Origin of the sequence: Pseudoalteromonas sp. OF7H-1, from assembly GCF_022347825.1 — a bacterium.
GTDB lineage: Bacteria > Pseudomonadota > Gammaproteobacteria > Enterobacterales > Alteromonadaceae > Pseudoalteromonas > Pseudoalteromonas maricaloris.
The window spans coordinates 173,014-268,135 of sequence record NZ_JAKRFX010000006.1 but is presented as its reverse complement, the minus strand read 5'-3'; the positions used below and the strand labels follow the sequence as shown (position 1 = coordinate 268,135).

Annotated in this window: 78 protein-coding genes and 1 pseudogene (1 of these 79 cut by a window edge); 42 read left to right on the top strand and 37 right to left on the bottom strand. The window is 42.9% G+C overall.

What is annotated here, in order from left to right; all coding sequences use genetic code 11:
* Positions 1-634: 634 nt before the first annotated feature.
* From infA to trxB, 4 genes are all read right to left on the bottom strand, one after another.
* Positions 635-853, bottom strand: coding sequence for a translation initiation factor IF-1 (gene infA, locus MHN30_RS10145; protein WP_002962494.1), 219 nt, complete (start codon positions 851-853; stop codon positions 635-637).
* Between the two features lie 304 nt (positions 854-1,157).
* On the bottom strand, positions 1,158-1,889 hold the full coding sequence (locus tag MHN30_RS10140) for an arginyltransferase (RefSeq protein ID WP_130126462.1): 732 nt from the start codon (positions 1,887-1,889) through the stop codon (positions 1,158-1,160).
* Positions 1,882-2,598, bottom strand: a complete 717-nt coding sequence (gene aat, locus MHN30_RS10135) for a leucyl/phenylalanyl-tRNA--protein transferase (RefSeq protein WP_130164205.1) — start codon at positions 2,596-2,598, stop codon at positions 1,882-1,884. The genes MHN30_RS10140 and aat overlap by 8 nt, the downstream gene beginning before the upstream one ends.
* Positions 2,599-2,687: 89 nt before the next feature.
* Positions 2,688-3,641 (bottom strand): thioredoxin-disulfide reductase, encoded by a 954-nt coding sequence (gene trxB, locus MHN30_RS10130; protein ID WP_017217521.1) that lies wholly within the window; start codon positions 3,639-3,641, stop codon positions 2,688-2,690.
* 286 nt (positions 3,642-3,927) lie between these two features.
* Between trxB and pssA the strand changes: the two genes are divergently transcribed.
* A complete protein-coding gene (pssA, locus tag MHN30_RS10125; RefSeq protein WP_045988084.1) occupies positions 3,928-5,253 on the top strand; it encodes a CDP-diacylglycerol--serine O-phosphatidyltransferase in 1,326 nt (441 codons plus the stop codon).
* Between the two features lie 52 nt (positions 5,254-5,305).
* Here pssA and asnB read toward each other — a convergent pair whose 3' ends face one another.
* From asnB to MHN30_RS10085, 8 genes are all read right to left on the bottom strand, one after another.
* Complete coding sequence (gene asnB, locus MHN30_RS10120) at positions 5,306-6,976, bottom strand: asparagine synthase B (protein ID WP_130164204.1); 1,671 nt, start codon at positions 6,974-6,976, stop codon at positions 5,306-5,308.
* A 188-nt stretch (positions 6,977-7,164) separates the two neighbouring features.
* Entirely contained in the window at positions 7,165-7,827 is a 663-nt protein-coding gene (gene pcp, locus MHN30_RS10115; protein WP_130164203.1) for a pyroglutamyl-peptidase I, read from the bottom strand.
* Positions 7,827-8,837, bottom strand: coding sequence for a DUF979 domain-containing protein (locus tag MHN30_RS10110; protein WP_045988082.1), 1,011 nt, complete (start codon positions 8,835-8,837; stop codon positions 7,827-7,829). Before MHN30_RS10110 ends, pcp begins: the two co-directional genes overlap by 1 nt.
* Entirely contained in the window at positions 8,834-9,592 is a 759-nt protein-coding gene (locus MHN30_RS10105; protein ID WP_010372454.1) for a DUF969 domain-containing protein, read from the bottom strand. Before MHN30_RS10105 ends, MHN30_RS10110 begins: the two co-directional genes overlap by 4 nt.
* Positions 9,585-10,523 (bottom strand): biotin-dependent carboxyltransferase family protein, encoded by a 939-nt coding sequence (locus MHN30_RS10100; protein WP_239359455.1) that lies wholly within the window; start codon positions 10,521-10,523, stop codon positions 9,585-9,587. The genes MHN30_RS10105 and MHN30_RS10100 overlap by 8 nt, the downstream gene beginning before the upstream one ends.
* Complete coding sequence (pxpB, locus tag MHN30_RS10095) at positions 10,517-11,167, bottom strand: 5-oxoprolinase subunit PxpB (RefSeq protein ID WP_130164201.1); 651 nt, start codon at positions 11,165-11,167, stop codon at positions 10,517-10,519. The genes MHN30_RS10100 and pxpB overlap by 7 nt, the downstream gene beginning before the upstream one ends.
* Before the next feature lie 142 nt (positions 11,168-11,309).
* Complete coding sequence (locus tag MHN30_RS10090; protein ID WP_239359453.1) at positions 11,310-12,824, bottom strand: leucyl aminopeptidase; 1,515 nt, start codon at positions 12,822-12,824, stop codon at positions 11,310-11,312.
* A gap of 86 nt (positions 12,825-12,910) precedes the next feature.
* Positions 12,911-14,221 (bottom strand): MFS transporter, encoded by a 1,311-nt coding sequence (locus MHN30_RS10085; protein ID WP_130164199.1) that lies wholly within the window; start codon positions 14,219-14,221, stop codon positions 12,911-12,913.
* A gap of 219 nt (positions 14,222-14,440) precedes the next feature.
* On the opposite strand from MHN30_RS10085, the gene msrA reads away from it, so the two are divergent.
* Complete coding sequence (gene msrA, locus MHN30_RS10080; RefSeq protein ID WP_039497723.1) at positions 14,441-15,694, top strand: peptide-methionine (S)-S-oxide reductase MsrA; 1,254 nt, start codon at positions 14,441-14,443, stop codon at positions 15,692-15,694.
* A 261-nt stretch (positions 15,695-15,955) separates the two neighbouring features.
* On the top strand, positions 15,956-16,912 hold the full coding sequence (locus MHN30_RS10075) for an MBL fold metallo-hydrolase (RefSeq protein ID WP_239359451.1): 957 nt from the start codon (positions 15,956-15,958) through the stop codon (positions 16,910-16,912).
* A 322-nt stretch (positions 16,913-17,234) separates the two neighbouring features.
* Here the strand turns inward: MHN30_RS10075 and MHN30_RS10070 are convergent, their stop codons facing one another.
* Positions 17,235-17,843 (bottom strand): hypothetical protein, encoded by a 609-nt coding sequence (locus MHN30_RS10070; protein WP_130164196.1) that lies wholly within the window; start codon positions 17,841-17,843, stop codon positions 17,235-17,237.
* A gap of 161 nt (positions 17,844-18,004) precedes the next feature.
* Here MHN30_RS10070 and MHN30_RS10065 point away from each other — a divergent pair, with 161 nt between their 5' ends.
* The gene (locus MHN30_RS10065; protein WP_010372478.1) at positions 18,005-19,309 is read left to right on the top strand and encodes a hemolysin family protein; all 1,305 of its coding nucleotides are present in this window, start codon (positions 18,005-18,007) and stop codon (positions 19,307-19,309) included.
* On the opposite strand, the gene MHN30_RS10060 is transcribed toward MHN30_RS10065, so the two are convergent.
* The 8 genes from MHN30_RS10060 to dapE form a co-directional block, all read right to left on the bottom strand.
* On the bottom strand, positions 19,304-20,095 hold the full coding sequence (locus MHN30_RS10060) for a thioesterase domain-containing protein (protein WP_239359449.1): 792 nt from the start codon (positions 20,093-20,095) through the stop codon (positions 19,304-19,306). The genes MHN30_RS10065 and MHN30_RS10060 overlap by 6 nt on opposite strands.
* Positions 20,092-21,465, bottom strand: a complete 1,374-nt coding sequence (locus tag MHN30_RS10055; protein ID WP_239359447.1) for an MATE family efflux transporter — start codon at positions 21,463-21,465, stop codon at positions 20,092-20,094. The genes MHN30_RS10060 and MHN30_RS10055 overlap by 4 nt, the downstream gene beginning before the upstream one ends.
* 4 nt (positions 21,466-21,469) lie before the next feature.
* Complete coding sequence (locus MHN30_RS10050) at positions 21,470-22,387, bottom strand: sterol desaturase family protein (RefSeq protein ID WP_239359445.1); 918 nt, start codon at positions 22,385-22,387, stop codon at positions 21,470-21,472.
* A gap of 31 nt (positions 22,388-22,418) precedes the next feature.
* Positions 22,419-24,083 carry an NAD(P)/FAD-dependent oxidoreductase gene (locus MHN30_RS10045; RefSeq protein WP_130164192.1) on the bottom strand — a complete coding sequence of 555 codons (1,665 nt, stop codon included), beginning with the start codon at positions 24,081-24,083 and terminating at the stop codon, positions 22,419-22,421.
* A 70-nt stretch (positions 24,084-24,153) separates the two neighbouring features.
* Positions 24,154-24,690 (bottom strand): flavodoxin FldB, encoded by a 537-nt coding sequence (gene fldB / locus MHN30_RS10040; protein WP_130164191.1) that lies wholly within the window; start codon positions 24,688-24,690, stop codon positions 24,154-24,156.
* Between the two features lie 24 nt (positions 24,691-24,714).
* A complete protein-coding gene (locus MHN30_RS10035; protein ID WP_239359443.1) occupies positions 24,715-26,370 on the bottom strand; it encodes an NAD(P)/FAD-dependent oxidoreductase in 1,656 nt (551 codons plus the stop codon).
* Positions 26,371-26,426: 56 nt separating this feature from the next.
* Positions 26,427-35,768 carry a hybrid non-ribosomal peptide synthetase/type I polyketide synthase gene (locus MHN30_RS10030; RefSeq protein WP_239359441.1) on the bottom strand — a complete coding sequence of 3,114 codons (9,342 nt, stop codon included), beginning with the start codon at positions 35,766-35,768 and terminating at the stop codon, positions 26,427-26,429.
* Positions 35,769-35,802: 34 nt separating this feature from the next.
* Entirely contained in the window at positions 35,803-37,107 is a 1,305-nt protein-coding gene (gene dapE, locus MHN30_RS10025; protein ID WP_130164188.1) for a succinyl-diaminopimelate desuccinylase, read from the bottom strand.
* A 727-nt stretch (positions 37,108-37,834) separates the two neighbouring features.
* On the opposite strand from dapE, the gene MHN30_RS10020 reads away from it, so the two are divergent.
* Entirely contained in the window at positions 37,835-38,149 is a 315-nt protein-coding gene (locus MHN30_RS10020; RefSeq protein WP_010604891.1) for a hypothetical protein, read from the top strand.
* Positions 38,150-38,232: 83 nt separating this feature from the next.
* On the opposite strand, the gene MHN30_RS10015 is transcribed toward MHN30_RS10020, so the two are convergent.
* A complete protein-coding gene (locus MHN30_RS10015; protein WP_239359439.1) occupies positions 38,233-39,159 on the bottom strand; it encodes a DMT family transporter in 927 nt (308 codons plus the stop codon).
* 114 nt (positions 39,160-39,273) lie between these two features.
* On the opposite strand from MHN30_RS10015, the gene MHN30_RS10010 reads away from it, so the two are divergent.
* The 4 genes from MHN30_RS10010 to MHN30_RS09995 all read left to right on the top strand — a co-directional run bounded on the left by MHN30_RS10010 (position 39,274) and on the right by MHN30_RS09995 (position 43,015).
* A complete protein-coding gene (locus tag MHN30_RS10010) occupies positions 39,274-39,753 on the top strand; it encodes an Lrp/AsnC family transcriptional regulator (RefSeq protein ID WP_069022524.1) in 480 nt (159 codons plus the stop codon).
* Positions 39,754-39,911: 158 nt separating this feature from the next.
* Positions 39,912-41,111, top strand: a complete 1,200-nt coding sequence (locus MHN30_RS10005) for a lipoprotein-releasing ABC transporter permease subunit (RefSeq protein ID WP_099029202.1) — start codon at positions 39,912-39,914, stop codon at positions 41,109-41,111.
* Complete coding sequence (gene lolD / locus MHN30_RS10000) at positions 41,104-41,793, top strand: lipoprotein-releasing ABC transporter ATP-binding protein LolD (RefSeq protein ID WP_095728963.1); 690 nt, start codon at positions 41,104-41,106, stop codon at positions 41,791-41,793. Before MHN30_RS10005 ends, lolD begins: the two co-directional genes overlap by 8 nt.
* Complete coding sequence (locus MHN30_RS09995) at positions 41,786-43,015, top strand: lipoprotein-releasing ABC transporter permease subunit (RefSeq protein WP_239359437.1); 1,230 nt, start codon at positions 41,786-41,788, stop codon at positions 43,013-43,015. The genes lolD and MHN30_RS09995 overlap by 8 nt, the downstream gene beginning before the upstream one ends.
* A gap of 85 nt (positions 43,016-43,100) precedes the next feature.
* On the opposite strand, the gene sbcB is transcribed toward MHN30_RS09995, so the two are convergent.
* The gene (gene sbcB / locus MHN30_RS09990; protein WP_239359435.1) at positions 43,101-44,570 is read right to left on the bottom strand and encodes an exodeoxyribonuclease I; all 1,470 of its coding nucleotides are present in this window, start codon (positions 44,568-44,570) and stop codon (positions 43,101-43,103) included.
* A gap of 317 nt (positions 44,571-44,887) precedes the next feature.
* The gene (locus MHN30_RS09985; RefSeq protein WP_130164139.1) at positions 44,888-46,090 is read right to left on the bottom strand and encodes an MFS transporter; all 1,203 of its coding nucleotides are present in this window, start codon (positions 46,088-46,090) and stop codon (positions 44,888-44,890) included.
* Positions 46,091-46,197: 107 nt separating this feature from the next.
* Between MHN30_RS09985 and MHN30_RS09980 the strand changes: the two genes are divergently transcribed.
* Positions 46,198-47,088 (top strand): LysR family transcriptional regulator, encoded by an 891-nt coding sequence (locus MHN30_RS09980; RefSeq protein ID WP_130164138.1) that lies wholly within the window; start codon positions 46,198-46,200, stop codon positions 47,086-47,088.
* 19 nt (positions 47,089-47,107) lie between these two features.
* Here MHN30_RS09980 and MHN30_RS09975 read toward each other — a convergent pair whose 3' ends face one another.
* Positions 47,108-47,539, bottom strand: coding sequence for a MarR family transcriptional regulator (locus tag MHN30_RS09975; RefSeq protein WP_130164137.1), 432 nt, complete (start codon positions 47,537-47,539; stop codon positions 47,108-47,110).
* A 188-nt stretch (positions 47,540-47,727) separates the two neighbouring features.
* Here MHN30_RS09975 and MHN30_RS09970 point away from each other — a divergent pair, with 188 nt between their 5' ends.
* Positions 47,728-48,156 carry an organic hydroperoxide resistance protein gene (locus MHN30_RS09970; RefSeq protein ID WP_010604667.1) on the top strand — a complete coding sequence of 143 codons (429 nt, stop codon included), beginning with the start codon at positions 47,728-47,730 and terminating at the stop codon, positions 48,154-48,156.
* A gap of 287 nt (positions 48,157-48,443) precedes the next feature.
* On the opposite strand, the gene MHN30_RS09965 is transcribed toward MHN30_RS09970, so the two are convergent.
* From MHN30_RS09965 to MHN30_RS09955, 3 genes are all read right to left on the bottom strand, one after another.
* Entirely contained in the window at positions 48,444-48,887 is a 444-nt protein-coding gene (locus MHN30_RS09965; protein ID WP_045990087.1) for a hypothetical protein, read from the bottom strand.
* Positions 48,888-49,140: 253 nt separating this feature from the next.
* Positions 49,141-51,291 carry an ATP-binding protein gene (locus tag MHN30_RS09960; protein ID WP_239359433.1) on the bottom strand — a complete coding sequence of 717 codons (2,151 nt, stop codon included), beginning with the start codon at positions 51,289-51,291 and terminating at the stop codon, positions 49,141-49,143.
* On the bottom strand, positions 51,266-52,453 hold the full coding sequence (locus tag MHN30_RS09955; RefSeq protein ID WP_239359428.1) for an extracellular solute-binding protein: 1,188 nt from the start codon (positions 52,451-52,453) through the stop codon (positions 51,266-51,268). Before MHN30_RS09955 ends, MHN30_RS09960 begins: the two co-directional genes overlap by 26 nt.
* Positions 52,454-52,690: 237 nt before the next feature.
* Between MHN30_RS09955 and tmk the strand changes: the two genes are divergently transcribed.
* The 12 genes from tmk (at position 52,691) to MHN30_RS09895 (ending at position 68,303) form a co-directional block, all read left to right on the top strand.
* Positions 52,691-53,344, top strand: coding sequence for a dTMP kinase (tmk, locus tag MHN30_RS09950; protein WP_130164134.1), 654 nt, complete (start codon positions 52,691-52,693; stop codon positions 53,342-53,344).
* On the top strand, positions 53,337-54,245 hold the full coding sequence (holB, locus tag MHN30_RS09945) for a DNA polymerase III subunit delta' (protein WP_239359420.1): 909 nt from the start codon (positions 53,337-53,339) through the stop codon (positions 54,243-54,245). Before tmk ends, holB begins: the two co-directional genes overlap by 8 nt.
* 11 nt (positions 54,246-54,256) lie before the next feature.
* Positions 54,257-54,580: a PilZ domain-containing protein gene (locus MHN30_RS09940; protein WP_039497871.1), complete on the top strand. Its 324-nt coding sequence runs from the start codon at positions 54,257-54,259 to the stop codon at positions 54,578-54,580.
* 7 nt (positions 54,581-54,587) lie between these two features.
* Complete coding sequence (locus tag MHN30_RS09935) at positions 54,588-55,382, top strand: YchF/TatD family DNA exonuclease (protein ID WP_239359418.1); 795 nt, start codon at positions 54,588-54,590, stop codon at positions 55,380-55,382.
* Positions 55,366-57,204: an alkaline phosphatase D family protein gene (locus MHN30_RS09930; RefSeq protein ID WP_239359416.1), complete on the top strand. Its 1,839-nt coding sequence runs from the start codon at positions 55,366-55,368 to the stop codon at positions 57,202-57,204. Before MHN30_RS09935 ends, MHN30_RS09930 begins: the two co-directional genes overlap by 17 nt.
* A gap of 181 nt (positions 57,205-57,385) precedes the next feature.
* The gene (locus MHN30_RS09925; RefSeq protein ID WP_239359414.1) at positions 57,386-61,060 is read left to right on the top strand and encodes an ATP-binding protein; all 3,675 of its coding nucleotides are present in this window, start codon (positions 57,386-57,388) and stop codon (positions 61,058-61,060) included.
* A 58-nt stretch (positions 61,061-61,118) separates the two neighbouring features.
* Complete coding sequence (locus MHN30_RS09920) at positions 61,119-61,628, top strand: YgjV family protein (protein WP_239359412.1); 510 nt, start codon at positions 61,119-61,121, stop codon at positions 61,626-61,628.
* 319 nt (positions 61,629-61,947) lie between these two features.
* Entirely contained in the window at positions 61,948-64,932 is a 2,985-nt protein-coding gene (locus MHN30_RS09915; RefSeq protein ID WP_239359410.1) for a TonB-dependent receptor, read from the top strand.
* Between the two features lie 95 nt (positions 64,933-65,027).
* Positions 65,028-66,026, top strand: a complete 999-nt coding sequence (locus MHN30_RS09910; protein WP_239359458.1) for a proline racemase family protein — start codon at positions 65,028-65,030, stop codon at positions 66,024-66,026.
* Positions 66,023-67,111 carry a Xaa-Pro peptidase family protein gene (locus tag MHN30_RS09905; RefSeq protein WP_239359408.1) on the top strand — a complete coding sequence of 363 codons (1,089 nt, stop codon included), beginning with the start codon at positions 66,023-66,025 and terminating at the stop codon, positions 67,109-67,111. The genes MHN30_RS09910 and MHN30_RS09905 overlap by 4 nt, the downstream gene beginning before the upstream one ends.
* Positions 67,112-67,120: 9 nt before the next feature.
* On the top strand, positions 67,121-68,065 hold the full coding sequence (locus MHN30_RS09900) for an ornithine cyclodeaminase family protein (RefSeq protein WP_239359406.1): 945 nt from the start codon (positions 67,121-67,123) through the stop codon (positions 68,063-68,065).
* Entirely contained in the window at positions 68,046-68,303 is a 258-nt protein-coding gene (locus MHN30_RS09895) for a hypothetical protein (protein WP_017217477.1), read from the top strand. Before MHN30_RS09900 ends, MHN30_RS09895 begins: the two co-directional genes overlap by 20 nt.
* A 130-nt stretch (positions 68,304-68,433) precedes the next feature.
* On the opposite strand, the pseudogene MHN30_RS23890 reads toward MHN30_RS09895, so the two are convergent.
* Positions 68,434-68,626: pseudogene (locus MHN30_RS23890) on the bottom strand (site-specific integrase); the annotation flags it as partial.
* A gap of 325 nt (positions 68,627-68,951) precedes the next feature.
* Here MHN30_RS23890 and MHN30_RS09885 point away from each other — a divergent pair.
* The 6 genes from MHN30_RS09885 (at position 68,952) to MHN30_RS09860 (ending at position 74,773) form a co-directional block, all read left to right on the top strand.
* Positions 68,952-69,818 carry a toll/interleukin-1 receptor domain-containing protein gene (locus MHN30_RS09885; protein WP_239359404.1) on the top strand — a complete coding sequence of 289 codons (867 nt, stop codon included), beginning with the start codon at positions 68,952-68,954 and terminating at the stop codon, positions 69,816-69,818.
* Between the two features lie 111 nt (positions 69,819-69,929).
* Positions 69,930-70,337, top strand: coding sequence for a DUF6559 family protein (locus MHN30_RS09880; protein WP_239359402.1), 408 nt, complete (start codon positions 69,930-69,932; stop codon positions 70,335-70,337).
* 226 nt (positions 70,338-70,563) lie between these two features.
* Positions 70,564-72,102 (top strand): transposase, encoded by a 1,539-nt coding sequence (locus tag MHN30_RS09875; RefSeq protein WP_239359400.1) that lies wholly within the window; start codon positions 70,564-70,566, stop codon positions 72,100-72,102.
* Between the two features lie 425 nt (positions 72,103-72,527).
* Positions 72,528-73,556, top strand: a complete 1,029-nt coding sequence (locus tag MHN30_RS09870; RefSeq protein WP_239359399.1) for a hypothetical protein — start codon at positions 72,528-72,530, stop codon at positions 73,554-73,556.
* A gap of 81 nt (positions 73,557-73,637) precedes the next feature.
* Positions 73,638-74,096 carry a hypothetical protein gene (locus MHN30_RS09865; protein WP_130164126.1) on the top strand — a complete coding sequence of 153 codons (459 nt, stop codon included), beginning with the start codon at positions 73,638-73,640 and terminating at the stop codon, positions 74,094-74,096.
* A gap of 125 nt (positions 74,097-74,221) precedes the next feature.
* A complete protein-coding gene (locus MHN30_RS09860) occupies positions 74,222-74,773 on the top strand; it encodes a hypothetical protein (RefSeq protein WP_239359398.1) in 552 nt (183 codons plus the stop codon).
* A gap of 293 nt (positions 74,774-75,066) precedes the next feature.
* Here the strand turns inward: MHN30_RS09860 and MHN30_RS09855 are convergent, their stop codons facing one another.
* Positions 75,067-76,233: a putative manganese transporter gene (locus MHN30_RS09855; RefSeq protein ID WP_069020691.1), complete on the bottom strand. Its 1,167-nt coding sequence runs from the start codon at positions 76,231-76,233 to the stop codon at positions 75,067-75,069.
* 70 nt (positions 76,234-76,303) lie between these two features.
* Positions 76,304-77,929: a M28 family metallopeptidase gene (locus MHN30_RS09850; protein WP_130164123.1), complete on the bottom strand. Its 1,626-nt coding sequence runs from the start codon at positions 77,927-77,929 to the stop codon at positions 76,304-76,306.
* Between the two features lie 258 nt (positions 77,930-78,187).
* Between MHN30_RS09850 and MHN30_RS09845 the strand changes: the two genes are divergently transcribed.
* The 5 genes from MHN30_RS09845 (at position 78,188) to MHN30_RS09825 (ending at position 82,724) form a co-directional block, all read left to right on the top strand.
* A complete protein-coding gene (locus tag MHN30_RS09845; protein ID WP_239359397.1) occupies positions 78,188-78,988 on the top strand; it encodes a DUF3025 domain-containing protein in 801 nt (266 codons plus the stop codon).
* A gap of 1 nt (position 78,989) precedes the next feature.
* On the top strand, positions 78,990-79,775 hold the full coding sequence (locus MHN30_RS09840; RefSeq protein WP_239359396.1) for an ATP-binding cassette domain-containing protein: 786 nt from the start codon (positions 78,990-78,992) through the stop codon (positions 79,773-79,775).
* Complete coding sequence (locus tag MHN30_RS09835; protein ID WP_239359395.1) at positions 79,768-80,976, top strand: ABC transporter permease; 1,209 nt, start codon at positions 79,768-79,770, stop codon at positions 80,974-80,976. The genes MHN30_RS09840 and MHN30_RS09835 overlap by 8 nt, the downstream gene beginning before the upstream one ends.
* A 155-nt stretch (positions 80,977-81,131) precedes the next feature.
* On the top strand, positions 81,132-82,280 hold the full coding sequence (locus MHN30_RS09830; protein ID WP_239359394.1) for a hypothetical protein: 1,149 nt from the start codon (positions 81,132-81,134) through the stop codon (positions 82,278-82,280).
* Positions 82,281-82,430: 150 nt separating this feature from the next.
* On the top strand, positions 82,431-82,724 hold the full coding sequence (locus MHN30_RS09825; RefSeq protein WP_010604697.1) for a hypothetical protein: 294 nt from the start codon (positions 82,431-82,433) through the stop codon (positions 82,722-82,724).
* Positions 82,725-82,746: 22 nt separating this feature from the next.
* On the opposite strand, the gene MHN30_RS09820 is transcribed toward MHN30_RS09825, so the two are convergent.
* The 3 genes from MHN30_RS09820 to tsaA all read right to left on the bottom strand — a co-directional run bounded on the left by MHN30_RS09820 (position 82,747) and on the right by tsaA (position 86,244).
* A complete protein-coding gene (locus MHN30_RS09820) occupies positions 82,747-83,547 on the bottom strand; it encodes a UDP-2,3-diacylglucosamine diphosphatase (protein WP_010604698.1) in 801 nt (266 codons plus the stop codon).
* A gap of 130 nt (positions 83,548-83,677) precedes the next feature.
* Positions 83,678-85,405, bottom strand: a complete 1,728-nt coding sequence (locus MHN30_RS09815) for a proline--tRNA ligase (protein ID WP_239359393.1) — start codon at positions 85,403-85,405, stop codon at positions 83,678-83,680.
* 131 nt (positions 85,406-85,536) lie between these two features.
* A complete protein-coding gene (gene tsaA, locus MHN30_RS09810; RefSeq protein ID WP_069020685.1) occupies positions 85,537-86,244 on the bottom strand; it encodes a tRNA (N6-threonylcarbamoyladenosine(37)-N6)-methyltransferase TrmO in 708 nt (235 codons plus the stop codon).
* A gap of 156 nt (positions 86,245-86,400) precedes the next feature.
* Between tsaA and MHN30_RS09805 the strand changes: the two genes are divergently transcribed.
* The 3 genes from MHN30_RS09805 to MHN30_RS09795 all read left to right on the top strand — a co-directional run bounded on the left by MHN30_RS09805 (position 86,401) and on the right by MHN30_RS09795 (position 88,171).
* Complete coding sequence (locus MHN30_RS09805; protein ID WP_045990062.1) at positions 86,401-86,583, top strand: hypothetical protein; 183 nt, start codon at positions 86,401-86,403, stop codon at positions 86,581-86,583.
* Positions 86,583-86,870 (top strand): hypothetical protein, encoded by a 288-nt coding sequence (locus MHN30_RS09800; RefSeq protein WP_239359392.1) that lies wholly within the window; start codon positions 86,583-86,585, stop codon positions 86,868-86,870. Before MHN30_RS09805 ends, MHN30_RS09800 begins: the two co-directional genes overlap by 1 nt.
* A 251-nt stretch (positions 86,871-87,121) precedes the next feature.
* Positions 87,122-88,171, top strand: coding sequence for an energy transducer TonB (locus MHN30_RS09795; RefSeq protein WP_239359391.1), 1,050 nt, complete (start codon positions 87,122-87,124; stop codon positions 88,169-88,171).
* 41 nt (positions 88,172-88,212) lie between these two features.
* Here MHN30_RS09795 and MHN30_RS09790 read toward each other — a convergent pair whose 3' ends face one another.
* Both MHN30_RS09790 and MHN30_RS09785 read right to left on the bottom strand, forming a co-directional pair.
* Positions 88,213-88,692 carry an acyl-CoA thioesterase gene (locus tag MHN30_RS09790; RefSeq protein ID WP_010372647.1) on the bottom strand — a complete coding sequence of 160 codons (480 nt, stop codon included), beginning with the start codon at positions 88,690-88,692 and terminating at the stop codon, positions 88,213-88,215.
* Between the two features lie 83 nt (positions 88,693-88,775).
* Positions 88,776-90,425: an electron transfer flavoprotein-ubiquinone oxidoreductase gene (locus tag MHN30_RS09785; protein ID WP_239359389.1), complete on the bottom strand. Its 1,650-nt coding sequence runs from the start codon at positions 90,423-90,425 to the stop codon at positions 88,776-88,778.
* Positions 90,426-90,601: 176 nt separating this feature from the next.
* Here MHN30_RS09785 and MHN30_RS09780 point away from each other — a divergent pair, with 176 nt between their 5' ends.
* The 4 genes from MHN30_RS09780 (at position 90,602) to MHN30_RS09765 (ending at position 93,733) form a co-directional block, all read left to right on the top strand.
* Positions 90,602-91,354, top strand: coding sequence for an electron transfer flavoprotein subunit beta/FixA family protein (locus MHN30_RS09780; protein ID WP_017217459.1), 753 nt, complete (start codon positions 90,602-90,604; stop codon positions 91,352-91,354).
* The gene (locus MHN30_RS09775; protein WP_045990058.1) at positions 91,351-92,277 is read left to right on the top strand and encodes an FAD-binding protein; all 927 of its coding nucleotides are present in this window, start codon (positions 91,351-91,353) and stop codon (positions 92,275-92,277) included. Before MHN30_RS09780 ends, MHN30_RS09775 begins: the two co-directional genes overlap by 4 nt.
* A 101-nt stretch (positions 92,278-92,378) precedes the next feature.
* Positions 92,379-92,786 carry a fosfomycin resistance glutathione transferase gene (gene fos / locus MHN30_RS09770; RefSeq protein ID WP_130164116.1) on the top strand — a complete coding sequence of 136 codons (408 nt, stop codon included), beginning with the start codon at positions 92,379-92,381 and terminating at the stop codon, positions 92,784-92,786.
* Positions 92,787-92,878: 92 nt separating this feature from the next.
* Complete coding sequence (locus MHN30_RS09765) at positions 92,879-93,733, top strand: pirin family protein (protein ID WP_069020682.1); 855 nt, start codon at positions 92,879-92,881, stop codon at positions 93,731-93,733.
* A 44-nt stretch (positions 93,734-93,777) separates the two neighbouring features.
* On the opposite strand, the gene MHN30_RS09760 is transcribed toward MHN30_RS09765, so the two are convergent.
* A complete protein-coding gene (locus MHN30_RS09760) occupies positions 93,778-94,848 on the bottom strand; it encodes a DUF3083 family protein (RefSeq protein WP_045990056.1) in 1,071 nt (356 codons plus the stop codon).
* A 248-nt stretch (positions 94,849-95,096) separates the two neighbouring features.
* Here MHN30_RS09760 and glnS point away from each other — a divergent pair, with 248 nt between their 5' ends.
* On the top strand, positions 95,097-95,122 hold the beginning of the coding sequence (gene glnS, locus MHN30_RS09755; RefSeq protein WP_130164115.1) for a glutamine--tRNA ligase. 1,639 nt of this gene lie beyond the right edge of the window; 26 of the gene's 1,665 nt are visible here — the first part of the coding sequence; its start codon is at positions 95,097-95,099; the stop codon falls past the right edge of the window.

Genomic DNA, 95,122 nt, shown 5'->3' with positions numbered 1-95,122 from the left:
GCTTGAATGAACTTGGTATACCTAAGTAACATCTATATGTTGAAGTCGCTTGGGTATCAACGAGTTTACGGCATCAACTTAGTATAAATCTACACACGCAGATTAACGAGCACGGAAGACGATGATGCTCCCTTTGAACGTTGGGGTTAGAATAAAAAGTTTCACACGACAAAAAGCCCAGAATAGCTGGGCTTTTTGTTATCACTCAGTTTGATGCGGCATTATCGTCTCTCAAACTCAGTGCTAGTCGTTCGTGTATACTAATTGCTTGAATGAACTTGGTATACCTAAGTAACATCTATATGTTGAAGTCGCTTGGGTATCAACGAGTTTACGGCATCAACTTAGTATAAATCTACACACGCAGATTAACGAGCACGGAAGACGATGATGATCCCTTTGAACGTTGGGGTTAGAATAAAAAGTTTCACACGACAAAAAGCCCAGAATAGCTGGGCTTTTTGTTATCACTCAGTTTGATGCGGCATTACCGTCTTTTAAACTCAGTGTTAGTCGTTCGTGTATACTAATTGCTTGAATGAACTTGGTATACCTAAGTAACATCAGTATGTTGAAGTCGCTTGGGTATCAACGAGTTTACGGCATCAACTTAGTATAAATCTACACACGCAGATTAACGAGCACGGAAGACAATACGTCCCTTTGATAGGTCGTAAGGCGTCATTTCAACAGTAACTTTGTCACCAGTCAAAATACGGATGTAGTTTTTGCGCATTTTTCCAGAAATATGTGCAACAACCACGTGACCATTTTCTAGTTCAACACGGAACATTGTGTTTGGTAGCGTGTCAAGGACCGTGCCTTGCATTTCAATTACGTCTTCTTTCGCCATGTGTAGCGTATCACCTCTTGGTTAAATTAAACGATGCAGATTTTGCCCAAAAGCGGGGAATAAGTAAAGTTACAAGCTGATTTTTTGTTAATTTGGTCGTTTATTCAGCCAGTTTTACCAAAGTTTTTTGCTTCTATTCCTAACGCATCTCAAAATCTGGAGCCTTGTTGATAGGCAAGGGCGCTATTCTAGCATAGGAAAGTCTGCTAGTAACGCATGTTTTTTGTCCATGCTATAGGATAGTTGTGGTGTAAAAGGAGGTGTATTCCTGCATTTGAGCAAACGTATGCAGGAAAGCTAGGTATTAAGCACAAGGTTGTGAGACATCCGGATCAATATCTTGCCAAATATCTTTAACTAGCTTTTGTGCTGGAACAAATTGGGTTTTGTAACGCATTTTCTTGCAGTCGTCGATTTGATAACCCAAGTACAAATACGGTTTATTCTGTTTCGCTGCCTGTTCGAGCTGAGCCATGATCATGATAGTGCCGATACTTAGTGATTCATACTCAGGATCGAAAAAGGTATAAATAGCAGACAATGAATAAGGCATTGAATCAGTGACGGCTACTGCAATTAACTTATCTTTGTGCCATAGCTCGATAAAGACGATGTTCATCCAACGACAAAATAAGAAGCTTTCGTACTGGAGACGGTTAGGTGGGTACATAGAGCCATCGCTGTGACGTAGGCTGATATATTTTTCGTATAGCGGATAGTATTCAGGACGCTCCTGGTGGCTAATAATTAGCTGATAATCTTGCTTTAATTTATTGCGTTTGCGTTTTTGAGATTTACTCGGTTTAAATTCTTGAGTTAATACTCTTACTGATTGACAAGCTGAGCATGCGGGACAGTGTGGACGATAAATCTGGTCTCCACTGCGGCGAAACCCTAATGCTAACAATTGTTCAAATCTATCTGGGCTGTAACAATTTGGGTCTAGAATAACCAGTAACTGTTCCTTCTGCTCAGGTAAATAACTACAACTAAATTGTTGGCTCAGTCCGATTTTAGAAGGAAAGTGTTCATTCATAGATAGCTTTCAACTCCTGAGGCTGCCACATTGATGATGGGATCTCAAATCGATCCGCCAATTTAAGTCTAGTCAAAAACTCGCTCCTTGGTACAACTTTTAATCCCAAACTTGTTAAATAAGGATTTTCAAGTTGGCAATCAATAAAATGTGCCTGATGGGCTTTGAGCCAATTTACCAGTGCCCACATCGCCATTTTGGACGTATTAGGTAAGGTGTGGAACATAGATTCACCACAAAATACACCAGACTGCATGATGCCATATAGCCCGCCAACTAGGTTACCTTGATCCCATATCTCCACACTATGTGCTAACCCCTGAATGTGCGCTTGCTGATACGCAGCCAACATCGCATTTGTGATCCAAGTTCCTTCAGCGGCCATTCGTTGATTTCTACAAGCTTCAATCACTTGTGAAAAGGCGGTATTGATAGTGACGGTTGGACTGAGTTTACGTTGCGCTTTTCTTAGTGTTTTACCACAATGAAAATCTTGAAGCTCCAAAATCCCACGTTCGCTCGGGCTCCACCACATGATTGGTTCACCTTCATTGAACCAAGGAAAGATCCCATTGGCATAAGCGTTTTTCAGACGTTTTACTTGTAAACAACCACCAATAGCAAGCAGTCCATCTGGTTCAGACAAGGCATAGTGATTTGGTGGAAAACGAAAGTCATCGCAAGCGAGGTGGAACAGTTGTTGGATCATTGAACAAACTACAAGATTGTTATTTATTTCAATATAGCAAATTAAGGCAAGGAGGGAAGAGGGTCAGTCTAGACCGACCCATTTATCTATTATTTTTGGCTATCTAAGAAGCGCTCTGCGTCTAGTGCTGCCATACAGCCTGTACCTGCAGAAGTAATTGCTTGACGATAAATGTGGTCAGACACATCACCTGCTGCAAATACACCTTCAACACTGGTCTGTGTTGCGTTACCATTTAGGCCCGACTGCACGACCAAATAACCATCTTTCATCTCTAGCTGGCCCTCAAACATATCTGTGTTTGGTTTGTGACCAATCGCGATGAAAACACCAGCAAGATCAAGTTGCTCTGTCGCTTCGGAATCAGTATCTTTGATACGAATACCAGTAACACCCATATCATCACCTAGCACCTCATCAAGTGTGCGATTTAGGTGTAACACAACATTACCGTTCGCTGCTTTATCCATTAGGCGATCGGCAAGAATTTTCTCACTGCGGAAAGAATCGCGGCGGTGAATAACATGTACTTCTTCAGCGATGTTTGATAGATAAAGTGCTTCTTCAACCGCGGTATTACCACCGCCAACAACCGCAACCTTTTGACCACGATAGAAAAATCCATCACAAGTCGCGCAAGCAGATACACCACGGCCTTGAAACGCTGTTTCAGATTCAAGACCAAGGTATTTAGCAGATGCGCCTGTTGCGATGATTAACGCATCACAAGTATAAGTACCTTGATCGCCAGTAAGTGTGAAAGGGCGCTTCGTCACGTCAACTTTGTTGATGTGATCGAAAATGATTTCAGTTTCAAAGCGCTCTGCATGCTCTTTCATACGGTCCATAAGTGCTGGACCCGTTAAACCATGTGCATCACCAGGCCAGTTCTCGACTTCAGTTGTTGTAGTCAGCTGACCACCTTGCTGCATACCTGTGATTAATACTGGGTTTAAATTTGCCCGTGCTGCGTATACCGCGGCAGTGTAACCCGCAGGACCCGAACCTAAAATCAACAGTTTGCAGTGTTTTGCATCGCTCATGTAATTTTCCTAACTAAATTCTAAAAAATGCTATTAAGCAAAAGTTTGTTCGATTCTATGTAATTCAATAGGGAAGTAAATAAAAAACCGTAATCCGATTTGGTATAAATTGGCAAGTTGTCAAAAAATTTGTACTGTTTTGTTTTAAATCGACTACAGATTGAGCAATCTTGTTCTGGACTAGCAAAAAACAGCAGTATTTCATGACCTCAGGTTTTTTTTTTGATATGTTTTAGAGAATTTTGTTTTGCTATCAAGAGTTGATAGCCTAATTGAAAAGGTACATATGGCATTTTGGCAGAATACCCCAGGCTTTGGGTTAAGTGCACAAGATTGTGAGGTGTTAACTGATGCTAAGCAATATCATCAGACGCTTTTACAACTGATCTCACAGGCAAAAACGCGTATTTATATCACCGCACTTTATCTTCAAGATGATGAGGCGGGTCGCGAGATATTGCACGCATTGCACGAGGCTGCACAGCAAAATCCAGACTTAACGGTAAAAGTGTTGGTTGATTTTCACCGTGCGCAACGTGGCCTCATTGGTGCTGAAAAGTCAGAAGGCAATGCCAAGCTATATTGTGATTTAAAAGAGCAGCTGGGCACTCAAGTTGAAGTGTATGGTGTGCCGGTAAAAGCAAAAGAGCTTTTTGGCGTGTTGCATTTAAAAGGCTTTGTTATTGACGACATCCTGCTTTATAGCGGTGCTAGTTTAAATAATGTCTATTTGCATCAAGATGAAAAATACCGCCTAGACCGCTATTTTGTGATTAAACAAGCACAGCTCGCGGATAGCTTTTGCCACTTTACCGATCATGTGCTGATAGCGTCTGACGCAGTACCTAGACTCGACATCCGCCCATTACCTACTTTACTCGACATTCGTACTGAGCAAAAACAGCTGATGAAACAGTTGAAAAAGGCCAGCTATGATATTTCAAAGGCGAACAGTCGAGAAGGTCTAACGGTTCGTCCATTTTTAGGTTTTGGTCGTAGAACTAATAAGCTAAACCGTCTTATTAAGGCGCTTTTCGATACCACAGAACAAGAGTTAGTACTTTACACTCCTTACTTCAATTTTCCGGCTCCTCTACTGCGCTCGCTACGTCGTTTACTGAAAACAGGTAAAAAGGTGACAATAGTGGTGGGGGATAAAACGGCAAATGATTTCTATATCAGTCCAGAGCAGCCATTTAGCCGAATTGGTGCGCTTCCTTATTTGTACGAAACCATTTTGTATAAATTTATCAAGTCGCAACGCCGCTTCATAACTGCCGGATTGCTGGATGTGTATCTGTGGCAAGATGGCAATAACTCGTTTCACTTGAAGGGAGTGAGCAAAGATGGCGATACGCATTTAATGAGTGGTCATAACCTCAACCCAAGGGCGTGGGGGTTAGATATTGAAAATGGCATTCTAATAGAAGATCCCGACAAAGTATTGTTGCCTCAAATTGAGTTAGAAAAGCAAGAGATCTTAAAACATTGCCGTCGCATCGAAAGCCACGATGATCTCGAGACACTAGCGGATTATCCAGCACCGGTGAAAAAACTCCTTGGTCAGGCCAAGCGTGTGAAAGTCGACTTTATCATCAAGCGTTTTATTTAACGCAAGAACTGATAATTTTAAAAAAGGGACGAGCGTCCCTTTTTTTACTTTCTTATTTTTGATTATATGCTTCGTTGTGTGAGCTCGCTGCGCGACCTGATGGATCGGCATTGCGCTGGAAAGACTCGTCCCAAGCAAGCGCTTCGGGCGTTGAACACGCCACAGACTTGCCGTGAGGAACACACTTAGCTGCCGCTTCTCCTGGGAAATGCGACTCAAAAATGGTGCGATAATAATAGGCTTCTTTGCTATCCGGTGTATTGATTGGATAGCGGTAGTGGGCGTTTTCAAGATCCGAGTCGCTCACTTGCTGACTAACATACTCTTTTAGTGAATCGATCCAGCTATAGCCTACGCCATCAGAAAATTGCTCTTTTTGGCGCCACAAGACGTCATCGGGTAAATAGCCATCAAACGCCTCACGGATAATGTGTTTTTCGATACGGCCATCTTTACACATTTTGTAGTCCGGGTTAGTACGCATGGCAATATCGACAAATTCTTTATCTAAGAAGGGCACACGTGCTTCAACCCCCCAAGCTGCCATCGACTTATTTGCACGTAAGCAATCAAACATATGCAGTTTCGAGACCTTTCGGTTTAGCTCGTTGTGAAACTCCTCAGCATTTGGTGCTTTGTGGAAATACAAATAGCCGCCAAATAGTTCATCGGCCCCTTCACCCGATAGCACCATTTTAATGCCCATTGCTTTAATGTAGCGTGCCATGAGGTACATAGGAGTAGAAGCGCGAATGGTTGTGACATCGTAGGTCTCTAGGTGATAGACCACTTCTTTAAGGGCATCAATCCCTTGTTGTACGGTAAAGTGAATGGGATGGTGAACTGTGCCGATTTTATCTGCTACCTTTTGTGCTGCAGCGAGATCGGGTGAACCTTCCAAGCCAATGGAAAATGAGTGAAGTTTTGGCCACCAAGCATCGGAAGCATCATCATCTTCGATACGCTTTGCTGCAAACTTTTGTGTGATAGCGGAAATCACAGAAGAGTCGAGACCACCAGACAACAACACGCCATATGGCACATCGCACATCAATTGGCGTTTTACTGCGGCTTCTAGCCCATTTTTAACCGCTTCGGGGCTGGCCTCATTGTCCTTTACTGCACTAAATGCTTGCCAGTCGCGTTGGTAATACTCTCTTGGACCACCTTCTTTTGAATACCAATAATGGCCGGGAGGAAACTCTTCAATTTGTGTACAAATAGGTGTGAGCGCCTTCATTTCGCTGGCGACATAGAGGTTACCGCTTTGATCACGGCCAGTGTAAAGTGGAATGATACCGATATGATCACGACCAATTAAAAAGGCATCTTCCGTTTCATCGTACAAACAAAATGCAAAAATTCCATTGAGATCATCTAAAAACTCAGGGCCTTTTTGCTTGTATAGCGCCAAGATCACTTCACAGTCTGACTCTGTTTGAAATTCAAATGGAACGGTCAGTGCTTTTGCAAGCTCTTTATGATTATAAATTTCACCATTTACCGCCAAAATATGTGTTTCTTCAGGGTTAAATAATGGTTGTGCGCCGCTAGAAACGCCAACAATAGCTAAACGCTCATGAACTAAAATGGCTTTTTCACTTGAATAGACCCCTGACCAGTCGGGGCCTCGGTGTCTTAGTTTTTTTGACATTTCGATCGCTTGCTCGCGAAGTGCAAGGGGATCGGTCTTGATGTCAAGTACGCCGAAAATTGAACACATATTTCCTCATTCCTATTGATGTGTTGATAATATCAACAAATTATTATTGCTCACGGAAGCATAGCTACCATGAGATAGTTTAAGTTCTACCAAAAATAATTTGATAAGTCACACAATGAAATAGAGAAAATGTGAATTTTTTGTGATGTGCAATGGTGCAAACTTGCACCATTGTGGGGCATTTTTTATTAGTGTGTCGTTCCAGCGACAAGCTTAATATCTTGCTTTTGTGTAATGGCACTGGTTAATAGGATTTTTATTCCTTTAACTAGGGTGTCAATGTCCATACTGGGTGCACCAGAGTGGTGCGCCGCTTGGGAGGGCAAGTATGGGATATGTACAAAGCCACCACGGCACGCTAAGTCATGTGTACTAAGATAGTGCAGTAATCCATACATCACATGGTTGCACACGTAAGTGCCCGCAGTATTAGAGATACTTGCAGGAACTCCCGCTTGAAGCGCACTACTTAGCATACTTTTTATTGGTAAAGAGGCAAAGTAAGCATCGGGTCCGTGTGTAACGACTGGTGTATCTATCGGCTGGTTTCCTGCGTTGTCGGCTATTCTGGCATCGTTAACGTTAATCGCGATACGTTCGATGGAGATATCACAGCGTCCACCAGCTTGGCCTAAACAGATCACGATGCTTGGGTGATACTTATCTATCGCTTGTGTTAAAGACTCAATACTTTTGTCAAATTCACAAGGTAACTCTTTTGTGTGGATCAGGTGGCCTTCAATGGTTTCACCTTCTAATAGCTGAGCTAATTGCCATGAAGGGTTGATGGACTCACCACCAAATGGGGTGAACCCAGTAACGAGGACACAAGGTTTACTGTAACTGGACATTAAAAAACGACTCCGTACATAAGAAAAATATTAATCACCAATAACGTTATAGCGGTTGGTATTTGCACTTTAATGACTTGGTATTTATCTTTTAAATCTAACAGTGCCGCTGGCACTATGTTGAAATTAGCGGCCATCGGTGTCATCAGTGTTCCACAATAACCCGAATACATGCCAATTGCGACGAGCGGCGCAGGATCAGCGCCATGCCCCTGGATCAAAAATGGTAGCGCAATACCCGCCGTCATTACCGGAAATGCGGCAAAAGCATTGCCCATTATCATGGTAAAGAGTGCCATGCCCACACAGTACAGTACAACGAGCATAAAACGGTTATCTGGCGAAATAAATAATGTCACTAAGTCTTGGATTGCAGTGCCTGTGTTAGCGACGATAAATACGCCGCCAAGCATTGCAAGCATCTGTGGCAATATCGCTGCCCAGCCTATTGAGTCGACCAAGCGACGAGACTCAGAAAGTGCTTGTAGTGGACTGCCTTTGGTTATTTTCCAGCTCACCAGCAATGCGATGGTGCAAGCGAGTGTCAGTGCTGAAAGCGTCACGTGATCTTGATCGAATAGATAAAAGTCGCCGAGCTGGATCTCACTTAAGATGATAGTACAGATCACGGTAACTATTGGAATAAGTACAGCAGGAACAAACAATTTATTACCAAACCGATTTGCGTCTTCTGTTTTGGCTCGTTCGCACGGCATTTCGTAATTTCCCATGGAAACCATATTCATACCTGCAAGCAGTGCGATGATCACCACGTTGATGCCAATCCATAAATATGTATTTCGCTCACCAATCAATGCGATAGAAGCATCGCCAAAGATAAAAACAGTGCCAAATAAAAACCAAAATAGTGCCGTCGTGAAACGCTTAGGATGGGCCTTATCTTGTAGCGTTTTTACCACCAGAAACATCACGATAAAACCAATCAATAAATAGATGTTGTCAATTGAAAGTAGGCTAGATTGCGCGTCAGAAGTGTTCATTAAGCTCATAATGACTCCTCCTTAAGCGCTGAATTTGTGTTGCTAGGTGTTTGCTCTTCTTCGCTTTGTTGCTGCTGACAGCGCGCAATTTCTGCCCGGATTTTTGCTTCAAATCGCGCTAAACGGAAGAGATGAACAATGAGCGCGGCAATTGCAGTTGGTATTGCCCAAAGTCCGATATGTAGCGGTTCAATCCCGGCAATGCCGTTTTCTTTTAGAAATGCATCCATCAGTAGTACAGCACCAAAGGCGATAAAAATATCCTCGCCAAAGAACACGGCAATGTTATCGCAGGCGGCAGCATGTGCGCCTATCATGTCTTTTACATCTTGTGGCAGGTCGCCGTATTGGTTTGCCGCAGCGCCGATCGCCATCGGAGCAAGCAGTGGTCTAACGGTTTGCGCTTGGCCCGCTAAATTGATTAACCCCAGCGCAGCGGAGCACTCACGGACCACAAAATACATACTTAAAATTCGAGAAGTGGTCGCCCCTTTTATGCCCGCAACCCAAGCTTTAGCGCGTTGCTGTAAACCGTAACGCTCTAAAATTGCAATCACGGGTAAGATAAGTAAAAAGCTCGCAAGCTGGCGAGAGTTCATAAACTTTTCGCCAAAGGTGGCAATTAAGTCGACAAAGTCTATTCCAACGGCAAAACCAGTAACTAGACCTGCCGAGGTGACAACCAATAAGGGATTAAACCTCAGAGCAAAGCCAATAACAATCACGGCAATGCCCGAAAGGGGAAGGAGATTTAGCTCAGTCATTTTGTTGTTCTTTATTTTTAAGCGCTAACCTTAGCTGATTGAGATGCGCCTGTACTCGGTGAGATTCCTTTGCTGCATCTATAAGGGATGTTGATTTTAAATGGATACAATCACCCGCGCCCAATTGGCTCAAGTGGCGCATATCGGCTTGAATGATGGTACCAATAATTGGATAACCGCCTGTGGTTTGGCAGTCATTCAATAGGATAATGGGCTCGCCACTGGGGGGCAGCTGAATGATTCCAGGGTGGACAGCTTGGGTTGCAATATTGTGTGCATGCACTAGGCTGCTATGGCCACTTAGGCGAATACCCATACGATTACTGCTGGGATTTACTTTCCAAATGGTGTCGTTTAATACACTCAGTGTCTGTTTGGAAATTAACTCGAGATGCGGGCCTGGGATAAAGTGAATGAGCTTTTCATAACTGGGCTGTAGACCACCAACGGCGCTTTTGGCAGTGCTCGGCGTGTAGCTTAGTTTGTCCCCTTGTTTAAGAGCTCGGCCGCATATTCCCCCAAAGCCTGCCATGAGATCGGTTGAATAACTCCCAAGCAGCTTGTCTATGTTGGTAAATCCACCTTCGACCACCAAATAAGCGCGTAAACCATCGCGATTTTGTTTAAATGTCAGCTTATCTCCAACTTTAGCGCTGTAGCGCCAGCAAGGGTATATCGCTTCATCGTTTAAAGCGGCATTGAGATCTGCCCCCGCGATAACAAAGTTAGTGGGGGCGTGGAAGTGAAACTCGCATAAGCCAATGGTCACTTCAATAGCTGCATTATCATCGTCATTTGACAAGAGTGTATTTGCAAGTTTAAGCGCAACAGGGTCGATGACACCTGCTTGACTTACTCCTAAGTGGCGAAGTCCTTGACGGCCAATGTCTTGAATAGTTGAAAGTGGCCCAGGTTTAATAACTTCTAGCATGATTTCTCCACAAAACGCACGATATCTCCCGGTTGCAGCAAGCTTGCTGATGCAGAATTTGGGTCAAATAGCGTAGTGTTAGTTTGTCCAATTAAATGCCAGCCACCAGGAGATTGACTCGGGTAAATTGCACTGTAGCTGTCTGCGATGGCAATGCTGCCCTTGGGGACTTTGGTAGTTGGTGTGGATTTTCTGGGTAATTGAAGCGCAGCTGGTAACCCTGACAAGTAAGCAAAACCGGGTAAGAAGCCAATAAATTGTACTTGATAATCAACGCTTGAGTGCAGCTCGATAAGCTGTTTTGGTGTCAGTTGTAATCCGTCCGCTATGCGTTCAAAATCCTGTCCGAATTCTTTGCCATAAAACACCTCAATATGATGGTGTGTTGGCTTTACCTCTGCTATTTCTAGGTCTTGCCAATGTGCTTGGATTTTATGTTGCCACGCATCGGCGTTACGGGGGTCTTTTAGATAGGCAGTAACAGAAGACTTGGCAGGCACCACATCAATAAAATCACCGCTACTATCAAGCCATTTCTTGAGGGCGAACAATTGTTGATTAATTGGACTTTTGCTATCAGGCAAACATGTTGTATTTACAACAATTGCTTGCTCACCTAATAGATAACAACTCACATCGGACATAGGCAATAACAGTTGGTTGCTTTGGTAAACGTTATAATTCTTATAACACACCTCGCAATTGAAACGAAGTTATTGCTATCAGTTGCCGTTTTGTTGCAGTTACAAAAAAGCCGTGCTTAAACACGGCTTAAAATCTGAGGATTTATTTAGCAGTTAATAGCCATTGACTTAGAAGGCGAACGCCATAGCCTGTACCACCAGTTGGTACTTCGTCTTTGGCTGAGCTTGAAAGTGCGTTACCGGCAATATCGATATGAACCCAACGGGTGTCACCAGCAAATTGTTGCAGGAAAGTCGCAGCAGTTGTTGCACCAGGACCACCTGAACCTACGTTTTGGAAATCGGCGATGTCTGATTTTAGCTTGTCTTTATAGCCAAGCGGTAGACGCCATACGTTTTCGTTCACAACTTTACCGGCGTTGGTAAATTCTGTAATTAAGCTATCATCTTCTGAGAAAATTGCAGAATACTCGTTACCAACAGCACCAATTTTAGAGCCAGTTAATGTCGCAACGTCAATCATGATCTCAGGGCTATAATGTTTACGTGCATACCACATCGCATCAGACAGCACCAAACGGCCTTCAGCATCTGTGTTGACAACTTCTACGCTAATGCCTTCTGCGGTGCGCAGTACATCACCCGGTGCGATTGAATACTGAGACACCATATTTGCCGCCATACCCATGACTGCTACCACGTTTACGTCTGCTTTGCTTAGCGCCATTGCTTTTACTGTACCAAGCACGGCAGCCGCTCCCGCCATGTCAGATTTCATGCGTGCAATCGAAGCACCGGTTTTGATGCTATAACCACCAGAATCAAACGTAATACCTTTACCGATCAGAGCAATCGGTGTCTCGCTGTTGCCTTTATAGTGTGCTACAACTAAACGAGAGCCGTGCTCACTACCACGGCCAACGCCCTCAAGTGCGCCCATGCCAAGCTCTTTAAGTTCAGCTGGTGCTAATACTTTTACTTCAACGCCATATTGTTCAAGTTCCTTTGCTGCTTTTGCAAAGTCAACCGGGGTCATTTCTGTTGCGACTTCAGAGGTTAAGTCTCGCGCTAAAAATACGCCAGCTTGAATGTGTTGTAGTGCTTTATACTGGGCCTGTGTTGCTTGCTTATCTGCAACGTCGAAGTGGTAGCTTACGTTAAAAGTGTTTGGCTCTTTTTTGTATACTTCGAAGGTGTGGTCACGAAGGTTTGCACCGTGTGCAAATTGTGCTGCTAGCTCTGCATTTGAGAGCGCTCCCTCAACGTTTTCGAAAGCAACTGCAACACTCTCCAGCTTTTTACCTTCAAATTTAGCGTGTAAGTTACCGCCAAGTTTGGTCATTTTGCTCGCATTGAGTGCGCCTGTTTCACCTAAACCAACAATGAAGATACGCTTATAATCAGAGTCTACTGGCGCTAATACTTCAACTGTTTTGCCATATGCTCCTTTAAAGTCTTCAGCAGCAATTGCGCGCTCCAATTGTTTGCGAGTGTCTTTATCAAGGAACTTTAGGTTACTTTGGCTTTCACCAGCTTGAAAAATTACCAGTGCATCAGCGTCAGCAAGCTTGGTATTGAACTCAAAGTCAGCGGCATTTGCAGAAGTCATGCTGGCAACCGCCAGCGCTAAAGCAGAAAAACGCGTAGTCAATGACATAATCTTATCCTCAGATAACTAAAATTGCGGCGTTTTTACCTTAATCAGAGAAATTTAGACACAATTTGTCGGTGAAGTAACAGGTTTTACCGTTCAGTGACATTAGGTAAGCGGCTTGTCAGCACAATGCCTAATATCGTGATCATAATGTAGAGTGCAAGTAACACTGTAATTGAAAATGCCGAGGCAATGACACCAAGTGCACTTGTTAATAAAAGCACAATACCGATAATTGTGTTACTGAGCGTGACGTAACTGGTGCGTTTGTTTCCTTCAGCCATATCGACCACGTAGGTTTTGCGGCCCACGCGCACGCCTTGATGGGCGATAGCAATAACAAAATAGCAAAGTGGAATGAACCAGATTCTTTCTAGCAGTGAAGAATAAAATAAAGAAGTTGCCAGTAGTATTGCAGTGATAGCAACGGTGATTGTAGCGCCATACATCATCACGCGTTTACTTGATTGGTCGGCAAGACGACCCCAAAAAGCCCCACTGACTAAACTGGCAAGCCCAGACACCGCTAACAAAGCTGCCAGCACCCATGCTCCGTTGCCGATACTCTGCTGCGCCAGCACGGTGAAATAGGGCGGAATAAGCGCGGAACTTAACAAAAACCCACGCGCAAAAATAAACTTTTTCAGTGTTGGGTCTGTTTTTAACAGCGCGAAATCTTGCTTTATTTTATCTAATCCGTTTTCTCCGCCTTCGGTGGCGCCTTCATATTCTTTGATTTGTGAGAACGTTAGCGCACCAATCAACCAAAAGGTTGCAGCTAGTACCAGTGTGATCACAAAGTTGACATTGTTTACTTGAGTGGCAGCGATAAAAAGCCCAACACCAAATGTAACGGTTATAAGTCCACTGACAGAGGCGGCTTGGCCGCTAAGCTGGCCGCGCTTTTGTTTAGGAATAGTTTTACCGATGACATCTTTTGACGACACGGAACTTAAGCTGCGGGCGATGCTAAAAATCGCCAGTAATCCAAGTACCAACCAAGCGTACAATTGATTTTCAGTTTGTTGCCATGCAAGTAGCGCCATAAGCAGTACACAAATAGCTTGAGTGAGTGCGCCGAGAGACCAAAGGTGCTTTCGTTTAGCATGCTTACGCACCCATTGACCAATAAACAATTGTGGGATCAGTGAACCAGACTCGCGAATGGGGACTAGAGCCGATATCAAATAAGCAGGAGCACCGAGTGATTGCATCAGCCAAGGTAGCGTGATCTTTGGGTTGAGTAGGGCATCTCCCAATTTACTAAATAGTTGACTCAATAAAATAAGCACGTAGTTACCGGGAACTTCTTTACACGCCTTATCGTCAATTGCCTTACAGGCACGCGCTTCGTCATCATTGGTTAGCTTTTGATAGAGATTCTCACTTATTTTACTCACACCTATTCCTTTATTTTGCAGTTTTGCAGACAGCACTACTTCACTATCATGAACGACTTTAGATGAAATGATAATTAACCTTAGACGGTCTCATTTAATACGCAGTAAATCATATTAAGTTCAATAAGTATGAAGTGATAATCATACTTAGTTGTGACGTACAGCATTGAGAGGGTAGTGATGAGAACATTACAGGTAGCCGCATCGATAGGATTTATCATGATGTTAGGTGTAGGCGTATCGGCGCTCGCGGGGACAGATATGCCCAAGCCTAAAGTTGATGGTGCTAGTAACCATATTAAAACGTTAGTGTTAGGCTCCGGTTGTTTCTGGGGTCCCGAAAAACGCTACGAGAAAATGACGGGCGTGATAGATGCTGAGTCTGGCTATGCCGACGGTAAAGGGTTTAAGCCAAGTTATAGAGAAATTATTAAATCGAGCCGACGCTTTGATGAAGACAACTATGCGGAAGTGGTAAAGGTAACTTACAACGCAAATCTTATCACCACCGATGCGCTGCTAAAGTACTACTTTGAAAGTCATGATCCAACCCAAAAAAACCGTCAGGGTAATGACGTTGGAACGCAGTATCGCTCGATCATTCTATATACAGATGAGCAGCAAAGTGACAAGGCCCACACATTAAAAGCGCAGTATCAACATTTATTATCTGAGCAAGGCTATGGCGACATTCAAACCAAGATCAAGCCACTTAGAAAATTCTATCCAGCGGAAGAGTATCATCAAAACTACTTAACCAAGAACCCTAAGGGATACTGCCCAGATCACAGCACGGGAGTGACCTTTGAAAAGGTGGCGAAAGATAAAGCTGATAACACTATGCTAGCCCAAGGTAAGCATATTGTGATTGTTGATGCTAAAAGCTATTGCCCTTATTGTGAAAAGCTAAAAAAAGAGGTGTTAAACGACTATCAAGGTGATATCCCACTTCATTTTCGCTATGCAGATCAACTCGAGGGGCTAATGATAAAAACCGCGACTTGGGCGACGCCAACAATCTTATTTATTGAAAATGGTGTTGAGTCCCTTGGCTTTCAAGGTTTTATGGCGAGAGAAGAGTTTTATAAGGCACTCGGTGCTTTTAAGCTGGGTCGTTCAGAAGCTTTTGACATTGCCTTTCAAAAAGGCACAGAAAGACCATTTTGCAAGCAGTATGATATCTTTAAAAACACACCAGATGGCGTATTTATCGATAAATTAAGCGGCAAGATTCTTTTTGACACCCGAGATAGATTTAACTCAGGCACTGGGTGGCTGTCGTTTACTCACCCAGTAAAAGACAGCGTGACCTATCACAAAGATTTAAGCCACGGAATGGTAAGAACCGAAATACGCTCAAAAAGCAGCGGCATTCATTTAGGCCATGTATTTAAAAATGAAGGGCCAAAGGGTCAAGACCGCTATTGTATCAATGCCCAAGTACTTGAGTTTAAAGCGAGAGAGGCGCTTTAGGTATTACGCCTAAAGTCACTTTTTGCTAAGGAGGCAGACATAAACCAAAGTCGAAGTTACTTTTGTGTATTAAGAGAACAGATTTACTTGTTAACTTTTCAAAGTGGTGCTTTGGTTGCTTCCTCCTAAAATTTGATCTGCCGTTCATGTGGCCATTTATACTAATTTGGCTCTAGACTAATATGGTAACAGGTTGATTTTTATTAAATATCCAGTTAGCTTCGGCAATATTTATATATAAAATACGCAAAAGGAATTCTTATGCACCGTATACATATTCTGTGTCTAATTTGTTTGTGGCGGTTCATTACGTCACCGACAGCGGCTGCCAATGAAACTCCTCACCAAGTCAAAGCACTCAAAATCACTACGCTGTCGACCATGCTTGCGGATAGTGGCATTGGCGAGTGGGGATATGCAGCACTAGTTGAAGTGGACGGCCGAAAAATTCTTTTTGATACTGGTAATCGGCCGCAAACAGTACTGCAAAATGCGCGAGACTTGCGAATCGATTTGTCTGATGTAGAAGATGTAATTTTAAGTCATAATCATGGCGACCACACCGGTGGACTAGAAACGTTAAGGACTGAGCTGAGTAAAAAGAATGCAAAAGCGATGTCTCGCGTTCATGTTGGTCACGGTATTTTCGCAAAACGTGCAGGTAAAGAAAACCGCATGCACACGATGAAGCTCGCGCTTGAAAAACAAGGTGTGGTTTTTAAACAATACAGTGAGGCGCAAGAAATTTACTCAGGTGTTTGGTTAACAGGCAATGTTGAGCGCATTCACCCCGAACATAATTGGAGTGGAAATAGCAAACTTGAAGGTAAGCACGGGCATATAGAAGATAACATTCCAGAAGATATGTCACTGGTGATAAATACCAAAGATGGCTTTGTATTAATAGCTGGTTGCGGGCACGCGGGTATCATCAACACGATGGAACACATAGTAAAAACGATCCACCCCGCAGATATTACGACGGCGATAGGCGGATTCCATTTAATAAATGCGGATGATAAACACTTGGCATGGACAGCAGGTAAATTACAGCAGTTTGGCTTAAAGAATATGATGGGTGCACATTGTACTGGTATTAACTCGCTATACGTGCCGCGTGAATTGATGAAGTCAAACCGTAAGCAAATGGTGGTGGGCTCTGTGGGGGACAGCTTTACTTTAAGTGAGGGCGTAAAGGCTGGCTATATCGCCCGTTGAGCCATTTGGATTTATTCCGCTATTTTGGCTTTTTCAGCTATTGGCGTTGGTGATTTTGGTTATCACTTTCGTTAAACATAGGAAAGTTAAGTACACGGACAAGTGAAGCGAATTTAGTCCAATCAGTAATGTAATCACTGACATTGCGGGATTACACCGACAGAGATCGATGAGCTTGACCTGAATTATTATCATGGAAATATCTTTCAGAGTGGTTTTTTATCGCACTATATTTTTGTACTTTGTCAAAGATATTGGTGATTTAGTTAGGGTATTCAGCGAAAAGGTAATGTGAAGGCTGAATTTAGCCTTCGTAAAGTGTTTAGTGTAGGCACCTTTTTTCACCCATGCATAATATTGCAATGACAGGGACAGCTAATAAAAAAATAGCGCCTTCTGCGATATCTCTTAGTGGTGTCGTAATCGCTGCTGATGCCTTTTCTGAAAAACTTTGTGCAACGCTAAAGTGGATTACGAGTGGGTGCTCAAATTGTTTGAAGTGAGCAAAGTTCAGGTCCCGATTATCATATCTATCACCAACAAGTTTGACAGAAACACGACCAGACTTAAAACCATAGTCTTGGGCTTTTGCTTCTATATCGTTCGGTGTATTAGGACTTAAAAGAATATCAACCTTTCCTTCTACGCTTCGCATTGAACTGATGTGAAAGTCATTTCTCTCAAGAGAGATAAATGCCAAAAGCGGGCTATCGAGTAGCTTGGCTAAGGTGGGATCAGTCCGCAGTATGTAATGATGCTCTTTTCCAACAAAGATGAGATGTTTACCGTCTTCAGTTTTTAAAAAGGTCGAGATTTCATCTTGATAAGACGTGGTTTTAGTGATCTCATGATAGGTTGAACATGCCGTTGAAAAGCAGAACAATATCATTGTGAGTAGGGCTAATTTGAGGGTGTGTATCAGTTTTGTCATTTTCCTTCCTTGACGTACTTTTTTATTCGTCGCGAACAGTACGATAATCGGTACGAGATTGGCAACAAAAATTTAATTATTTGACGCGAATTACATTGCTAAAGTCATAAAATAGGCGTATACATCGCGTCGAATTCTCGCTTTCTTTTTTAGGTGTATCTGTGGACTTTTTTTGGGTGTTGTTACTCATTAGCTTGAGTGCAGTTTTCGCGCTGTGTGAAATATCATTGGCAGCGGCACGCAAAGTTAAATTACAAACCTTATTTGATCTTGGTGACGTTAGAGCCAAGAAAGTATTGTATTTGCAGGCCAATGCGCATCAGTTTTTTGCTGCGGTACAGGTGGTACTCAATGCTTTGGCGATTGTCGCGGGTATGATAGGCGAGTCGGTGTTTACCCCTTATGTATTGCAACTACTAAACTGGGTTGCAAGTTTTATGTTTGCCGATGTTGCGGCACATGCCTCGATGTTATTGCAAATATCCACTGTGGTGTCGTTTTTACTGATCACATCGTTATTTGTATTGTTTGCTGATCTATTGCCAAAACGAATAGCCATGGTTATCCCTGAAACTATCGCGATGCGATTTATCCATCTAATGCTCGCCAGTGTATGGATTTTTAAGCCTATTATCTGGCTATTTAACGTGTTCGCTGATTGGATAATAAAGCTATTCAATTTACCAAATGAACGTGACGAACAGGTAACCCGTGATGATATTTATGCGGTGGTTGATCAAAGTGCTGAGCAGGGTGAGCTGTGCGAGCATGAGTACAATATCATTGGCAATGTGCTCGACCTTAACCAGACTAATATTACCCAAGCGATGATCAATCGCGATGCAATCGTGTGGTTAGACATTCAAGAATCAGAAGAAAACCTGAGCACGTTAATTCAAGCGCACAGTTTTCAACAATATTTGCTGTGTGACGGCTCGCTCGACAAAGTGATAGCTGCACCTGAAGCCAAACAACTGCTTAGTAATATTTTGGCTAAAAAGCCGTTACTGGATGGTCAACAACAAGAATTCCATAAGCCGGTAATTTTACTTGATACTCTAAGCCTTTCCGATGCGCTAGATGGGCTGAAAAGTCATGAAAGCAACTGTGCGGTGGTGATCAATGAATTCTCAACAGTGGTTGGGATGGTAACGTTATCCAGTATCTTGAATTTAATTGCACTGAAAGACGACCAAGCAATAGAAGCCCAATTTCGGCAAAAGGATAACACCCGATGGCTAGTGCAGGGCGATATGTCGATTAAGGACTTTCAAGCTTCGGTGATTGAGTACGAGTTTGAACCGATTGAAGCCATAGAAACCTTAGCCGGTTTTGTGATCCACAGGCTAAAGCATTTTCCTGCCGAAGGAGAGTCGTTAGAAGTTGATGGCTTTAAGTTTAAAGTCATAGAAATTCAAGGATTAGCCATTAGGCAAATTGAAGTAACTAAAGAGCCCCAACTATAAGGGGCTCAGTGTTTCTAACACCGCGTTAATTTCTTTTAGCACCAAAGCCGAGGAATCCTGCATAAAAAAGTGCCGACCAGGTATCGCTTTAGGCGTGATACCTTGTTTAAAGCAACTTTCCCAATGGTGCATATCCGTCCCCGTAGCTGCTTTATCCCGTGTACCATATAACACGGTTGCAGGCACGTCGAGTTTACAAGCCGAGTCGTATTGATAGGTCTCTCCCAGCTTAAAGTCCGCTTTTAACGTTGGCAACATCAGTTGTTGCAGTTCGATATCATTGAGCAAAGCCGGTGGTAAACCGCCCATTAAATTTACCGCCGCAATGAACTTCTTATCGTCAAGAGTATGGTAGGGGGATTTTCTTATCGCATATTGTGGTGCCTTCCTTGCTGCAATAAACAGGTGTTTAACGATATTGCAGCTGCTATGTTGAAGTGCTAAGGCAAGCTCATACGCAATATAAGCGCCATTGCTATGACCGTAAAAAATGGTGGGTAATGGCGTTGCTTCGCTCAAAATAGATGCTATTGCTGCGACCAAGGTATGAATATTATCAATGGCAGCTTCATGACTTCGCTCCTTTCGCCCAGGTGCTTGGAGAGCATATAAAGCGACATCTTCAGGCAGTTTTCCTGTCCAGTTTTGGTAAACAGCTGCATCTGCGCCAGCAAAAGGAAAGCAAATGAGTTGTTTGCGAATGGTGTGAGGCTTATTGAGTAAGGAAAACCATTTGGAAGTAGAAAGCTGGTGGTTTATGCGCTCTTCTATTTTATTGGTAATCACGATACCTCCTTCACGGAGTAATCGGTAGCACTTATTTTGCTAGCAATGAGCCCTAAATGATTTCTAGCTAAATACAAGCTTAAAGCTGCTTGAATAAGCACAGTTATCACAGACAGATGCCATAGTAACTCTACGGAAACTCGTTGTGTAAGTACGAGCCAGATAACAGGTAAAACAAAAGTGAATAGTCTGGAAGCATTGCTTATAAGAGAGGGGAAAGTATTACCTGTAGCCTGAAATATTCCCGAGCAACTATAAACGATACCAGTGGCGATGAAGTTAAATGCAACAATCTCCAGAAAGTACTGCGTTTGATCGATGACATTTGCATCATTTGAGAAAGGAGTGGCAAGCAGGGAGCCGCAGTTTATTGCGATAACAGACATGAGCAACATAATGATTGAAACACAGCACATTACCCAAAAAAAAGCATATTTAAATCGTGCTAAGTTATTTGCACCAAAGTTTTGCCCTGCAACTGCAGGAAGCGAAAAGACAACAGCCATCATGGGGAGAGAAAGTCCTTGAATTATCTTTGAACCGATACTGAGTGCTGCTTGGACATCCGTTGTGAGATCTTTGATTGCCCAAAACGTCAGCGAAATGTAGCAGAAGGTTAGCGTTAACTCGAGCCCAACGGGTCCGCCTATAACGAGTAGTTTTTTGATGGTAGAACGATCAATTTTCCATGCTTTTAGATCAATTCTTAGATAACCATCTGCTTTTCTGAAATATAAAAGGGTAACGACAATAGCTAATATCATGGAAATTGAACTTGCAAGTCCAGCCCCCGAGATCCCCATGGAAGGGATGAAACCCCAACCGGTTATAAGTAAAGGGGATAGCAAGATATTGAGAAGGAGAGATCCGAGCTGAGCAAACATCATAGGTTTAACTATTCCTATACCTCGCATCGCTGCTCCCAAAGTAATAAATAAAAATTGCATTGCGAGACAAGGAATAAACCATTTAGTGTAAATCATAGCCGCTTCTCGAACTGCCAAGTCTGTAGTGGTATGTTGAAGGTAAAATTGGATCACAAATAGCCCAAAAAATAGCACCACCAATCCTAATATGCAGGACAATAAAATCGCTTGATTGAAGATTGAGTTTGATTCAGCTTGGTTTTTCTTGCCCACGGAGTTCGCAATTAACGTAGCGGTTCCAACGTTTAAAATCTGGCTAATCGCAAAAATAAAAAAGAGTACATTGCCAACTAAGCTGAGAGCCGTCGTTTCTGCATCACCTAGCTGAGATACAAAATAGAGGTCGGTAAACATATAAAGTGTATGGACAAGCATACCGATAGCCAGTGGCAAGGCCATTGATATGATATGTTTTGGAATTGAGCCTTGAGTTAAATCTTTCACACTATCATCCAATATCATGGGTTGTTGATGGCACTTTTTTCGGCCTATTTGCCGTGCGTTTATCAATATTGCTGTAATTTGGACGTTTGCCTTTTGAACTTATAAACCACTTAAAAGGGTGCAAAATACCAAGTCCAATGGCTGAAGGGGCAGGGAACAAATGTGGTTTAGTAACACCAATTTCCTGAGGTGAGCGCTCGGGGTGGTACTGGAAACTGTTAAAGGCTTTATCCCAAATGCTTAGTTCAGAGCCGTAGTTTCCAGCTTCTTGTAAGTTGGTGCTGTGGTGAAACCGGTGCAACTCGGGGGTTGCAATAAGATGATTTAGCCATCCCATTTTGACATTGATATTGGCGTGTATGAAGTACCCTTGCAATACCGTAAATTGACCGGCAATAAATACGCTTTCGGCAGAAAAGCCCAAGAGTAGAAAGATAAGTTGAATAGTAACTGCGCTTATAATTACTTCAAATAGATGTACAACAACATTATTACTTGTTGTGACCTTGTTCGGAGTATGGTGAATACCATGAAAGCTCCACAAAGATAGGTACTTGTGTTGCAATCTATGAAGCCAATATCCCGTAAATGAACTAACGAGAATTGCTAGTAACACATTTTGTGACAGTGTTAGTGCATTTTCCTGAGGTGCCAAATAAATGGAGATGGTGCGAATGATGCCCGCGCCAATCGCGCCATAAATCATCACTAAAATGAAATAACGTCCATCTCTTTGCCATTCCTTTTTGCTTGGATGCCAGCTATGTCGAAAAGGATTTATTCTTTCCATCACAACGAAGTAAAAAATAACGAATAAAACGGTGAAAAAAGTAGTGATACCAAGTTCAAGTTTTTCTGTAATCGCAAGTAAACTAATTGCACTAACTATTAAGAAAATGATTGGGTAGCAGAGTATACTCATAGCTTGAGTGACCCTATTTTTTGTCGCTAAGTTATGCATATTGCTCATTCTCTTTTGGTTGCGTTGCAGTGTTGGCATGGCTTAAAAAGGGCGTAACTCGAAACCTTTTGCTATCTTGTAGACAAAGATATTGGGCTATATGTCTGCCGCTAGCCACGGCCTGAGCTACACCATTTGATGTTCCCCAGTGACCGGAAAAATAGAAATTATCTAAGTGAGGTAAAGTGGGTCCATGTCTGTTGATGTATTTTTCAAACTCTTCAGAGTAAGGAGAGAATGGGTCCCAACCTAATACTGTGCCATTGTAGTTTTTGGTATATCGTTCACAAGTAAGCGGTGTGACAACATCTATAAACTCAACGTTGTTCTCTAATTCCTCAAAGTGCTGAGAAAGAAATTGTAGTATCTTGGAGCCAACGTCTTTCTTGGCGACTTTATATTCTACAGAGCGTCTTCGACGGGTGTGACTATTTCGTCCAATACTGATATGTTCGGATTGAACACTGTTTGCGTTTAAACTTTGCCATGGTTGACTGTCAGTAAGGTAAGTAATGTAGAGCACTGACTTACCTTCAGGAGCCTGCTTTGGTAATAGAGTGCTTCTAACTTGTACAGCTATTCCGCCGTGGTTAATACCTATCAACTCTGATTTCAGTTTATCGTCTATTAGATAGGTTGAATAAGGATCATGATCAGTGTAATCCTTATTAACGGCAATAAATACGGCAACTAAGCTAGGAAAAATGATGCCCTTTGGATCGTTATGCAGTTGGCTATACATTTTATCCATTACAGGGTGAGGGTAAGCACTCTTTAATAAGTGTTGTGTTGTGTTGTAACTATCGCTTGCGCTGATCACGTAATCTGCAAAGTGTTCTTGTCCGTTGCTTAGTCGTACCCCAATAGCTTTATTGTTTTCAACCAAAATTTGGTCGACTTTCGCTTTATAGTGGATTTTTCCACCTAGTTTTTCCACTCTGCTAGCCAACTTTTTAGCCAATCCTAATGAGCCGACATCCGGAACTCCTATCGTTTTATCAGCTGCATTAGCAATATTAAAAGCGAAGGGCATAACTGGAAAGTTCCCAAGTCTGTCATAAATTATCCAGTTAAGAGATTCAGCTAAAATAGGATTATTAAAGCGTTTTGAGTAGTCATCTATACTGATAGACATTGTGTTCATCAATGTTTTCATGTAGGGAAGCAACTTCCACATCATTTTAGCTTTTTCCCACCATGTCATGAGTCCAGTATTTTTTAGAAATGGAAAGTGGGGACTACAACCAGCTAGTTTTCTAATATAGCCGCAAAACTCTTTAATATGCTTGGTATCTTCAGGAAATTGTTCGATTAAACTTAACTCGAGCTTATCGGGATCTGCGTGGAAAGTAACTTTTTGTCCATCTGGAAAAATTACGGTGTTGAATGTTTTAATATGGTAGATTGAAACGTCATCGAGGCAACCAAGTTCATTCCAAATTAATGACATCTCATCTTTGTGACCTGTACCTTTTAACCAACTCAAGCACCAATCAAAAGTAAAGTCCTTTCGCTGCCAAGAAGTACAGCATCCTCCGGGAGTTTCATGTAGCTCAAATATTGTCGTTTCGTAACCATTCATCTGGCTGTATGCTGCGGTGCTTAGACCTGACATGCCAGCTCCGATAATAATGACTGATTTTGTATTTTTTGACATTGTTATTCCTTGTCATATTCGGCGTGCATGTAATACAACTAAGCATCGCCGAATAGTTATCTTGATGGCCTTAAGCTGTTTCGCAGGTAAGTTCTTGAAGCACGGCTGCAATCTCTTGGCACCAGTCGTTGATGCGCTGCTCGGTGAGTTCTGGTTGGTTATCATCATCAAGCGACAAGCCGAGAAACTCACTGCCGTCTTCATTTAGCCCTTTAGACTTGGTGAAGTGATAACCTGAATTTGGCCAGTAACCAATTGCTGTGGCGCCTTGTTCGGTTAGTTTATCGTGTAAGATACCGATACCGTCTTGAAACCACTCGTCATAACCAACTTGATCGCCCTGACCGAAGATAGCCACGATTTTTCCGCTGAAATCCTGTTGTGCTAGGCTTTCCCAACGTGATTCCCAATCATCCTGTAAACCACCGTATTCCCACGTTGAAATACCAAAAATCAAAAATTCATAGTTCTCGGTTAAGGTTAATTCGGTGTCTGCTATATCAAAGAGATCGATGGTAAACTGGTTTAGGTGTGCTTTTATTAATTCTGCTGCGGCTTCAGTGTTACCTGTTGTGCTGCCATAAAATAGGCCAATACGAGTATTCATAATATTTCCTTTTAATTCTCTTGGTTAAGCAACATGCTGCTTTTGTTCGCTATAAGATTGAGGTTGGTGTAGTGGGTTTTCACCGATCCAAGCCTGAAACGGCTTGTCATCATCACGGCATACAAAGTGCAGAACATGTCTGCCTGTAGCTGCAGCGCGGATCAACCCGCCGGTTGTCACCCAGTGACCAGCCATATAAAAGTTACTAAGGCCGGGTAGTCCCGTTGTCCCGTTGGCATTTATTTCGTCTTCTAGACTTTCACCACTTTCCAAAAAAGGCTGCCACGCCAATACCGTTCCTTTGCTGTTGCGGGTATAGCGAACTTGGGTCAAAGGGGTTGCGATGTCGATATATTCGATATGCTCTTTTAGTCCCTCAAAATGAGTGGAGAGCTTATCGATTATAAATTCACCTAAGGTCTTTTTAGCGAGGCGATATTGAACGCTACGCTTGACCCTAGTGTGATGGCGTTTAGTCGCCGTTGTTTCTTGGAAATTATTTAATTCAGCCCATGGCTCATAAGTTGAGAAGTAAGTGATATAAAGCACGGATTTGCCCTCTGGGGCGATATGCGGGTAGTGTACATTGCGCACCTGCACATTGATCCCCGGGTGCGTCATACCAGGGCAGTGGACAAGATCTTGTTGGTCTAACAAGTGGGTGCGGCAATGGGGATGATGGGTATAGTCTTTGTTTACCCCCAAAAATACAGAGACGTATCCTGGGAACATTTGACCATCTGTCTCTCTTAACTCGTCGTATAGCTTGTCTAACACAGGACTGGAATACTGGCCATCAAGCATGTTTTTTATCACATCCGTACCGTCACATGCTGAGATCACGATATCGGCATACATTTTTTGGCCGTCGCTGAGCTCGACACCGATGGCTTTGTTGTCTTCGACCAAGATTTTGTGTACTCGGGTGTTGTATATGACGTCACCCCCCAACTTTTTATATCTTGCTTCCATCGATTGTGCGAGACCTAACGAGCCACCTTCGGGCACACCTGCATTTTTTTTCGCCGCGCAGGCCAAATTAAAGTAGAAAGGTAATAGTGGGAAACTGGGATGTTGCTCATAAAAGATAACGTTAAATGCTTTTTGCAGCAGCGGATGTGAAAACTTAGCGGCAAAGTCTGACATCAATGTCGCCATGGATTTGCGGATTAAATTAAATTTTTTGATGAACGGCCACATTATCTTTAGCTTTTGCCAGCGTGACATAATGCCAACTGGCACCAGAAAGGGATAAGCGTCTATCATTTTGACGAATTCACGAATGCCATCGCAAAATTGTGTGATGAGTTTCTTGTCTGCGGGAGAAATACTTAAGAGGTGGGCTTCGAGTTTATCTGGATCTGCGTAGAAATGTACTTCTCCTAATTCTTCATCAATAACTGAATTGAAGATTTCAAAGTCTCTAATTTCTTTATCATCCAGCGCACCTAACTCTTGCCAGATTTGATTCATGCCGTTGCCTGTGCCACTACCCAGTAGCCAGCTAATACACCAATCAAAAATATAATCTCTGCGTTCCCACGATGTGCAGCAGCCGCCGGGAATATCGTGCAGTTCTAAGATCACGCTCTTGTAGCCGTTCATTTGTGCATAGCTACCGGTTGAGAGTCCACCCATGCCGGCACCTATGATGATCATAGATTGTCTTTGTGTGGTCATAATTCTGTCCTTAAAGTCGTTAGAAAGCCCCAAAGCGAAGGCTTTGGGGCAAGCTGTTACTCCACGTTTGTTGCTATTACCGCTTGGCTTTGGGTATCCTGCAGAATACTATGCATAATTGCGCCGTTGCCTGCCTGCATCATATCTGGCATCAACATCTCCTCATGTTTACCAAAACCTTGATAGGTAATGACTTCGGCGTCTGATGCTGCATCCCAACTGGTTAGACGAGCAGCTTCTGCATGTGCATTTTGCTCGACGATAAAGTGCAGTTTGGCGTGAACCTGACCTAGGTTTTTCACTTCATAACACCAATCGATATAGTCTCTCGCTTGTGCCAGTGTATGCTGGTGTACCGTATTTGAGCCGGTGTGGCGGGCGAAATGTGCTTTTAACTCTTGCTCAAAGTGCGCGAAGTCTTGCTCCCGCATTTTGATTGTTTCAGTGATCCTGAATGAGTCTAAGATCACCACATCCCCGACACGTTGACCTCGGCCTTCCAGCTCCTTAGCAATCTCAAAGGCTAAATTACCGCCAAGGGAGTATCCAAATAGGGTATAGGGACCATGAGGTTGAATTTGCATAATTTGGTCGGCATAGTCGCTAACTTTAGTGTCATTTTCGAGGTAGTTAAAAGAGATCACTTCAGTGTTAGGCAATGCGTCGGCAAATGCCTTGTAAACGATGCTGTAACCCCCCGCTGGTGGCAGCGCAAATAAACGAGTAGATTGACCCGCATTGAAGATAAGGTAAGGGGACGCGCCCGTTTCTTTTCCTGTTACTACATCTTCAATTGCACTCGCCATGCCATGTAAGGTTGTAAATCTAAATAGCTGATTAACTTCCATTTTGATGCTGAAGGCTGATTGGATCCTGACCATTAGCTCAATCAAATATAAAGAGTTACCGCCAAGGGCAAAAAAGTCATCATGAAGACTAATGGATTTTTGCCCTAGCATATTGGACCAAATCTCAGCGAGTTGCTGCTCAAATAAGGTGGCGGGCGCTACGAATGCTCTTACCAACTCGGCGAGTTCAACCCGTGGTAATGCCGCTGCATCGATTTTACCGTTACTCAGTAATGGAAATTGATCAATAGCAACCAGCTTACTAGGTACCATATAGCTTGGTAGCTGGTTCTCTAACTGCTCGAGGACAAACTCAGTACCGACCGCAAGATCCGACTCAAAGTAGGCAATTAATTGGGTTTGCCCGTGTACTTCTATCCCTTTTACATAGCTTCGCTTAATTCCTGGGATCTGGTTGATGCTAGACTCAATTTCTCCAAGCTCAACGCGGTGACCTCGTATTTTTACTTGGTTGTCGATACGTTGCAGAATATGTAGGTTGCCATGTTTGTCCCACTTACCTAAATCACCCGTTTTATATACCCGCAGGGTGCTATTTTCTGACACGGGAAGTTGGATAAATTGGCTGGCATTTTTCTCTGGATTATTGAGATAGCCAAGACTTACGCCTTGCCCCGCAATTGCAATTTCGCCGACTGCATTACTCGATACTAACTGGTTTTGCTTATCGAGCAAGATAAGTTGCGTTGCATTGAAAGGCTTGCCGATAGGCACCGTTGCACTGGTTTCTAAGTACTGCTCTGATTCCTCAAAGAAACTACTGTCTATGGTTGCTTCAGATGTACCGTAGGAGCTAAATAGTCGAGCATCTTCTTGTAGCAATCCTTTGAGTGCGCGGTATTCAGCGATTTGCCATTGCTCAGAGCCAACAATCACTCTACGTAAGCTGGTAAATCCAACCTGACTTTGCTTTGCGAATAAGATGAGATTACGAACCACAGAGGGCACAAACTCAACCGTATCAATCTGCTGTGTCTCAATGAGGTCATACAACACCGGCATGTTCAGCATCATATTTTTAGGACACAACACTAAGTGCTTCGCATTGTAAAATGCGCGCGCGAGATCGCCACAAAACACATCAAAGGTTGGGCTGGCCAATTGTAAATGATGAGAAGTAGGTGCTAAATCAAATTGGGCTAACCAGTCCACAGCGATCGTAGCCCAGTTTTGCTGGCTAACCTGGACAGCTTTTGGCGTACCTGTAGAGCCAGAAGTAAAGACAATATACGCGATATCATTTGGCTGATGATTTAACGCCAAATTGTGCTCGCTGATTTCATCTCGTTGGCTTTGGAAGCTTTCCCAAAGTAGTGTCGGATGATCTGATGTTAGCGCTTCTTCGCAAAGTAGTAACGCGCAGCGACTTTGCTCAAGCAACAGCTGCTTGCGCTCATTGGGTTGCTGCGGGTCAATTACCACAAAATGATGACCTGCTTTTAACGTAGCGATACAAGCAACAACTAACGCGATAGATTTTTCAAAATGTAAGGCAATCGTTTGACTAGATTGATTATCTAGCTGCGAATTGATTAGTCGCGCCAACTGATTTGCCTGATTGTTGAGTTCACGATAGCTTAAAGTAGCAGCCAGTTCTCCTGCATTTGTTTCACAGGCAATGCTGAGGGCAGGAAGCTCAGGGCTATGTTGCGCCGCATTTTCTATTTGACTGACCAAAGTTGGTAATGCTGGTGCGTTTTGTTGATTTTCAGCAAATTTCGCCAAGGCATCTATTGCGTCTGGACTTGTTAAGGCAAGCTCTGAAAGTGGCCGATTTGGACTATCAACGACCATTCGCGTTAGTGCGATATAGTCCCGAGCCAGCTGCGCTATCGTTTCGGTTTCGAATAGGTCGGTATTATATTTTAATGTGCCTTTGAACACGCCATTTTCTTCATAGGTCGAAAGCGTAATGTCAAATTGACCTTCTTCTTCAGGCAGTTCCATGAATTGCATAGGAAAGCCCTTATAGTACGCGACATTATTTTCATCCATATGTGATTGCTCAACGCGGTGATTGAGCATCACAAACATGACCTGAAATACCGTAGAGCGGCTGGCATCATGTTCAATACCAAGCTTATCCACTAACAGCGCAAACGGATATTCTTGGTGATCTAGAGCGTTGAGGGTAATGTCTTTCACCTGCGCTAAAAGCGAAGTAAAGTGCGTTTCAGGAGCAAATCTTGCGCATAGCGGTAGGGGATTCACAAAGTAACCATAGACATTTGAAAACTCGGGATTTGTACGACCGGCCACGGGACTGCCAATAATGATTTCATCCTGCTGAGTATATTTATGCATGACTGCGTAATAGATGCTAAGCAACGCCATAAACATGGTGGAACCTTGTGCCTTTGCAAGGGCATTCAACGAGGACGTAAGGGCTTTATCCAACTCAAAATGATATGAATCACCAACGTTGGTGAGTACCGCAGGTCTAGGTTTGTCGGTTGCAAGGTCTAATACGGGGATCTCAGCAGGTAAGTGATTCTGCCAAAACTTATAGTTTGCCGCGCCGCGTGGAGAGTGAACAAAGCGTGTTTCCCAATCGACAAATTTTTCATAGCTTGACGTTATCTCGCTGAGTGCTAACGGTTCACTTTTTGCGAAATGCGCATACAGTGACTGCATTTCATCGATAAACATGTAATTTGACCATGCATCTGAGATGATGTGATAAATCGTCACTGCAAAGTAGTAGCTTTGATCATTTTGCTTATATAAATACAGTCTAAATAGCGGGTCGTGCTCAAGGTCGAAAGGCTGTTCATTGTCTGCAATCATCATAGGTTGAATATCTTCCCAAGACTTACCTTTTACATCAATGATTTGTAGTGCATCCTCACGATGAGTCCAGACTCTTTGATAGGGTTCGCCATCTTTAAAGAAGAAGTTTGTTCTTAACATTGGGTGGCGAGCAACTACAGCACTAAGGGCTTTTTTCAGCGCGTCAATATTCAGGGCACTAGGAATGTGCATCGCGCCGCCGATATTGTAGGAAGCGCTAGTTGGGTTGAGTTGATTGATAAACCAAATCGCTTTTTGTCCATAGGAAAGTGGGAACTCAGCTTCCACATTGGCATCAGATACGATAATAGAGTTAACCTTAGTTTCGGAAACTGGCTGAACCTGTGATGTTTCTGTGGTTATGACTTCAAAGCCAAGCGATTCCACGAGTTTGTCATTAAGCTCTATACTTAATTCGTTGATAGATGCACCACTTAGAAGACGCACAATCGTTAGGGTTTCGCCAAAATGGGTGGTGATCTTATTTCTCAGCTCTGTCGCCATAATAGAGTCAATACCGAGATTACCGAGCGATAGATTTAATTCCACTTGCTCTCGTTTACAGCGTAATACTTGGCTGACAGCATTAGCGAGATGATCGGCAACAAGCGGTAATCGAAGCGCGCTGTCTGTTTGCTGGTATAAAGGAGCAAATTCTTGCTCTTGGTGGCTTTGCTTATCGTTTTCTTGGGTAGTCAAGTGACTAAATAAACTCGGCTTTCCTGCATACCAATTGGTTACTTTGGACCAATCGGCGTCACACACTAAGAGTTGAGGTTGCTCTTGGTCTAGAATACGTTCAAGCACGGCCATCCCCGCACTTGGTGAAATGCAGTTCATACCCCTTTGGTTCTTGTAATGTTCGGCAAGACCAAGCTCTTCAATCATACCAATAGCCCAAGGGCCCCAGTTGATGCTTAGCGCCGGAAGACCTTGATTGCGACGGTAGTGGGCGAGGGCATCTAAGAAAGCATTGCCAGAAGCATAGTTTGTTTGCCCTGCGGTAGTGACTTGAGCCGCGACAGAGGAGAAGAGCACAAAATGTTCAAGGTCAACTTTACTGAGTGCTTTGTGAAGCATCAACGCACCAATCGCTTTGGTGTCAAACACACCGTCAAATGCTCTGGTATCCATATTGCCAAGTAAGGTGTCATTTACGATACCAGCACAGAAAAATAATCCGTTGATCGGTGCTTGTGCACTTAGATGATAAGACTCAAGGGCCGCGTTAAGTTCACGCTCTCGAGTTAAGTCTGTCTGCCATAACGAGACATTAACGCCCTGACTCTCAAGGTGTTGAATAAACCGAACGCGATCATAGTTACGGTCGCTTGGGGTAAGCTCTGACCAACTCTTACGCTCAGGTAATTGACTCCTACCAAGCAAAATGAGGTTTCGTGCACCTCTATCGACGAGTAGCTGACAAACTAACTGTCCGATTGAACCAAATGCACCCGTGATCAACTGTGCTTTATGGCTTTGTACGCGAGTCGGGAAGGCGGGTTGGAGTGACGTTGCCAGCTCTAAACGAGCAACATAAGCTTGATTTTCCCTAAAAGCAACTTCCCCTTCTTGGCGGTCACTTAATAATCTGGCTGTGATATGTTCGGCATCATTTTGGCCATCAACATCGATGAGGCCACCCCAATTATCAACCAATTCTTGCTGTGCGAGCACTCGGCTAAATCCAGTTAACGAAGCGGACATCACCGCGGTAAGTTGCTCGCTATTAACGAGGCTGGCGTTGCGTGTTACCACGTAAAGCGGGAATTTACAGTCTTGTTCAATTACGGTTTTGGCCAGGTTCAATAATGAATGCAGCGACTGACGTTTTTCTCTTTGCAGCTGAGCAAGGGTTAGTGATTCTATCGCGCTGTTATCTAGACTAAAGCAATGTACAACGCCACGAATTTCTTGTTTGCCCAAAGTCTCGATAAGTTGTGACAGGTGATCCCGTGAATCGGGAACCAGCCATGCATGACAATGGTCTCTGTCGATATCAAAATATTCTCCAGATTTAACGATACAGCTAGAGTGGCCAAGCTGAGCTAAACGGTCAGCTACCTGTTCGGCTGTTCCTGATTGATCTGCGAGGAGCACCCAACGTCCCGATGTGTCAGTTTTTTGTATTTCCTGCTCAGGCTCTGCAAGCCAATTAACTTGGTAAAGCCAGCTATCTATGGTTCTGGTGGTGATCCCACTTGCAGCTGAGTCAACGCTTTGTGCAATAAAGTTTTTGATAACACCAAAGACTTGACCAGACTCATCACAGAGGTATAAATCACCGACCGTTTTTTCGTCGTCACGATGAGTGATTTGGGTATAACACCAAAAATCAGTATTGTTCTGCTCGCAAAGCAAGATCTGCTCAAGCATCACAGGTAAGCGGATAGAAAATTGCTGAGCATTAGCACATGCAAGTTCCGTAAATACTAACGTCTGGAAGCATGCATCTAATAGACTTGGGTGTAGGGTAAATTGTGCTGTTCGCTCAAGTTGAGTAGGCCAAGAGATCTTGGCAAGCACGCCGTTGTCTGTTGCCCAGATCTGCTCAATAGCTCTAAAACATGGACCATATTCGTAACCAAACTCTTTTAGGTGTGCATAAAACTCATCGTGCTGCTGCGCGCTAGTAGCGGTACTACGAATAGCATTGAGATCAATAGGCTCAGCAAGATTGGCGCTTTGTACTCGGCGGATTGTCCCTTGAACATGGCGGGTCGTTTTGCCATCTTCAAGGCTTACCACTTTAAAATTCGGTTCATCATGGTGCAAAATGAATTGCACATTGGGTGCATGTTCATTATTCAAAAATAACGCTTTATCGATGACAAACCGGTCGAGTGCATAGCTGCCATTGCCCCAAGTCTCTTTGGCTGCAGCATACGCCATTTCGATAAAGCCAGCAGCAGGGAAGAGGGTATTCCCTTGGATTTGGTGACAGCTTAAAAAACTATCGCGATTTGTGTCGGTTACCGCGTTCCAAACATGTTCAGCTTCACTGCGTTTACGGCCCAAGAATGCATGGTTACTTTGCCCTAAACGCACTTGATTAAAGTACTCAGGCTCGGTCCAAAAGCGCTCTTGCAAGAACGGGTAAGTTGGCAACGTAGTGAACTTACCTCGCCCGTTTATGGCTGACCAATTTAATTCAAAGCCTAAACCAAATAGTTGAGCTACAGCGTGGTAATAGGTGTGTTGTTCGTCGGATTTACGGCGCATACTCGAGACGACAACACTTGAGCAACTTTGTTCTTCTGCGGTTTCGGCAATAGATGCGCCAAGCACAGGGTGTGGACCCAGTTCCAAAAATACTTGATAACCTTGTTGTAATATTGCGCGGGTGGCATCAACAAAGCGCACGGCTTGACGGACGTTGAGCCACCAATAGTTAGCATCAAGTTCAGGCCCCTCAGCAAGTGTTCCTGTTACCGTTGAATACAAACGAGTATGTGCGGTGTTAGCTTGAATACCAGCTAAACACTCGAGCAATTCGGCCTTTATCGGTTCCATAAACTGGCTGTGATAGGGCACTTCAACGCGGAGAAACTTGCAAAACACACCAGCTTCGCTCAGCTGTGTTTCAATACTGTGTAACGCGTTTTCTTCACCAGCTAGGGTTACAGAGTTTGGACTATTTACCGCTGCGATTTCAACTTGGTCGTTGAGATAAGGCGTGACATCACTGTCAGAGAGTCCTACCGCCATCATTTTACCTGTGTTGCGGCATTGATGTTGTAAACGGCTACGATGGACTACGATGGTGCAAGCATCTTTTAATGAGTAGACCCCGGCTTCATAAAATGCTGCTGCTTCACCGGTACTGTGGCCAACAATGACATCAGGCGAAATGCCGTGTTGACGCCACATTGCTGCAAGTGCGACTTGCACGGCAAAGTTTGCCGTTTGAGCAAGCCAAGTATATTGCATGTTTGACGCTGATTCATCGGCAAGCATTTCATCAACCAATGACCAATCTGTAAGCGCTGACATATAGCTATCACACTCATCGATCATCGCTTTAAAAGTTGGCTCTGATTGGTACAACTCACGGCCCATTGCCCACCATTGTGGCCCCATACCGGTGAAGACCCAGACGAGTTTTTGCTCATCTTTTTTCAGTGTGCGCAGTGTGTTGGCCACAGCAAATTCAGCATCATGACTTAATGTTTGTAGTTGCTGTTGCAGATCCTCTGCATTTTTAAAACAAATTGCATGACGATATTGGTGATGTTCACGGCGCTCACCCAGTGTATAAATAATATCACTGAGTGATGCATCGCTATCTTGTAAAAACTCATTATGCGCTTTGGCACAGCGATGGATCCCGTGTTGATCTCTTGCACTCAGTGGATAAAGCTTTAAGCCATTCTCATTTGCTGGAGGCATTGATGGCACTTCTGGTGCAACGTATTCTTGAATAACAGCGTGGGAATTGGTTCCACCGAAACCAAAGGAGTTTACCCCCGCAACGGCTAAACCTTCATGCTTAGGCCAAGGTGTAAGTTTAGTGGGGATCTCATACGGCGCATTGGCGTAATCAATCTTAGGATTAATTGATTTTAAGTGTAAATGCGGTGGGATCTGTTTGTTTTGAATGGCTTTGACCGCTTTGAACAAACCAGCCATACCAGCGGCTGCCTCGGTATGGCCAATATTGGTTTTTACAGAGCCAATGTAGCATTTATCGGCTTGATCACGGTTGATCCCAAGGAGTGTTCCAACAGACTTTGCTTCAATAGGGTCGCCAACTGGTGTGCCTGTGCCGTGCATTTCAATGTACTGCACTTTACCAGGGTTAATATTTGCTTTGGCATAGGTTTCCTTCATCAAGCGCAATTGGGCATCCCCATTCGGTACCGTGATCCCTTGTGTTTTACCGTCTTGGTTTACACCGGTGGCTAAGATCACCGCATGAATTGGGTCGCCATCCTTAATCGCATCATCTAAGCGCTTGAGCACAACGACGCCAGCGCCTTCAGCACGGACATAGCCGTTTGCGGAGTCGTCAAAAGCATGAGAAAAACCTGTCGGAGATAAGAAACCGCCTTTAGACTCGGATACTGTATATTGTGGTGCCAAATGTAATAGCACACCACCTGCGAGTGCCATATTACTTGCCCCGGTCTGTAGGCTTTTACAGGCCATATCTAATGCGACAATAGAGGAGCTACAAGCAGTATCGATGGACATGCTGGGGCCATTAAAATCAAAAGTATGTGAGATGCGATTTGAAAGCATCGTCATCATGACACCCGTCGCAGTGTGGGCATCAATGTTGTCAAAATCAGGGTTAGTGAATTGCATGATTTTATAATCAAGCGTAAACCCACCCATAAAAACACCGACCGACTCTCCTGCGAGTTCAGATGGCTTTTGCCCACCATCTTCCAAGGCTTCCCAAGTTACCTCCAGCAATTTACGTTGTTGAGGGTCCATAAACTCGGCTTCACGAGGCGTGATCCCAAAAAATGCTGGATCAAACTTATCGATACCATCGATATAGCCACCCCATTTTGAGCTCAATTTGCCTTTATTCGCCTTTACAGACGAATAATGAGTATCGATATTCCATCTCGATTCTGGGGTTTCTATGATGCAATCGACACCATGTTTAATATTTTCCCAAAACAATTCAGGACTATTCGCGTGACCTGGGAAACGACAACCCATGCCAATAATTGCTATCGGTAGTGTGTTGTTTACGGGGCGAACAGAGCGTTCATTTTCGATTGCCATAATGCATTCCTTGAAGTTATCTATTTTCTATTAATTAGCGAAGTTGCAGCAGTTCATCTTGAGCGGTTGAGTGAACATGAAGCGTAGGGTAGAGCAGGCGTTTATAGATGCCGTAGTAAAGCTGTTGAAGCTGGATTAAGTCGGATGTTGTTGTGTGTTCATCTATTTGATGAATGGTTTTGTTCACCAGTCCGAGTTCTAGTACTGAGGTCGATATTTCAGCAATAAAGCGGCCATCCGACGTTCCCCCTGCGGTCGATAGTTTTGGTGTGAAATGACATTGACTGTTGATTTCATCGCAGACGATAGCGAGGGATGGAGAAGAGATCTCATCATTATTTACGCAGTAATAGGGTTGGCAGGGGTTGCTGGTCGTTAATGCATAATTGAGCGTATGTTCTTCGATGGTCTCTCTTACCAGCTCGACCAATTCATATTCGTCGTATGCGGGTGTATAACGGATATTAAAATTTAGCTGACATTGGCTTGGAATGATGTTGTCGACAAAATTTCCTGAATTTACATGGGTGAATTGCAGCGTGGTCGAGTCAAAGTTATCACAGTGCTTTGGCCAATCCTGCGACAATAGTGCTTGCATAATATTTTGCGCCAAATGGATGGCATTGGTCGCTTTTTGAGGGTAAGCCACATGTCCACTTTTACCATGTAAATTGACGGTAAAAGACAAAGCGCCACGACGACCGACTTTCAGTGTGTCTGCTACATACGCTTCTGAGCTTGGCTCTCCGACCAAGGTAAAATCAAATGCAATACGCTGCTGTTTTAAAAAATGAGCGATCCGCTTGGTTCCGTGTTCCGCTTCGCCTTCCTCGTCGCTGGTGAGTAGCAACCAAAGCTCTTTTTCCGGTACTCCAAATTCTGTCACTAGAGCCTCAATTGCACAGAAAAAGGCGGCAATAGCGCCTTTCATATCAACAATACCTCTAGCGAAGAGACAGCCATTGTGTTCTGTCAGCTTAAAAGGGTTAAACTGCCAATCTTGTGCACTTCCTGCCGGTACTACATCGGTATGACCAAGAAAAGCAAACCTAGCGTCACTATTGTTACCTATACTTGCGACTAAGTTACTCACATCACGAACAGGCAAGTGCTTGATTGAAAAACCCAAAGTCCGTAGTTCTTGTGCTAACCACAGTTGACACCCAACATCATCCGGCGTGATTGATTTGAATGCGACTAACTGCCGTGCAATGTCAACAACGCGGTGGCTGGCATGTTCATCCTCTTCAACACCTTGAAACTCCTCATGTAGAGCCTCGATATCCTCTAGCGCTTCAGAGACAAGTTCGTAACAAGTGTTTGAAGAAAAGCCATTCATCTCAAAAAACCTTAATGCAGAAGTATGATAAATAGGCAATCAAAAGTGATATTGTACACATTTTAATTACACCCCGTTCACAAGTTGCGTATTCAAACATTGAAATTATTTTGATGCTAATGATTTTATTTTGACTAAATTAACCTAAATAATTTCATTGTTGTTTTTTGTGGATTAATTATTTTTGTTATTTGCAATGTTTTTTATCTGGTTTTTATATTTGAGTTTTATTGAATTAAGTTTAGGGTAAGTGCTCTATGTACTAATATTTTAAATGTATGAAAAATAATTTCCCTTAATAATCAGTGTTGGATTTTTATTGTTTGAGTTATGTCTTGTGTTATTCGGAATTAAGAAAATCATGGTGTTTAGGTTAATGGAATTGTGAATTTTTAAACTGTGCGAGTTTGTTGTGTAAAGTGCGCTATTAAGATAAATGGAATTAATTTCACTTATTTCTTTTTGTTATTTAATTTGCGTCTAATATGTTTATTTAATCTAAATGAGAAGAGAGCCAAAGTATGTGCCTTGACGTATTAAGGTGAGTTTTCTTGATGAGGCTTTAATGTTGAAATTGTTTTTATAAATTTAATGAATTTATTCTTGAGTTGTCATATTTAATGAATAAAATAGCAAGCGCTATAGAGTTTTTATTCAATATTTTGATTTCTGTTACAGTATTTTGCTGTTTTTTATCTATAGCGCTGACTTAAATTAAGGATGAAAAATGAAAAAGCTAATCACCGCACTCGTTGCATTCACTGCATTGTCTGTATCTGCTCAAGAAGTAGAAGAGGCGAAAGCACTCGTTACTCAACAAAACATTAAAATTGTTGCTATTGGCCAAAGCGGCTGGGATCCAATTTGGAGAGAGCCTACCTGTAGCATCCAAAAAACGGATGAGGATGCTGTTGGTAATGCTTACATGATCAGTCATTACGACATGTGTTTATGCCAAAACAGTAAAAAAGCGAGCTATCTGATTGAAGATACACAAAGCAACCCTAAGCAAGCAGCGGTTATTTGTTACCTAGAGCAGTAAGCTAGTCAACAGCAGCAGAGCAAAGTACTTGCACTTTACTCTGCTTTTATCACGCTATTTCCTTTAAGTTCAAATTAGCTAAATTAACTGACTTTTCGCTTTGGCGTGCTAAATAATTTGCCTAACTTCCAATCGAACTTTACAGCGCTGACGGCCGTTAAGATTAAAACAATCCCAAGCGTTTGTAGCATCGAAATCGTGTGCTCGAATGCAATAAAATCTACAAACAGCGCCACGACCGGATAGATAAAAGAAAGAATAGCAATTAATGTGGTGCTCAAGCGTTGAAACGCATCATACATGATCACATACATAAACCCGGTGTTGACGACGCCTAAGAATAAGATATTACCCCAGCTCGATGAAGTCTCTGGAAACTGTGCAAAATCAACCCAAGGCAACAAAAATAAGCCACCAAAAAAGATTTGGATCACAGCAACCACACCGGATGGCACTTGGCTTACCTTTTTCGTCATCAGCGTTGTGATGGTATATAGAAATGCAGCTCCAAGTGCTAGTAGCAGACCAAAAACGGCTTGATTACTCTCTTGTGCAAAAATCACCGCGACTATTTCTTGATACGGGATCCCCACAACCAACCATAACCCCACCACGGCGATGGCCAACCATAAAAGGATTGCTTTACTTGGATACTGACGATACAGCACCGCGCTTAATAATACCAACATCAAAGGTTGTAGATGGTATGCGATGATTGAAATTGAAAAAGGAATATAGTCAAACGAGGCGAATAACAGCACCCAGTTTCCGACCAGCGCAATACCGCCGAGCAAGATGGTCATAAAAACGGGACCTTTAAATACCTCTTTTGTCAGTTGCTTTGTTACGAGCACGTATCCAAGAAGGCACAACGCGCCAATAACACAACGTAAAAATACCACATTCCAATAGGTTTGTTCTGCACTGACGACAAAGTATCCTATGGTGCCAGATAGCACCATAGCTATTATCATCTCTATTGAACCTTTATCTTTATCTGAGCCAAACATTGTTCACACCTTGTCATATTCAATTCTATACTTGCATATTACTTAGGGTTTGCCGTATTGCTAATAGACAATAAAAGGCTAATTTTTCTATTTTCCTAAAAATGAAAGGCAAAAATGCGAAAATTAATTAATAATGAAAAATGGTCGCTTGATGCGATAGATAGCAAGCTTATAAAGCTGTTAGAAAACAACAGCCGAGTGTCTGTTGCTGAAATGGCCCGGGCAGTGAATATGTCTTCACCGAGTGTGAATGAACGCATGAAACGTATGGAAGAGTATGGGGTAATTAGTAAATACAGTATTGAATTAGACCCAGAAAGCTTTGATTACCCGCTGACAGCGATTGTGCGTATTCGTCAGCATCCCGGTAAACTAAAACAACTTGAAGCGATGATCCAAAACATTCCTGAAGTGATTGAATGTGACAAAGTGACGGGAGAGGATTGTTTTTATGTGAGGTTGTGTTTTGAGAGTATGCCTAAGCTAGACGAAATTTTGGATAAAGTCTCGACGCTAGGTGATACCCACACATCGGTGGTGAAATCAACAATAGTCAAACGTAGAAACGTGCCATATCAGATCCGCAAAAGGTAATCGTTAAGTATGGCGAGCAGTAAAGTTTTGACGGGATAAGCAATGCACAGCTAAACGTCAACAAATTTATAGTTTGTCACACTTTTTATAGCAATCTTGCCATCAATCTGATTTTGAGTATGTTAGTATCCGTGCAGCAGTTTTTTACGAGATAGATTATGTTTCAACCAGTTAGCCTCTTTGTTGGGTTAAGATATAGCCGTGCTGCGAAAGGCAATGCATTTATATCGTTTATCTCATTTTTCTCAATTGCGGGTATCGCCCTTGGCTTAATGAGTTTGATCACCGTCAGCTCAGTGATGAATGGCTTTGAGCAAACCTTAAAAGCCGCCATGCTTGATTTGATCCCGCATGTGCAAATTAAGGAAAATGAGCAACTTGATCAAAATAAATTACAAGCCATTGAAAATCATCCGTTGGTTAAACAAGTTTCGCCATATGTTGCAAGTGACGTAATTCTACAAACCAATCAAGATTTGGTGGGCGTGCAACTTCAAGGGCTATTTCAAGGGTATGAAACAGCGTTAGATGATGCAGTGCGTGCCGGCAGTTTAACTCGATTGTACGAGCAAAAATACCAAGTGGCGCTGAGTCGCTATTTAGCCAATAAACTTGGCGTAAGCGTTGGTCAGCAACTCCGCGTGATCATGCCTGAATTCACCACATACACACCGCTTGGCCGCACACCGACGCAGCGCTTATTCACCGTAGCTGCCATATATGATGGCCAAAGCGAAGCTGACACTTATTTGGCATTTGCCGATGGGAAAAGCTTGCAGCGGTTAATGCGCAAGAAGCCAGAGCAATACGACCTAAACATTCATTTATATGATGCTTTTAGCCTACCCGATTTTTATCAGCAAGCGGACAGCTTGTTGCAGGGGCTCGAGACACAGGACTGGCAAACTCAGCAAGGCACATTGTTTGCGGCCGTTGCAATGGAAAAGCGCATTATGTCGCTATTACTAGGTCTTATTGTAATAGTGGCTGTATTTAATATCATTTCAGCGCTATCTATGATGGTGAGTGAAAAGCAAGGGGAAGTGGCTATTTTGCAAACGCTTGGCTTTACACCACAAATGATAGCAAAAGTGTTTATGGCGCAAGGGATGTATAACGGCGTTTTTGGCACACTCATTGGTGTTGCTGGTGGATTATTGCTGTCGAACAATATTAATGAGGTGCTCCATCTCGCAGGCCTTCAGTTGCTTGGTGGCGCTGAACTTCCGGTCAAAATAGAACTAACAGATTTAACGATTATGGCAGTGGGCAGCATATTGCTAAGCTTTTTAGCAACCTTGTATCCAGCTAAACGCGCGTCGAGTGTGCTGCCAGCAGAGGTATTAAGATATGAGTGATTTAGTCATTGACTGCCAAGATTTGGTCAAAAGCTACCAAGATGGTAAAGCCGAAGTAACGGTATTAAAAGGCGTCGATTTATCTGTAACCCAAGGTGAAATGCTTGCCATTGTGGGTAGCTCGGGCTCAGGTAAAAGTACTTTACTGCATATTCTCGGTACCTTGGATAAAGCATCCACTGGCAGTGTAAAGATCAAAGGTGTGGAAGTTGGCAAGCTGTCACGTAAAAAACAGGCGGAATTTAGAAATAAGCATTTGGGTTTTATCTATCAGTTTCATCATTTGTTGATGGAGTTTAGCGCGGTTGAAAATGTGGCGATGCCGTTATTAATTGCCGGTAATAAAGCAAAACAAGCCCGCGAAAAAGCATTACACATGCTCGATAAAGTGGGCTTGAGTCATCGTGCTGATCATAAGCCTTCAGAGCTCTCTGGGGGGGAGAGACAGCGTGTTGCGATAGCAAGAGCGTTAGTAACAGAACCTGATTTGGTGCTAGCTGATGAACCAACCGGCAATCTTGATAAGCATAATGCCCTGCGAATTTATGACTTGCTGGCTGAGCTTAATCAGCAGCTAAAAACCAGCTTTGTAGTTGTAACACACGACTTAGAGTTGGCAGATAAGCTTGGTCGTGCAGTGCAACTGGACGATGGCAAAGTAGGTGTGTATCAGCATGCTTAGTTATTTTTTAAGCAAACGCTTTAGAGAGTCTAAACGTCAGCTTGGTTTTATTGGTTTTTTAACCCGTGCTTCTACGCTTGGTGTAATGCTGGGTATGGCAGTATTGATAGTCGCACTTTCTGTGATTAATGGTTTTGAAGAACAATTAGAGCAGCGCCTGTTGTCGGTGGTGCCGCAAGTGAGTTATCAAGCACCTTACGACCCTATTCAAGCGTGGCAGCAAAAAGTAGAGCTCTTGGAGAGTCAGCGTGGCGTCGTAAGCGCGACGGCTGAAATTAACTTAACAGCCATGCTGCAATACAAAGGCACCTTAAAAGCGGCGCAGTTAAAAGGGATCGCACCGAATAGGCATCATACGGTGTCGAGCATAGGTGAATTTATAAAAGGTGCGGAACTAAAAGCATTAAAACCGGGTGAAGTGATCATCGGCAAAGGGATAGCTGACAAGCTTGGTGTCGTGGCTGGCGATAATATTCAACTCTTGGTTGCTAACAAACATTCGGATAATCCACTCGCTGCGCCAAAGCGATTAACGGCGACTGTGGTGGGACTTATCGATATGGGTGGGCCACTTGACCAAACATTAGCCTTAGTGCCGCTTAATGCATTGCAAGAAGCGATGGACTTTAGAGAAGATCAAGTAACGGACTTGCGTGCCAAGGTGAGTGATGTGTTTCAGGCACAACAAATTGCGACATCAGCGGGTAGGGCATTACCCGATTTAGTGTACGTATCGTCTTGGTTTCGTACGCAAGGCGGACTGTATCAAGATATTCAGATGGTGCGCACTATCGTCTATCTCGTGGTATTTCTGATAATCGCTGTAGCGAGCTTTAATATCGTTTCTTCTATGGTGATGGAAGTAAAAGAAAAGCGGGCGGATATCGCCATTTTGAAAACCATGGGCGCACAGGACAGTACGATTTTCTCGGCTTTTGCGCTACAAGGTGTGACGTATGCAGGGATTGGTGCATTGCTAGGCACTGGGATCGGCATTTTTATTGCTATTAATATTCCCGATATTTTTAAAGCCTGGATCAATATGAGTGATAGTAATCCGCTTGAAGGCGTCTACTTTATTGAATACTTACCGAGCAAAATTATTTGGACAGACATTTATATCAGTTTAGTCACGACTTTTGTTATGGCAGTCGTCGCAAGCTTATATCCCGCTTGGCAAGCCACCAAAACGGATCCTGCCAAGGTCCTGGGAAATGGGTAACACCTAAACCGTAGGTCGGCCTTTAGGCCGACATCTTTAGGCCGACATCTTTAGACCGACCTCCAATGGGCCGAAAACCTGCGAATTACAAACTTTGAGCGTAATGATAAAGCGCTTTTAAGATCTGCATATTGCGCTCATTACCTTCATTCTCTGCGACTAAATTTTCAAGCTCCAGCATAAAATCTTCGGCTGAAATTGAAGGGTTATCTTCATTATGCATCAATTTATTTTGGCAATATTTACGCCATTTATCAAGCTCTACAGGTGAGAGCGACTGCGGCCAATTTCTTGCACGATAGCGAAACAGCAAAGTGTTAAATTTACTGTCTTCAAAATCCAGCTCAATGGTTGCCAACTCTTCGGGCGATGCATTGCGAATGATTGCAAATTTGGCTTTATCGGCCTTGCTGGTGAAACCATCGTAGAGTTGATAATCTGGATTACTTGGTTTCTCGAATCCCTTTTCATCGCTAAAGACTTCTGCAACCTTATCCCTTAGCTCTGGGCGTGCTTTAAGGTACTTTAAGTTTTCAAGGCATTGCTCGCGGTCAATTCCAAGCCTTGCTGCGTTTTCGGGCAAGAGGGTCTTAGCTGGCGCAACCAGCGGGCATTTATTGATATGTACTAGTTTTAATCCAACCGGTAGCTCATCATCACCCAATTCACTGCGTTTTGTATAAAGCCGTTGTTTGAGTGCCTCAACGTCAAGGTCATTCAATACCTCCGGCGACTGTGTTAAGTCAAAGCAGATCACGGCATTGCTATTGACCGGGTGAAAACTCATCGGGGCAATCCAAGTGGTGCAACCTTGTTGCGCTGGAAACATAGAAGAAACGTGTACTAAAGGCTGCATATTGAAAACGTCGATTAGGCTCGACACCGCTTTTTTATGTCTGTGATTAAAGTAGAACTCATACAGTTTTGGCTGTTTGGTTTTTATCAGTTTTGCCAGCGCAATCGTTGCGGTAACATCACTCAATGCATCGTGCGCGGCGCCGTGCTCAATGCCATTGGCGACGGTTAAGTGTTCCAGCTTAAAACTCGGATTGCCATCTTCACGGGTTGGCCATTCAATCCCTTCTGGACGAAGCGCATAACAGGCTCTTACCAGATCTATGATGTCCCAACGGCTATTGCCATTTTGCCATTCACGCTCATAGGGGTCATAAAAGTTACGATAAAGGCTATAACGGGTTAGCTCATCATCAAACCGAATACTGTTATATCCGGCAACGCAGGTTTGTGGTTTGGCAAATTCAGCGTGGATTTTTGCCATAAACTCGGCTTCGGTCAGGCCTTTTTTTAGTGCTAATTGTGGTGTGATCCCAGTAACTAAACAGGCTTGAGGATGCGGGAGATAATCTGGAGCAGGCTGACAATACTCAATCAGTGGCTCACCAATAATATTGAGATCCAGATCCGTTCTGATCCCAGCAAACTGGCTTGGCCTGTCTTTTTGCGGCGTCGCCCCCCAACTCTCGTAGTCGTGCCAGAAAATAGTTGGGATGTTCTGGGCATTATTTGGTGTATCTGATTGGTTTGTATTTGTCATAAAATCAAAAAGTTATTCTACTGTTTTTGTTTGTTTTGGTTAATCATATTTGCCGTGATGGTATGACAACTGTGTATATTAATGTGTATATCGGTTCACACCAGTGTGTATACCGTGATAACTAAGCTGTTTGCCGCTATGCGGATACATATGACTAACGATAGATTGGCATTATCGCATAGAGGCGCGCTTAGAGTAAGGCGTAACCATCGCAGATTGTGTTATTAAAGCAGAGCAAAGCGATAATTGGGGAAGCGACATCGCTTATTGCTTTATCAAGCTGCCCAATTATCTATTAATCAATCACTAAATCGCGATTAAAAGCGCTTTCTTTGAAAGTTTTTCCACATAACAACCGTTATAACTACCAATAGAGTTGAGATAACAATCAAGACATTAAAATTAAGCGTGTGGTTTTCGCGGGGCGTGACTAGCAAACTTGCAATGGTGCCGCCAGAGGCTATCGCAAAGTGCTGTATCGCATTTTGCAGACTTATAAAGGTACTGCGCTCTTCTGCGTGAAGTGAGGTTATAAGTTCTGTCACTAAGATCATAGAGCGGGTAGCGCTTGCAATCACAAACAGGGTAAAAAGTCCGGCTGCAAAAACAACTGAGCTTATCGTAAAGCCAAACAAGGCTGCCAATATCATCAATGCACTAAGAAAGTAAATTAAGTATGAGGTTGTGTGATTGTTTAGCTTACGTCGAGCGTATAGCTGAACTGCAATAAACGAACACACACCACTTAACAAATAGCATGCGCTTAGTATTGGGCTTGAGATGTTTAAGTTGGTAATTAGCATCACCGGAAATTGAGTTGAAATTGCAAATGTACTTAGCACCACAAAAAATGCGATGAACAGCGCGTATTTAAGGGTTTTGGTCGGGTTAAATGTGTAGCTTGGCATTGGGTTGCTAGCGCTGCTTTGCGAAGCTTGCTTTATGTTTGAGAGGAATATAAATGTAAATAATAGCGCTGTAATGGCTAAGCCACTTCCTAGTATCATGAACCCCAACTGCCAGCCTTGATTTGCTGTGATAAATAATAGAGCAGGGATCCCAATTGCCAAGGCGAGTGGAAAAGCACTCAGCAGTATCGCGGTGTCTTTTTTCTTGTCGTTTTCATGGCTTAGCTGGATCACCAAGTTGAGATTGAGTACTACCAATGCGCCGCCACAGATGCCAGTCAATGCACGTACGAAAAGCAGGATATAAAAACTCTCGAGCGCTGAAGTAAGCAAGGTTAACAATGTGGTTGCTGACAGAAAAATAAAGACCTTGTATTTCTCCTTTGAAAGGTTGCCGGTACCACGCACCCATAAACAAGTGAAAGCAGCGGCAATTGCATAAGCCGAAACGAGTAGTCCTGAATTTGATGGGCTGGTACCTGAACTTAGCGCCATTTCTGCACTAAAGGGCACGATAATTAATGCATCTAATGCGATTAAAAAGTGGATGACAAAACATAACCCAAATTTAGCTTTTGGGCTTGCTAAGGTGGTCATTGAAGCTGAAAACATAGACATCCTTAATTGATGTAAACAAAGAAGTCTTGATTGTATTAGCCTTGATTAGGTAATAAAGTGTCCATTATTGAATTGATAAACCCATATTTTGGGCTAATAAAATGATTGATCAGATTGACCCTCAGTGGCTTAACAGTTTCCACTGTGTTTATGAATGCTTAAGCTTCAAACAAGCGGCAGAGTTTCTGGATATCCCGACTTCTAACGTAAGTCGTCACATCGCACTACTTGAAGAAAAGCTTGATGCAAGATTGTTGGAACGAACGACAAGACGGATCTCAGTGACAGAGGCGGGTGAGCAGCTTTATACCAGTACCAAGCCGTTAATCGATTCGCTGTCGGATGCGTTGCAAGAAGTCAATAAACATGCCTCTACGCCAATAGGTCATTTGCGTATAGTGATGCCCGATATCCCCATTCTCGGTCAAGCAGTGGTAACCTTTTGCGCTGCGCATCCATTAATTTCAATAAGTTGTGACACTAGCCTAAGTCCGAGAGAAAACCTCTTAGATGGCTTTGATGTCGTGCTCTACTTTCATCGTGGCAAGCTTGAGGATAGCAATTGGGTGGTTAAAGAACTGGCTCGATTACCAAGCGTTGTGGTGGCAGCTCCCAGCTTGCTAGAAAAGCATACTTCGCCGTATAGATTAGCAGATTTACAGTCTCTTCCTTGTATTTCAACCCTTACCGCCGTAAACGGTACGCCTTGGATATTTACCACCAAGGAAGGAAGATTAACGACGGTGAATGTTAAATCGAACTTCAGAGTTAACAGTGGGTTTATAGCCAAGTCTGCCGCGCTATCTGGGGTTGGGTTTGCCATCTTGCCACTGAACTCCTGTAAAGCAGAAATCGAGTCAGGCGCGCTGATACCAATCGAGTTAGAGCAGCAACCGGAAGACCTTGTGCTTTATGCGTTCTATGCTGGCCGTAAACATCTGGCCAAAAAAATATCAGCATTTCTGGCACATTTAGAACGCGCGCTACAATGACCCTCTAATGATTTCTACTTTAAGCCAAATCACCGTTGATCGAATCTAGTAATTCAATAAGTGCTTGCGCTTTTTGCTCGTCGATACTTGGAAACTTACAACGGATCTGCTCGGGAATTGTGGCAGCTTGGTGTCGCAGATCATGACCCTTACTTTGTAGTTTTACCACTCGTTTGCGCTTATCTTTTTCGTCTTTAACGATAGAGATCAGGGCTTTGTCAGTCATTTTCTTTAAGATTTGCGTCATAGCACCGCCATCGATGGCGGTTTTTTCTAGTAACTCAGCTATGCTGATTTCATCTTTCTCCCAAAGTGCCATCATCACCACATATTGAGGGTAGGTTAGGTCGAGTTTTTGTAAAGATGCTCGGTAAGCACGGGCAATACCATTGGAAGCCATGTAGAGGCGGTGGCAGATTTGGGCGTCTAGTTTTAGTTGTGGGTAGTTCATCACATATTCCTACAAAGTAGCTAAGCTATATTTTAATTTGCACACAAAGTATTTGCAATTCTAAAAAATTGATTCTATTATTTTGCATGCAAAATAAGTGTCGAATTGATTTTACTTCATCTAGAGTAAAGCCTCGCTGCGTTAGGGTGTAGGTGAGTACTCTACAAGCACAAACTTAGGAGAACGAAATGAAAGAACTACAAAGTATTGCATATACGGCGAAAGCAACTGCTACAGGTGGTCGAGAAGGTGTGGCGAAGTCTGACGATGGTCGTCTTGATGTTGCACTTTCGACACCAAAAGGCTTAGGTGGTGATGACGGGCAAGGGACTAATCCAGAGCAATTGTTTGCAGCAGGTTATGCGGCGTGCTTTATTGGCGCATTAAAATTGGTGGCAGGCAAAGCAAAAGTTAAGTTGCCAGAAGATACACATATTAACTCTGAAGTGTCTATTGGGCCAATTGAAGGTGGCTTCGGGATAGCGGTGAAATTAGCGGTATCGGTTGGCGACTTAGACAAAGACACGGCGCAGTCACTCGTTGAAAAAGCTCACGAAGTTTGTCCATATTCAAATGCTACTCGTGGCAATATTGCGGTTGAGCTTTCAGTTATTTAATTAACCTGAGGTTTGGATAAGGAATGAACTAACTAACTGTTTTTTTATCGCCTTAAACTATCTTCTTACCTAGCCAGAGAGTTTTGAGGATAACACCGCTTCCGCGTCCTGCTCTCGCTAAGGTACCTACTTCCTGTAGGCAAGGCGAATTTACGTACCAATAGCTGGCTATTGGAAGTGAATTCAACGCAGTTAGCGTTAAAACTGGCTGCTAGAAAGGCATTAATTATCCGAAGCTCAGGTTAACTCACTTAAGTGAGTTAGAGCCAGCGTATTTTGACGCTGGCTTATGTGTTTTCTAACGGGTCGGTGACATTAAAGCAATGAATATCACCGCCCGTTCTAAAATCAACACGTTTAACTTGCTCAACGATTTCCACCGTATTATAGCCATTGAGTAAACCAAACATTGCCGCTTGTTGGCCTGAGCCGATGGCATAAGATTGCGCTAAGGGTTCAGATTTACAGGTGCCCCTTTTTACACAACCATACCAAACGCCTTTTTTGGGGTGATATTTAATGAATTCCAAACTCTCAATCGTATCAAACTGATTATTTGAAAAATTGTGCTGCAAATTGTATATATCGCATGTCTGGCCAGTGCAAAACACTCTCCAGCCGTGATAATCAAACCACTTTTGAGCGTTATCGGTAACGATGATCTTGTCGGTAGTGGTTCTACTATCACAGGCTATTTCTGCTGTTTTTGCGTTATAGACGATGGTTGTCATTCCTTTTGACTCCTATGAAATTACAATTCTATGAAACCATGCAATAGTGCAGGTAAAAATGCTGATGGTATAAAGACTTGAATGCTAATTGAATGTTGCACTAGAAGAAGTTTACCTGAAGTGAATGTCTGCGCTTTCTAATTTCAGACAAGGATTATAAGAATTTTACGATGTTATTCAATTGTAACTTAAGTGAACTTTCTTCAATTTAGCTTATTACATTTAGCCAACTAAAATGGGGCGAAATTGACCGTTAACTCACAATCGTATTTATCACTTCATAAAGTTTTTTCATATCGATCGGTTTTGCGACGCAATTATCAAATCCAAGTTGCTGATAATTTTCTAAATCTCCCGACATCACGTTGGCTGTGACGGCAACCAGCGGGGTTGTTTTATCTTGTTCTCTGACTTCTGAGCATACTTTTAGGCCATCTTTTTTTGGCATCTGAATATCGACAAAAAAGATATCAGGTTTCAATTCGTGATAAAGCTCAATCGCTTCTTCACCATCCTGAGCTATGACAAGATTCGCTTCAGTTGGTTTAATCATGGCACTAAATATTTTTTGATTAAGGGGATTGTCTTCAGCAAGTAGCAGGTTTTTATCCTTCAAGGCGGGTATAGCTTGCAAGTCTTGCATGATAGATTGTTCTGGTGCGTCGCAAATATCGAGTACGAGTTCAACTGTGAACTCACTACCAATACCTTCTTTACTTGTCACCGTAACACGGCCGTCCATTAACTCGGCGAGTTGTTTTACAATTGCAAGTCCAAGACCGGTTCCTCCATACTTTCTGGTGGTAGATGAGTCTGCCTGTTGAAAACGATTAAATAGCTTCTTTAGCGCGACTTCGGAAATACCGGCGCCCGTATCTATTACACGGATGGAGAGATGTTTACCGCCATCTTGGAGTATAACGGTTACAGAACCGTCACTGGTAAATTTAACTGCATTGGATATTAAATTCCTTAGTATCTGCTTCAAACGCAGCGAATCACCAAGTCGATAAGGGTTAGCGAGTTCCTCAGTATGAATAATCAGGTCGATTTGCTTAGCACTGGCAGTATGGACAAACTCTTGTTTTACTTCAGTGACAATACTTTTGACATCCACCGTCGCTGATTCCATCTTTAACTCACCAGCTTCAATTTTAGAGAAATCAAGTAAATCATTGAGTAAACTAAGTAATGTTTCTGTGGACGTCATGCCTTGCGCAATGAGTTCTTTGGAGTCTGCTGCATTTCTATGGTGCTTCATTAACTGAAATACGCCATAAATACCGTTAAGTGGCGTTCTTAATTCGTGGCTCATGTTCGCCAAAAAGTGACTTTTTGCCCGCTCTGAACTTTGTGCTTTTACTTTTTCACTTTCAAGAGAGCTGATCTGCTCTTTGATTTGCTTCGCAAGTTGGTTAAGGGTCACTTGAAGAGTTCTTAATTCTCTAAATTCAAAATCGCTTTTCGCAGAAACGTAATGTCCTCGTTTCAGTCGTTCACAATGGCGTTCAAGTGCTTGCATCGGATTGGTCAAGCGTTTTGCTAATCGGCGTAAATACCAAGTAAGTAATACCACTAGCATCAACCCGATAAGCACTATGTATAACACTGCGCGTAAAATGTCGTTACTGTATACTTCGGCTTCTCGTTGTAGCTGTAAATCAAGTGCTACAAAATCGTCTTTTAGTGAATAAATAGGACTACGGTATACACCTTCAGTGGCATCTGAGGACTGTGTTCCCTCAAGCACAAGCTCTTGACTGGTGAGCCAGATAGAGCCTTTTTCCTGATTGGAACCTAAAAATGGCTCAAGATCGACTTCGAGGAATAGTACACCCGTATATTTATAAGGACGCATTAACGATGATAATTTCTGTCTAAGGGGAATGGCGAGAAACAACTTGGCCTGATCAGACGGTTTTTTTTCAATGCTTTCAACTGGGACAACAAGTTTGTCGATTCTTAAAGTGCGTCGCTGTTGCGAGAGGACCTTGTTAGCATGCTCGCTAAATACGGAGTTGTTCCAACGTAAGGTATCAAAAGGATATCCCTCTACGGTAAACACGGAGCCATCGTTGATAAACGCAGACTTCACCATGTCGGTATTGTCGACTAAGTTAGTTAGCGCCTTAACTGCGTATTGAGTAAACAGTAGATCGCTCGGTAAGGTAGATAAAATATGGTCTTCACTTAATGGTGCAACTTGATAGATAAGCTCATTGACTTGCGCTTTAAAATCGCTGATAAGACTTGCACCAGTGCGTTTAACGTCTTCTTGCTCTAAGGTTGCCTTTTGTTGCATCAGAGAAAAACCAACCATCGCAACCAGTACAACGAGGAAGAGAGAGAATAATGCCGTAATTTTTCTTTTTATTTCATCAACGATGCTGCGATTTGCTTTCATTCTGTCCCGACTTTGTGACGATAAATTGCATATATTGCGTCGTTTCTTCGACACTATACACACCACCTAAATAGCGTGTTAGTCCTTTTAACATGGCTTCCCAAATATAGGCCATAATAGGTTCATTGGGTTGTGGATAGGTTTCATGCAAAGATGCAATCAGCTGAGACAGTGCTTCGTCGCCGCGTTTTGTAAGTCCAGCTAAGCTGTCGCCGTTTGCAGGCAGCGCATTGAGCTCATCCCACAGTTTATCTTGTACCTTCTGGCTTTGCATAAAGTCAACAAGCAGCTTTAGATGTGGACCTTTTTTAGATTCTATGCCATTGGCAGGAAAAGCCAGTACATGAGACGATGCTAGAGACATCAGCTGATGATTACCCCACCTCGGTAAAGGCGCGATGGCTAGGTCGTCTTTAAGCTTGTCTTTAAGTTGACGATATGCCCAAATTCCATTCACAAAGTAATCGAGCTTGCCAGTCTTAAAGCGATTCATTAAGCATTGATAAACACAATCAGCGTCTATGATGCCGCTGTTGAGAAGTGATTGATAATTGGAAATTGCGAGGCGCATCGCTTTGGTGTCAAGCTGTGGTACGCCTGCCTGGATGAGATTAGGCTGAAGGGCGTTCGCAAAGGTCACAAACCAATACATTTCATAAAAATTCCAGCCGAGCGTAGGTTTGTCTGTAACAGCATGCTGTGCGTAGGTTTGTAAGTCGGTAATAGGGTGTGGCACAAGTGCACGGTTGTAATAGAGTACAAGATGGTTGCCATACATAATTGGTACGCCCTTGAGCTCACCATTGACCTTACTGTTCTCAATGACTTTTTGTGTGAGCTTTTTGCTTAACCAAGACTCAGGCACCTGAGAAAATTGCAGTTCCGACAACCCCATATAATCGCTAGGAATAATCACGGCATCCGGTAACTGCAGGGCATCTGCATACAACAATAACTCGCTTTTCAACTGATTGTTGTTAAAAGCAAGAATGTTAACTTTAATCCCTGTTTTTGCACTAAATTCTTCAAATAATGGCTGAAAATCAAAGTTTTCAAGTCCTACCGCGACATCTATCTCTGGCGGCTCACTTGCACGTGCATGTACTGGGCTATAAACCAGAAGAAGTAACATGAACGCCAAGCAAAGCATTTTACCCAGCATATCAATACGTTTCCTTTACGGGCCTAAAAGGCATGTTAATGTTGCTCGGCATGGGGCGGTTCTTACATAAAACTAATCGGATGTGCTTGTTATTGTAGACCAAATTTTTCTGTTTTAAATTATTTTCAGAATGACAAATTCAATTTACCAGGCAATTCAATTCTATTTCAGTCGTGAATAATTCACTAAAACACGATAAAATAACAGCCAAATAAGAATGATGAGTACGTCCTTGCTATGAAAAAAGGGTTTATGCTGGTCTGCGATGGCAGCAATGGCGCTGGAAAAACAACGGTTATTGCCGGATTGGAAGCGTATTTAAAACAACGCGGTATTGAAGTTGTGATGACTCGTGAACCTGGTGGAACAGAGATCTCAGAGAAGATCAGAGAAATCATTCTAGATCCCTCAACCCCCGAAATGACAGACATGACGGAGCTTATGTTGTTTGGGGCTGCGCGTGCTCAGCACGTTCGTGAAAAAATTATTCCAGCACTTGAGCAAGGCAAAGTCGTTATTTCTGATCGATTTGACGCTGCAACATTTAGTTTTCAACATTATGCAAGAGGACTAGATCTTGCCACCATCACAACCATTAATCAGCTTGCGCTTGGCGGTTTTCGTCCAGACATGAATTTGATTTTGGACTTGGACCCTGAAGAGGGCTTACAGCGAGTCAAATCGCGAGGTGAGGGGCTAGATAGACTCGAGGATGAAAAGCAACAATTTTTGCAGCGCGCACGTGAGGGTTATCTCGTTCAAGCGAAAAATGACCCTGAACGATTTACTGTGATTGATGCCAGTCAAAGTAAAGCACAAGTACTTGAGCAAAGTATTGAATTGCTTGATAGCTTGATAGCCACACACCTTACAGTGGATGGCAATGAATAATTTGCTTCCAAGTTGGCACAGCAACGCTTTGAGTTATCTTGCTCGGGCACAGCAAAATGGTCGTTTGCATCATGCTCAGTTGTTATCGGGTAAAAAAGGCGTGGGAAAGTCTCTGCTTGCGGCGCACTTGGCAGATGCACTGTTATGTTTACATCCACAAAATCTCACTGCCTGTGGGCAATGTAAGCCATGTAACTTGAACTTAGCTGGTAATCACCCAGATAGACTGAGTGTCGTGCCTGAGGGAAAATCAATCGGGGTGGATGAAATTCGAGAGATCACGCATTTCTTGAACCATTCAGCGCAGCAAGGTGGCAATAAAGTCGCGTTGATTGAACACGCGCATTTGATGACCCATTCAGCTGCAAATGCGCTGTTAAAAACACTTGAAGAGCCAAATGCTAATCGTTATTTGGTCGTTACCAGCGATGATGACAGTAAGTTACCTGCCACCATTTTGAGCCGCTCTAATAAAGTGGCGATTCACTCGCCCAATCAAGCGGAGGCTGCGCAGTGGCTGGCAGCTAAAAATATCGCTTGTGATTTCCCTTGGTTTGATGAATTTTCTCTACAGCCATTTATTATCGAAACGTGGCAACAAGAAGGTGCGCTTGACGATGTGACTGCGCTTTATCACGCGGCGAATCAATTAACAGTAGAGAGTGCGCAAACGGTTGAAAAAATTTTGTTAAAGCACAGCGCAATGAGTGATGTATTCGCCCGTTTTTTGCTCAACCGTTTAAAAGGGGCGATGACACAAGGGAATGGTTTGAGTTTTACCCAGTATCAAGACTTAGTGAGCTTAGTACATCGGTTTATGTACGAACAGAAAAATGTGTTAGGGTTAAATCAAAACCTTAGCATTTCTAATTTACTTTTTGCCTTACAAAAACAGCTATAAAGAGGTGGTGCATGCAAGAGTTACTTGCGGATTTTGAAGATTTAGATGAGCTATATCGTTGTTATATGCCATTTCTGAAATCCGGTGGCATATTTATCAAGTCCAATGCCCATTTTGATATGGGGCAAGAATTAAAGCTCAGAGTCACCTTGCCTGACGCCCTAGAAGCGGACGAAGTTGACGTGGTTGTTGCTTGGTTAACACCGCAAGGCGCGCAAAATTCTAATCCATCTGGGGTTGGCGTTGCGTTTGTTGACGCGCCAGCTCTGAACGATAAAATAAATAAGCTTTTGGGTGCGACTTTGCATTCAGATAAACCAACTTACACCATGTAGAGCCAGTATGATTGTAGACTCTCACTGTCATTTAGATAGACTCGATTTTGAAAAGTTAGGCCTAAGCCTTGAAGAAGTACTCAGCAACGCGAGACAAAAACAAGTAGAACACTTTTTATGCGTTAGCGTGACGCTAGACCAATTTCCATCCATGTTAGAAAAAATAGCCCATTTTGATGATGTTTCTGCATCTTGTGGGGTACATCCACTAGATCAAAAAGATAAATTGGATGCTGAAAGGCTAATACAACTGGCGAGTAATGATAAAGTCGTTGCTATTGGTGAAACTGGATTAGATTATTATTATTCAAAAGATACGCATCAGGTACAGCAAGAAAGCTTTGCTGGACACATAGATGTGGCTAATCAGCTACAAAAACCACTGATCATTCATACTCGCGATGCAAAAGCGGACACGATAGACATCATGCGTGCCCACAATGCGCAAAATTGCGGTGGCGTGTTGCACTGTTTCACCGAGGATTGGCCGATGGCAAAACAGGCACTAGACCTTGGTTTTTACATTTCAATCTCAGGTATTGTGACGTTTAAAAATGCGACGGCGCTTCAAGAAGTCGTTAAGCAAATCCCTATGGACCGATTGTTGATTGAAACCGATTCACCTTATCTTGCACCAGTACCGCATCGTGGTAAAACTAACCAGCCTGCTTACGTACAAGACGTTGCGTATTATATTGCTGACTTAAAAGGAATGAGCTACAAAGCGCTTGCAGAGCAAACCACGAATAACTTTTACTCTTTATTTAATTTGGTGAAACGCCAAGATGGTAGCACAACTTAATCAGCTACCTCAGGTGTTGATGGGCCCGCTGGTTCGCCGAGCTGAGCAGAATAAAATTTGTATTCAGGTTGTTACTTGTGAAGCCGTGGACATCTCGGCTTCGCTATTGACCCATCAAAGTCGGTGTGAGGTTGAGACATTTCAGCTCGGTGCAGCCTGCTTTTTGCATTTTTTGATGATAAGCAGCGAGAAGGCTCTGCCAACAGCGCAGCTGCTCGAGTATCAAGTGCTTATTAACGGTGCCGCGTATAAGCCAGATTATCTGCGTTACGGAGAAGAGCTCAGCTTTGCGATACCTGCTGTGCTCAAGCAAATATTACATGGCTCATGCCGTAACCCGCATCACCACGCAAAAGACAGTCTACATACTGCGGATCAGTGGCAGGAGCAGCAGCGCGAGCTTGGTGAATTAGGTGCTGACTTGTGTATTTTTTCTGGCGATCAGATTTATGCAGATGATGTTGCCGGCGCCATGTTGTTGGCTATTCATCAACTTATAGCAAGGCTAGGTTTGTTTAAAGAAACCAAATTACCAATGCACTTACCTGCTGATCAACAAGCCCAGCTTTACCATCGCCACTTATATCTGCCGAAGACGCCATGGCAGGAGCGCTCAAAATTTTCACCGGGATATTGGTTTCGAAAGGATGAACCGCACTTTTCTAGTGTTAAGGCCTTTAATCACCTAATTTTCTTCGAAGAGTTTGTCGCCTGTTACCTGTTAAACTTCTCTCATCTTGCTTGGCAGTTGGTTAACTTTGATGCACTTCATTATGACGGTGGCAACGACAAAGTTAGGCGAATATTTGAATCCGAACTTGACGCCCTAAAAGGCTTTGTTGAAACGTTGCCCAGTGCTGAGCGATTGTGTGCGAACGTGCCTGTACTAATGATGTTTGACGACCATGATGTGACCGATGATTGGAACTTGACGGCTAAATGGGAACAGGCAATTGCAAACCATAAAGTGAGTCGCCGCATAATCAGTAATGGCATCATTAGCTATTGGCTGTTTCAAGGCATTGGTAATGATGCGTTTGAGTATAGCGGGGCGCTGACATCAGGTTTTAATTCAAGCCTGATTGACAACGAATGGCACTTTTCGGCGTTTGACAAACAAGTTCGTCGATTCACACACTGGCATTATTGTTTAGATACGTTTCCAAAAGTGGTGGTGCTAGATACTCGTACACATCGGTGGCGTAATGAACAGGATTTCAATGAACCAAGTGGATTACTCGACTGGGAAATGTTGATGGAGCTGCAAGACACGCTTATCGACCACAGTGCAGTATTGATGGTCAGTCCTGCGCCAGTATTTGGGGTAAAGGCAATCGAAACCATACAAGCCATATTTAACACCTGTGGTGAGCCGTTAATGGTAGATGTGGAAAATTGGATGGCACATGAAGGGGCTGCGAAGAAGCTCATAGAAATTTTTAAGCGTCCAGATACACCCAAAGAAACCATTATACTCTCCGGCGATGTACATTATTCGTTTTGCTTTTCGGTTCAGGCACGTTTTGGTCGTCATGATAACCGTATTTGGCAGCTAACCGCATCAGGGATAAAAAATGAATTTCCAAAGCCGCTTATCAATATTTTAGATAAGATGGACACGATTTTGTATGCCAAATATAGCCCTCTGAATCTCTTTACGAAACGTTGGCAGCTATCTGTAAGTAAGCATCCTTCGTCGCTAAAAAAACATGGTTATTTGGTGTCAGACTCTGCGATTAGCTTAGTAACGCTTGAGAACGGTTTGCTAGAGAAGTATGAGCTACTGCACGGCACGGGGATCCACAGTCATTTTGAGTTATAAGTCTTGGTAATAGATTTTAGAATGGAATAAACCGACTTCAGCTATTTGTAGCATAGCTTGGCTGTACGGGTGAGCTTGCGTGATGCGCTACACCCATCAAAAAACACATGCTATTTTTCGCTTTTGCTATAGTTAATATAACGCGGGCTAACATCTCGACTATATGACTCTAATCAAGCGCATGTCTCTGTTCGTTGTACCATACAACACACTGAAATGGTTTTGTGTGTTGCTGCTGTTGTTATTACCGAGTTTTCCTTGTGCCGCCAGTTTTCCCGAATTTAGCGATACGGCGCAGGTTATGCGACGCTATGACTATAATTCTGGCCTCAGTCAGGTCACTATCACTGCCATTACGCAAGATCAACTCGGGTACATTTGGGTTGGCACACAGTCTGGCCTAAATCGTTTTGATGGTCATGATTTTGTTCAATTTGAAGTAAAGCAGAACTCCAAACATCATCTCTCCGGTGGCTTTATTACCTCACTGTGCCACAGTGGTAAATATATCTGGGTTGGAACAAGTACTGGGCTTAGCATTTACGATACTGAAGCGGGGACCTTTCGCTCTATCTTGGCGGCGCAGAATGAGGCGGTGAGCTCCGATAGAGTGAAAAAAGTGGCCTGTTATGGTGAATCAGTCACTGTATCAACAGAAGAAGGCGACGCTTACCGGGTTAACTACCAAACCTTAACGCCTGAAAAGCTTTATTTAACCGGTAAATTTGTTCGTGAAGTCCAAGAAACAAGGGATGCGTTTGTTTACCTCAATGCGGATGGCCTAGTCCGTCAGCCAAAAGACAAAGTCGGAGCCAATGTTCTGTTGGAAGGTGAGTTTAAAACACTGTCGCTTTCCCACGGACGGATATTCGTGGTTGACGCGGATGATAAAATCATTAGTTTCGACACTCAGTTCAATAAAGTGCAATGGCAAAAGTCGGTCAGCGCGAAAGTAAATCTTAGTATTCATCAAATTAAAGTCAGGGCGAATGAAATACTCGTCGCTTCCAATACAGGTGTGTTTATTTTAGACCTACAAGGTAATATCAAACGTCATTGGTATCGTCGCGCAGAGCAATATGACGGACTACAAGACAACAATGTTCTGAGCGTTCAACGAGACAGAAATGGTGATTTGTGGATTGGTACGGAATCACAGGGGCTACACTTTTTTAGTCAGCTGAGCGAGTCGTTTGGCCATGTTGGTGAACAAAACTTTCCGCACGCCCCTTTGGGGCATCCTGATGTTAGGAATTTCGCATTAGACAGTAGTGAGCGTTTTTGGATAGGTACGTCATCCGGTTTATATATTTATCAAAAATCGAGCTTTATCGAAGCGCATCGAATTTTCCCGAGTTTGTCTGCAATCAAAGGAAGCTTTATCACTCAAGTAAAGATTTATGATGACACCTTGTGGGTAACAACAAGGGGAGATGGCGTTGTTAGATACGCCTTAACTCAAGGGGAATATAGCCATTTGATGCCTGACTCTGATAATGGCCCAGAACTCAGTTTTAATGATGTTATTGAGTACCAATCTCAGATCTTAGTGAGTTCAAGGACACTAGGTCTTATGAGGTACGACGAAGAGTCGAAAACCTTAGTGCAGTTTTTTGAAAATCGTTCAGATGCGCCGTCACATGTGTCGTCGTTTAAAGTGGTCGGGCAAGACCTATGGTTTGGTTCTATCGGTGAGGGTTTATTCAAATTTAATAAAGGTCAGCTTCATAACCTCACCACACAGGATGGCTTAAAGTCGAATTTGGTCTTTATGATCGATGAAGATCCATGGCAACGTATCTGGGTTGCAAGTGAAGCGGGTATTAGTTTAGTTGATAAACAAATGAAAATTGTCCGTACTATTGGTGAGCAAGAAGGACTAGGAAACCAAGCCGTATGGGGGCTGGTTTACGATGACTACGAATACATGTGGCTTGGAACCAGTGGTGGGCTGTCCCGCGTTAATGTGATGGATTTTGCTATTGACAACTTTCTACCCATTGACGGAGTGCAAGCCCATGAGTTTAACTACAATGCCGCGTGGAAAGCCCCTGATGGCCGAATTTTTATGGGTGGAGCCAAAGGCTTTAATCAATTTTTTCCTCAGAATGTATCAATTTCAAATACCGCGCGACCTATTTTGGTCTCAACAATCGAATTACTAGGCGAGCCATTAAAGCCAAGTCTAGATGGGATCCTCACGGTCGCACCGGAGCTGGCGGGTTCATTGCGGCTACGCTATGACCAAAATATTATATCGCTACAATATTCAAGCTTAGATTTTGGTTCTGAGAAGCTGAACTTTTATTACCGTATTAAAGGATTAAGCGACAAATGGTTAAAACTTGCAAATGGAGCACGGCAAATAAACTTACTCCAGCTTGAACCCGGCACCTATCAAGTAGAAACCTATACCGTAAATCGCTTTAATATGCAGTCGCCCGTTCATGAATTTAGTATTTATATTGCCGCGCCAATTTGGTGGAATGCTTACTCGAAAACCCTTTACACTTTAGTCATTGTGCTGATCATCGCTGCATTTGTTCGAGCGAGACAGCGGCGTTATCAACAAGTACTGCGGGATAATCAGAAAATGTCTGCGCTACAAGAGCGGTTGGAGTTGTCGTTGTGGGCGAGTGGTGACGAACTTTGGGACTGGCATGTTGAGTCGGGTAAAATTTATCGCTACAGCGTGAATCCAAGGATCGACTTTAGTGAACTCCAAGATAAACTTATTCTCAATGAGCTTGACCAGTTTGTACACCCTAAGGATTGTGTGTTACTTGAGGAGCGTCTGCAATCCTGTGTAGACGGACGAGAAGACGTATATGAACTGTCTATTCGAGTTAAAGATCAACAGGGAGAATGGATCTGGGTATTAGACAGAGGAAAGGTGGTGGCCCGAGATGACAATGGTAGAGCAACGCGGATAGCGGGGGCACTGAAAGATATTGCTGATTTAAAGGCACATCAACAAGCCTTGCAGTCGTTAAACGAGCAACTTGAGATAAAAGTCGCGATGCGCACCGATGAGCTATATAAAAAGAATCAGAAACTTGAGCAAGCAATGTTTGAGTTAAAGCAAACGCAAGAAGACTTGATTGAAAGTGAAAAAATGGCTTCTTTGGGTGTTGTGGTTGCGGGTGTTGCGCATGAAATCAACACCCCGTTAGGTATAGCTATCACCGCACTTTCGCATAATGAAGATTGTTTATCTGAGCTGGTAGAAAAGCTTGAGAATAAAACCCTTAAGCAAAAAGATTTGGTCACTTCTATCGATGCACAGCAGGAAGGCTATCTGCTGATCAGTCGCAATCTGCAAAGAGCAGAAAGCCTTATTAGTAACTTTAAGCAAGTTGCAGTCGATCAATCCAGTGAGACGGAGCGTGATATTAACCTGCTTGAATATATCAACGATGTATTCGATTCACTCAAACCATTGGCTAAAAATAAAGAAGTATATTTGTCTATAGATGGGAATGCTGATGTAAATCTCTCCACCTATCCAGGCGCAGTTTATCAAATAATGGCAAACCTATTTAACAATTCCGTTATCCATGGTTTTGAGGGGAGTGCCTCTGGCACAGTCAGCGTGTTAGTCGAGGCGACAGATAGCCACTGGACTATTGTATATCGCGATAATGGTGTCGGCATGGACGAAGCGATGCAAAAGACCTTGTTTGAGCCATTTGTAACCACAAAACGTAATCAAGGCGGATGCGGATTAGGCATGCATATTGTTTATAATTTGGTTACGCAACTTTTAAAAGGCGAGATCCGCTGTAAAACGGCGAAATTACAAGGTGTCGAAATTACAATAAAAGTACCGTTTAAGAAAATAACGGCTGAAAATTAACTTAGGTGAATTACAGCAAGCTAACGGCCTGTGACAATGCTTCTTTTAGGAGTTTGTCATGTTCTTATTATCTCAAGTTTTGGTTACCGTTGCTGTTTTACTCGATCTCGCTTCATTTCAATTTATGAAACGCCAGCAGGTGTTATTGGCACTAAGCTTGTCGACTGCACTCACTGCAATTCACTTCTATCTACTTGATGCTATGGCTGGTGCTTTGCTTATGGCGGTTGCGAGTCTCAGATATCTGGTGTTTATCAAGTCGCAGTCAAAGCGCTTGCTTATCGGGTTTCTACTACTCAATACCGTGCCACCTTTAGTACAGTTAAATGCAAATTACGAACTTTATGCTGTTTTTGGTAGTGTTTTATTGACATTAGGGGCATTTATTCGCGCGCAGGTGGCATTTCGGTGTGTGATGATGTTAGGTACGGTGTGCTGGCTGATACATAATTGCTATGTCGGCTCACCCATGGCGATTGTGCTAGAAAGTACTTTTCTAGTGAGTAATTTGATTGGGCTAGGGCGAATTTATATGAAGCGTAAAACGAGTAAGTTGAAGGCTGAGTAAAACGCTCAGGTTAGCAGCCTAATTGAAATGGGTCCAATTTTACTGCTATCGACACCAATTAGATTAAATTTGAATATATTAAATAATTCAATGAATTAGGTTGTTCCATGTCTGCTTTCTAAGCTGTTTGTAATGAGTTCAAGCGATATCAAAAACGAGCTGAAATAAAAAATTAATAAATAATTTCTATCTAAATCAAAATGTTATTATCTTTGTGTGTAATTATTGCATAAATAATATTGTATACAATATATCTATTGTGTATTGTTTGTTCGTTACCAAAAAACACTCAAATCAATGGGAACAAAAGGACAACAATATGCGTAATAACAAAAAAACAGCGCAAACACTGTGTAAATCACTCACAGCATCAGCACTTGCTCTAGCATTGGGGACTACTACTGCATTTGCTGCAGATGGCAATAGCACTGTGAAAGGGAGCATCGTTAATGGTCAAGGTCTTGAGTTATCGCAGGCTCAATTGACCTTTACACATAAAACTAAGGGGCTGAAGTTTGCTGTACAAACTAATGGCAAGGGCGAATACATTTTACGTAATCTGCCTGTTGGTCGTTACAGCGTGTCAATTAATAAAGCAGGATTTGAAACCGTTATTGAAGAGGATGTTGAGCTTAATATTGGACAGGCGCTGATCTTAGACGCTCAACTATTACAACAAGGACAGGATATAGAGCGGATAGCGGTGACTGGTACGGCTATCCGACGTGTTGATATGGCCTCGTCAACGGCTGGCGTAACCTTTACAGACGCAGAGCTTAAAGTTATGCCAGTAAACACCGGCTTTGAAAGTATCGCGTTACTCGCACCGGGTACCGCTGAACCTGGTGGTAGTTCATTTCGTGGTGCATCAAGCTTTGGCGGTTCTTCGTCAGCAGAAAATGGCTATTACTTTAATGGCCTAAATGTCACGAGTATTCAAACGGGTTTAGGCTCAATTCGCTTGCCTTGGGAAGCCATTTCACAAACCCAAATTAAAACGGGGGGAATTAGCCCTGAATTTGGTGGTGCACTTGGCGGTATCGTTAATGCAATCTCTAAATCTGGTGATAACGAATTTAACTTAGGAGCGGAAGTGAGGGTCGATCCTTCATCAAGTCATAGTTATCACGACTCTAATTATTTAGATAATGGCACCATCAATATAAATACCGAGCAAGATTATGACTCGTTCAAAGAACTGCAAATCTGGGCGAGTGGCGCACTCATTGAAGACAGCTTATTTTACTATGGTCTGTATGCGCCTCGACGAGAGGTTAATCGCTGGGCTGGGCAAACGACCTTCAATGACAGAAGCCGAGATGAAGATCGTTGGTTTGCAAAACTAGATTGGTTCATCAATGAAGACCACTCAATCGGCTTTTCAGCCATGAATAACAAAAGAGAATGGACGAGACAAACCTATGCCTATGATTGGGAAAGCGATGCGATTGGTGATAAACAAGGTGTAGCGGCTCCCGGTGAAGATGGCGGTAAGGTTTACAGCATTAACTATAATGGCTACTTTTCAGACTTCTTCTCGGTGTCTGCGGTCGTGGGTCGAGTCACAGAAAATGTAGAAAATATTGTCGCATCGACCGTACCGGGAGTTTGGGATGAAAGAGAAGGGACGGTAACGTTATCGAGCCACACGGCAAGCGGTGTTTCTGAGCAAGAATTTATCCGTGACCAAGCGAGAATAGATTTTAATATCGATTTGGATTACCACTCCATTCTGTTTGGTGTCGATTATACCAAAGTGACAGTAGATTATTTTGAAGGTCAAAATGGTCTTGGTGATGCAGAAGGCTGGTGGACAATTAAAACCGCTGGTGAAGGGAGTATTTCCGGTGCTGCACTTGGTCAAGATTATATTGAACGCCGAGTGAGGACTAGGACGGTTGATTCTGAGGTTAACTCGCTTGCTTTCTATGTCAATGATTCTTGGCAAGTCACCGATCAGCTCGTGTTAAATCTAGGCCTGCGTTATAGTCAGTTTGAAAATACCGTCACTGACGGCAGAGCATTTGTTGATATGGATAACCAACTTGCGCCTAGATTTCAAGCGATTTACGACCTAAATGGTGATGGCGAATCCAAAGTTTTCTTTACTTACGGGCGATACTTTCAACCGGTGTCTGCCAACATGAACATCACTCAAGGCTCGGCTTCAGTAGAGTGGTTTGAGTATTTCGACCTAGATCAAGTAGACAGTGATGGCTATCCTGTTTTATTAAATGATGGCTCGCCAAGTCGAGGGGAAATGCTTCGAGATAGACGCTGGCGCCAACGCGGAATTACAGAGCCCGGTTTGATTGCTTCCTCCACCCTTAAGCCGATGTATTCTGATGAATTGACCTTAGGGTACCAGACCACCGTTTTTGACGATATGGCATTTGGGGTTAGGGCGATTTATCGAGATCTTGGACGCAGTGTTGAAGATACGGATGTCGGCCCTGTACTTGCGAAGAAATTGGCCGAACTCGGTATCCAAGACAATGTCGGTCAGGGTTCTTACTATGTGCTAAATAACCCGGGCGAAGCGATCACCATGAGTTATGACTTTGATGGCGATGGCCAAGTCGATGAAGTGACACTCAGTGCACAAGAGCTTGCCCTGCAACAAGCAGTGCGTAAGTATCTGGCACTTGAATTTACCTTAGAAGGAAATATTACCGACAAGTTACGGATTAATTCTTCTTATACTTGGTCACACAGCTATGGTAATACAGAAGGTCTAGTGAAAACCGATAACGATCAGGCAGATCCTGGTTGGACAACTTCCTATGATTACGCGGATCTGATGGATCACGGCTATGGTAATTTGCCGAACGACCATCGCCATTCAATAAAAGTATCAGGTTCTTACGATATTACAGATGAGTTAACTCTGGGGCTGGTTGCAAGAACGTCATCAGGTCGCCCGACTAACTATTTCTCAAAACACCCTGTCGGTGTAGATAGCTGTGCGCCTGGTAACCCTTGGGATGCTTGCGTGAGTAAATATTACGGCCATGTTTCGCATTATGACGAAAACGGCAATCCAGCTCCTCGCGGCAGCGTTGATAATCTTCCTTGGGCAACCACGGTAGACTTATCACTCAGTTACTCTACCGACATCATGGGACATGACTTGTTACTCAAGGGCACCGTTTATAACCTACTAAACAGTGATAAAGCGCTTGGGATCAATGAACAGCGATCTTTAGATGGTGCAAATGGCTTAATCGTTAACCCTGACTACGGCATTACAACGTTACGACAAACTGAGCGTTACGCGTCGTTGGTTGCAAGGTTTACGTTTTAATTTCCCTGGTGATAGCCAAGACTGGGTGCTATGCACCTAGTTCTTGGTTTAAGCCAAGCCAAGTGTTTGGCTTATTTCACATAACGGAGAGTATGATGACGTTAACAATAGATTTGGAGCAGATACTGAGCCACGCGAGAGTAATAGAGACGGTTGATATGCATACCGCCGGAGAGCCTTTGCGTGTGATTGTCGGTGGCTTCCCTGAACCTCAAGGCAACACTATTTTAGATAAACGGCAATACTGCGTAGAAAATCTTGATCACTATCGCACCGCGCTGATGTATGAGCCTAGGGGTCATGCTGATATGTATGGTGCGCTTATCGTTGAAAAGCAGTTACCAGAAAGCGATTTTGGCGTGTTATTTCTTCATAATGAAGGGTACTCAACAATGTGTGGTCATGCGATTATTGCTTTAGCTACACTATTTTTACAGCACAATCCCGCAAAGAAACAGTTGTTGATAGATACGCCTGCAGGGCTAATTACCGCATGGCTAAGAGACGGCCAAGCTGAATTTGCTAATGTACCAGCAGAGGTAGTGACACTTGATAAGCAAGTCAAGACATCTGAATTTGGTTTAATCTCAGTGGATATCGCATTTGGTGGTGCGTTTTATGCCTATATTGATGCCGATAAAATCGGTTTGGCTCTTATACCAAAAAATGCAGCTTACATTCAGCAGTTAGGTTTAACGCTTAAACAAGAAATTGCAACACAGATTAGCTTAGTGCATGACGATGCGCGCCTCGCATTTTTATATGGTGTGATTTTCTATTCCAATTCTCAACAATCTGACTCTGCTCACAGTAAGCATGTGTGCATTTTTGCCGATGGCGAATTAGATCGCAGTCCAACAGGGACTGGGGTCAGTGGTCGAGCTGCAATTCTTGCCGCCAGAGATGAGCTTGCCGCAAACCAACGTATCTTTATTGAAGGTATATTAGGATTGGGCTTAGATGTTTGTTATCAACTTAGTGATGACAGTAAATCGTTGATCCCAATAGTTTCGGGCACGGCCTATATTACAGGCCGACACCAATTTATTTTAGACGACCACGATCCATTAGTAAGAGGATTTTTACTACGATGAATGTAGATTACGCAGCCAGACAGCAACGCTTAGTCAATAAATTACAACAACATCAAAGTGACGCTATCATTATTTATGGCTACGAGAATATTGTATATTTAACTGGCTTCACCGGCCATGCTGCAACATTGTTGATGTCTTCAAATGGGCGACACCGACTCATTACCGATTATCGTTACTTTGAGCGTGCTAGCAATGAAGCGGTGGGAGTCGAAGTCATTTTAAGAAATCGTGATAAAGAAACGCTACCTGATTGTATTTTTAGATTACTAGATGAGCCGCGACAGCTTGCATTTGAAGCGCATCATATCAGTCACGCAGATTATGTCTCATTAAACATCAGCGCAAAAAATACCACGCTTATTGCCGCGCCGCTGTGGGTGGAATCACTAAGACAAGTTAAAGATAGCTATGAAATTAACTGTATTAAACGTGCCGCCGAGATAGCTGACTTGGCGCTTGCCCATACACTGCCTTTGTTAAAAGTAGGGATCACTGAGCGAGACGCGGCAATTGAGCTTGAGTATCAGATGCAAAAGCTAGGCTCCGAAGGTCTTTCTTTTGACACAATCCTATTATTTGGTGCACGTTCTTCCTTACCGCACGGAAACCCAGGACAGACAAAACTTAACCTAGGCGATTTGGTACTTATCGACTTTGGTGCGGTGATAAGCGGCTATCGCTCTGATATGACGCGAAGTTACGTGTTAGGGGAGCCGACGAAGCAACAACAATCCATTTATGACACGGTCCAACATGCGCAGCGAGCTGCGTTGGCGCTAATAAAAGCAGGCGTTAACTGCATAGATTTAAATAACGCATCACACGATGTGTTGAGTCATAGCGACTTTTCACAATACGCAGGTGAGGGACTTGGTCACGGTGTGGGGCTATTTCTACACGAGCAGCCATTTATTAAACCTGGGGTCGATCACCAATTAGAAGCTGGCAATATCATTACCATAGAGCCGGGTATTTACATTCCAAATTATGGTGGTGTGCGCTTGGAAGAAGATGTATTGGTGACTGAAAATGGTTTTGAATGCTTAACCCACGCGCCACAAGTATTTCAGCTCACAAACTAAGGAATGATGATGCAAATTATTACTCGCCAAGAAGTCGCGGATAGCCTCAACTACCCAAGCTTAATTCAGGCGCTTAAACAGGGTTTTGCGCAACCAGCAGGTACACCAACACGGCAAGTTTTTGAGCTAGATGATAGTCACAGCAATCATGACGCTTTTGCTGTTTTACCTGCTTGGAATGCCGACGTGATTGGCGTAAAGGCGTTTACCTATTTCCCTGATAACAACCAGCACGATAAAGCCAGCCTTTACTCAAAAATCATGCTGTTCTCCAGACAGTTCGGCGAGCCGATCGCGCTTGTGGACGGCACCGAAGTAACGTTGTGGAGAACCTCTGCTGTGTCAGCATTAGCCGCAGAGTATTTAGCACCTAAGCATGCCAAACATTTGGTTTTCTTTGGTTCAGGCAATTTAGCCAGTTACATGATTAATTCGCATTTAAGTGTTAGAAATTATAGTAAAATTTCAATAATTGCACGCAATGCTAAAAAAGGACGCCTGTTGCTGGAGCTATTGTCCTCGCAGCATCAGGGAGTGGAATTTTCATTGTATCAGCAGGCAACTGCGTCTGTTATCGCTTCGGCAGATGTGATCAGCTGTGCAACAGGCAGTCATACGCCTCTGTTCAATGGAGAGTGGTTGAGCGATGGTACGCATATAGATTGCATTGGCAATCACCATAAAGATTGTCGAGAAATTGATACCACAACGGTAACTAAGAGTCGAGTTTTTGTAGATAGTCGCGCCAATGTATTGAACGAGGCGGGCGAATTGTTGTTACCGATCAGTGAAGGTAAATTTAGCCCCGATAAGGTGGTTGCAGAGCTTAGCGAAATGACTAAAAATAACCTAGGTCGAAGTAACGAGAACGAAATTACTTTGTTTAAGTCTGTAGGAACAGCACTGAGTGATTTAATTGGAGCGAAATTAGTGTATGACTTGGTTCAAAAATAAAGAGCACGGTAAAGTGTATGAAGTAACCGCAGTAGTCAAAGCTGCTGATAAGCGCTTGGTGAATCCGCTTATTTGTCACGAATGTCACATGTTGGTTAGTTATCAAGGAGTTGGTGGCGAAACGAAAAGTGAAAAGCTGCTATATGATGAGGTGTTTTACAAAGCGTTTCAAAACCACGATAGCTGTTACGTCATGGTGGATGACAATGGTATTCGCCATTATCATCCAAGTGAGTAAAGTGACTTATTCAATTAAGTGAATAAGCGCTAATTTTTGACTTGACAGAGTACAAATATAGAACGCTATGAATTCTGACATTTCAGCTATTGGTCAAATGCGGACAGCGGTACTAACATGTTTCTGTTCAATTTCGTTGGTTGGCAAGGAAGGTTAAAAATTGTGTAACCTCTTCCGTTCCCATTGTTTCAGGGTGACGCTTGTGGTGAAAGTTAATGAATGCCTTAATCCAATATAGGTAGGTTTTTTTCTGTTCTAATGCTGTAACCACGCATACGCATTTCCTCCTGAAGACCTTTCAGAAATGGGCTTTTTAGACTCATGATAACTCCTTATCTTATGCTGCTGTATATGTATACAGTATTATTGGAATTCTCGGATATCAAGGGAACTAATGAAAAATTTTTTGCGCGTTTACGCATGAATAGATTAAAAATGTTATTGTTTATCAAAAGGTTATTTGTCTGCGATTTGAGATAATAGGTTTGGGAAACGCGCATGCGCATTTTTCCAGATGGTATATTTAGCAGAATGCTGATAAGTTCTTTGCATACTGATAGTTAACTGTGCGCGTTTTCACTGGTCCAATGAGGTAAACGCGCATGCGCACGAATAAAATGTTAATTGTTTCATGGAGGACTGTGTTGAATGGCAACACTAAGAGAATATTTTGATACTGATTTGAATAAAAATATGTCAGTTCACAATACATGGGGAATTGGGAGCTCTGAAAGTAATATTACCCATGAAATCATTGCGAAAATCGCACAAGCATATGATGCAAATGCAAAATTTTGGTCATTTTATATTGAAGAGGGAGCCGATGTTAGCGCCACTATTAATGCGCTGTTTTCTTCAAATGAGGTAAAACAATGCATTTTATCACCTGAAGGTGATGGTGTAGTTATTCAAACTGGATTCTCCGACTACTCAGAAATGGCTTCGTCTGAAACCCTCAGGTTTACAGGACGAATTTTTTTATACATTAATGAGATGTTAGGTAAAGAATATCGGAAGCAAGTTACAGAACACGGGTTAGCATTAGGTTACAACGTAATAATCAGAGATAAGGAATATGCATTGAAACGTTCTGAGATGGAGAAGCCTTTAGCATTTATTTCACATGACTCTAGAGACAAAGACCCTGTAGTTAGAAAGTTAGTTCATGAACTATCAAAGCTTCAGTGTCCTGTTTGGTATGATGAATACTCTTTAAATGTTGGAGATAGTTTGCGATCCAGTATTGAGGCAGGCTTAAAAGAGACCAAAAAGTGTGTTGTTATACTGTCTCCAAACTTTTTAAGTAATGAGGGTTGGGGGAAAGCTGAATTTGATTCGGTTTATACTCGAGAAATACTTGAAAAAGATAATGTAATACTACCAGTCTGGCACGAGGTTAGTGTTGAAAATGTTTATGAGTATAGTCCAAGGTTAGCTGACAAGGTGGGATTGAATTCTTCAATAGGGATCGAAGAGCTTGCTAGAAAATTGGCCAACGTAATAAAAAACAATTAACAAGGCGTTCAAAAACGGACTCCGCAATGCTTGCTCGGTTTCGCTTCGCTGCACATATTAGCAAGCATTATTTTGCCGTTTAACGCGGCGTTAGCTGCCAAAGGATTGAAAATGCTTAGAAACTTTCGTCGCAACCAGAAAATCAAGGCGTTTGCCAAAAATCTTCCATCGGAATTAAAAAAACTTTATGGAAGAAGCGAATATTATACAAAAGGGCAGGTAGATAGGGCCCTTAGTCATAAATTTAAAAAATATAGCGGTGGCGGAGTCATTGTGTCCGATGTCTGCCCAGCTTACGCAATGTTTTGTACACCAAAAGAGTTCAAAGAAATTCATGAAGCAGCGGGCGAGGCCTGTGATTATGAGGAGCTCAGGAAAGAAATTACTGAAACTTGTTTCGACAACGCAACAGATTTTTCATTTTCGTCTTTAGAGTCTTTGTCAACCAGTGGAGGTTTTTTCTCCTCTGGCGGTGATTCTGGAGGTTTTGGAGACGGAGGTGGTGGTGGCGGTGACTAATGGCAGCTAACAAGCGCATGAAAACTCGCTTCGCTCGCGGCGGACGCAAAACACGTGGCCGCTTCGCTATTTTGCCACGTGCCTTGCGCCGTTTATGCGAAAGTTGAGGCTGTAGAATTACTCTTTTCAGGTACTGGATTCTTGGTTTTGGATTGACTGTTTCTTAACCTTGAATCGAGTTGGTTACTGTGATCTAATAGCTATTATTCACCCACGGTAATCTGTTATGGCCAACTATAAGCCAGACTTATCCCGCCAAAATAAATTCATTCCAATCAATTTCGCTGAGCAAATTTTGCCGGGAACCTTTGAATATGCCCTTTGTTATATTGTCGAAAATAAACTCGACTTGTCGAGCTTTGACGCGTGGTATAACAATGATAAATCGGGCGCTGCGGCGTATCCGCCCACGGTGATGTTAAAGATAATTTTACTTGGTTATGCTCATGGATTAATTAGTAGCCGCCGAATAGCCAAGGCTTGTGAGAACAATATTCTGTTCATGAGTGTGTCAGGGGATCTTCAGCCGCATTACACATCAATAGCAAGTTTCGTGGCCAAAATGCACGAGCAGATTGAACCGCTATTTACGCAAGTGCTGATGATATGTGATGAAGAAGGCTTAATAGGACGCAACATGTTTGCCATTGATGGGTGCAAATTGAAGTCGAATGCGAGCAAGGAGTGGAGCGGTACATTCGATGAGCTAGGCCGTAAAAAAGCCAAATTAGAACGCGCAAGCAAACGCATAATTGAGCGCCATCAAGCGCAAGATGGCTTAAGTGAAGAGCTGGTCACTCAAGACTTAAAGCAAAAAGAAAAGCTAGATAAAAGTGCAGATAAAATCACCGCGTTCTTAGCTACTCACGAAGAGAAAACAGGCAGTAAAGGTAAGCCGGTTAAAAGTAATATTACCGACCCAGACAGCGCGAAAATGACCACGTCAAAAGGCACAATTCAAGGCTATAACGGGATAGCGATAAACGATGAGAAACATCAAATTATACTACAAGCACAGGCATGGGGCTCGGTGGGCGAGCAACAAACACTGCAGCCAGCCGTTGAGCAATTAAAACGACAACTTGAAAAACTGAACAGTGATAAATTCTCTCACAAACAGGCCATTAAATTTACCGCAGACAGTGGATTTAATAGTGAAGCGAACCTTGAATTCATGGCGCAAAGTGGCTTTGATACTTACATAGCTGATAACCAATTTAGAAAACGCAACCCACTGTTTAAAGAGAGCGAAACCTACGAAACAGAGCAAGAAAAGCGCCGATTAAAACGCAGTAAAGGCAAGCCACGCTTATTTACCTCAGACGACTTCCATTATGATGAAGCAACACAAACCTGCCACTGCCCCGCAGGGAACGAGATGTGGCGAAGCGGTATCAATGTAAAAAGCTACAACCAAGAATACACGCGATTCTGTGGTTACTTAAAAGATTGCAAAGTATGCCCACTACAACAGCAGTGCATGCGAAAGCCACCGATAAAAACAGGCCGACAAGTACAGTTTAAGAGTGATGAGTCTCGCAAAAAAATCAGTTACATCGACAAAATGAAAGTAAAAATAGACAGCCCAATAGGACGACGACAATACAGCAAACGACTTGGATGTATCGAACCAGTATTCGGCAACATCACGGTGAATAAAGGGATGAATAAGCTCACATTACGCGGCCAAGTAAAAGTCAATGCTCAATGGCAGCAATACTGCCTAGTTCACAATATCGAAAAGTTACGAGAAAGGGTGTCGTAAGCTAAGAACAACCTGACCTAACAGCTCCGAAACGCCTCTCAAACCACAACAAACCAGCTTAAAAAAACGCCCTAAAATAACAACTCACACCCAACTAAACGATTGAATCAAAATAGGAACTCAGTTATCGTTTGTTGATTACAAAAACAAATTTGAAACGAGTTATTCTACAGGCTCGTTAACTCTCTTTAGGAGTCACATTGAAAATTTCCATTAATGTAACGATTCCAAACTTTGATCGAAAAGAAATAGAGATTGACTGCCCGTTATGCAAGCTGGGTAATTGGGTTCAGCTAGGTCAAATAAAAAGACGCGAATATTTGGTTTGCAGAGGATGCCATTCAAATATCCACTTGCAAGACCACTTGGGTGGAGTTCAAAGAGCTACTAAAGCTCTCAACAATTTGTTTAAAGGATTTGAATAAATGGATCAGCTTTTAATACAGCGTACTAGGTATCTTTTAAGATCAAGATTCAGACGGGCACAAACTTGTCCAGATGCTATGTTTGTTAATTCTTGTAGGCAGCTTGTTCACTGGATCAAAAATCATCCATTATTACGTTATGTGGTTGCAGATTTGTCCAGAATTGAGGGTGAGCACGTAGCGAGAATTAAACAAACGTTAGATGAAGTGCCCGGCTGTAATGGGTCTTATGACCCTGGATTTTATACCGCTGAAACCAACCTAAAACACTCATCAGTGTGCTGGTTAATAGTTCAAGGAATCTCTGGGCTGGAAAGCTTAGAGCCTAGGAAACAGCAACTTGTAATATTATGTCTCGGTGAATACTTAAACAACGATGCTCGTATTAAATTTAATGATGCCGTGTCTGTTTTAAGAGATGTGGCAATCGATGGACTATATGAGCATTTAGATGAACACTTAGATGAAAGAAATTCTATCTATTCAATCCTGTTAAAGTATAAACAACGTTCTGAGTGGTTTCGAAAGAATCGCCTGCGTGAATTCGCTGAAAATGGATTAGAAGGTAAAAAAGGTGAAGTTGCCTTAGCTATTGACGTTCAAGAGTATATATTGGACCAGGGTGTTGAATTCTTCGTTGAACCCGCATCTGCTAGCGGAGAGGTCGACCTTGTTTTAAAGTCTTCAGAAGGCCGTTTCATAATAGTTGATGCAAAGTATGTTAAGAATGAATCGAACAGGTCTAGTGTTCTCACCAAACTTGCCTCAGGATTTCATCAAGTAGCAAGGTACTGCAACGATTTTTATGTTAGTGAGGGGTTTTTAGTTAATTTTGTAGCCAATACAACTAGAATTAGACTTGGGCTTGATACTCTTGATAATTTCCCATATCTAAATGTCGGGAATAAAATAATCTATTACATAGAAGTAAATATTGCTGAAGAGCCATCAGCGAGCAAATCTGGAAAAGCTACAGAGATTGAATTGAGCAAAGAAGAGCTTATCTCAACTTTAAAAGAAGAGAGTTAACAAGTTGCTGCACTCGGAAAAATTACTCGCTGCGCTCGCAATTTTCCGGTGAGCAAGGCGTTCTATTTCTCGGAGGAATAGATGAAAATTAAAATTTTGATTATTTTGTTCCTATTACCGTTTGTCGCTAATGCAGAGAAGTATGCATTTATAGGTTCACCTTATTCCGTGTCTCAAAGCGATGGCTTATGTGAAAGGTTGTTCTCAAAACAAGGCGATGAAATCATTTGTACAAGTGTTGGCTTTGAACTTAAGTACGATGTCATCGAATGGATCTTTAACCCTCAAAAAGGAGATGAGTTCATCTTTTACGGTTTTTATCATTACACTGGTTTGCCTTCTTATACTGCTTACCCATATGCTTTGGTTGTCGTCGAAAAACGAAATAGTATTTTTGTAATGCAACAAATCAAGCCTATTTTAGATAATGACAGTGAAGATTGGATGGTTTGCTCAACGGACACTGCAATGGATAGTTCAGAGTGCGCATTGCCAATGCCAGTAAACGAATATATCCAGTCAGTGGTAAATGAAATATAACAAGCCAATGAATCAGATTCACCAATGCATGTCATGCCATTTGCTGAGCAAATCGCCTGCCAGCACTTGGCTCACTTATTATTGAAGCGTTAGTTTGCAACCATATTTAAGCGCATAGAGGCACTATGGATAGAGTTAAAGTTGTAGCTATTAGCGGTGCATCTGGATGCGGTAAAACATCAACTGTCAGGCAACTATCCAGTGATTTCGATTGCCCTTTTTTACATTTTGATGATTACGTTCATAAATTCAGCTATCCACAAGACATGAAAAAGTGGCGTGAAAATGGTGCCGACGTATCCGAAATCAATACGCCTGATATGATCATTAAGCTTCGGCAATTAATTGAAGGCAATTACTCGTATATTTTTGTCGAAGAGCCATTTGGTAGAGAACGCAGCTGTATTTCTTCGTTGATAGACTATGTGATTTTACTTGATCAGCCTATGGATATTTGTCTTTATCGGGTTGTTAGGCGAAACATTGAACACGGCTCAAATGATTCACATAGTTCAGTTCTTAAATATCTGGGTAATTACGAAGGGCACTTCAGAGATATTTATATTGAAACGGTAAATCAAGTTCGTAAAAACTGCGACCTAATAATTCAGGAAATTTGCCCTGTTTCAGTAAACGTAGATATTGTTAGCAAGTGGCTAAAAAGTAAAACAAACTAACAAGCGGCTGTTGTGCCCTTTCAGGGCTGGGACGGCCTTTTCGCCGCTTTGCGGCTACAAGTCCGCCCCAAAAGCCGGGCGTTAGCCCATAGAAATTTTTATTCGAAATTCGTCTGATACAGCCGACGACCTAAAACATTTTTGTCCAAAAATAAGTTTATTTGACCGCCCGCTATTCGCTCTTTTCGGCCATTAATCAGTTACGAGCGGTCAGATTTGGTTGAACTCATAACCCTAAACAGCCAGATCGTGTATGAGCCAGCGTCAGATCACTTCGTCGACGTACTCAAGTATTAAGCCAAATTAATGTAGTAGAGGCCGTAGCCCACGATAAATGCAGGCACTGCAGAGTAGATAGTGGCAAATAGCGCCGCCCTTGGTGCCAGAGCTATCGCTGGAAATAACGCATCGCCATCGTTAGCAACGGCATTGGCCGCCAGGGCACTAAATGGCACGACTCCTTGCAGGTAAAGCGTTGTAACAACAATTTGGGGTCCACAGCCGGGTAATAATCCGACAAGAATGGCCACCAGTGGTGCATACAGCGCATAGTCTTTAAACCAAACCGCGAGATCAAGCCCTAAATACGCAGTAGATAGCTCGTAAAGCAAAAAGCTTGCAACCACCCAAGCGGTCACAAAATGCGTGTCCTGTAGCACTCTAGTGAGTTTTGACGGTGGGTCACATTCACCTTCTTCACAGGTGATATCTTTATAGCTTACGCCTTTTGAATTAAGTGCCCACACACACACAGCAAAAAGGCATAATGCTGCTCCAAGCCAAGCAATTTCTGTATCAAAAGGTGCTAAGTCGACGTTAAAAGCGATCGCGAGCGCAATTGCAAGGCTAGGCAGTAAGCCCAGCTTCCACACCTTACGGCTTAGACTAAACGCACGGCTCGCGTGTAAGGTTTCTTCTTCGACCTCATTGATGGTCTGCGGGACACAAAAGTCGGGTTGATGAATTAAGTGCACACATAGCCCACTCACGATACCCACACCAACGCCCATCGCGATGATAGTAAGGCCTGTCAGGGGCTCTTTGGCGAGTAGCAAAAACGCTGCATCTCCCATCGTCGCAGTAAGCACTGCGACAACTGAAGCAAAGCTCGCTTGTTTTTTGGTAAATTGGGTGACCACGATAATCGCACCACCACAGCCAGGCAGCGCGCCCAATATTGACGCCATGGCTATTTCGAGAATAGGGGATTTGGTACTCAGATAACTGAGATTAAGCTGTGGAATTCTGTCAACAAGAAAGTAGTACACGAGCAGGGTAGCAGCAACAAAAACGCTGACTTGAAAGAATGCATCACTCAGTGCGCTGACCACAATTGGTCTCGCCGTTTCAAATGCTAAAAGTACAATAATAACGAGGGGTAAAATTAGCCGTTTGTTGAACAATAAACTCACCTTAGCGCCATGTGCTGGTTGAGAGTATCGAAGTAGAGATGAAAACATAAAGTGCAACCCGTGTATTGTCTAAGTTGCACTTTAATTACATTTTAAATGAAAATCAATATCATTTGTATTATTTTCTTTGGAACTCTGCGGTTGCTTTCCATTTCGGCCATGCATCTTGCTCAGAGACATCGTAGCCAACTTTAAAGAACAGCTGTAGATCTTGTATCGCTCCGCTTAAATCCCACTCTTCACGGTAGCGATCGCAAGGCTGATGATAACAACCGCGCAATACTAAGCCCATACGTTTACGGTAGGTTTCAGTCTCTTCGTCACGTGCTTCGGTTCCACCACCGGCGTACATGGCAGGCACACCCATGTTCGCAAATGCGAAGTGATCAGAGCGATAGTAACCACCAGCAGCAGGACGTGGATCCCCTGAAACGACGCGGTCTTGCGCTTTTGCTGCGGTTTCCAGCATTTCATCAAGCTCAGATTTACCAATACCGACTACGCTGATGTCTTTTACTTTACCCAATAAATTTAGGCTATCCATATTGATGTTAGCAACGGTTTTCTCTGCTGGAATAACAGGGTTTGCAGCATAAAATTTTGAGCCTAATAGACCTTGCTCTTCAGCCGTCACAGCCAAAAACGTAATTGAACGGCTAGGGCGAGTTGGCAGTTTAGTAAAGGCTTCAGCTACCTCAATCATACCGCCTGTACCGCTAGCATTATCATGCGCGCCGTTATAGATCTGATCGCCTTTACGGTTTGGATCGGTACCTAAATGATCCCAGTGTGCTGAGTAGATGATGTGCTCGTCAGACTTATTACTACCTGGTAGGGTGGCGATAAAGTTATACGAAGTTGATTTTTTGATGGTGTTTTTGACGGTAACTGACGCGCTTAGGTTGCCCATATCAACGTGGTATGCGCCAGCTGCTGCCTTTTTCTTTGCGGTGTCAAAATCAAGTCCAGCCTTTTGAAACAGCTCTTTAGCAACGTCTACTGTTACCCAGCCTTCAACCGCAACGCGGTCCATATTGTTGTTTTCTTTTTGGAAGCCAAACTGTGGGCCACTCCAAGAATTTTCTACTACGCTCCAAGGATAAGAAGCCGGCGCTGTTTCATGAATAATGATCGCACCTGCTGCGCCTTGGCGTGAAGCTTCTTCGTATTTATACGTCCAACGACCATAATAGGTCATAGCTTCACCGGTAAATTTACCCGAATCAGGATTAGCAAAACCTGGATCGTTCACTAGCATCACCACTGTCTTGCCTTTCACGTCTAGGCCTTCGTAGTCATTCCAGTCGTACTCTGGAGCATTTACGCCATAGCCAACAAAAACCAGCTCTGAATCTTTGATTGACTCGAGTTCGCTGATACGGGCCGAGCCCATCACCATGTCTTTTTTATATTCGTAGTTTTTGCCACCGATTGTTAACGTCATATTAGGATCGGCTTCAAGCGAAACAAGCGGCACTTCTTGTAAGAAGCTGTTGCCATTACCAGGCTGATAGCCAAGTGCTTTAAAATGTTTGGTTAAATAGGCAAGCGTTAGCTCTTCACCTTTTGTTGACGGAGCACGGCCGCCAAACTCGTCAGAGGCAAGGGTTTTAATATGGGCTCTGAGTTGAGCATCATTAATACTATTGTATGCAGTATCGATGTCTTGGGGGCTATTGCTAGTGCTAACACAGCCCGCCAGCACCGCCATAGATAAAGCGCTGAGCGTCAGTTTAAGTTTCATAATTGCCTTTCTTTTACTTGTTAGGAACCCATAAGTAGTAACATAAAATGCGTAAAAGTTCGAGCGGGACAAGACGGCTAGAGGAGATAGAAATCAATGAAAATCCGTAGCTGGTATAAAGCACAGCACAATTTTTAATAATTACCTTAATTTTAGCATGCGATGTAGCCTGTTACGCTCATTTACAATTGGCTTTTGCCAAGTATCAGGCGCTTCAGTAAAATAGTCGGCTAATTGCATGATAAGTATCTCAATCAAATGAAAAAGTTTACAGCGCCTGAGGCGTGGCAGGTTGCATGTTTACATGCTGAACCATTTTCCCATTTAAATCAGCTTTTTGACTTAAAAAGCCAACAAGACTGGCCAAGCCCCGAGTGGTTGTCTTCGCACGTAAACAGCATTAGCTTGCAACAGTATGATACCCGCTTTGTGGCCGATGAAACGATAGACTTTGGCGATAAATACTATGAAGAGATTATCTTTGAAACCCATCAGGTACCGACGCGTAGTCAAAATTGGCACGACTTATTTGGTGCGTTGATTTGGTGTTTATTCCCAAAAACAAAAGCTTTGTTAAATGCCCTACATATCGAAGAAATAGCGCAGTTTGGTTTAAAGCAGCGGAGTAAAAAGCGTAACGCGTTAACACTCTTTGATGAGTGTGGTTTGGTGTTGGCAATCGATGATGATAAATGGCGTAATGCCTTTAAATCACACCAATGGCAGAATGTATTTTACGATAATCGCTCAGAATGGCAGCAAAACCTAAAGCCTTTTGTATTTGGTCACGCAAACTACGAGATGCTAACCAATCCCTTTATTGGGTTAACGGGAAAACTGGTGTGTATCAATGTTGATGCTGCATTTTGGCAACTTTCACTAAGCGAACAATATCGTTGGTTAGATGATAAATTGGTCGCACTGATCAATGATGGGCTGCTTGAAGACAATACCAAAATGTCACCCATTCCGCTGCTTGGGATCCCAAACTGGCATGAGCCACAAGATTTAGAATTTTATCAAAATACGGACTATTTCAGGCCGAAAAGAAGGAAATAGCATGATAGCTATCAATGGATTAAAAAAACGCTTCGCCCTGACTCGCGAACACAAAAAGAAAAACAGTCAGACGGATCCTCGCGAGCGTGATGGTTTTTTTCACAGTGTAGAAGAGGTTAACCTGCACTGTGGGCAAGGTGAAGTACTTGGATTGCTCGGCCCCAATGGGGCGGGAAAAACCACCACTTTGCGTATGCTCTCAACTGCACTGACGCCGGATGCCGGTACTATCTTAGTGGATGGCCAGGATATTGTGAAAAAGCCAGTTGTTGCACGCAAAGCCATCGGTTTTCTGTCAGGGTCAACAGGGTTATATGGGCGTCTTACCGCCAAAGAAAATGTTGAATATTTTGCACGACTTCATGGTTTAAAAGGAAAAGCATTAAAAGCGAAATGTGATGAGCTGTTTCAGCGCTTAGAGATGGAGACCTTTTTAGATAAAAGGTCTGAACACCTATCGACCGGTATGAAACAAAAGACCAATATAGCAAGGGCGGTGGTACATAGCCCTAAAGTCGTGGTACTAGATGAGCCTACGACGGGCCTTGATATTATGACCACACAAACAGTTATCTCTTTTATTCGCGACCTCAAAGCACGTGGTACACCCGTTATATTTTCTACCCATCACTTAGATGAAGTCGCGTTATTGTGCGATAGGGTGTCTGTTATCGATAAAGGGATCACCTGTTTTGATGGCAGTTTGGCTGAGTTTAAAGCAAAGGGGCAAAGTGAAGAGCTAAATCAGGCATTTTTAAATTTGTTAACGGGAGCACAGCATGTTTGAGGTATTTTTAAAAGAAATTAGAGAGCTGCTGCGCGACCGCAAAACACTATTCTTTGTGATTGCACTACCGATGTTGGTATTTCCCGTGATTATGGCGTTAGTCGGCTTTATGGCTTCACAAGCCGCCATGGAAGCGAAGCAAGAAGTCCATACGTATTACATCGTAAATGAAGCTTATGCTGAAAAGTTCTCTGAGCAGGTTTTTTATCATAAAAGTTTTAAGAAATATGCTGGTGAGCTAAAGCTTGATAGTGTCGAAGCGCTGAGTGATGCGGTACGAAGAGGCGTGATCGATGTTGGGGTTTTTATTCCATCCGATCCGGTTGAAAATCTAGAGTCTGGCGTAAAAAGTGAATGGAAAATCGTGTTTAACGATGCGCAATCTATCAACTTTATTTATGACCGTTTGTCTAAACTTGCTAAGAAGTTTTCTGATGAACTCAGAGCGGCGAAGTTAACCTCACTGGGGTTGTCGCAAGCGGAGCAAGTGGCAGTGCTCCAGCCTATATCGATTACTAAAGTGGATACTGCTGACAAACGCGAAAATTTAGGCGAGAAGTTAGGTGCGTTTATCCCTTACATGTTAATTCCGTTGGTATTGATGGGGGCAAGCTATCCAGCTATTGATTTAGGCGCTGGAGAGAAAGAGCGTGGCACCTTAGAGACGCTGTTATTAACACCAATCTCACGCACTGAGCTGGTGTTAGGTAAATTTTTAACCGTATTGAGCAGTTCAATATTCTGTGCGCTTATCACGGTTTCCAGTATGGCGCTGTGGATAGGGATTGCCAGTAGCTTTGTCGAGCTAGACGTGATTAAAAACGCCTTCTCGTCGGTTGCATTATTAGACTTTGTCTTGATTTTTGCGTTGTTGCTTCCTGTTGCTGTGATGCTTTCGTCGCTAACACTTGCCATCTCAATTTACGCCAGAACCTTTAAAGAAGCACAAAACTACATGGGGCCACTTAGCATGGGGATCTTCATTCCCATTGTGATGTCTTTAATGCCAAATATGGAGTTAACCGCAAAAACCGCATTGATCCCAATTACCAATGTCGCATTAGCGATTAAAGAAATCATCAAAGGCACGGTTGATTATGGCTACGTCGCATTAATTTTTGGCGCTTCTGCCGTTCTAGCGACGGGGTTACTCGTGTGCTGCGTTAAATGGTTTAATAAAGAAACCGTTTTGTTTAGGTAAAGCTTCAGTTAGGTGTGAGTTATTGATAATTATGGCGTTTTTCTGTACGATAAACGCCTTATTCAGCGCTTAACTTTTTGTAATTTAGTCTTCTACCTGTTTAGGTAGCTTGTGCAAGTAGTAGGTTTCAATATTAGTCACTCAAGGAATGTAGGATGACATCAACCACGGTACTTAAGTCAGTCAGTGAATCAGTTACTAACGGCATAGCTATTTTATTCTTGTTATCGTCGGTGTTGCACTTAGTCGGGTCAAGTTTTTTGGAAGCTCCGATCTACTTAGTGATTTCATTGTTACTATTTTCATACCGTAATCGTTTAATGTTTGACCCTGTACAAAAGCAGTTTGTTATCACTAAACAACTATCGTTATTGAATATAAATATTCGGCGAATAGACGAGTGTGTGATACCGCTTTCAACCGTGACAGATGTATCTTCGGGTTGTAACAAGCAACTCAATTATATTGGTATAAGTTATCTTTCAGAAAGTGAGGAGCCTGCGGTCTATTCATTTTCGTGTTTACGGCAAGCTGATAAACTCAATGCACTTTTGTCTGCATCAGCTCTTGACCATAACGTTCAACCAACGGCGGGCGCGGATGCAGGTAGAAGATCAGCTACGCGCTCAACTCCCACAAGCCTTGCAAGATTATTTCCTTTATTTATGAATCGCAATCGCGATATTGAAGCGCGATTCTCCGTGTTACGATGTGCACTACCGACGCCTAAGCATAAGCTGCATATTGTTTGGATGGTGGTAGGGGCTTTTGCTCTAATGACCTGCTTTATTCTTTACTCGTCACAAAATTACATTGCTGGTTTGGTATTTTTGGTGCTCACGTATTTGAGCTATTGGTTGACGTCATTATTTATCAGTAATAAACACTATTTTGTCTATCACTCACCCTGTAACCAAATTAAGGTTGAGGAAGATAGTTTGCTGCTACCTGCGTTACTGTTTACAGATAAACAAGCACGAGAGGTAAAAAAGGATGAAGTTAACGATATTAAGGTACACTGGAATACGTTTACAGTCAGCGACTTGGATAGGTTAACCGCGTCGACTCGTCGTAATCATGTTGTTGATTTGGTCTTTGATACTGAGTATGGCGCAACGGTTTCGCTTTCTGGTATGAGCGTAGAAGCCGAGCCACTCTTACTTGCGTTAACGCATTGGCAATATCCTTTGTCTATTGAGCGTACGGATAAAGCGGTGTTCCCAATGGTGAGGCACTTTCAATATGGCATTCTAGTGTTTATTTTGGGTATAATTGTCTGGGCAATGACTACATTTGTGATATAACGCACCTGACGAAAAGCGGAGATTGTTTTCATAAAACGTCTTTTTAAGTGATAAAGCTTGGGTAATTCCCCATTCTTGGGCAACAAGTATTGTTAACAAACGGCGATTGTTTATTTCTAATATAACTTCGCTAAACATAAGTGAAAGCATATGAAGAAAAATCAGGATTGTCCTCAAGCGCTGTTTGAGGATATGTCGCGAAAGGAAGCGATACTAAAAGAGTTTAATTCGCTGAGGCCTAATAATAAGCGACGATTCTACCAGATCATCGCTATGCTAACGGCAGTCGTATTTTTAATTTATCGCTACCCAGAAATTATTGAACAACCCGTTTTATACATCTTTTTGATTTTAATGATGAGCTTAAGCGCAGAGGCATACGTGCAAAACAAGCGTATCAATAAACGCATCGATTTACTGCATAAGCTATTAAAAGAAGAGTGACCGAAAGAACTAAAGCCGCTAATTAAGCGGCTTCAACATTATCGGTTTTAACATTGTCAATTTCAACTACGTTGAGGACAGATTGTACATCTGACCAATGCAGCAATTCGATACGACCTTCTTGGTTTTCAACCAATGCCGTGCAGTTTTCTATCCAATCACCATCGTTGCAGTACACAATACCATCTACGACACGGATCTCTGGTTGGTGGATATGCCCGCAGATAATACCGTCGACACCTTGTTTCTTCGCTTCATGAATTGCTGCATTCTCGAATGCGGCAATGGCCTCTCTGGCTTTATGCACGCGTTTTTTCAGCCAAGATGCAAGCGACCAATAATGACCGCCATATAAGCGCCGTACACGATTGGTCCAGCGATTTAAGAAGAGTAGAAAATCATAAGCGGCATCCCCAATGATACTGATCAATTTGTTGTATCTTGTTGCCGAGTCAAAATCATCACCGTGTAGTAATAAAAACCGCTTACCTGCGGAAGTGGTATGAATAAAGGTTTTATGCACTTCGACTTTAAAAAGCGTTTGTCCAACGTAGTTTCTGAAGGTTTCGTCGTGATTACCCGGTATGTAGATAACGCGTGTACCAGATCCCGCTTTTTTTTGTATGCATTCTAATACCTGATAGTGGGATGGATCCCAAAAAAACTGGCGTTTCATTGACCATAGATCAACGATATCACCAACCAGATAGAGTACATCACATTCAGTTTTGTTGAGAAAATCTAGCAAGAACTTCGCTTTACAGTCCTTGTAGCCCAAGTGTACGTCTGAGATCCAAATACTCGGATAGTATGTTGTTTTCATGGCTTGGCTCTTTAGCGTAATAATGACAATGCTAAGAGGCAAAGATGACAGTGGCGGGGCAGTTAGGAGAAGCTAATATGACAAAAGAGCATACACCTGTATGCTCTTATATTATACAATTTACGTAGGCTTATTTGCTTTTAATTGCATTAACGATTGTTTCAACCGCAGATCCAATATCCAGCATTAGTTTTTCGCCAGTTTGACGATTTTTCAGCTCAACCTTATTTTCATCAAGGTTACGCTCGCCAATCACTAGGGTGTATGGAATACCGATAAGTTCCATATCGTTAAACATAACCCCCGGACGCTCTTTACGGTCGTCGAATAACACATCAATTCCCGCATTTTGTAGATCTGCATAGAACTTTTCTGCGATCTCTGGGATACGGTGAGACTTATGCATATTCATTGGCACGATTGCCAACTCAAATGGCGCAATCGCAACAGGCCATTTGATACCGTAATCATCGTTATTTTGCTCGATTGCTGCGGCAACGATACGAGAAACGCCAATACCATAACAACCCATGGTTAATGTTTGGTTTTTCCCTTCTTCGCCAAGTACACCAGCTTTCATTGCTTCAGAGTACTTAGTACCAAGTTGGAACACGTGGCCTACTTCGATACCACGTTTGATAAGGATTTTACCTTTACCACAAGGGCTTGGATCGCCTTCAACCACGTTACGGATATCTTCAACAGTATAAGCGCTTACGTCTCTGTCCCAGTTGATCCCACTGTAGTGAACACCATCTTTGTTCGCACCAGCAACAAAATCAGCCATGATAGCTGCGCTGCGATCGACAATAACAGGCATTGAAAGACCAACAGGCCCCAAAGAGCCTGGTTTTGCACCAATAGTGTTAACAATGTCTTCTTCGCTCGCCATCTCTAGCGGTGAATCCACTAGTGCTAATTTCTCAGCTTTAAGCTCATTTAAATCATGATCGCCACGAACGATAAGTGCGACAAGGCCGCGTTTACCATCTTCGTCTGGGGCGCCATACACGATGAGTGTTTTCACACCACGGTGTGGTTTAACGCCATGTTTCGCTTTTAGTTCAGCGATGGTGAAAGCTTCTGGTGTGTCAAACGTGTTAAGTTCTTTACTTGGCGCTGGGCGAGCTTCAGCTGGTGCAAGCGCTTCTGCCTTTTCAATGTTTGCAGCGTAGTCACTTTCATCACTGAATGCGATTGCATCTTCACCAGACTCTGCAAGTACATGGAACTCATGCGATAGGTTGCCGCCAATTGAACCACTGTCAGCAATAACAGGACGGTAGTCAACGCCTAAACGATCAAAAATGTTGCAGTAAGCTTGGAACATCTTGTGATACGTTTTTTCAAGACACTCATCAGTCATGTGGAATGAATAGGCATCTTTCATGGTGAATTCACGCGCGCGCATCACACCAAAACGTGGACGAACTTCGTCACGTACTTTCGTACTGACTTGATAAAGTGTGATCGGCAGTTGCTTATAGCTGTTGATTTCGCGACGTACAAGATCAGTGATCACTTCTTCATGCGTTGGACCAAGTGCAAATGGACGGCCATGACGGTCATTAATACGAAGTAGTTCAGGACCAAACTGTTCCCAACGGCCTGACTCTTCCCATAGCTCTGCAGGCTGGATCACTGGCATTAGCAGCTCAATCGCTCCCGCTTTGTCCATTTCTTCACGGACTATTCGCTCTACTTTGCGGAAAACTTTTAGGCCTGATGGTAGCCAAGTATAAAGACCTGAAGCCAATTTACGGATCATACCCGCTCTAAGCATTAGCTGGTGGCTTACCACCTCTGCATCAGACGGCGTCTCTTTTAGAGTCGCTAATATATATTCACTCGTACGCATTCTTATTCCAGTATAAGTTACTTATTGTTCTCTTATTGGCGGCTATTCTAGCAGTGCAGTAGCCGCTTAAAAAGCTTTAATACCTAAACATCTTCATAATTTATAAGTTTATTGGCAAGCCGCTGAATTTGCTATTTTGCTAACGAAATTTCAGTGACATGGTTATGCTCACCATCTACTGTCCAGCGGATATTAAAATCATACAAACTCATACCATAGTCCTGCTGTGATGTGCGTTTCTTTTTATAAGCTGGACGAGGATCTTGCTTCAGTACATTGGTAATGAATTGCTGAAGTTCAGGATAGCTTTTTTGTTTTTCAATAAAAACAATAGCCTCGTCTGAGAAACTAACAGACATTTGCGTTTCTGGCCGAGTATCAGCAAAGCCTGCTGTGGCATCCACCAAGGCATCTGAATAGGGGAGATACGGCTTTATATCAATGATTGGTGTACCGTCCAATAAATCTACACCGGAGAGCAACAGATCCAGCTGACCATTTTTATATTCTACGCCCTCGAGCTTTACTGCACTCATGCCAATCCCGTTGGGTCGAAAAGTCGCTCTAGTCGCAAACACGCCTTTACGTTCATTGCCACCGAGTCTCGGAGGGCGTACAAGCGCAGAGTAGCCTTTATCAGCGGTTTCATGAAAACGAAACAACAACCAAATATGCGTGAACGCTTCAATACCACGAACAAATTCTTCGCGATTGAATTCACCAACAAATCTAAGCTTGGCTTTTGCCTCTGGGACAAGCCTTGGTTGTCTCGGGATAGCGAACTTCTGTTTATAAGGAGATTGGATAAAGCCGATGGGCTCGATAGTGATTTGTTCCACTATGGTCTCTGTTTTAATTAAGATGAGCGAAGTTTACTATTGATCCTGACTTTCACAAAATCCTGCTCGTAATTAGCCCTGTAATGTCATGTAATTCATTTATTCAGATTTTTCGCATAACCTTGTAAATAATGGAATATTGATGGAAGTCGCAACATGAATCGGTATACTTTTTCGCCCCAAAATAGCTTACGTTCGAGTTTACGCACAGATAACGAACAAATTATTGGTACTAGAGCATACGAGTACAAGCAATTGGTCGAAGACATAAAACCAATTCGAGGCTTACGAGAAAAATTACAAGCATTTAATCGCCTGAAACGAGATGAGTGTAAATAATGGAGTTTCATAGAAAGGTTGACCAAAGCTGTCAAGAAGCGCTCTGCAAATCTTCTCCTCTAAAGCCTATTTTGATCCGCGCGATATCGGAGCGCAGAGCATCGTTGCAAACAATAATTAATGATTTAACCCAAGGGGCGGTAAGTCCAACTAAAATGGATGTACTGCTCAGTCAAGAAGCGGAAAAAGTAAGCTTACAATTATTAAAAGAAGGCAACTTAAGCAAACGCGACGCGCTCGCTGCAAGTGAAAAAGCCATATTTACGTTAGCAAGGAATTTGCTTTAGCGCGGCTTAACTAGCCAGCCAATATTCCCGAATGATTTTGTATCTTTAGCTCCAGTTTCCATAGCCTCTACAGCCATTACATTATCTAGCTTCCATTAAAGTGCAGGACCAGCAAGGCACGCGTTTTTCAAAGGACATACGGCTCTTATCAGAGTCAAAATCCTAAAAATAAGGGCCCCATTTCAGGAGCGTTGTTGGTAATATAAAGTCTGTGCTATATTTTAGCTGCTATCAATAACGGACAATTTGATATGGAAAATTTTATTAAATCTACTTTAATGACCTCAGTTCTATTCGCTTCACTCACAACAGACGCATTTGCGCAAAGCGAGCCAAACTTACATTTATCTACAATCGTAAATGCATCGGCTGTTGAAAGAGTTGCTCCTCAGTATCCACGTAATGTTGCGTTAGTCGGCGGTGAAGGCTGGGTTACGCTGAGTTATATCATCAATGAGGATGGTTCGGTGGCGTCTCCGATAGTGGAGGATTCATCTGGACAGAAAGGCTTCGAACGCGCTGCACTGCGAGCAATCAAACGTTGGCAATATTCTCCAGCCACAAAAGATGGTAAGCCGATTAAGCAGTGCAAAAATAGTGTGATGTTTTCATTCAATATGTCAGATGCGGAAGAAGGAGCATCTCGAGGTTTTGTGAGAAGTTATCGCAACATCAATAACCTCCTTGACGAAAGTAAACTAGAAGAAGCTAAAGAACATATTGATAAACTAGCAAAAAAAGGTCGTTGGAATCGATATGAAGAAGCCTATTTTAACTTAGTAAAAGCGCGATACTTTCAACTAACAGCTGAACCTAGACAAGAACTTGAGGCGCATAGAGGGATCATCTGGCACGGTAAGGATATCGTTAAATCTGAACTCTACGCCAACGCCCTTATCAATGCAATTAAGCTCCAAACTCAGCTGCAGGAATATAAAGGAGCGCTGAAAAACCATAAAAAACTAATGGAATTAGATGGACAAGACACTTATAAGTCAGCAGTGCAACCTGTCATAGATGAAATCGTTGCTTTGATAGCGGATAAGAGCAAGATGCTTGTTATTGCCGCTGAAATCAAAAATGATGATGTCTGGACACATGCATTATCCAGACCCAATTTCGCTATCTCTGAGGTTTCAGGCGCACTTCACACCCTTGAAGTACGATGTGATAACCAGTTTTCACAATTTAAATTTGCTGAAAATATGCAATGGAATATACCGAAAAGTTGGGGCGAGTGTAATGTCGTGGTTTTTGGTGAGCCGAATAGCTCCTTTAAACTGATAGAAGTTCAATCGTAGCTGAACTTCTACACTTCAATTATTGTTATCAGACCTTTATGTTATTTACTATCGGACAAGGTTTCTTCTAATAGCGATTCGGTCTGGATCGCTATTTCCTTCATTTTCACCGCATAGGCTTCCAATTTTTTCTCCTCTTCGGTTTTCGCTTTAAACTGCGGAATTTGAATTGGATACCCAGCTTGGTCCATGGCGATAAAGCTGATAATACAGTGATTGGTTTCGACAAGTCGCTGCGTTTTTGGATCGCCACAGCGCACCTGAATAAAAATCTGCATACTGGTGTTTCCGGTGTGGGCAATGCGCGCGGAAACTTCAACAATCTGACCCACAAGAATAGGGCGGTGGAAGCGCATGCCCGCTACTGAAACGGTAACGCAGTAGCTACCGCTCCAACCCGCGGCGCAAGCATACCCAGCTTGATCAATCCATTTCATGACCATACCACCGTGTACTTTACCGCCAAAGTTGACGTCGGTGGGCTCTGCTAAAAATCGAAAGGTGACGGATTGTTGTGGCATAGACTCAACTCTATTTTAAAAATATACGCTAAGTATAGGAAAGAAAGGGGCATTTCGCCCCCGCAATTTAGGATTTATTGGTATTACATGTTTGGATAGTTCGGACCACCAGCCCCTTCTGGTGTGACCCAGGTAATATTTTGGCTCGGATCTTTAATATCGCAGGTTTTGCAATGAATACAGTTTTGCGAATTGATGACAAACTGCTTCTCACCTTGCTCGTTTTCGTTTACTTCATACACGCCTGCGGGGCAGTAGCGCTGTGCAGGCTCATCAAACTTAGCTAAATTCACTTTGATTGGTATATCAGAATCTTTTAACTGTAAATGACATGGTTGCACTTCTTCATGATTGGTATTCGATAAAAATACGGAAGAAAGTTTGTCAAAACTTAATTTACCGTCCGGCTTTGGGTAACTTATAGTTTGCGATTCAGATGCAAGCTTAAGCTGTGCGTGATCCTGATGTTCGTCCTTAATAGTAAATGGTAGCGAACCTGAGAAAATGTTTTGGTCGATCATATTGTAGGCGCCACCCATAATACGACCTAACTTATGCATTGCTGGGCCAAAGTTGCGAGATTGATAAAGCTCATCATAAAGCCAACTTGCCTTAAATTTGTCGGCAAAGCTTACCAAGTCTGACGGAGCGCTCTCTTGGCTGAGTGCCTCAATGATGGCATCGGCTGCAAGCATACCGGACTTCATTGCTGTATGGTTGCCTTTAATTTTGGCAAAGTTGAGGGTACCTGCGTCACAGCCAATCAGTAAACCACCTGGGAAATGCATTTTAGGTAGGCTGTGGAAGCCACCTTTGGCGATTGCGCGAGCACCATAGGCAATGCGCTCACCACCTTCCAGTACACTCGCAAAGGTGTTGTGATGCTTCATACGCTGAAATTCATCAAATGGACTTAGGTGTGGATTAGTGTAATTTAAGTCGATGATTAACCCGACCACGACTTGATTGTTTTCAGCATGATACATAAATGAACCGCCATGGGTATCATTGTCGAGCGGCCAACCTGTGCCGTGTACAACAAGACCTTCTTTATGCTTGCTTGGGTCTACTTGCCAAATTTCTTTAAAGCCGATGCCATAGTGTTGAGGGGAAGCGTCTTTATCCAGTTTAAATTCAGCTATAAGTTGTTTGCCTAAGTGGCCACGGCAACCTTCAGCAAATACGGTATATTTCGCTCTAAGCTCCATTCCAGGCATATAGCTGTCTTTAGGCTGGCCATCTCTATCTAGGCCCATATCACCGGTAATAATACCTTTAACTTGTTGCTCTTCAACAATTAGAGAGTGGGCGCTAAAGCCTGGGAAAATTTCAACGCCAAGTTGCTCTGCTTGTTCAGCGAGCCAACGGCAAACATTCCCCATCGAAACAATATAGTTGCCGTCATTTCTAAATGTTTTTGGTACCACTAAATGAGGCAGTTTGGTGGCATTGGTTTCATTTTTGAATAAATAAATGTCGTCACCCGTCACTTTCGTTGTTACGGGAGCGCCCTTTGCAGCCCAATCAGGGATAAGTTCGTCTAGTGCTTTGGTTTCAAATACTGCACCCGACAAGATATGTGCACCTACTTCTGAGCCTTTTTCGACTACACAGATCATTAATTCTTGTTGTTTTTCTTGAGCCTGTTGAGCGAGTCGGATAGCGCAAGACAGGCCCGCAGGACCTGCACCAACTATCACAACATCAAACTCCATGGTTTCACGTTCGACCATTATTAACCTCACACTATTTGACGGTAGATTAACTAAAGAGAGGCTTTAGTTTGATTTTCGTTAAACTAAGGTTATTTGAGGTTGACGTTTACGTCAACAGGAAGTAGTCTGAAACCAATAAAATAATTTGTTGACGTAGACGTCAGCTTAGAGAATAACCAGATGATGGAGTAACCATGAAAGTACTTGTGCCAATCAAACGCGTGATTGATTACAACGTAAAGGCAAGAGTCAAATCTGACAACAGTGATGTTGATTTGAGCAATGTTAAAATGGCGATCAACCCATTTTGTGAAATCGCAGTAGAAGAGGCGGTTCGTTTAAAAGAAGCTGGCACCGCAACGGAAGTTATTGCCGTATCAATTGGCGATAAAGCTTGTCAAGAGCAGCTAAGAACGGCGCTTGCACTGGGGGCAGATAAAGCGATTCACATTGAAACAGACGCAAAGCTTGAATCTCTGCACATTGCAAAACTACTGGCTAAGGTAGTGGAACAAGAAAGTCCGGAACTGGTCATTCTAGGTAAACAGTCTATCGATTCTGATAATAACCAAACAGGACAAATGCTAGCGGCATTAACTAAACGTGCTCAGGGCACTTTTGCCTCTAAAGTTGTAGTTGAAGGCGATAAAGTGCAAGTGACGCGTGAAGTTGATGGCGGTTTGCAAACGGTATCGCTATCACTTCCAGCTGTCGTGACAACAGACTTGCGTTTAAATGAACCTCGTTATGCTTCATTGCCAAATATCATGAAAGCTAAGCGTAAACCACTAGACGTAATCGCTGCGGATTCGTTAGGCGTTGATTTAGCTCCTCGTATTGAATTGGTGAAAGTTGAAGAGCCAGCTAAGCGCTCTGGTGGCGTGATGGTTGAGAGCGTTGAAGAGTTAGTAAACAAGTTAAAAACAGAAGCAAAGGTGATCTCATGAGCGTATTAGTTATTGCTGAGCATGAAAATGGTGTATTGAAACCTGAAACCGCTAAGGTGGTTGCTGCTGCAACAAAAATCGCAAGCGACATTACCGTATTAGTTGCAGGTCACAATATTGCTGAGGCTGCCAATCACTCTGCACAGATCGCTGGCGTACAAAAGGTGGTTGCTGTTGACGATGCTTCATTCGAACATCAATTGGCAGAAAACACATCTGAGCTAGTTGTTGAATTAGCAAGTGACTTTTCACACATTTTGTTTTCAGCGTCTACCACAGGTAAAAATATCGCGCCACGTGTCGCGGCGTTACTCGACAAATCACAGATCTCAGAAATTATCGATGTGATTGATGCAGACACCTTTAAGCGTCCAATTTATGCGGGTAATGCAATTGCGACTGTAAAATCATTAGACTCACAAAAAGTTATCACTGTGCGTGGATCAGCATTTGATGCCGTAGAGACTCAAGCAGCATGTGACATTGAGGATCGCTCGCAAAGTATTGCCTCTCAAGTGAGTGAGTTTGTGAGCATTGAACAAACTGAATCTGAGCGCCCTGAATTAACTGCCGCACCGGTTGTTATTTCAGGTGGCCGTGGTATGCAAAACGGTGAAAACTTTGCCTTGCTAAATGGTATTGCTGACAAACTAGGGGCCGCAATTGGTGCATCGCGTGCTGCTGTTGACGCGGGCTTTGTGCCTAATGATATGCAGGTGGGCCAAACCGGTAAGATTGTGGCGCCTAACTTATATATTGCAGTTGGGATCAGCGGCGCAATTCAACACCTTGCGGGTATGAAAGATTCTAAGGTCATTGTCGCTATCAACAAAGACCCAGAGGCCCCCATTTTCCAAGTGGCTGATTATGGCCTTGTTGCGGATCTATTTGATGCGTTACCAGAGCTTGAACAGGCACTGTAACGCTTCTTTTTGTAGCTAGCCTACATCAAGAAAAATAATTCTGGTTGTTAAAGCCGTTGTACCTTTGGTCGCGGCTTTTTTCGTGTCTAGCTGGAGGCGAAATGCTTACAGGTATAAATCACATTACAATAGTAGTATCTAACCTAAACATATCACTGGATTTTTACTGCGGTTTGCTAGGGTTTGATCTTTGGGTAACTTGGGACAAAGGGGCATATTTAACGCTTGGTGACGTATGGCTTTGCTTATCTTTAGGTGAGGTATCTCCAAGCTCAGATTACAGTCATGTAGCGTTCAATATTGCTGCCGAAGACTTTACAACTTTTTCTAAAACATTATTGGAAAACGGGGTTGGCGTATGGCAGCAAAATAGCAGCGAAGGAGACTCGCTCTATATTTATGACCCCGATCATCACAAACTCGAGATCCATAGTGGTAGTTTGCAAAGTCGGTTAAAAAGTTTGCAGCAGCAACCGTATTCAGGCCTCACTTGGTACAAAGCGGTGTGATTCTATTTTCTAGAATGCTTGTATCTATAATTGCGCATTTTACTTCTGGTTACTGAGCTCCATAATAAAACAAAACATGATGGAGCAAAGTAATGGCAATTCAACTAAATGGCAAAGCACATGACATCGGTGGTCTTTCAGTAAACCGCGTACTTCCGCAGCGTGCGAAACGTATGGTAGGTCCTTTTATCTTTTTTGATCAAATGGGCCCAGGTAACTTCAGTGCTGGTGATGGTATTGATGTAAGGCCGCATCCACATATTGGGCTTGCAACTCTCACTTATTTGTTTGAAGGTAACTTGCTCCATCGTGACTCTCTTGGTAATCAACTTGAGATCCATCCAGGGGATGTAAATTGGATGGTAGCAGGGAGCGGCATTGTACACTCGGAGAGAGAATCGTTTGAAACCAAAGCGCAATCACATACTATTCATGGTTTGCAATGCTGGGTGGCGTTACCGGAAGAAAATGCTGAAGTTGAACCCAGTTTCTCACATATAAACCGTTTTGACTTGCCTACTAGGCAACTAGAAGGGGTGATGGCTAGGGTCATTATCGGCAGTGCATATGGCTTGCATTCTCCTGTCCCAACATTTTCACCTATGTTTTATGTTGATGTGATGGCAAAAGCTGGCGGACATATTGAAAGGCCTGATCAGACACAAGAAGTTGGCGTATATGTGATTTACGGCGAAGTGGTGGTGTCGAATAAATCATATAGTGCAGGAGCATTTGTATTACTTGAAGACGACGACGCGCAATTACATTTCAATGAGAATAGCAGAGTGGTATTGCTCGGTGGAGAGGCGTTTAAAAAAGTCCCTTATATTGATTGGAACTTTGTTTCTTTTAGTAAATCCCGTATTGAACAAGCGAAGCAAGATTGGCGTGAGGGCAGGTTCGATATGATCCCCGGTGATAAATTGGAGCATATTCCTTTGCCTTAGGGTGACAAAAGTACACCCTAATAGAAAATGCTCCCTTTTATCTATTAATAGTCGTAACTAATATGCTGGAAGAAGCGTACGTTGACATCTTGCTTTTCAACATTAACAGGAAGTTGCGCAACAAAGCGTTTAATAGCCGTTTCTACGTGATTCATAAAACGACCATAGCCCATGTCTTTTTTGTCTTTGTCATTGGCAACGATCACAAAGCGAATGGTGTCCACTAGGTTTGCTTCGTTAAATAGCGAGTAAATTTGATTGTCACCGGAGCCGGTATCAAAACTCAGCTTTTGTAGCTCTCGGTTAGTATCGGACTTATCGAGTTTGGCGCTTCTGATGATAGGCAGACGGCCATCGGCTACCATTGCTACCATATTGAGCTGTTTATCGGCACAAGAAGACAGAAATGCGTCTTCTAGTGTGCGATAGAATTGTCCGTAATCACTAGGGCGCATTTGGCTTTGGAACTCTGTTTTTATTGCACGTGACACTGGAATGTTAAAGGTCGCGTAGGTCATTTCACTATATTCTTCTGGTAACGTGCAGTTTCTGGCTTGATAACGTGGGTAAAGTGCACGCAACTTATAACCATACGACTCTTTGTCACCTTTCGCTTTAGCAAATAGGTCATAGGTTAAATGTTGGTGGTCTCGCACTCTAAACTGAGGTTCTAGCGGAGAAAAGCCTTCTTTAAGTGCATCTAGCACCTTTTTCACTTTGTTGTGGAAGGTCGCTGCATTGGCGCGTAATTCATTACCCGTGGCTAAAAATAATAAGCGGATTTTACGCGCTTGGTATCCGTCATTGAGATAAGTTTGGTGCGCTTCGTGGAACTTAGGATTATAGAAAAACAAAATCTGCTTTTCTGTTTGCATAGTATAGGCTTCGTCATGGTAACGCACCACCGGCAATTTATCGTTCGCAATTACATGTACATTATGCAGCTCATATTCGTCACACAGTGCGAATAGCTGGCGAGACAAACGCTCGTAACACGCGCTGCTGGAGTCAAAACATGCATAGAATGCATCATCCGGTTTAAACTCAGCAAGAATATAGTGATTGTTCCTAGCCTTAGTTGATATATAAACACGATTCAAATTCATTGAAGCCATTACTTTTGTCCTTTCCTCGGTAACGTGACTTAAGCAGTGTTTGTGGTATAAACACTGAGATGGCGCAACTATAGGATGAAGTTGTGACGGAAATATTGCGCTAGAACAAAATTTGTCACAAAAATCTGATGAACATTTAACCAAATGAATAAATCCTGATACAGCGCAGATAATTGCTGTAAGTTCGGCTGAGTTTTTGTAATAATGCCGAGGTTAACTAAGAGCATAATTCAGAGGAAAGATTTCCTATGGCGGAAACTGAAAATCGCCCATC

Excerpts from the sequence above, each read along its gene's own strand:
- MHN30_RS10010 (WP_069022524.1), top strand. The coding sequence starts at position 39,274 with ATGCGAAAATTAATTAATAATGAAAAATGGTCGCTTGATGCGATAGAT.
- MHN30_RS10020 (WP_010604891.1), top strand. The coding sequence starts at position 37,835 with ATGAAAAAGCTAATCACCGCACTCGTTGCATTCACTGCATTGTCTGTA.
- MHN30_RS09915 (WP_239359410.1), top strand. The coding sequence starts at position 61,948 with ATGCGTAATAACAAAAAAACAGCGCAAACACTGTGTAAATCACTCACA.
- MHN30_RS09960 (WP_239359433.1), bottom strand. The coding sequence starts at position 51,291 with ATGAAAGCAAATCGCAGCATCGTTGATGAAATAAAAAGAAAAATTACG.
- lolD (WP_095728963.1), top strand. The coding sequence starts at position 41,104 with ATGAGTGATTTAGTCATTGACTGCCAAGATTTGGTCAAAAGCTACCAA.
- MHN30_RS09830 (WP_239359394.1), top strand. The coding sequence starts at position 81,132 with ATGACATCAACCACGGTACTTAAGTCAGTCAGTGAATCAGTTACTAAC.
- MHN30_RS10140 (WP_130126462.1), bottom strand. The coding sequence starts at position 1,889 with ATGAATGAACACTTTCCTTCTAAAATCGGACTGAGCCAACAATTTAGT.
- holB (WP_239359420.1), top strand. The coding sequence starts at position 53,337 with ATGAATAATTTGCTTCCAAGTTGGCACAGCAACGCTTTGAGTTATCTT.
- MHN30_RS09860 (WP_239359398.1), top strand. The coding sequence starts at position 74,222 with ATGGATAGAGTTAAAGTTGTAGCTATTAGCGGTGCATCTGGATGCGGT.
- MHN30_RS09865 (WP_130164126.1), top strand. The coding sequence starts at position 73,638 with ATGAAAATTAAAATTTTGATTATTTTGTTCCTATTACCGTTTGTCGCT.
- pssA (WP_045988084.1), top strand. The coding sequence starts at position 3,928 with ATGGCATTTTGGCAGAATACCCCAGGCTTTGGGTTAAGTGCACAAGAT.
- MHN30_RS09880 (WP_239359402.1), top strand. The coding sequence starts at position 69,930 with ATGCTTAGAAACTTTCGTCGCAACCAGAAAATCAAGGCGTTTGCCAAA.
- MHN30_RS10030 (WP_239359441.1), bottom strand. The coding sequence starts at position 35,768 with ATGGCAATCGAAAATGAACGCTCTGTTCGCCCCGTAAACAACACACTA.
- MHN30_RS09845 (WP_239359397.1), top strand. The coding sequence starts at position 78,188 with ATGAAAAAGTTTACAGCGCCTGAGGCGTGGCAGGTTGCATGTTTACAT.
- sbcB (WP_239359435.1), bottom strand. The coding sequence starts at position 44,570 with ATGACAAATACAAACCAATCAGATACACCAAATAATGCCCAGAACATC.
- MHN30_RS09940 (WP_039497871.1), top strand. The coding sequence starts at position 54,257 with ATGCAAGAGTTACTTGCGGATTTTGAAGATTTAGATGAGCTATATCGT.
- MHN30_RS09870 (WP_239359399.1), top strand. The coding sequence starts at position 72,528 with ATGGATCAGCTTTTAATACAGCGTACTAGGTATCTTTTAAGATCAAGA.
- MHN30_RS09790 (WP_010372647.1), bottom strand. The coding sequence starts at position 88,692 with ATGCCACAACAATCCGTCACCTTTCGATTTTTAGCAGAGCCCACCGAC.
- trxB (WP_017217521.1), bottom strand. The coding sequence starts at position 3,641 with ATGAGCGATGCAAAACACTGCAAACTGTTGATTTTAGGTTCGGGTCCT.
- MHN30_RS10075 (WP_239359451.1), top strand. The coding sequence starts at position 15,956 with ATGCACCGTATACATATTCTGTGTCTAATTTGTTTGTGGCGGTTCATT.
- MHN30_RS09895 (WP_017217477.1), top strand. The coding sequence starts at position 68,046 with ATGACTTGGTTCAAAAATAAAGAGCACGGTAAAGTGTATGAAGTAACC.
- MHN30_RS09850 (WP_130164123.1), bottom strand. The coding sequence starts at position 77,929 with ATGAAACTTAAACTGACGCTCAGCGCTTTATCTATGGCGGTGCTGGCG.
- MHN30_RS09835 (WP_239359395.1), top strand. The coding sequence starts at position 79,768 with ATGTTTGAGGTATTTTTAAAAGAAATTAGAGAGCTGCTGCGCGACCGC.
- fldB (WP_130164191.1), bottom strand. The coding sequence starts at position 24,690 with ATGAATACTCGTATTGGCCTATTTTATGGCAGCACAACAGGTAACACT.
- MHN30_RS09785 (WP_239359389.1), bottom strand. The coding sequence starts at position 90,425 with ATGGTCGAACGTGAAACCATGGAGTTTGATGTTGTGATAGTTGGTGCA.
- MHN30_RS09775 (WP_045990058.1), top strand. The coding sequence starts at position 91,351 with ATGAGCGTATTAGTTATTGCTGAGCATGAAAATGGTGTATTGAAACCT.
- MHN30_RS09975 (WP_130164137.1), bottom strand. The coding sequence starts at position 47,539 with ATGAACTACCCACAACTAAAACTAGACGCCCAAATCTGCCACCGCCTC.
- MHN30_RS09970 (WP_010604667.1), top strand. The coding sequence starts at position 47,728 with ATGAAAGAACTACAAAGTATTGCATATACGGCGAAAGCAACTGCTACA.
- MHN30_RS09840 (WP_239359396.1), top strand. The coding sequence starts at position 78,990 with ATGATAGCTATCAATGGATTAAAAAAACGCTTCGCCCTGACTCGCGAA.
- pxpB (WP_130164201.1), bottom strand. The coding sequence starts at position 11,167 with ATGTCCGATGTGAGTTGTTATCTATTAGGTGAGCAAGCAATTGTTGTA.
- MHN30_RS09760 (WP_045990056.1), bottom strand. The coding sequence starts at position 94,848 with ATGGCTTCAATGAATTTGAATCGTGTTTATATATCAACTAAGGCTAGG.
- MHN30_RS09935 (WP_239359418.1), top strand. The coding sequence starts at position 54,588 with ATGATTGTAGACTCTCACTGTCATTTAGATAGACTCGATTTTGAAAAG.
- aat (WP_130164205.1), bottom strand. The coding sequence starts at position 2,598 with ATGATCCAACAACTGTTCCACCTCGCTTGCGATGACTTTCGTTTTCCA.
- MHN30_RS09875 (WP_239359400.1), top strand. The coding sequence starts at position 70,564 with ATGGCCAACTATAAGCCAGACTTATCCCGCCAAAATAAATTCATTCCA.
- MHN30_RS09980 (WP_130164138.1), top strand. The coding sequence starts at position 46,198 with ATGATTGATCAGATTGACCCTCAGTGGCTTAACAGTTTCCACTGTGTT.
- MHN30_RS09905 (WP_239359408.1), top strand. The coding sequence starts at position 66,023 with ATGAATGTAGATTACGCAGCCAGACAGCAACGCTTAGTCAATAAATTA.
- MHN30_RS09820 (WP_010604698.1), bottom strand. The coding sequence starts at position 83,547 with ATGAAAACAACATACTATCCGAGTATTTGGATCTCAGACGTACACTTG.
- MHN30_RS10090 (WP_239359453.1), bottom strand. The coding sequence starts at position 12,824 with ATGTCATTGACTACGCGTTTTTCTGCTTTAGCGCTGGCGGTTGCCAGC.
- MHN30_RS09805 (WP_045990062.1), top strand. The coding sequence starts at position 86,401 with ATGAATCGGTATACTTTTTCGCCCCAAAATAGCTTACGTTCGAGTTTA.
- MHN30_RS09925 (WP_239359414.1), top strand. The coding sequence starts at position 57,386 with ATGTCTCTGTTCGTTGTACCATACAACACACTGAAATGGTTTTGTGTG.
- MHN30_RS10105 (WP_010372454.1), bottom strand. The coding sequence starts at position 9,592 with ATGACTGAGCTAAATCTCCTTCCCCTTTCGGGCATTGCCGTGATTGTT.
- dapE (WP_130164188.1), bottom strand. The coding sequence starts at position 37,107 with ATGAATGGCTTTTCTTCAAACACTTGTTACGAACTTGTCTCTGAAGCG.
- MHN30_RS09955 (WP_239359428.1), bottom strand. The coding sequence starts at position 52,453 with ATGCTGGGTAAAATGCTTTGCTTGGCGTTCATGTTACTTCTTCTGGTT.
- MHN30_RS09910 (WP_239359458.1), top strand. The coding sequence starts at position 65,028 with ATGACGTTAACAATAGATTTGGAGCAGATACTGAGCCACGCGAGAGTA.
- MHN30_RS09765 (WP_069020682.1), top strand. The coding sequence starts at position 92,879 with ATGGCAATTCAACTAAATGGCAAAGCACATGACATCGGTGGTCTTTCA.
- MHN30_RS09995 (WP_239359437.1), top strand. The coding sequence starts at position 41,786 with ATGCTTAGTTATTTTTTAAGCAAACGCTTTAGAGAGTCTAAACGTCAG.
- pcp (WP_130164203.1), bottom strand. The coding sequence starts at position 7,827 with ATGTCCAGTTACAGTAAACCTTGTGTCCTCGTTACTGGGTTCACCCCA.
- MHN30_RS10035 (WP_239359443.1), bottom strand. The coding sequence starts at position 26,370 with ATGACCACACAAAGACAATCTATGATCATCATAGGTGCCGGCATGGGT.
- tmk (WP_130164134.1), top strand. The coding sequence starts at position 52,691 with ATGAAAAAAGGGTTTATGCTGGTCTGCGATGGCAGCAATGGCGCTGGA.
- MHN30_RS10005 (WP_099029202.1), top strand. The coding sequence starts at position 39,912 with ATGTTTCAACCAGTTAGCCTCTTTGTTGGGTTAAGATATAGCCGTGCT.
- asnB (WP_130164204.1), bottom strand. The coding sequence starts at position 6,976 with ATGTGTTCAATTTTCGGCGTACTTGACATCAAGACCGATCCCCTTGCA.
- MHN30_RS09965 (WP_045990087.1), bottom strand. The coding sequence starts at position 48,887 with ATGACAACCATCGTCTATAACGCAAAAACAGCAGAAATAGCCTGTGAT.
- msrA (WP_039497723.1), top strand. The coding sequence starts at position 14,441 with ATGATGTTAGGTGTAGGCGTATCGGCGCTCGCGGGGACAGATATGCCC.
- MHN30_RS09930 (WP_239359416.1), top strand. The coding sequence starts at position 55,366 with ATGGTAGCACAACTTAATCAGCTACCTCAGGTGTTGATGGGCCCGCTG.
- MHN30_RS10045 (WP_130164192.1), bottom strand. The coding sequence starts at position 24,083 with ATGTCAAAAAATACAAAATCAGTCATTATTATCGGAGCTGGCATGTCA.
- MHN30_RS09800 (WP_239359392.1), top strand. The coding sequence starts at position 86,583 with ATGGAGTTTCATAGAAAGGTTGACCAAAGCTGTCAAGAAGCGCTCTGC.
- MHN30_RS09780 (WP_017217459.1), top strand. The coding sequence starts at position 90,602 with ATGAAAGTACTTGTGCCAATCAAACGCGTGATTGATTACAACGTAAAG.
- MHN30_RS10100 (WP_239359455.1), bottom strand. The coding sequence starts at position 10,523 with ATGCTAGAAGTTATTAAACCTGGGCCACTTTCAACTATTCAAGACATT.
- MHN30_RS09885 (WP_239359404.1), top strand. The coding sequence starts at position 68,952 with ATGGCAACACTAAGAGAATATTTTGATACTGATTTGAATAAAAATATG.
- MHN30_RS10015 (WP_239359439.1), bottom strand. The coding sequence starts at position 39,159 with ATGTTTGGCTCAGATAAAGATAAAGGTTCAATAGAGATGATAATAGCT.
- infA (WP_002962494.1), bottom strand. The coding sequence starts at position 853 with ATGGCGAAAGAAGACGTAATTGAAATGCAAGGCACGGTCCTTGACACG.
- MHN30_RS09920 (WP_239359412.1), top strand. The coding sequence starts at position 61,119 with ATGTTCTTATTATCTCAAGTTTTGGTTACCGTTGCTGTTTTACTCGAT.
- MHN30_RS09900 (WP_239359406.1), top strand. The coding sequence starts at position 67,121 with ATGCAAATTATTACTCGCCAAGAAGTCGCGGATAGCCTCAACTACCCA.
- MHN30_RS10070 (WP_130164196.1), bottom strand. The coding sequence starts at position 17,843 with ATGACAAAACTGATACACACCCTCAAATTAGCCCTACTCACAATGATA.
- MHN30_RS09825 (WP_010604697.1), top strand. The coding sequence starts at position 82,431 with ATGAAGAAAAATCAGGATTGTCCTCAAGCGCTGTTTGAGGATATGTCG.
- MHN30_RS10110 (WP_045988082.1), bottom strand. The coding sequence starts at position 8,837 with ATGAGCTTAATGAACACTTCTGACGCGCAATCTAGCCTACTTTCAATT.
- MHN30_RS10050 (WP_239359445.1), bottom strand. The coding sequence starts at position 22,387 with ATGAGTATACTCTGCTACCCAATCATTTTCTTAATAGTTAGTGCAATT.
- MHN30_RS09815 (WP_239359393.1), bottom strand. The coding sequence starts at position 85,405 with ATGCGTACGAGTGAATATATATTAGCGACTCTAAAAGAGACGCCGTCT.
- MHN30_RS09985 (WP_130164139.1), bottom strand. The coding sequence starts at position 46,090 with ATGTTTTCAGCTTCAATGACCACCTTAGCAAGCCCAAAAGCTAAATTT.
- fos (WP_130164116.1), top strand. The coding sequence starts at position 92,379 with ATGCTTACAGGTATAAATCACATTACAATAGTAGTATCTAACCTAAAC.
- MHN30_RS09855 (WP_069020691.1), bottom strand. The coding sequence starts at position 76,233 with ATGTTTTCATCTCTACTTCGATACTCTCAACCAGCACATGGCGCTAAG.
- MHN30_RS09795 (WP_239359391.1), top strand. The coding sequence starts at position 87,122 with ATGGAAAATTTTATTAAATCTACTTTAATGACCTCAGTTCTATTCGCT.